This is a genomic window from Pseudomonas sp. FP215 (genome assembly GCF_030687795.1).
GTDB lineage: Bacteria > Pseudomonadota > Gammaproteobacteria > Pseudomonadales > Pseudomonadaceae > Aquipseudomonas > Aquipseudomonas salmasensis.
In genome coordinates this window covers 57,672-173,014 of sequence record NZ_CP117447.1, presented here as the reverse complement: position 1 = coordinate 173,014, position 115,343 = coordinate 57,672, and the positions used below count along the sequence as shown (strand labels likewise).

81 protein-coding genes, 2 tRNA genes, 4 rRNA genes and 2 pseudogenes (2 of these 89 cut by a window edge) are annotated in these 115,343 nt (G+C 59.4%); 42 read left to right on the top strand and 47 right to left on the bottom strand.

What is annotated here, in order from left to right; translation table 11 throughout:
- The 3 genes from PSH76_RS00720 to PSH76_RS00710 form a co-directional block, all read left to right on the top strand.
- Positions 1–382 carry the 3' end of an outer membrane assembly lipoprotein YfiO gene (locus PSH76_RS00720; RefSeq protein WP_305493442.1) on the top strand. It extends 1,781 nt beyond the left edge of the window, so only the last 382 of its 2,163 coding nucleotides appear in the window; its start codon lies beyond the left edge, outside the window; it ends in the stop codon at positions 380–382.
- Entirely contained in the window at positions 379–1,083 is a 705-nt protein-coding gene (locus PSH76_RS00715) for a DUF3142 domain-containing protein (protein WP_305493441.1), read from the top strand. The genes PSH76_RS00720 and PSH76_RS00715 overlap by 4 nt, the downstream gene beginning before the upstream one ends.
- Before the next feature lie 205 nt (positions 1,084–1,288).
- Positions 1,289–1,648, top strand: a complete 360-nt coding sequence (locus tag PSH76_RS00710) for a helix-turn-helix transcriptional regulator (RefSeq protein WP_098949895.1) — start codon at positions 1,289–1,291, stop codon at positions 1,646–1,648.
- A gap of 241 nt (positions 1,649–1,889) precedes the next feature.
- Here PSH76_RS00710 and PSH76_RS00705 read toward each other — a convergent pair whose 3' ends face one another.
- From PSH76_RS00705 to PSH76_RS00655, 11 genes are all read right to left on the bottom strand, one after another.
- Entirely contained in the window at positions 1,890–4,343 is a 2,454-nt protein-coding gene (locus PSH76_RS00705) for a TonB-dependent siderophore receptor (protein WP_305493440.1), read from the bottom strand.
- 92 nt (positions 4,344–4,435) lie between these two features.
- Positions 4,436–5,386: a FecR domain-containing protein gene (locus PSH76_RS00700; protein ID WP_278917961.1), complete on the bottom strand. Its 951-nt coding sequence runs from the start codon at positions 5,384–5,386 to the stop codon at positions 4,436–4,438.
- Positions 5,383–5,892 carry a sigma-70 family RNA polymerase sigma factor gene (locus tag PSH76_RS00695; RefSeq protein ID WP_003187450.1) on the bottom strand — a complete coding sequence of 170 codons (510 nt, stop codon included), beginning with the start codon at positions 5,890–5,892 and terminating at the stop codon, positions 5,383–5,385. The genes PSH76_RS00700 and PSH76_RS00695 overlap by 4 nt, the downstream gene beginning before the upstream one ends.
- Positions 5,893–5,966: 74 nt before the next feature.
- On the bottom strand, positions 5,967–7,412 hold the full coding sequence (locus PSH76_RS00690) for an efflux transporter outer membrane subunit (RefSeq protein WP_305493439.1): 1,446 nt from the start codon (positions 7,410–7,412) through the stop codon (positions 5,967–5,969).
- Positions 7,409–8,467, bottom strand: a complete 1,059-nt coding sequence (locus PSH76_RS00685; RefSeq protein ID WP_305493438.1) for an HlyD family secretion protein — start codon at positions 8,465–8,467, stop codon at positions 7,409–7,411. Before PSH76_RS00685 ends, PSH76_RS00690 begins: the two co-directional genes overlap by 4 nt.
- 15 nt (positions 8,468–8,482) lie before the next feature.
- The gene (locus tag PSH76_RS00680; protein ID WP_305493437.1) at positions 8,483–10,018 is read right to left on the bottom strand and encodes an MFS transporter; all 1,536 of its coding nucleotides are present in this window, start codon (positions 10,016–10,018) and stop codon (positions 8,483–8,485) included.
- A gap of 725 nt (positions 10,019–10,743) precedes the next feature.
- A complete protein-coding gene (locus PSH76_RS00675; protein ID WP_305493436.1) occupies positions 10,744–11,664 on the bottom strand; it encodes a LysR family transcriptional regulator in 921 nt (306 codons plus the stop codon).
- A 60-nt stretch (positions 11,665–11,724) separates the two neighbouring features.
- Positions 11,725–12,597, bottom strand: coding sequence for a TauD/TfdA family dioxygenase (locus tag PSH76_RS00670; RefSeq protein WP_305493435.1), 873 nt, complete (start codon positions 12,595–12,597; stop codon positions 11,725–11,727).
- Between the two features lie 215 nt (positions 12,598–12,812).
- Positions 12,813–14,177 (bottom strand): HlyD family type I secretion periplasmic adaptor subunit, encoded by a 1,365-nt coding sequence (locus PSH76_RS00665; protein WP_032894247.1) that lies wholly within the window; start codon positions 14,175–14,177, stop codon positions 12,813–12,815.
- Positions 14,167–16,323 (bottom strand): type I secretion system permease/ATPase, encoded by a 2,157-nt coding sequence (locus PSH76_RS00660; RefSeq protein ID WP_032897675.1) that lies wholly within the window; start codon positions 16,321–16,323, stop codon positions 14,167–14,169. The genes PSH76_RS00665 and PSH76_RS00660 overlap by 11 nt, the downstream gene beginning before the upstream one ends.
- A gap of 41 nt (positions 16,324–16,364) precedes the next feature.
- Positions 16,365–17,720, bottom strand: a complete 1,356-nt coding sequence (locus PSH76_RS00655; protein WP_032894249.1) for a TolC family outer membrane protein — start codon at positions 17,718–17,720, stop codon at positions 16,365–16,367.
- Between the two features lie 336 nt (positions 17,721–18,056).
- Here PSH76_RS00655 and PSH76_RS00650 point away from each other — a divergent pair, with 336 nt between their 5' ends.
- Positions 18,057–35,747, top strand: a complete 17,691-nt coding sequence (locus tag PSH76_RS00650) for a retention module-containing protein (RefSeq protein WP_305493434.1) — start codon at positions 18,057–18,059, stop codon at positions 35,745–35,747.
- Between the two features lie 150 nt (positions 35,748–35,897).
- Positions 35,898–36,236 (top strand): hypothetical protein, encoded by a 339-nt coding sequence (locus PSH76_RS00645; RefSeq protein ID WP_032894252.1) that lies wholly within the window; start codon positions 35,898–35,900, stop codon positions 36,234–36,236.
- Between the two features lie 124 nt (positions 36,237–36,360).
- On the opposite strand, the gene lapD is transcribed toward PSH76_RS00645, so the two are convergent.
- Together lapD and lapG are read right to left on the bottom strand one after the other, a co-directional pair.
- Positions 36,361–38,307, bottom strand: a complete 1,947-nt coding sequence (lapD, locus tag PSH76_RS00635; protein ID WP_305493433.1) for a cyclic di-GMP receptor LapD — start codon at positions 38,305–38,307, stop codon at positions 36,361–36,363.
- Positions 38,308–38,321: 14 nt separating this feature from the next.
- On the bottom strand, positions 38,322–38,945 hold the full coding sequence (lapG, locus tag PSH76_RS00630) for a cysteine protease LapG (protein WP_019819857.1): 624 nt from the start codon (positions 38,943–38,945) through the stop codon (positions 38,322–38,324).
- A gap of 318 nt (positions 38,946–39,263) precedes the next feature.
- Here lapG and PSH76_RS00625 point away from each other — a divergent pair, with 318 nt between their 5' ends.
- The 4 genes from PSH76_RS00625 to PSH76_RS00610 all read left to right on the top strand — a co-directional run bounded on the left by PSH76_RS00625 (position 39,264) and on the right by PSH76_RS00610 (position 45,429).
- Positions 39,264–39,971, top strand: a complete 708-nt coding sequence (locus tag PSH76_RS00625) for a GntR family transcriptional regulator (RefSeq protein WP_032894258.1) — start codon at positions 39,264–39,266, stop codon at positions 39,969–39,971.
- Positions 39,972–40,352: 381 nt separating this feature from the next.
- Positions 40,353–41,111 (top strand): DUF3050 domain-containing protein, encoded by a 759-nt coding sequence (locus tag PSH76_RS00620; protein WP_305493432.1) that lies wholly within the window; start codon positions 40,353–40,355, stop codon positions 41,109–41,111.
- Positions 41,108–42,055, top strand: coding sequence for a diiron oxygenase (locus PSH76_RS00615; protein ID WP_032894262.1), 948 nt, complete (start codon positions 41,108–41,110; stop codon positions 42,053–42,055). The genes PSH76_RS00620 and PSH76_RS00615 overlap by 4 nt, the downstream gene beginning before the upstream one ends.
- The gene (locus PSH76_RS00610) at positions 42,052–45,429 is read left to right on the top strand and encodes an amino acid adenylation domain-containing protein (RefSeq protein ID WP_305493431.1); all 3,378 of its coding nucleotides are present in this window, start codon (positions 42,052–42,054) and stop codon (positions 45,427–45,429) included. Before PSH76_RS00615 ends, PSH76_RS00610 begins: the two co-directional genes overlap by 4 nt.
- 61 nt (positions 45,430–45,490) lie before the next feature.
- Here the strand turns inward: PSH76_RS00610 and PSH76_RS00605 are convergent, their stop codons facing one another.
- The 9 genes from PSH76_RS00605 to PSH76_RS00565 form a co-directional block, all read right to left on the bottom strand.
- Entirely contained in the window at positions 45,491–47,371 is a 1,881-nt protein-coding gene (locus tag PSH76_RS00605; protein ID WP_044270342.1) for a methyl-accepting chemotaxis protein, read from the bottom strand.
- A 274-nt stretch (positions 47,372–47,645) separates the two neighbouring features.
- Positions 47,646–47,761: ribosomal RNA gene (rrf, locus tag PSH76_RS00600) — 5S ribosomal RNA — on the bottom strand.
- 109 nt (positions 47,762–47,870) lie between these two features.
- Positions 47,871–47,986: ribosomal RNA gene (gene rrf, locus PSH76_RS00595) — 5S ribosomal RNA — on the bottom strand.
- Between the two features lie 158 nt (positions 47,987–48,144).
- Positions 48,145–51,031 (bottom strand): 23S ribosomal RNA (locus tag PSH76_RS00590).
- Positions 51,032–51,278: 247 nt separating this feature from the next.
- Positions 51,279–51,354: transfer RNA gene (locus PSH76_RS00585), tRNA-Ala, on the bottom strand.
- A 30-nt stretch (positions 51,355–51,384) separates the two neighbouring features.
- Positions 51,385–51,461: transfer RNA gene (locus tag PSH76_RS00580), tRNA-Ile, on the bottom strand.
- A gap of 82 nt (positions 51,462–51,543) precedes the next feature.
- A 16S ribosomal RNA gene (locus tag PSH76_RS00575) occupies positions 51,544–53,080 on the bottom strand.
- The 16S, 23S and 5S rRNA genes sit together here with 2 tRNA genes alongside, the layout of an rRNA operon.
- A 565-nt stretch (positions 53,081–53,645) precedes the next feature.
- Positions 53,646–54,866, bottom strand: a complete 1,221-nt coding sequence (locus PSH76_RS00570) for a CaiB/BaiF CoA-transferase family protein (protein WP_305493430.1) — start codon at positions 54,864–54,866, stop codon at positions 53,646–53,648.
- Positions 54,867–54,879: 13 nt separating this feature from the next.
- The gene (locus PSH76_RS00565; protein WP_003187423.1) at positions 54,880–56,061 is read right to left on the bottom strand and encodes an acyl-CoA dehydrogenase; all 1,182 of its coding nucleotides are present in this window, start codon (positions 56,059–56,061) and stop codon (positions 54,880–54,882) included.
- A gap of 157 nt (positions 56,062–56,218) precedes the next feature.
- Between PSH76_RS00565 and PSH76_RS00560 the strand changes: the two genes are divergently transcribed.
- The 19 genes from PSH76_RS00560 (at position 56,219) to lptE (ending at position 76,661) form a co-directional block, all read left to right on the top strand.
- On the top strand, positions 56,219–57,118 hold the full coding sequence (locus PSH76_RS00560; protein ID WP_003187421.1) for a LysR family transcriptional regulator: 900 nt from the start codon (positions 56,219–56,221) through the stop codon (positions 57,116–57,118).
- A 452-nt stretch (positions 57,119–57,570) separates the two neighbouring features.
- Entirely contained in the window at positions 57,571–58,692 is a 1,122-nt protein-coding gene (locus PSH76_RS00555; protein ID WP_003187419.1) for a Re/Si-specific NAD(P)(+) transhydrogenase subunit alpha, read from the top strand.
- Between the two features lie 15 nt (positions 58,693–58,707).
- Positions 58,708–59,028, top strand: a complete 321-nt coding sequence (locus PSH76_RS00550; RefSeq protein WP_003187417.1) for an NAD(P) transhydrogenase subunit alpha — start codon at positions 58,708–58,710, stop codon at positions 59,026–59,028.
- Positions 59,028–60,464 carry an NAD(P)(+) transhydrogenase (Re/Si-specific) subunit beta gene (locus tag PSH76_RS00545; RefSeq protein ID WP_305493429.1) on the top strand — a complete coding sequence of 479 codons (1,437 nt, stop codon included), beginning with the start codon at positions 59,028–59,030 and terminating at the stop codon, positions 60,462–60,464. The genes PSH76_RS00550 and PSH76_RS00545 overlap by 1 nt, the downstream gene beginning before the upstream one ends.
- Positions 60,465–60,700: 236 nt before the next feature.
- Positions 60,701–62,194 carry an acetyl-CoA hydrolase/transferase family protein gene (locus PSH76_RS00540; RefSeq protein ID WP_003187414.1) on the top strand — a complete coding sequence of 498 codons (1,494 nt, stop codon included), beginning with the start codon at positions 60,701–60,703 and terminating at the stop codon, positions 62,192–62,194.
- A 318-nt stretch (positions 62,195–62,512) separates the two neighbouring features.
- Positions 62,513–62,728 (top strand): DUF1127 domain-containing protein, encoded by a 216-nt coding sequence (locus tag PSH76_RS00535; protein WP_003187413.1) that lies wholly within the window; start codon positions 62,513–62,515, stop codon positions 62,726–62,728.
- Between the two features lie 329 nt (positions 62,729–63,057).
- Positions 63,058–63,378, top strand: a complete 321-nt coding sequence (locus PSH76_RS00530) for a DUF2388 domain-containing protein (RefSeq protein WP_056790582.1) — start codon at positions 63,058–63,060, stop codon at positions 63,376–63,378.
- Between the two features lie 106 nt (positions 63,379–63,484).
- A complete protein-coding gene (locus PSH76_RS00525) occupies positions 63,485–63,793 on the top strand; it encodes a DUF2388 domain-containing protein (protein WP_305493428.1) in 309 nt (102 codons plus the stop codon).
- 39 nt (positions 63,794–63,832) lie between these two features.
- A complete protein-coding gene (locus tag PSH76_RS00520) occupies positions 63,833–64,153 on the top strand; it encodes a DUF2388 domain-containing protein (RefSeq protein ID WP_003187408.1) in 321 nt (106 codons plus the stop codon).
- Complete coding sequence (locus PSH76_RS00515; protein WP_305493427.1) at positions 64,150–66,111, top strand: DUF4105 domain-containing protein; 1,962 nt, start codon at positions 64,150–64,152, stop codon at positions 66,109–66,111. Before PSH76_RS00520 ends, PSH76_RS00515 begins: the two co-directional genes overlap by 4 nt.
- 384 nt (positions 66,112–66,495) lie before the next feature.
- Complete coding sequence (locus PSH76_RS00510; protein WP_305493426.1) at positions 66,496–67,803, top strand: CitMHS family transporter; 1,308 nt, start codon at positions 66,496–66,498, stop codon at positions 67,801–67,803.
- 67 nt (positions 67,804–67,870) lie between these two features.
- Positions 67,871–68,638, top strand: a complete 768-nt coding sequence (locus PSH76_RS00505) for a TerC family protein (RefSeq protein WP_003187403.1) — start codon at positions 67,871–67,873, stop codon at positions 68,636–68,638.
- 272 nt (positions 68,639–68,910) lie between these two features.
- Entirely contained in the window at positions 68,911–70,569 is a 1,659-nt protein-coding gene (locus PSH76_RS00500; RefSeq protein ID WP_305493425.1) for a Na/Pi cotransporter family protein, read from the top strand.
- A 58-nt stretch (positions 70,570–70,627) separates the two neighbouring features.
- On the top strand, positions 70,628–72,010 hold the full coding sequence (locus PSH76_RS00495; protein ID WP_305493424.1) for a pitrilysin family protein: 1,383 nt from the start codon (positions 70,628–70,630) through the stop codon (positions 72,008–72,010).
- A gap of 68 nt (positions 72,011–72,078) precedes the next feature.
- Entirely contained in the window at positions 72,079–73,110 is a 1,032-nt protein-coding gene (locus PSH76_RS00490) for a DUF5924 family protein (protein WP_032894283.1), read from the top strand.
- A 54-nt stretch (positions 73,111–73,164) separates the two neighbouring features.
- Positions 73,165–74,313 carry an ABC transporter permease gene (locus tag PSH76_RS00485; RefSeq protein WP_034129245.1) on the top strand — a complete coding sequence of 383 codons (1,149 nt, stop codon included), beginning with the start codon at positions 73,165–73,167 and terminating at the stop codon, positions 74,311–74,313.
- Entirely contained in the window at positions 74,310–75,113 is an 804-nt protein-coding gene (locus PSH76_RS00480; RefSeq protein WP_003187395.1) for an ABC transporter ATP-binding protein, read from the top strand. Before PSH76_RS00485 ends, PSH76_RS00480 begins: the two co-directional genes overlap by 4 nt.
- Position 75,114: 1 nt before the next feature.
- Positions 75,115–76,053 (top strand): MlaD family protein, encoded by a 939-nt coding sequence (locus PSH76_RS00475; protein ID WP_305493423.1) that lies wholly within the window; start codon positions 75,115–75,117, stop codon positions 76,051–76,053.
- Positions 76,050–76,661, top strand: a complete 612-nt coding sequence (gene lptE, locus PSH76_RS00470) for an LPS assembly lipoprotein LptE (RefSeq protein WP_305493422.1) — start codon at positions 76,050–76,052, stop codon at positions 76,659–76,661. Before PSH76_RS00475 ends, lptE begins: the two co-directional genes overlap by 4 nt.
- Positions 76,662–76,672: 11 nt before the next feature.
- Here the strand turns inward: lptE and PSH76_RS00465 are convergent.
- The 6 genes and pseudogenes from PSH76_RS00465 to PSH76_RS00440 all read right to left on the bottom strand — a co-directional run.
- Positions 76,673–76,786, bottom strand: a pseudogene (locus PSH76_RS00465) (outer membrane lipoprotein carrier protein LolA); the annotation flags it as partial.
- A gap of 2 nt (positions 76,787–76,788) precedes the next feature.
- On the bottom strand, positions 76,789–78,018 hold the full coding sequence (locus tag PSH76_RS00460; protein WP_032894295.1) for a nucleoside recognition domain-containing protein: 1,230 nt from the start codon (positions 78,016–78,018) through the stop codon (positions 76,789–76,791).
- 97 nt (positions 78,019–78,115) lie between these two features.
- The gene (gltP, locus tag PSH76_RS00455; RefSeq protein ID WP_003187390.1) at positions 78,116–79,447 is read right to left on the bottom strand and encodes a glutamate/aspartate:proton symporter GltP; all 1,332 of its coding nucleotides are present in this window, start codon (positions 79,445–79,447) and stop codon (positions 78,116–78,118) included.
- 712 nt (positions 79,448–80,159) lie between these two features.
- Positions 80,160–80,627, bottom strand: coding sequence for an inhibitor of vertebrate lysozyme family protein (locus PSH76_RS00450; RefSeq protein ID WP_032894297.1), 468 nt, complete (start codon positions 80,625–80,627; stop codon positions 80,160–80,162).
- A 2-nt stretch (positions 80,628–80,629) separates the two neighbouring features.
- Positions 80,630–80,794 carry a DUF1328 domain-containing protein gene (locus PSH76_RS00445; protein WP_003187386.1) on the bottom strand — a complete coding sequence of 55 codons (165 nt, stop codon included), beginning with the start codon at positions 80,792–80,794 and terminating at the stop codon, positions 80,630–80,632.
- A gap of 77 nt (positions 80,795–80,871) precedes the next feature.
- Positions 80,872–81,156: a hypothetical protein gene (locus tag PSH76_RS00440; RefSeq protein WP_003187385.1), complete on the bottom strand. Its 285-nt coding sequence runs from the start codon at positions 81,154–81,156 to the stop codon at positions 80,872–80,874.
- A gap of 389 nt (positions 81,157–81,545) precedes the next feature.
- Here PSH76_RS00440 and algB point away from each other — a divergent pair, with 389 nt between their 5' ends.
- The gene (algB, locus tag PSH76_RS00435; protein ID WP_003187383.1) at positions 81,546–82,892 is read left to right on the top strand and encodes a sigma-54-dependent response regulator transcription factor AlgB; all 1,347 of its coding nucleotides are present in this window, start codon (positions 81,546–81,548) and stop codon (positions 82,890–82,892) included.
- A 10-nt stretch (positions 82,893–82,902) separates the two neighbouring features.
- Positions 82,903–84,690, top strand: coding sequence for an ATP-binding protein (locus tag PSH76_RS00430; protein WP_032894300.1), 1,788 nt, complete (start codon positions 82,903–82,905; stop codon positions 84,688–84,690).
- Positions 84,691–84,803: 113 nt separating this feature from the next.
- Here PSH76_RS00430 and PSH76_RS00425 read toward each other — a convergent pair whose 3' ends face one another.
- From PSH76_RS00425 to PSH76_RS00400, 6 genes and pseudogenes are all read right to left on the bottom strand, one after another.
- Positions 84,804–85,580, bottom strand: a complete 777-nt coding sequence (locus PSH76_RS00425) for an N-acetylmuramoyl-L-alanine amidase (RefSeq protein ID WP_032894301.1) — start codon at positions 85,578–85,580, stop codon at positions 84,804–84,806.
- Positions 85,581–85,669: 89 nt separating this feature from the next.
- On the bottom strand, positions 85,670–87,715 hold the full coding sequence (locus tag PSH76_RS00420; protein WP_305493421.1) for a GGDEF domain-containing protein: 2,046 nt from the start codon (positions 87,713–87,715) through the stop codon (positions 85,670–85,672).
- Entirely contained in the window at positions 87,712–88,590 is an 879-nt protein-coding gene (locus PSH76_RS00415; RefSeq protein WP_003187377.1) for an endonuclease/exonuclease/phosphatase family protein, read from the bottom strand. The genes PSH76_RS00420 and PSH76_RS00415 overlap by 4 nt, the downstream gene beginning before the upstream one ends.
- A gap of 10 nt (positions 88,591–88,600) precedes the next feature.
- Entirely contained in the window at positions 88,601–89,236 is a 636-nt protein-coding gene (dsbA, locus tag PSH76_RS00410; RefSeq protein WP_003187375.1) for a thiol:disulfide interchange protein DsbA, read from the bottom strand.
- A gap of 167 nt (positions 89,237–89,403) precedes the next feature.
- Positions 89,404–90,030, bottom strand: a complete 627-nt coding sequence (locus tag PSH76_RS00405; RefSeq protein ID WP_098949916.1) for a cytochrome c4 — start codon at positions 90,028–90,030, stop codon at positions 89,404–89,406.
- 33 nt (positions 90,031–90,063) lie between these two features.
- Positions 90,064–90,271, bottom strand: a pseudogene (locus tag PSH76_RS00400) (cytochrome).
- Between the two features lie 192 nt (positions 90,272–90,463).
- Here PSH76_RS00400 and yihA point away from each other — a divergent pair.
- Positions 90,464–91,105, top strand: coding sequence for a ribosome biogenesis GTP-binding protein YihA/YsxC (gene yihA / locus PSH76_RS00395; protein WP_003187369.1), 642 nt, complete (start codon positions 90,464–90,466; stop codon positions 91,103–91,105).
- 271 nt (positions 91,106–91,376) lie between these two features.
- Here yihA and polA read toward each other — a convergent pair whose 3' ends face one another.
- Positions 91,377–94,172, bottom strand: a complete 2,796-nt coding sequence (polA, locus tag PSH76_RS00390; protein ID WP_305493420.1) for a DNA polymerase I — start codon at positions 94,170–94,172, stop codon at positions 91,377–91,379.
- 74 nt (positions 94,173–94,246) lie between these two features.
- Between polA and PSH76_RS00385 the strand changes: the two genes are divergently transcribed.
- Both PSH76_RS00385 and PSH76_RS00380 read left to right on the top strand, forming a co-directional pair.
- Complete coding sequence (locus PSH76_RS00385; protein ID WP_003187366.1) at positions 94,247–94,537, top strand: DUF2782 domain-containing protein; 291 nt, start codon at positions 94,247–94,249, stop codon at positions 94,535–94,537.
- Between the two features lie 56 nt (positions 94,538–94,593).
- Positions 94,594–95,547, top strand: coding sequence for a homoserine kinase (locus tag PSH76_RS00380; RefSeq protein WP_305493419.1), 954 nt, complete (start codon positions 94,594–94,596; stop codon positions 95,545–95,547).
- 130 nt (positions 95,548–95,677) lie between these two features.
- On the opposite strand, the gene PSH76_RS00375 is transcribed toward PSH76_RS00380, so the two are convergent.
- Positions 95,678–96,607 (bottom strand): zinc ABC transporter substrate-binding protein ZnuA, encoded by a 930-nt coding sequence (locus PSH76_RS00375; RefSeq protein ID WP_047712807.1) that lies wholly within the window; start codon positions 96,605–96,607, stop codon positions 95,678–95,680.
- Positions 96,608–96,665: 58 nt separating this feature from the next.
- Between PSH76_RS00375 and zur the strand changes: the two genes are divergently transcribed.
- From zur to PSH76_RS00355, 4 genes are read left to right on the top strand one after another with little or no spacing between them, the layout of a single operon-like run.
- The gene (zur, locus tag PSH76_RS00370; protein ID WP_003187362.1) at positions 96,666–97,148 is read left to right on the top strand and encodes a zinc uptake transcriptional repressor Zur; all 483 of its coding nucleotides are present in this window, start codon (positions 96,666–96,668) and stop codon (positions 97,146–97,148) included.
- The gene (gene znuC, locus PSH76_RS00365; RefSeq protein ID WP_003187361.1) at positions 97,148–97,918 is read left to right on the top strand and encodes a zinc ABC transporter ATP-binding protein ZnuC; all 771 of its coding nucleotides are present in this window, start codon (positions 97,148–97,150) and stop codon (positions 97,916–97,918) included. Before zur ends, znuC begins: the two co-directional genes overlap by 1 nt.
- The gene (gene znuB / locus PSH76_RS00360) at positions 97,911–98,699 is read left to right on the top strand and encodes a zinc ABC transporter permease subunit ZnuB (protein ID WP_003187359.1); all 789 of its coding nucleotides are present in this window, start codon (positions 97,911–97,913) and stop codon (positions 98,697–98,699) included. Before znuC ends, znuB begins: the two co-directional genes overlap by 8 nt.
- A gap of 37 nt (positions 98,700–98,736) precedes the next feature.
- Positions 98,737–99,456 (top strand): PA5502 family lipoprotein, encoded by a 720-nt coding sequence (locus PSH76_RS00355; protein ID WP_014716334.1) that lies wholly within the window; start codon positions 98,737–98,739, stop codon positions 99,454–99,456.
- An 86-nt stretch (positions 99,457–99,542) separates the two neighbouring features.
- Here the strand turns inward: PSH76_RS00355 and katE are convergent, their stop codons facing one another.
- The gene (katE, locus tag PSH76_RS00350) at positions 99,543–101,684 is read right to left on the bottom strand and encodes a catalase HPII (protein ID WP_305493418.1); all 2,142 of its coding nucleotides are present in this window, start codon (positions 101,682–101,684) and stop codon (positions 99,543–99,545) included.
- Positions 101,685–101,949: 265 nt separating this feature from the next.
- Between katE and PSH76_RS00345 the strand changes: the two genes are divergently transcribed.
- From PSH76_RS00345 to PSH76_RS00335, 3 genes are read left to right on the top strand one after another with little or no spacing between them, the layout of a single operon-like run.
- Positions 101,950–102,957 (top strand): methionine ABC transporter ATP-binding protein, encoded by a 1,008-nt coding sequence (locus PSH76_RS00345; protein ID WP_032894317.1) that lies wholly within the window; start codon positions 101,950–101,952, stop codon positions 102,955–102,957.
- Positions 102,957–103,649, top strand: a complete 693-nt coding sequence (locus PSH76_RS00340) for a methionine ABC transporter permease (RefSeq protein ID WP_020301408.1) — start codon at positions 102,957–102,959, stop codon at positions 103,647–103,649. The genes PSH76_RS00345 and PSH76_RS00340 overlap by 1 nt, the downstream gene beginning before the upstream one ends.
- Before the next feature lie 51 nt (positions 103,650–103,700).
- Entirely contained in the window at positions 103,701–104,471 is a 771-nt protein-coding gene (locus PSH76_RS00335) for a MetQ/NlpA family ABC transporter substrate-binding protein (protein ID WP_047712804.1), read from the top strand.
- 131 nt (positions 104,472–104,602) lie between these two features.
- Here the strand turns inward: PSH76_RS00335 and PSH76_RS00330 are convergent, their stop codons facing one another.
- From PSH76_RS00330 to PSH76_RS00310, 5 genes are read right to left on the bottom strand one after another with little or no spacing between them, the layout of a single operon-like run.
- Positions 104,603–105,238, bottom strand: coding sequence for an SCO family protein (locus tag PSH76_RS00330; RefSeq protein ID WP_305493417.1), 636 nt, complete (start codon positions 105,236–105,238; stop codon positions 104,603–104,605).
- Positions 105,235–106,134: a heme o synthase gene (cyoE, locus tag PSH76_RS00325; RefSeq protein WP_044270274.1), complete on the bottom strand. Its 900-nt coding sequence runs from the start codon at positions 106,132–106,134 to the stop codon at positions 105,235–105,237. Before cyoE ends, PSH76_RS00330 begins: the two co-directional genes overlap by 4 nt.
- Complete coding sequence (locus PSH76_RS00320; RefSeq protein WP_032894323.1) at positions 106,122–107,201, bottom strand: heme A synthase; 1,080 nt, start codon at positions 107,199–107,201, stop codon at positions 106,122–106,124. Before PSH76_RS00320 ends, cyoE begins: the two co-directional genes overlap by 13 nt.
- Positions 107,202–107,211: 10 nt before the next feature.
- Positions 107,212–107,796, bottom strand: coding sequence for a hypothetical protein (locus PSH76_RS00315; protein ID WP_044270269.1), 585 nt, complete (start codon positions 107,794–107,796; stop codon positions 107,212–107,214).
- Positions 107,762–108,526 (bottom strand): SURF1 family protein, encoded by a 765-nt coding sequence (locus PSH76_RS00310; RefSeq protein WP_305493416.1) that lies wholly within the window; start codon positions 108,524–108,526, stop codon positions 107,762–107,764. Before PSH76_RS00310 ends, PSH76_RS00315 begins: the two co-directional genes overlap by 35 nt.
- Before the next feature lie 32 nt (positions 108,527–108,558).
- On the opposite strand from PSH76_RS00310, the gene PSH76_RS00305 reads away from it, so the two are divergent.
- Positions 108,559–108,762: a twin transmembrane helix small protein gene (locus tag PSH76_RS00305; RefSeq protein ID WP_003187345.1), complete on the top strand. Its 204-nt coding sequence runs from the start codon at positions 108,559–108,561 to the stop codon at positions 108,760–108,762.
- Between the two features lie 6 nt (positions 108,763–108,768).
- Here the strand turns inward: PSH76_RS00305 and PSH76_RS00300 are convergent, their stop codons facing one another.
- The 4 genes from PSH76_RS00300 to coxB form a co-directional block, all read right to left on the bottom strand.
- Positions 108,769–109,656: a cytochrome c oxidase subunit 3 gene (locus PSH76_RS00300; protein ID WP_003187344.1), complete on the bottom strand. Its 888-nt coding sequence runs from the start codon at positions 109,654–109,656 to the stop codon at positions 108,769–108,771.
- 35 nt (positions 109,657–109,691) lie between these two features.
- Positions 109,692–110,243, bottom strand: a complete 552-nt coding sequence (locus PSH76_RS00295) for a cytochrome c oxidase assembly protein (RefSeq protein WP_044270262.1) — start codon at positions 110,241–110,243, stop codon at positions 109,692–109,694.
- 147 nt (positions 110,244–110,390) lie between these two features.
- Positions 110,391–111,974 carry a cytochrome c oxidase subunit I gene (ctaD, locus tag PSH76_RS00290; RefSeq protein ID WP_003187339.1) on the bottom strand — a complete coding sequence of 528 codons (1,584 nt, stop codon included), beginning with the start codon at positions 111,972–111,974 and terminating at the stop codon, positions 110,391–110,393.
- 58 nt (positions 111,975–112,032) lie between these two features.
- Positions 112,033–113,160, bottom strand: a complete 1,128-nt coding sequence (gene coxB / locus PSH76_RS00285; RefSeq protein WP_032894328.1) for a cytochrome c oxidase subunit II — start codon at positions 113,158–113,160, stop codon at positions 112,033–112,035.
- A 369-nt stretch (positions 113,161–113,529) separates the two neighbouring features.
- Between coxB and PSH76_RS00280 the strand changes: the two genes are divergently transcribed.
- Positions 113,530–114,177, top strand: coding sequence for a hypothetical protein (locus PSH76_RS00280; protein WP_305493415.1), 648 nt, complete (start codon positions 113,530–113,532; stop codon positions 114,175–114,177).
- Between the two features lie 156 nt (positions 114,178–114,333).
- Here the strand turns inward: PSH76_RS00280 and PSH76_RS00275 are convergent, their stop codons facing one another.
- On the bottom strand, positions 114,334–115,343 hold the 3' portion of the coding sequence (locus PSH76_RS00275; protein ID WP_032894330.1) for a SulP family inorganic anion transporter. 532 nt of this gene lie beyond the right edge of the window; 1,010 of the gene's 1,542 nt are visible here — the last part of the coding sequence; the start codon falls outside the window, past its right edge; it ends in the stop codon at positions 114,334–114,336.

The window sequence follows — 115,343 nt, the reverse complement described above, 5'->3', positions numbered from 1 at the left end:
AACCGCCGCGTCCTTGCAGGACGAAGCCAAAAACCCGCACGCCTTGAACTGCTTCGGTGAGTTCATCCTGCGCAACGGCCTGGACGGCATGCCCCTGGAACAACCCCGCGCCGCCGGCAGCCTGGGCAGCACCGCCTCGGACTTCAAAGGTGAAACCTTCTCGCGCCTGGACGGCTACAAACAGGTGATCGCCAACGCCAAGGCGCCGAAAACCGACAAGGCTTATGCGCTGTTCCGCGCCATCAACTGCTACGCGCCGGCCGGCTACAACAGCTGCGGCGGTGAAGACGTGGCGCCGGCGGTGCGCAAAGCCTGGTTCCGCCAACTCAAGAGCGGTTTTGCCGATACCCAGTGGGGCAAATCGCTGCAGTACTACTGGTGAAATCGCTGTGGCTAGGCTTGCTGTTGCTGGCAAGCCCGGCTTTTGGCGCCGTTAACGCGGGCGACTACGACGCCTTCTGGCTGTGGAGCGGGGTCACGCCCCAGCCGGTGATCAAGCAGGCCAAAACCCTGTACATCCTGCAGGGCCAGATCAACGCCACCCGCCGCGCGCCCCAGCGCGGCGTACAACTGATCGCCCAAGGCATGAGCGTGCCGCGCATTACTCAAGGCCATGTCTGGGTGGTGTACCGCGCCCACACCCTGCGCTGGCCGGAACGGGTCTACACCCAGGTGCTGGGCCAGGTGCAACGCTGGCGTGACGCCGGCAACCCGGTGATCGGTATCCAGATCGACTTCGATGCTCGCACCCAATACCTGCATGAATACGCCGACTTCCTGCGCGACCTGCGCCAACGCCTGCCCGCCGACCTGCGCCTGAGCATCACCGGCCTGATGGACTGGAGCAGCAACGCCGACCCGGCCGCCATCGCCCAGCTCAAGGGCGTGGTGGATGAAGTGGTGGTGCAGACCTATCAAGGGCGTCACAGCATCCCGGATTACGCGGCGTATTTGCCGCGGATGAATCGGCTGGGCGTGCCGTTCAAGATTGGCTTGATTCAGGGCGGGGAGTGGAAAGAGCCGGGGTATCTGCGGGGCAATGAGTGCTTTCGGGGGTATGTGGTGTTTTTGCAGAATCTTTGAAGTTTGCTAACACCTGTAGGAGCGAGCTTGCTCGCGAAAAACGTCAACGATAACGCGTGTTTCCTGATTGAACGCGGCGCCTGTAAGTTTTTCGCGAGCAAGCTCGCTCCTACAAAAAGCCTTAGCATCGAGCCGGTTTTTTGCAGGTAGCCTTAGAGTTTTGGATGATATAAGTTACCTTTACCGCTTTAACGAGTGATATATCATGCAAGATACAGCCAAGCCCTACCCGCACAAAGGGTACATCTCAGAGAGAAGCGCTGAGCTGATGAGAGGTATCGGCAACGGTATCGAAATAGCCCGCATTCGTCGCCGATTGAAAATCTCGACCATATGCAGCCGCGCGGGCATTACACGGCAGACGTACCAGCGACTGAGACAGGGCGAGGCCGGCGTCTCCCTCGGCGTGCTGATGAATGTGCTTAGCGCGATGGACCTGGAAGAAGGCATGGCGAGCATCGCGTCACCAGAGCTTGACCAGGTTGGGATTACCATGAGCCTCGCCCGTGAGCCTCAGCGAATTCGCACTGAAGGAGAACCCGATGTCCTGGAAGCCGATTGGTAATGCCTTTGAGTACGCCTGAACGCTTTGGGTTGGGGGCGGATGAAGCAAGGTCCATCGTCACGGATATGTATGCCGTCGTGCGAGAAGCCTCCGGTTTTTTCGAAGCGGCAGGCTGCAGCGGTGCCGAGGTGCGCATGCTTTCCAATGTGTGTACACGATTTGCAGCGGACCTGGTGTAGGGCGACAACAGAGCGCACCCTTGACGGGTGCGCGCCGCAACAGACATCACGTAAACGCTTGATTACCAGTCGTACGTCAGGCTCGACACCACCGTGCGCCCTTCCCCGTAATAGCAATCCAGATCACTGGTGCACTGCGAGACGTAGGTCTTGTTGCTGAGGTTCTGCACGTTCATCGCCAGCTTCACGCCTTTGAGCTTGAGCGGCGAGGCGCCGAGGTCGTAGCTCAGGCTTGCATCGTAGACGCTGTAGGACGGCACGTTAAAAGCGCCTTCGTAGTCGTCGCCCAGGCTTTGACGGGCATAGCGCACGCCCAGGCCCGCACCCAACCCTGCCAAGGGCGTGTCGCCGAGCACGGTGTAGTTGACCCACATCGAGGCGGTGAGGGGGGAGATGCCGGCCGGATGGCGACCTTGGCGGCCATCGTTGTCCTTGGTGTATTTGACGTCATTGCGCGCAGCCGAGGCGACCACTTCCCATGCGTCGCTCAAGACCGCCTTGGCTTCCAGCTCAACACCCCGCGAGCGCAGGGCGCCGCTTTGGGTGCTGAAGGTGGTGTCCACCGGGTTGGTGGTCAGCACGTTTTCCTGGTCCAGTTGGTACACAGAAGCCTGGATGAAGCTCTTCTGGCCCGGTGGCTGGAACTTCACGCCGACTTCGTACTGTTTGCCGGTGGACGGTTCGAAGGGTTTTCGGTTCGCATCGGTGCCGGCCAGCGGCAGGAAGGATTCCGAATAGCTGACGAAGGGCGACACGCCGTTATCGAACAGGTACACCAGGCCCGCACGGCCGGTGAACGCCTGGTCTTTGCTGGCAAAGCGGGTGTCCTGTATCGGCTCCTTGTTCACCACATTCGCCCAGTCGTAGCGGCCACCGAGTACCAGCACCCATTTATCCAGCTTGATCTGGTCCTGCAGGTAAAGGCCGGTCTGGGTGATGGTGCGATCCCAGCGGTACGGCTGGCCGAAGTTCAGGGGCTGGCCGTACACCGGTTTGAACAGGTCGATGATCGGCGGGTTGCGGTCGTACAGGCCATGGAACTGCGAGTTGGAATGGTAGTAGTCCAGGCCAACGATGAAGGTGTGGGACAGTGCGCCCGTGTCGAATTCGGCCTGGGCGATGCTGTCCACGCCGAACACTTTGTTGGTCTGCGACCAGTCCACGCCGAAGCGTTGCAGGTAGCGCTGGTCCTGCACGCCGGTGTTTGGGTTGGCGACGAAACGGTAGCCGTGCAGCGGCGCGGTGTAGCGGTCGTCGACCTCGGCGTAACGGGCGTTTTGCTTGAGGGTCCAGATGTCGTTGAGGCGATGGGAAACTTCGTAGCCCAGCACGTATTGCTCGCGGTTGTACTGGTTGACGCCCGGCTCGCCGATAAATACATCGCGCTTGATCTTGCCGTTGGGGTTGTCCCACAGCGTGCCGGACGCCGGCAGGCCTTGGGCTTCGGGCACGCCTTTATCTTTCTGGTACTGGGCGAACAGGGTCAGGCTGGTGTCTTCGTTAGGGCGCCAGGTGAGGCTGGGGGCGATGAACTGGCGCTTGTTTTCGACGTAGTTGATTTCATCTTGCGCGTCATTTGCCAGGCCGGTCAGGCGGTAGAGAAACTGCCCCTCCTCGTCCAGCGGGCCGCTCAGGTCGATGGCCGCGCTTTTGTGTTCGTAGGTGCCGGCCTCCAGTACCACTTGGTGTATCGGCGTTTCGCTGGGGCGCTTGCTGACCATATTGACGATGCCGCCCGGCTGGTTCTGGCCGTAAAGCACGGACGCCGGGCCTTTGAGCACTTCGATGCGCTCCAGAGAATACGGTTCGATCTGCAACGCGCCGCCTGTGCTGCCGCCGCCATAAGGCAGGTGCAGGCCGTCCAGATACAACGGCGTGGGCGAGAAGCCGCGTGACGTCGGCTCATCGAACAATTTGACCCGGTCGGCAAAACCACCCGCGCTCATGCCGGGCGTGTAGAGCAACGCCTGGGTGACACTCTGGGCGCCACGCGCCTTGATCTCGGCGGCGGTGATCACGTTGATGGTCTGGGGGATTTCCACCAGCGCCGAGTCGGTCTTGCTGCCCGAGGCGCTGCGCTTGGCGACAATGCCGTCCACCGGGCCCCAGGCGCTTTCCTGCTCCTGCCGGCCACTGATCTGGGTCGCGCCCAACTGCAAGGCTGCGTCGCCGGAAAGGGCCTGCAACGACCAACCGCCCTGGGATTGCACCGCCGCCAAACCGCTGCCCGCCAGCAAGCGCTGCAACCCCGAACCTACACCGTAACGCCCTTTCAAGCCGGCGCTGCGCTTGCCGTCGGTGAGCGAAGCGTCAACCGACAGCAAGATGCCCGAGGCACTGGCGAAACGGTTCAACGCCTGGTCGAGGCTGCCCGCGGGAATGTCATAGCTGCGCAGCGCTTCGGTGCTTTCTTCTGCTTGAGCCATGCTCGGCAGTACCGGAGCCGTTGCCAGCAGGCCGGCAAACAGGCCACGACGTAGCGCGCGGGCCAAAGGTTGGATTGGGTGGTGCGACATGGCAGGACTCCCCGTGAGAACGCTTCTTGATTGGCTTTCAAGAGGTATCCCGAACGGGCCGCAGAAACCGACAAGCCCTGTACAAAGTATTTTCAGACCCGCGCCTTGATCGTTACCCAGTAACGGGTCACCGCCTGCACGTGCACGGGCAATGAACGCTCCAAGGCCGCCAGGATCGCGTCGGTGTCGTTCAGCGGGAACACGCCGGTCAACAGCAGGTTCGACACTGCTTGATCACAGCGCAACAGGCCCGGGCGGTAGCGACTCAGTTGCGCCACGAACTCACCCAACGGCTGGCGCTCGGCAACCAGGCGGTGCTCGGTCCAACTGCTGGCATTGGCGCTCACCGCTGGCAACGCGGTGCTTTGGCGTGCGTTGAACCACAGGCTGTCCCCTGCCTGCATATGCACCGGCGTGCCCTGCAACGGCGTGACCCGCAGGCGACCTTCGTACAAATCCACACGGCTGCCGTCGGGCAGTTCACGTACCGCAAAGCGCGTGCCCAACGCCTGCACATCACCGGCTGGCGTTTCGACGATCAGCGGGCGCGAGGCGTCGTGGCCGCTGGTCAGCAAGACCTCGCCACGGATCAGCCGAATACGTCGTTCGGTAGCGCTGAAACGCAGGTCTACGGCGCTGTCACTGTTAAGGTCCAGTTGTGTGCCGTCGCTCAAGGTCATATGGCGAATTTCGCCCGTGGCGGTACGCAGCTCTGCAAAGGCCGCTTGCCAGGGCTCGCTGCGTTGCACCAGGTAACCACTGCCACCGGCCACCAACAACAGGCCGAGCAGTTTGAGCGCGGCACGGCGCTGGGTGTCCGGGGCGTCGCGCAATACCGCGCGAGCGCTGTCGGCGGGTACGCCGCCCAGGGTGTGTTGCAGTTGCTGCAAGCGCTGCCAGGCGCGACGATGCTCCGGGTCAGCAGCCTGCCAGCGGGCAAATGCCTGGCGCTGCTCGCCCTTGAGCTCGCCGCCCCATTGCAGCATCAACCACTCACTGGCTTGCTCGACAATCGCGGGGGCGATGGGCGCGTCGTGCTTCATTCTTCGTACACCACCTGATAGCAGGCGACGATGGCCCGGGTCATGTACTTCTGCACCGAGCTGACGGTGACGCCCAGGCGCTCGGCGATTTGCGCATAGCTCAAGCCTTCGAACTGCGAAAGTAAAAACGCACGGCGTACATTGTCGGGCATACGGTCGAGCATGGCGTCGATCTGCATCAGGGTTTCGAGGATCAACGCGCGGGTTTCCAGGGACGGCGACTCGGGCTCGGGCAAGTGCGCGATGCTTTCCAGGTAAGCACGCTCGATGCGCAGGCGGCGCCATTGGTCGATCACCAGGTTGCGGGCGATCTGCGCCAAATAGCTGCGGCTTTCCTTGTCACCCGGGAAGCGCCCGGCCACCAGCAGGCGCAGGAAGGTGTCCTGCGCCACATCGGCGGCCTGTTCGCGGTCGCCCAGGCGCTTGCGCAACCAGCCTTGCAGCCAGCCATGATGGTCGCGGTACAGGATGTGAAGCTGTTGCTGGCCGTCAGTCGCGCTGCCCATGAAAAGCTCAGAAGTGTTATTGAGAGCAATTATCATTACATCTTATTTGGCGACTGACAAAAACTCTTTGTTGCTCAGCGCCCAGCGGTCTGCAACGGGTACACCGACTCCCACCCTCCTCCCAGCGCTTTGTACAGCCCGACCATGGCCAATGACACGCCGGTGGAGCTCTCCACCCACTGTTCCTGAGTCGCCAACAACGCGCTCTGCACGGTGAGTACGTTGACGAAATCCGCCACGCCTTCGACGTACTGGTGTTGGGCGGTGGTCAGCGCAATTTGGTTCTGGCGCACGGCTTCCGCGAGGCTGTCGCGGCGCAGTTGGCTGGCGTTGTAGCGGGTCAGTTGGTCGTCGATTTCATGCCAGGCACGCAGCACGGTTTGCTGGTAGGCCAGGGCCGCTTCCTGTTGCTGGGCTTCCCGTAAATCCACCATGCCTTGCAGGCGTCCGCCGTTGAACAGCGGCAGGCTCAACTGTGGGCCGAAGGTAAAGGCGCGGGAACCCCAAGAACCGAAATCCGAGAGTTGCATGGCTTGGGAGCCAAGGCTGCCGGACAGGGTGATGCGCGGGTAGAAGTCGCCCTTGGCCACGCCGATGCTGGCCGTGGCGGCGTGCAGGCGGGCTTCGGCTTGGCGGATGTCGGGGCGACGCTCGGCGAGTTCCGATGGCAGGCCGATCGCGACCTGGCGCTGGGTTTGCGGCACAGGGGCGTCTTTGGACAACTGCGCGTGCAAGGCCTGAGGCGGCTCGCCCATCAGCAGGCTCAGGGCGTTGATCAACTGGTCCTGGCGCTGCTGCAGATCCGGCAGGCGCGCTTCGATTGCCGCGACCTGGGCGGCGGCTTCGGCCACATCCAGGTCGGTGGCCACGCCGTCGGCCAACCGCAATTGCGAGAGCTTGAGGCTGTGGCGCGCAACATCAAGGTTTTGCTCGGTGACGGCACGGGTGTTTTGGACGCCGCGCAGTTGGATGTAGTCCTGGGCGGTCTCGGCCAACACCGATAACAACACGGCGCGGCGGTCGTTTTCGGCGACTTCCAGCGTGGCGTCAGCGGCCTCGGTTTCACGCTTGACCCGGCCCCAGAAATCCAGCTCCCAAGAGGCCGAGAAGCCCATGTCCCATTGGTTGAAGGCCGAGCGGCCGTTCTCGCCGGAGGGGTCGTTCAAGCCTTTGCCGCTGTTGCGCTTGCGCTGGTAGGCGCCGCCGGCATCGACGTTGGGGTAGCGCTCGGCCGTGGTCACCTGGCGGATGGCGCGGCTTTGTTGCAGGCGGCTGCTGGCCAGTTTCAGGTCGAGGTTATCGTTGAGGGCGCGGCGCGTAAGGGCCGAGAGCTGCGCGTCCTGGAACACGTCCCACCAGCGTTCCTGCAAGGGATCGCTGACGGCGCGGCTGGCGGCCTGGCGGCCCTGGGGTTCGCTCCACTGATTGATCTGCGGGCTCTCGGGCCGCTGGAAGTCGGGACCTACCGTGCAGGCGCTCAGGCTGATAAGGCTCAGGGTGAGCCAGGCGAGGTGTCTCATTGCTGGGCCACCTCACGCTGCTGCTCGACAGGGCGGGTATCGACGCTGGCTTCTACCGACATGCCGACGCGCAAGCGCTCGGTCAGTGGCTGGTTCGGCTCAAGCACGATCTTCACCGGAATACGCTGCACCACCTTGGTGAAGTTGCCGGTGGCGTTGTCGGGTTTGACCGAGGCGAAGGTCACCCCGGTGGCAGGCGCCAGGCTTTCCAGGTGGCCTTTGAGCAGTTCGCCGTCAAGGCTGTCGACGCTGACTTGCACCGCTTGCCCCGCGTGCATATGCGACAGTTGGGTCTCTTGGAAATTGGCCACCACATAGGCTTCAGAAAGCGGCACCACCGCAAGGATCTTGCTGCCCGGTGTCACGTAAGCGCCGACCCGCACCGCACGCTCACCGACCATGCCATCCACCGGCGCGATAATGCGCGTGTAAGACAGCTGATAACTGGCCATTTCCAGCGCGGCCTGGGCGCGTTTGAGCCCACCTTCGGCGGCGTCACGCTGGGCGGTGAGGATCTCCACCTGCTTGCGTTCGGCGGCCAGCACGGCGGTGGATTTGGCCAGGCGCGCAGTGGCCTGATCGATGCGTGTCTTGGCTTGCTGGGCATTCTGCACGGTGCCCGCACCGACGCCGGCGAGATGGTTGTAGCGGTTCAGTTCATGCTCGGCAAACGCCACTTCGGCGCGATCCGCTGCCACCGTAGCCTGGGCCTGGGCGATCACCGAGCTTTGGCGCTCCAGGGTCGCGCTGGCGTTTTTCAGCTGGGCCTGGGCGACCAGGGTGTCGGCATCGGCGGCCTGGGCGGCGGCGCGAAAATCGCGGTCGTCGATCAACGCCAGCAGTTGCCCGGCTTTGACACGCTGGTTGTCTTCTACCAGCACCTCCTTGATGAAGCCGGCAACGCGGGGAGCGACCAGGGTGAAATCCGCCGCGACGAAGGCGTCGTTGGTGGTCTGGTGCTTGCTGCCCAGTACGCCCGGCGCAACCAGGTAAACCAGCACGCCGACGGCAAATACGGCGATAACGGAGACGGCAATTTTGTCTTTGCGTTTCATGGAAAGTCCTTGTGGTCAGGCCGGAGCGCGAGGCGGATAGATCCGCGTGGGCATCCAGAAAATCAGCAGGATCAACGCCACCGCGACACCGGCCATGACGACGTAAAGATCCGAAGAGGTCAGCACCACGGTCTGCTCGTGCAAGCGGTGGGCGAGGCCCGGCGCGTCAGCGTCGGCAAGGGGCGAATTGCCCAGGCGGTCCACCAACATGGTTGAATGGAAATGCCCGCGCTGGGTGGTCAATGTATCCAGCACCGCAGTGGCGATCACAGCAGCCAGGCCCTTGACGGTGTTGAACCAGGCCGAGGCGAACGGCCCTTCGATGGGTTGAATACTGCCGGTGGACAGCATCAGCAGCGGCAACACGGCCATCGGCTGGCCGAAAATCTGCAGCAGGTACCAGCCATAAAAGTCGTCGCGAATCCACGCCGAGGTCAGGTGTGAACTGCCGAGGCAGCACAGCACCAACATACTCAGGCCAATGCCCAGCACCCAGCGGCAATCGACCCAGCGCAGGTTGCACAGCGCCGCCACCAGCGGCAGCGCGATCAACTGCGGCAACGCCATCAGCAGCATCAGCGGTGCGGTCTGCAGCGGCCGGTAGCCCTGGACCTGGGCGAGGAAACTGGACGGGATGATGATCACCGAGGTCAGCACCATCAGCACGCCGGCCAGCACGATCAGGGCAAACGCCAGGTTGCGCAGGCCGAGCATCTGCAAGTTGAAGAAAGGCAGCGGCTGCGACCATTCGTTGAGCATGAACAGCACCAGCAACACTGTGCCGCCACACAGCAGGAAGGTAATCAGGCCCGACTCGAACCAGTCCAGGCGATTGCCTTGCAACAGGCCGATCACCAGCATGCAGATCGCCGGGAAGCCTAATAGCAAACCACGCCAGTTGAACTGCTTGAAGCGTTCCAGGCGCAGCGGGTCTTGTGGCAAACCGTAGGCCACGGCCGCCATGGCCAGCAGGCACGGCGCGACGATCTGCCAGAACGCCCACTGCCAGCCGACGTATTCGGTCCACAACGCCGCCAGCGGTGTGCCAAGGCTGGGGCCGAAGGTGGCGGTGAGTGCGTAACCGGCCAACCCGTACAACTTGACGTTGGCTGGCAAGAAACGCAGCGCCACGGTCATCAGCATCGGCGGCAGCGCGCCACCGGCCAAGCCTTGCACGGTGCGCAGCAGCAACAGGCTTTCGTAGTTGGGTGCGAACGGACAGAGAATGCCCAGCACGGTGAACAAGCCGATGGCGCACAGGGTGAAGCGACGCAGGGAAAACGTCACCGAGCACCACGGCGCGAAGGCCATGGCCGCGACCGAAGTGGCGGTGTAGGCCGCGACCAGCCAGGTGCCTTCGTCAAAGCCGATGTACAGCGCACCGCGGATATCGGCGAGGGCGACCTTGGTGACCATCTCGTTGAGGCCGGAGACCAGTACCGCCAGCAATACGCCCAGCAGGCCGATGATGATGCGCGGGCCGAACACGGGTGGGCTCAGCGCCGTAGGTTTGGCTGCGGCCTGGACAGCGGGGGCAGCGAGGGACGTCATGAACAGGCAACTCGGAATAAGAAATACCTGAGCAGTTTAATCAGGCACTCCCATGACAAAAAGTTACTTGTTGGCAGGTTATAAGTGCGTCAGACGCAACTTTGAACATCAACACTGAACCCTGTGGGAGCTGGCTTGCCTGCGATAGCCATAAGTATTTACTCAACTTTCTGGGCTGTAGCCGGTAGCAGCAGACGGTAACCACGATGCGAAGCGAGTCGCTCTTGATCTTGCTCTGCTTTTGATCTTAGGCGCCCCGTTAAACCACGCTGGCCGAACGCAGGCTTGAATTCGTGGGTAACCCGGCAGGACGCCGGGTTAGCCGCCCCGCGCCATGGATGGCGCGTGGCGGCGGCCCACGGATTCAAGCCTGTGTTCGGGCACACCGAGCCCAAGCGAGGTGCCGAGTGGTGGGGCAAGAAGCGTTTTGCTTACTTTTGCGCTGTTCAAAAGTGAGCCGCCGTCAGGGCGGAACCCTAAGTGGCCGTTACCTAAATAACGGATATGTACACAATCCAACTGTGTCGCCTGTCAGGCCGCCTTCGCGAGCAAGCCCGCTCCCACAGTTGGATCGTTGGGTGTCAGGTAGATAGGCGTCGGCTGTCAGGGCGTCATCGCAGGCAAGCCAGCTCCCACATTTTGAATCTTGGGGTGTCAGGTAGATAGGTGTCGGCTGGCGGGCCGTCATCGCAGGCAAGCCAGCTCCCACATTGATTGCGTTCGCTTTAAACCGGCTGGGCTTCAAGCCAGGTGGCGTGGCAGCTTTCGCGCATGGTTTCACGCAGCCATTTATGGGCTGGGTCTTTGTCGAAGCGCGGGTGCCAGGATTGCGCCAGGACCAGCGTTGGCAGTGAAATCGGCAAGGCGAACGCGCGCAGTGGCAGGCTCAGACGCTTGGCGCTCAGGAGGGCTTCCTTGGGCACCGGCAGCAGCAGGTCGGAATCGGGCAGCATGAACATCGCACCGTGAAAGCCTGGGGCGATCATGGCCACACGGCGCTCCAGGCCTTGGGCATTCAACGCGGTATCGATGGGCCCACGGGCGATGCCGCGCCGGGAGATGCTGATGTGGGAATAGCTGGCAAAGCGTGCCGCCGTGATTTCTTCGTCGAACAGCGGGTGGTCTTGCCGCGCCAGGCCGACAAAGGTGGTGGAGAACAGGTTCTGCACCTTCACTTCCGGGCTGGCGGGCATGGTGTTGCTCACCCGCAAGTCCAACCGCCCTTCGCGCAGGGCTTCATCGTCGGTATCGCCTTCGGGCACGAAGCGCAGCTCGCACAGCGGCGCCATGCGCTCCATGGTGTCGAACAGCCGCCCGCCATACACGCCGATGAAAAAGTCATTGGCGCGCACGCTGAAGCGGCGGCGCAAGGTGCTCAAATCTACCTGGTCTGCCGAACGGAACAGCAACGCGGCCTGCTCCACCACATTGCGCACCTGGCCTTGCAGCTCAAGCGCCTTGGGCGTCGGCACCAGGCCACGGCCGGCACGCACCAGGATCGGGTCACCGACCGCTTCGCGAATACGCGTAAGGGTGCGGCTCATGGCGGCAGGGCTCAGGTTCATCCGCCGCGCGGCGCCCACCACACTGCCCTCGTCGAGCAACGCGTCGAGGGCGACCAGCAGGTTCATGTCCGGTAGTTGCATGCCAAGCACTCGTGGTCCGTTGGGAGTGAACTGGGTGCAATCCTAGCAGGCTTTATCGGGTTAGAAAGGCGCATCCCCCTGAATGGTGGTACGGAACAATTTGCGCCGCAGGTGGCTTGGGCAACCGGCGGCCAGGTGGATCAGCGAGCGGTTGTCCCAGAACACCAGGTCGTGGGGCTGCCACTGATGACGGTAGATGTTTTCCGGCAGCACGCTGTGGGCATAGAGCTGGGCCAGCAGGTCACGGCTTTCGTCATCGGGCAGGCCGACGATACGGGTGGTGAAACCCTCGCTGACGAACAGCGCCTTGCGGCCGTTTTCCGGGTGGGTGCGCACAACGGGGTGCACCACTTCGGCAACCTGGGCGAGCTGTTCCGGGGTGAGGGTTGGGCGCCAGTTGCCTTCGAATTTGGTTTCGCTATAGCGCGCGGTGTAGGAGTGCGCGGCGCTGCGGCCTTCGACGGCATTGCGCAGGTGGCCGGGCAGTTGCTCCCAGGCTTTGTGCATGTCGGCGAACAGGGTGTCGCCGCCTTCAGAGGGCAGTTCCTGGGCGTGCAGCATCGAGCCCAGGCTGGGCAGTTCTTTGTATGACAGGTCCGAATGCCAGAACTTGCCCGCATCCCCCAGGCCGATGGATTGGCCGTTCTCGATGATGTTGGAGACGATCAGAATTTCGGGGTGATTGGCCAGCAGGAACTGTTTGAGCACATGGATCTGCAACACGCCAAAACGACGGCTGAAGGCGATCTGTTGTTCGGGGGTGATGCGTTGGTTGCGGAACACGATGACGTGGTGGTCCAGGTGCGCGCGGTGGATGCGGGCGAAGTCCTGGTCGTTGACTGGGCGGGATAAGTCCAGGCCGATGATCTGGGCGCCGACACTGCCGGGGAAGGGGCGGATGTCGAAGGTTTGGGGGGCGGTGGTGGCAGACATTGGATTCATTCCCGGCGGACAGGGGAATGAATTTATAGATATAAAGATGGAAGCTTAAATACCGTTAGCGCATATGGATATGGCGTTTGGTTTGAGCTGTAGGGCGATGCTGACGGCCTCATCGGGGGCAAGGCCCCTCCCACATTTTGATTTGTGAACACATTCAAATGTGGGAGCTGGCTTGCCTGCGATGAGGGCGGTACAGGCGCTGAACATTAACGCTCGTGCAACGCCTCTGCCCGCGCCTTGATGATCGGCTTGAGCAGGTAGCTGAGGATGCTTTTCTTGCCGGTGATGATATCCACCGAAGCGACCATGCCGGGGATGATCAACAGCGGCTTCTCGTCCGTGCCCAGATGGCTGCGATCAGTGCGCAGGGTGATCATGTAGTAGGTGGTCTTCTTGTCTTCATCGGTGATGGTGTCGGCACCGATGCGTTCGAGCTTGGCTTTCAGCCCGCCGTAGATGGTGTAGTCATAGGCGGTGAACTTGACCACCGCTTCCTGCCCAGGGTGCAGGAAGGCGATGTCTTGCGGGCGGATCTTGGCTTCTACCAGCAAGGTGTCGTTCAGCGGCACGATTTCGACCATGTCGCTGCCAGGCTGGATCACACCGCCAACGGTGTTGACCAGCAACTGCTTGACGATCCCGCGCACTGGCGAGGTGACCAGGGTGCGGCTGACCCGGTCCTCCAGCGCGCGGCCGGTGGATTCGGCCTTGTTAAGCTCGGTGCGGGCTTCGTTGAGTTGGGTCAGGGCTTCGCTGCGGAATTTGCCGCGGGTTTCATCGATCTTGCGTTGCACTTCCTTGATCGCCGATTCCGCACGCGGGATCGCCAGGGTGGTGGCGTCCAGCTGCCCACGGGTTTCCATTTCGGCGCGCTTGAGGCGCAGCACTTCTACCGGCGACACCGCGCCCTGGGCCACCAGCGGCTCGGACATGTTGATTTCCTGGCGTTGCAGGGACAACTGGCTGCGGTATTGGCCCTGCTTGGAGGTGAATTCGCGCAGTTCCTGTTGGCGCTGGACGAGTTGCTCCTGCAAGCCGCCGACTTCGTCTTTCAACTGCTGGCGGCGGCTTTCATACAAGGAGCGCTCGTTGGCGGCCTGGCTCGGCGCGGCCTTGAGCACGTCGTCGGGGATGTTCAGCGGGCGGTCATCCACCTGCGCGCTCAAACGCTCGACGCGCAGCTGCATGGCCAGGCGCAGGGCTTCGGTTTCGCCGGCGTTGGAGACAAACCGCGTGTCGTCGAGACGAATCAACGGCGCGCCGGCCTCTACGATCTGGCCTTCCTTGACGTACAGCTCGGCGACGATACCGCCTTCCAGGTTCTGGATTTTCTGCAATTTGGACGACGGAATCGCCTTGCCATCGCCACGGGTCACTTCGTCGATCTGGGAGAAACCGGCCCACACCACCAGGAATATAAAGAACGCGATGATCGCCCAGATGGTCAGGCGGATCACCCGCGGCGCATCTTCGATCAGCGCCTTGTTGACCTCGGGCAGCGGCTGGCCCTGCAGCGAATCGGAGCCTTTGAAGTAGCGGCCGACCGCACTCTTGATGGAGTTAAGCAACACTGATCTGCCCCTTCTTCAACGCTTCCATGACCACGGCTTTCGGGCCGTCCGCGAGAATCTGCCCACGGTCGACCACCAGCAGGCGGTCGACCAGGGAGAGCAGTGAGGCTCGGTGCGTGACCAGCACCACGGTCTTGTTTTGCACCACGGCTTGCAGGCGTTGTTTCAAGCGTTCTTCACCGGTGTTGTCCATGGCGCTGGTGGGTTCGTCCAGCAACAGCATGGGCGGGTTGAGCAGCAGCGCACGGGCCAGGGCGACGTTCTGGCGCTGGCCGCCGGACAGGTTCTGCCCACGCTCGCCGACTTGCAGTTCGTAGCCTTGGGGATGTAGGCGGGCAAATTCGTGCACGCCGGCCAGTTCGGCGGCTTGCAGGACCATTTCATCTTCGACGTAGCGCGCACCGCTGACCAGATTGTCGCGCAGGGTGCCGGCCAGCAATTGAATGTCTTGGGCGACATAGCCGATGTTGTGGCGCAGCTCGCTCACGTCGATCTGGCGCACGTCCACGCCATCCACCAGCAAAGAGCCGGAGTCGGGCTGGTAAAGGCCGACGATCAGCTTGGCCAGGGAGCTTTTGCCCGAGCCGCTGCGGCCGATGATGCCGATTTTTTCCCCTGGCTTGATCACCAGGTTGATGTTTTTCAGCGCCGGGTTCTGCTGGTTCGGGTAAGTGAAGTTCAGGCCCCGGCACTCGATGGCGCCTTGCAAGGTGCGACGGCTCATGGGGCGCTCTTCGAAATTGCGCTCCTGGGGCAGCTCCATCATCTGGTCCACCGAGGTCATGGTGACCTTGGCTTGCTGGTAGCGCGTCAGCAGGCCCGACAGCGAGGCCAGCGGGCTCAAGGCACGGCCACTGAGCATGTAGCAGGCAATCAGGCCGCCCATGCTGAGGTTGCCGTCGATGATCTGGTACACGCCGAATACGATCATGATCACGCCGGCCAGTTGCTGGATCAGCAGGGTCATGTTCATCGACAGGCCCGACAGCAACTTCACCCGCAGCTCAAGCCGGCTCAGGGTGCCGATGGTCTGTTCCCAGCCGTACTGACGCTCACTCTCGGCATTGTTGACCTTGACCGCATCGAGCCCGGCAAGGGTTTCGATCAGGCTCGACTGGCGCTCGGCGGCCAACGCCATGGTGCGCTCCATAGTCGCGACCAGGGGCTTCTGCAGGGCATAGCCGATGCCCAGGGCCAGCGGGAACGCCAACACCGGAATCCACACCAGGTGCCCGCCGAGGATGGCGATGACCAAGAAGATCAGCAGCGTAAACGGCAGGTCGATCAGGCTGGTGAGGGTCAAAGACGCGAGGAAGTCGCGCAGGCTTTGAAACTCGTGGATGTTCTGCGCGAAGCTGCCGACCCGCGCCGGCCGGTATTTCATGGACATGCCGACGATGCGCTCGAACAGCGTGGCCGAGATGATCAGGTCGGTTTTTTTACCGGCCAGGTCCAGGCACAGGCTGCGCAGGCTTTTGAGGATCAGGTCGAACAGGTAGGCACCGCAGATGCCCACGGCCAGCACCCACAGGGTGGCGGTGGCCTGGTTCGGCACAACGCGGTCGTACACGTTCATCACGAACAGCGGCGCGGCCATGGCGATGATGTTGATCAGGAAGCTGGCGGCGATGGCGTCGGTGTAGAGCCAGCGCGAACGCATGAGGGTGTCGCGGAACCACGAGCGCGCTCGCGGAATCAGGCTGCCGTGATTGACATCGAATTTGTGTTGCGGCTGTGCAAAGAAGACTTTGCCGATGTAGTCGTCGGCCAATGCTTCGCGCTTGATCAGCACTTCACCGCCGTCGCTTTCACTGAGCAGGATCCGCGCTTCATCTTCGCCCTGCCAGCCGACCAGTACGGTACTGCGACCGCCCTTGAGCAACAGCAGCGCCGGCAATGCAATGGTCGGGATCTGATCCAGCTTGCGTTGCAGCAGCCGGCCTTGCAGCCCGGCCCGCGCAGCGGCACGCGATAGCAACTCGGCACTCAACCGTTGCGAAGGCAGCGGCAGGCCGGTGGTGAGCATGGCCGCGCTGGCCGGTTTCTGATGCAGGGCGCAGAGCGCCAACAACCCGTCGAGTAACGGGTCATCGTGTAGTGCGCGTGGATCATGACTGAGATGAACTCGACTGACTTCAGGTTCCACGCGGCGCACTCTCGACTAACAGATGGGGCTATTGGGGTGGCTCAATTCATCCCAGGCAGTTGGACTTTAGGTTTCACGTCGTTCTGCACGACGGAGGCCATTGGTGCAACCACTCCCTGGCTCTTGAGCAATTCGCCCATGGTCGCCTTGATTCGGTACTGAGTAAATAACTGAATGTTCTTGATTTCTTCCAGGCGGCGGGAAGCAGTGAACAATTCATTCTCGCTGTCGAGCAAATCCAACAGAGTACGTTGACCAAGGCTGAACTGTTGCTGGTAGGACGTGCGTACGCGGGTGCTGTGATCCACGTACTGCTGGGCGACCGGCAATTGCGCGTTGGCGTTGTTCAGGGCGTTCCAAGCCAAGCCTAGCTCTTCATTGAGTTGGCGCAAGGCGTTGTTGCGGATGTCGAGCGCCTGGTTGGCCTGGTAGGACTTCGATTGCAGGTCGGCCTTGTTGCTGCCACCGGCGAACAGGTTGAAGCGCATGCGCACCATGGCTTCCCAGCCATTGCTGTGGTTGGGGTCACCGGAGACGTTGTTGTCGGCGTTGGTGCCCAGTTCAGCGTCAAAGCGTGGGTAGAACGTGGATTTGGCGGCATCGTACTGCTTCTCGGCGGCAGAGATATCCGACTCGGCTGAACGCAGCACCGGGCTGTTGTCGAGCATCTGGCGGCGCGCTTCGTTCAGGTCGGCTGGCAGCATGGCCATGAACGGGGCCGGACGCTCGAGTTCGTCGGGCATCTGGCCGACGGCGCTGAGGTAGTTGACCTGCGCGTCGGCCAGGTTGGTCTGCTCAGTGATCAAGTTGTTGCGGGCCTGGGCCAGGCGCGCTTCGGCCTGGTCCTGGTCGGCACCGTTGCCAACGCCACGCTGGGTGCGCAATTTGATCTGATCGTAGATGCGCTCGTGGTTGCGCAGGTTGTCTTCGGCCAGGCGCACGAACTCACGGCGGGTCAATACTTCCAGGTAAACCTGGGCAACGGTCAGCGCAGTGCGCTCGGAAGTCCCCAGCAAGGAGTAAGCGCGGGAATTAACGTTGGCTTGTTGACGCCCGACTTCGCTGGAGGTAGCAAAACCGTCAAAAATCATTTGCTGCAGGCGCAGGCTGGATTCGCCGCGGTTAAGCGTGTCCCAGTGATTGCCGCCAGGGTTGTTGGCGCGGGTGGTGGCGTTGTCGGTTCCTTGGCGGCCGTAACCGGCGTTCAAGTCGACACGCGGCAGGTAGCCACCTTGTGCGGCGCGCAATTGGTAATCGGCGGCGATGCGGCTGTTAACACCCGCCTGAATTTCCGGGTGTACGTCCAATGCCTGTTGCATGGCTTGGGGCAGTGTCTGGGCTTGTACGAAACTGGCGGCGAGAGCGAACGGTATTGCCTTGAACAGGTGCAGACGCATTTAAAATTTCCCCAAGACTTCTTGTCTTAAATCACAGCGATTGGCACCGCTGCGTCGGATAATGGCTACCGTAATGACCGTACGTCGGAAAGTTCAAAAAGCGGAACTGCTTCACACATGTAGGACGGTTCGCCGCATAAATATCAATGTGACATTACTAGGGCGATTGTTTAGGATGGCGACCATAAGGTCAATAGTTTGGCACAAACTAGATAGCTAAAAAATCCAGCCAAATATTTGACGTCAATGCATTTATAGACTACGCCCCCAGATTGGCAGCGCTAATAGCGCGCTGCGAAATGGATTTGTCGAAACGGATCGCCGGAGAAAATTTTAATGAGCAGTGTTGTTGCCACCGTCAAAAGCATTGTTGGTCAAGTTTTCGTAATTTCTCCGGAAGGTGCTCGCCGCGTCCTCATTGAAGGTGATCGCTTGTTCGCGGGCGACCAGATCGACACCGGTATGTCGGGCGCCGTGAGCCTGGAGCTGGCCGACGGTCGCATCCTGGACCTGGGCCGTGACACCCAGTGGAGCGCCGATATGCCGGACTCCACCGCCGACCTGGCGGCGGCCAGCGAGCAAGCCGCGCCATCGGTGGCCGAGTTGCAACAAGCCATCGCCGCCGGCGCCGACCCGACCACCGAGCTGGAAGCCACCGCGGCTGGCGCAAACGCTGCCGGTAACGGTGCCGCCGGGGGTGGCCATAGCTTCGTGGTGCTGGATGCGACCGCCGGCCGCGTCGATCCCACCATCGGCTTCCCCACCGGCACACTTGGCCAGGGCACTTCGGCTCTCAACGCGCTGACCGGCGCCCCAGGCTCCGCTGACGCGGGCAACCTGGTGCTGCAGCCGTCGACCCTGTCCGTGAGCGCAACGCCCACCATCACCGAAGCCGGTGGTGTGCTGACCTACACCGCCACCGTGACCAGGCCCTCCACCAGCGACCTGACCGTCACCTTGTCCAATGGCGCGGTGATTACCATCCCGTCCGGCCAACTGACCGGTACGGTCAACGTTCCCCTGGCCCCTAACGACACCCCCTACAACGACCCGAGCCAGATCAGCGTGGGCGTTACCGGCACCAGCGGCGGCGGCAACCTGGTGTTGACCATCGACCCTAACCCGGCCGTGACGCAGATCACCGACACCATTGACACCACCACGGTCACCCTGACCGCTGGCTCGTCCGTGACCGAAGGCGGCCAGATCACCTACACCGCCACCTTGACCAACCCGGCGCAGACCCCGGTGAACGTCACCTTGAGCAATGGCTCGGTGATCACCATCAAGGCCGGTGAGTCGACGGGGACCGTGGTCGTTGATACGCCAGCTAACGACGTCTACAACAACGGTTCGACGATCAGCACCACCATCACGGGCGCAACGGGCGGCAACTTCGAGAACCTGGTACCGAATACCACGCCTGCGGTCACCACCATTACCGATTCGATCGACACCACCACGGTTACTCTGACCGCTGGTTCGACCGTGACCGAAGGCGGCCAGATCACCTACACCGCCACCTTGACCAACCCGGCGCAGACCCCGGTGAACGTCACCTTGAGCAATGGCTCGGTGATCACCATCAAGGCCGGTGAGTCGACGGGTAGCGTTGTCTTTGATACGCCAGCCAACGACGTCTACAACAATGGTTCGACAGTCAGCACCACGATCACGGGCGCAACGGGTGGCAACTTCGAGAACCTGGTACCGAATACCACGCCTGCGGTCACTACCATTACCGATTCGATCGACACCACCACGGTCACCCTGACCGCGGGTTCGACCGTGACCGAAGGTGGCCAGATCACCTACACCGCCACCCTGACCAACCCGGCGCAGACCCCGGTGAACGTCACCTTGAGCAATGGCTCGGTGATCACCATCAAGGCCGGTGAGTCGACGGGCAGCGTTGTGGTTGATACGCCGGCTAATGACGTCTACAACAATGGCTCGACCGTCAGCACCACCATCACCGGCGCAACGGGCGGCAACTTCGAGAATCTGGTACCGAATACCACGCCTGCGGTCACCACCATTACCGATTCGATCGATACCACCACGGTCACTCTGACCGCAGGTTCGACCGTGACTGAAGGCGGCCAGATCACCTACACCGCCACCCTGACCAACCCGGCGCAGACGCCGGTGAACGTCACCTTGAGCAATGGCTCGGTGATCACCATCAAGGCCGGTGAGTCGACAGGCAGCGTTGTCGTTGATACGCCGGCTAATGACGTCTACGTCAACGGCAGCACCGTCAGTACGACGATCACCAGCGCGACTGGCGGCAATTTCGAGAGCCTGGTGCCGAGCACCACGCCAGCGATTACCACCATTACCGATTCGATCGACACCACCACTGTGACGCTGACAGCGCCAACCGAGGCGAACGAAGGTGGTCAGGTTACGTATACCGCCACGCTTTCCAATAAAGCGGGCACTGATGTCACGCTGAAGTTGGATAACGGCTCCTCGATCACGATCAAGGCTGGCGAAACTGTTGGCACCGTGACTGTGCCTGCGCCTACCGATGACGTGTTCATCGACAAGAGTACGCAGACCGTTCAGATCACTGAGACCTCTGGCGGCAACTTCGAGAAATTGGAAGTTGCAGGTAATGGCGCAACCACCACGATCAACGACACCCTCGACAAAGTCGATGTGGTTCTGACGGCCACCACCACCGTTGGTGAAGGCGGCAATATCGTTTACACCGCCAGCCTTGTGGATAAAAACGGTGCGCCGGTGACTAACATCACCAACCCGTTGACCGTGACTTTGGATAACGGCCAGACCATCACTATTGGCGTAAACCAATCGAGCGGTAGCGTTTCGGTTCTAGCTCCTGATGATGTGTACAAGGGCGACCAAACCGTCACCACCGCCATCAAAAGTGTCACTGGTGGCGAGCACTTCGAAAATCTGGTTCCAGGTACTACCCCGGTTAACACCACCGTTACTGATACCCCGGGCACCGATAACACCACTACCGTAACGCTGACGGCTCCGACCGAAGCGAATGAGGGTGGCCAGATCACCTATACCGCGACCTTGAGCAATAAGGCCGGTACCGACGTCACGTTGAAGTTGGATAACGGCTCTTCGATCACCATCAAGGCTGGAGAAACGGTTGGCACTCTGACCGTGCCCGCCCCTACCGATGACGTGTTCATCGATAAGAGCACCCAGACAGTCAAGATTACTGAGACTTCTGGCGGCAACTTCGAAAAACTCGAAGTGGCAGGCTCCGGCGCAACGACCACGATCAACGACACCATCGACAAGGTCGATGTAGTCCTGACCGCGACCACCACCGTTGGCGAAGGCGGCAACATCGTCTACACCGCCAGCCTTGTGGATAAGAACGGCGCACCGGTGACCAACATCACCAACCCGTTGACCGTGACTTTAGATAACGGCCAGACCATCACTATTGGCGTAAACCAGTCGAGCGGTTCTATCACCACCATCGCGCCAGACGATGTCTACAAAGGCGACCAGACCGTCACTACCGCCATCAAAGGCGTGACCGGCGGCGAGCACTTTGAAAATCTGGCTCCAGGTACTACCCCGGTTAATACCACCGTTACGGATACACCAGGCACTGACAACACCACTACGGTGACGCTGACCGCTCCGGCCGAGGCAAACGAAGGTGGCCAGATCACCTATACCGCGACCTTGAGCAATAAGGCCGGTACCGACGTCACGTTGAAGTTGGATAACGGCTCTTCGATCACCATCAAGGCCGGCGACACGGTTGGCACTGTGACCGTGCCTGCGCCTACCGATGACGTGTTCATCGATAAGAGCACGCAGACCGTCAAGATCACCGACGCTTCGGGCGGCAACTTCGAAAAACTGGAAGTTGCAGGCAACGGCGCAACGACCACGATCAACGACACCATCGACAAGGTGGATGTAGTTCTAACTGCTACCACCACCGTTGGTGAAGGCGGCAACATCGTCTACACCGCCAGCCTTGTGGATAAGAACGGCGCACCGGTGACCAACATCACCAATCCGCTGACCGTGACTTTGGATAACGGCCAGACCATTACCATTGGCGTAAACCAGACTAGCGGTAGCGTTTCGGTTCTTGCTCCTGATGATGTTTACAAGGGCGACCAGACCGTCACCACCGCCATCAAAGGTGTCACTGGTGGCGAGCACTTCGAAAATCTGGTCCCTGGCACTACAGCGGTGAACACCACCGTTACCGATACACCGAGCACCGATAACACCACCACCGTTACACTGACAGCGCCGACCGAGGCGAACGAAGGTGGGCAGATTACGTACACCGCCACGCTTTCCAACAAAGCGGGCACTGACGTAACACTGAAACTCGACAACGGTTCAAGCATCACCATCAAGGCCGGCGACACTGTTGGCACTGTGACCGTGCCCGCCCCTACCGATGACGTGTTCATCGATAAGAGCACCCAGACCGTCAAGATTACTGACGCTTCCGGCGGCAACTTCGAAAAACTCGAAGTGGCAGGCTCCGGCGCAACGACCACAATCAACGACACCATCGACAAGGTCGATGTAGTCCTGACCGCGACCACCACCGTTGGCGAAGGCGGCAACATCGTCTACACCGCCAGCCTTGTGGATAAGAACGGCGCACCGGTGACCAACATCACCAACCCGTTGACCGTGACTTTAGATAACGGCCAGACCATCACTATTGGCGTAAACCAGTCGAGCGGCTCTATCACCACCATCGCGCCGGATGATGTGTACAAGGGCGATCAAACTGTCACTACCGCCATCAAAGGCGTGACCGGCGGCGAGCACTTCGAAAACCTGGTCCCTGGTACGACGGCAGTGAACACTACTGTCACCGATAACCCTGGCACCGATAACACCACTACCGTAACGCTGACGGCTCCGGCCCAGGCAAACGAAGGTGGGCAGATTACGTACACCGCCACGCTCTCCAACAAAGCTGGCACTGATGTAACGCTGAAGTTGGATAACGGTTCGTCGATCACGATCAAGGCTGGCGAAACTGTTGGCACCGTGACTGTGCCTGCGCCTACCGATGATGTGTTTATCGATAAGAGCACCCAGACCGTCAAAATCACTGACGCTTCCGGCGGCAACTTCGAAAAACTGGAAGTTGCAGGCAATGGCGCAACGACCACGATCAACGACACCATCGACAAAGTCGATGTCGTCCTGACCGCCACCACCACCGTTGGCGAAGGCGGCAACATCGTTTACACCGCCAGCCTTGTGGATAAAAACGGCGCACCGGTGACCAACATCACCAATCCGTTGACCGTGACTTTGGATAACGGCCAGACCATTACCATTGGCGTAAACCAGACTAGCGGTAGCGTTTCGGTTCTTGCTCCTGATGATGTTTACAAGGGCGACCAGACCGTCACCACCGCCATCAAAGGTGTCACTGGTGGCGAGCACTTCGAAAATCTGGTCCCTGGCACTACAGCGGTGAACACCACCGTTACCGATACACCGAGCACCGATAACACCACCACCGTTACACTGACAGCGCCGACCGAGGCGAACGAAGGTGGGCAGATTACGTACACCGCCACGCTTTCCAACAAAGCGGGCACTGACGTAACACTGAAACTCGACAACGGTTCAAGCATCACCATCAAGGCCGGCGACACTGTTGGCACTGTGAGCGTGCCTGCGCCTACCGATGACGTGTTCATCGATAAGAGCACGCAGACCGTCAAGATCACCGACGCTTCGGGCGGCAACTTCGAAAAACTGGAAGTTGCAGGCAACGGCGCAACGACCACGATCAACGACACCATCGACAAGGTCGATGTAGTCCTGACCGCGACCACCACCGTTGGCGAAGGCGGCAACATCGTCTACACCGCCAGCCTTGTGGATAAGAACGGCGCACCGGTGACCAACATCACCAATCCGCTGACCGTGACTTTGGATAACGGCCAGACCATTACCATTGGCGTAAACCAGACTAGCGGTAGCGTTTCGGTTCTTGCTCCTGATGATGTTTACAAGGGCGACCAGACCGTCACCACCGCCATCAAAGGTGTCACTGGTGGCGAGCACTTCGAAAATCTGGTCCCTGGCACTACCGCGGTGAACACCACCGTTACCGATACACCGAGCACCGATAACACCACCACCGTTACACTGACAGCGCCGACCGAGGCGAACGAAGGTGGGCAGATTACGTACACCGCCACGCTTTCCAACAAAGCGGGCACTGACGTAACACTGAAACTCGACAACGGTTCAAGCATCACCATCAAGGCCGGCGACACTGTTGGCACTGTGACCGTGCCCGCCCCTACCGATGACGTGTTCATCGATAAGAGCACCCAGACCGTCAAGATTACTGACGCTTCCGGCGGCAACTTCGAAAAACTCGAAGTGGCAGGCTCCGGCGCAACGACCACGATCAACGACACCATCGACAAGGTGGATGTAGTTCTAACTGCTACCACCACCGTTGGTGAAGGCGGCAACATCGTCTACACCGCCAGCCTTGTGGATAAGAACGGCGCACCGGTGACCAACATCACCAACCCGTTGACCGTGACTTTGGATAACGGCCAGACCATCACTATTGGCGTAAACCAGTCGAGCGGCTCTATCACCACCATCGCGCCGGATGATGTGTACAAGGGCGATCAAACTGTCACTACCGCCATCAAAGGCGTGACCGGCGGCGAGCACTTCGAAAACCTGGTCCCTGGTACGACGGCAGTGAACACTACTGTCACCGATAACCCTGGCACCGATAACACCACTACCGTAACGCTGACGGCTCCGGCCCAGGCAAACGAAGGTGGGCAGATTACGTACACCGCCACGCTCTCCAACAAAGCTGGCACTGATGTAACGCTGAAGTTGGATAACGGTTCGTCGATCACGATCAAGGCTGGCGAAACTGTTGGCACCGTGACTGTGCCTGCGCCTACCGATGATGTGTTTATCGATAAGAGCACCCAGACCGTCAAAATCACTGACGCTTCCGGCGGCAACTTCGAAAAACTGGAAGTTGCAGGCAATGGCGCAACGACCACGATCAACGACACCATCGACAAAGTCGATGTCGTCCTGACCGCCACCACCACCGTTGGCGAAGGCGGCAACATCGTTTACACCGCCAGCCTTGTGGATAAAAACGGCGCACCGGTGACCAACATCACCAATCCGTTGAACGTGACTTTGGATAACGGCAAGACCATCACCATCGGTGTGAATCAGTCGAGCGGCTCCATCACCACCATCGCGCCAGACGATGTGTACAAAGGCGATCAAACCGTCACCACCGCCATCAAAGGCGTGACCGGCGGCGAACACTTTGAAAATCTGGTCCCAGGTACCGATAACGTCACCACAACTGTGACTGATACACCGGGTACCGATAACACCACTACCGTGACGCTGACGGCTCCAACCGAGGCGAGCGAAGGTGGTCAGATTACGTACACCGCGACCTTGAGCAACAAGGCCGGTACTGACGTCACCTTGAAGCTGGATAACGGCTCTTCGATCACGATCAAGGCTGGCGACACCGTCGGTACTGTGACCGTGCCCGCCCCTACTGATGACGTGTTTATCGATAAGAGCACTCAGACCGTTCAGATCACCGAAACCACCGGCGGCAACTTCGAAAAACTAGAAGTGGCAGGCAGCGGCGCGACCACCACCATCAACGACACCATCGATAAGGTTGATGTAGTTCTGACCGCCACTAACACCGTTGGTGAAGGCGGCAACATCGTCTACACCGCCAGCCTTGTGGATAAAAACGGTGCCCCGGTGACTAACATCACCAACCCGTTGACCGTGACTTTGGATAACGGCCAGACCATCACCATTGGCGTAAACCAATCGAGCGGTAGTGTTTCGGTTCTTGCTCCTGATGATGTTTACAAAGGCGACCAGACCGTCACTACTGCTATCAAAGGCGTAACCGGCGGCGAGCACTTTGAAAATCTGGTGCCGGGTACTACGGCGGTGAACACCACCGTTACGGATACCCCAGGCACCGATAACACCACCACGGTTACGCTGACTGCGCCAAGTGCCGTTAACGAAGGCGGCCAGATCACCTACACCGCGACCTTGAACAACAAGGCCGGTACTGACGTCACCTTGAAGCTGGATAACGGCTCTTCGATCACCATCAAAGCTGGCGAGACCGTCGGTACTGTGACCGTGCCCGCCCCTACCGATGACGTGTTCATCGACAAGAGCAGCCAGACCGTCCAGATCACCGAAACCACTGGCGGCAACTTCGAAAAACTGGAAGTCGCAGGTAATGGCGCAACCACCACGATCAACGACACCATCGACAAGGTCGATGTAGTCCTGACCGCGACCACCACCGTTGGCGAAGGCGGCAATATCGTTTACACCGCCAGCCTTGTGGATAAGAACGGCGCACCGGTGACTAACATCACCAATCCGTTGACCGTCACCTTGGATAATGGCCAGACCATCACCATCGGCGTAAACCAGACTAGCGGTAGCGTTTCGATTCTTGCTCCTGATGATGTCTATAAAGGCGATCAAACCGTCACCACCGCTATCAAGGGTGTGACCGGCGGCGAGCACTTCGAAAATCTGGTTCCAGGTACTACACCGGTTAACACCACCGTTACTGATACACCGGGCACCGATAACACCACTACCGTAACGCTGACAGCTCCGACCGAAGCGAATGAGGGTGGCCAGATCACCTATACCGCAACCTTGAGCAACAAGGCCGGTACTGACGTCACCTTAAAGCTGGATAACGGCTCGTCGATCACTATCAAAGCTGGCGAGACCGTCGGTACTGTGACCGTGCCCGCCCCTACTGATGACGTGTTTATCGATAAGAGCACCCAGACCGTCAAGATTACTGATGCTTCCGGCGGCAACTTCGAAAAACTGGAAGTTGCAGGCAGTGGCGCAACCACCACCATCAACGACACGATCGACAAAGTTGATGTGGTCCTGACCGCCACTACCACCGTTGGTGAAGGCGGCAACATCGTTTACACCGCCAGCCTTGTGGATAAAAACGGCGCACCGGTGACTAACATCACCAATCCGCTGACCGTCACCCTCGATAACGGCAAGACCATCACCATTGGTGTGAATCAGTCGAGCGGCTCCATCACCACCATCGCGCCAGACGATGTGTACAAAGGCGATCAAACCGTCACCACCGCCATCAAAGGCGTGACCGGCGGCGAACACTTTGAAAATCTGGTCCCAGGTACCGATAAAGTCACCACAACTGTGACTGATACACCGGGTACCGATAACATCACTACCGTGACGCTGACGGCTCCGGCCGAGGCAAACGAAGGTGGGCAGATTACGTACACCGCCACGCTGTCCAACAAAGCGGGCACTGACGTAACGCTGAAACTCGACAACGGTTCAAGCATCACCATCAAGGCTGGCGAAACGGTTGGCACCGTAACCGTGCCCGCCCCTACCGATGACGTGTTCATCGATAAGAGCACTCAGACCGTCAAGATTACTGACGCTTCCGGCGGCAACTTCGAAAAACTCGAAGTCGCAGGTAACGGCGCAACGACCACGATCAACGACACCATCGACAAGGTGGATGTAGTTCTAACTGCTACCACTACCGTTGGCGAAGGCGGCAACATCGTTTACACCGCCAGCCTTGTGGATAAAAACGGCGCACCGGTGACCAACATCACCAATCCGCTGACCGTCACCTTGGATAACGGCAAAACCATCACCATCGGTGTAAATCAATCGAGCGGTAGCGTTTCGGTTCTTGCTCCAGATGACGTGTACAAGGGCGACCAAACTGTCACCACCGCTATCAAAGGCGTAACCGGTGGCGAGCACTTTGAAAATCTAGTGCCGGGTACTACGGCGGTGAATACCACCGTCACGGACACACCAGGTACCGACAACACCACTACTGTGACGCTGACAGCGCCTAACGCTGTTAACGAAGGTGGCCAGATCACGTACACCGCAACGCTCTCCAACAAAGCTGGCACTGATGTAACGCTGAAGTTGGATAACGGCTCGTCGATCACTATCAAAGCTGGCGAAACCGTTGCCACCGTGACTGTGCCTGCGCCTACCGATGATGTGTTTATCGATAAGAGCACCCAGACCGTCAAGATCACCGACGCTTCCGGCGGCAACTTCGAAAAACTGGAAGTTGCAGGCAACGGTGCAACCACCACCATCAACGACACCATCGACAAAGTTGATGTGGTCCTGAACGCCACTACCACCGTCGGCGAAGGCGGCAACATCGTCTACACCGCCAGCCTTGTGGATAAAAACGGCGCACCGGTGACTAACATCACCAATCCGTTGACCGTCACCTTGGATAACGGCCAGACCATCACCATCGGCGTAAACCAGACTAGCGGTAGCGTTTCGGTTCTTGCTCCTGACGATGTGTACAAGGGCGACCAAACTGTCACCACCGCTATCAAGGGTGTGACCGGCGGCGAGCATTTCGAGAATCTGGTCCCTGGCACTACCGCGGTGAACACCACCGTTACGGACACTCCGGGTACCGACAACACCACTACTGTGACGCTGACAGCGCCAAGTGTCGTTAACGAAGGCGGCCAGATCACGTACACCGCGACCTTGAGCAACAAAGCCGGTACTGATGTAACGCTGAAGTTGGATAACGGCTCTTCGATCACTATCAAAGCTGGCGAAACCGTTGGCACCGTGACTGTGCCTGCGCCTACCGATGATGTGTTTATCGATAAGAGCACGCAGACCGTTCAGATCACCGAAACCACTGGCGGCAACTTCGAAAAACTCGAAGTGGCAGGCAATGGCGCAACGACCACGATCAACGACACCATCGATAAAGTCGATGTTGTCCTGACGGCCACCACCACCGTTGGCGAAGGCGGCAACATCGTCTACACCGCCAGCCTCGTGGATAAAAACGGCGCGCCAGTGACTAACATCACCAACCCGCTGACCGTCACCCTCGATAACGGCAAGACCATCACTATCGGCGTAAACCAGACTAGCGGTAGCGTTTCGGTTCTTGCTCCTGATGATGTGTACAAGGGCGACCAAACTGTCACTACCGCCATCAAAGGCGTGACCGGCGGCGAGCATTTCGAAAACCTGGTCCCTGGTACGACGGCAGTGAACACTACTGTCACCGATAACCCGGGCACCGATAACACCACCACCGTGACGCTGACCGCTCCAACCGAGGCGAGCGAAGGTGGTCAGATCACCTACACCGCTACCTTGAGCAACACGGCCGGTACCGACGTCACCTTGAAGTTGGATAACGGCTCTTCGATCACCATCAAAGCTGGCGAGACCGTCGGTACTGTGACCGTGCCTGCGCCTACCGATGATGTGTTTATCGATAAGAGCACCCAGACCGTCAAGATCACCGACGCTTCCGGCGGCAACTTCGAAAAACTCGAAGTTGCAGGCAATGGCGCAACGACCACGATCAATGACACGATCGACAAAGTCGATGTCGTCCTGACCGCCACTACCACCGTTGGCGAAGGCGGCAACATCGTCTACACCGCTAGCCTTGTGGATAAAAACGGCGCACCGGTGACTAACATCACCAATCCGTTGACCGTCACCTTGGATAATGGCCAGACCATCACCATCGGCGTAAACCAGACTAGCGGTAGCGTTTCGGTTCTTGCTCCTGATGATGTGTACAAGGGCGACCAAACTGTCACCACCGCTATCAAGGGTGTGACCGGCGGCGAGCATTTCGAGAATCTGGTCCCTGGCACTACCGCGGTGAACACCACCGTTACGGACACTCCGGGCACCGATAACACCACCACGGTTACGCTAACTGCGCCAAGTGCCGTTAACGAAGGTGGTCAGATCACCTACACCGCGACCTTGAGCAACAAGGCCGGTACCGACGTCACGCTGAAACTCGACAACGGCTCAAGCATCACCATCAAGGCTGGCGAAACTGTTGGCACCGTAACCGTGCCCGCCCCTACCGATGATGTGTTTATCGATAAGAGCACCCAGACAGTCAAGATCACCGACGCTTCCGGCGGCAACTTCGAAAAACTGGAAGTTGCAGGCAGCGGCGCGACCACTACGATCAACGACACCATCGACAAAGTTGATGTTGTCCTGACCGCCACCACCACCGTCGGCGAAGGCGGCAACATCGTCTACACCGCCAGCCTTGTGGATAAAAACGGCGCACCGGTGACCAACATCACCAATCCGCTGACCGTCACCTTGGACAACGGCAAGACCATCACCATCGGTGTGAATCAGTCGAGTGGCTCCATCACTACCATTGCGCCGGATGATGTCTATAAGGGCGATCAAACCGTTACCACCGCCATCAAAGGCGTGACTGGCGGCGAGCATTTCGAGAACCTGGTGCCTGGCACTACGGCAGTGAACACCACTGTCACCGATACCCCCGGTACCGACAACACCACCACCGTGACGCTGACGGCTCCGGCCCAGGCAAATGAGGGTGGGCAGATTACATACACCGCAACGCTCTCCAACAAAGCTGGCACTGATGTAACGCTGAAGTTGGATAACGGTTCGTCGATCACCATCAAGGCCGGCGAGACCGTCGGTACTGTGACCGTGCCCGCCCCTACTGATGACGTGTTCATCGACAAGAGCACCCAGACCGTCAAGATCACCGACGCTTCCGGCGGCAACTTCGAAAAACTGGAAGTTGCAGGCAATGGCGCAACGACCACGATCAACGACACCATCGACAAGGTCGATGTAGTCCTAACGGCCACCACCACCGTGGGCGAAGGCGGCAATATCGTCTACACCGCCAGCCTTGTGGATAAAAACGGCGCACCGGTGACCAACATCACCAATCCGCTGACCGTGACTTTGGACAACGGCAAGACCATCACTATCGGTGTGAATCAGTCGAGCGGTAGCGTGTCGGTTCTGGCTCCTGATGATGTGTACAAGGGCGACCAGACCGTCACCACAGCTATCAAAGGCGTGACCGGCGGTGAGCACTTCGAGAACTTGGTCCCTGGCACTGCAGCGGTGAACACCACCGTTACGGACACACCAGGTACCGATAACACCACCACCGTGACGCTGACAGCGCCAAGTGTCGTTAACGAAGGCGGCCAGATCACGTACACCGCGACCTTGAGCAACAAGGCCGGTACCGACGTAACGCTGAAACTCGACAACGGCTCAAGCATCACCATCAAAGCTGGCGAAACCGTAGGCACCGTAACCGTGCCTGCACCTACCGATGACGTGTTTATCGACAAGAGCACGCAGACGGTCAAGATCACCGAAACCACTGGCGGCAACTTCGAAAAACTCGAAGTCGCAGGCAACGGCGCAACTACCACGATCAACGACACTATCGACAAGGTGGATGTGGTTCTGACCGCCACCACCACCGTCGGCGAAGGCGGCAACATCGTCTACACCGCCAGCCTTGTGGATAAAAACGGCGCAGCGGTGACCAACATCACCAATCCGCTGACCGTCACCTTGGACAATGGCAAGACCATCACCATCGGCGTGAATCAGTCGAGCGGCTCCATCACCACCCTTGCGCCAAACGACGTCTACAAAGGCGACCAAACCGTCACCACCGCCATCAAAGGCGTGACCGGTGGCGAGCATTTCGAGAACCTGGTGCCGGGCACGACGGCGGTGAACACCACTGTCACCGACACGCCGGGCACCACCGACTTGACCACCGTCACCTTGACCGCCCCGACTGCGGTCAACGAAGGCGGCCAGATCACCTACACCGCCACCTTGAGCAACAAGGCCGGCAGCGACATGCTGGTCCAGCTCGACAACGGTTCGAGCATCACCATCAAGCAAGGTGAGACCGTGGGCACGGTGACCGTCCCGGCGCCGACCGATGACGTGTTCATCGACAAGAGCACCCAGACCGTCAAGATCACCGGCACCACCGGCGGCAATTTCGAGGGTGTGACCATCACTCCTGCGGGCGCCACAACCACCGTCAACGACACCATCGACGACGTGACCGTGGTGCTCAAGGCCACCGGTTCGGTCAGCGAAGGCGGGCAGATCGTCTACACCGCGTCCCTGGTCGACAAAAACGGCGCAGCCGTGAACAACGTGGGCTCCGACCTGGTGGTAAGGCTGGATAACGGCTCGACCATCACCATCGGCAGTGGCAAGTCCACCAGCTTCACGACGGCTACCGCACCGAACGATGCCTATGTCGGGGCCAATGATGTCAGCGCCAAGATCACCAGCGTGGTCAGCGGTGGCGACAAGTACGAGCATCTGATTGTTGACGGCAACCCCGCGGTCACCAAGGTCACGGATGTAGTGACTGATACCAAAATCAGCATTACGGGCGACGGTTCGGTCACTGAAGGTGGCACCGCCCACTACACCCTGACCTTGACCAACCCGCCGCAAACCGACGTGACCGTGACGCTCAAATACAGCGGCACCGCCACTGACGGTTCGGACTTCACTGGCGTGTACACCGTGAAGATCCCGGCAGGCTCCAGCAGTGTGCCGTTTGATATCCGCACGCTCGACGACAAGATCACCGAACCTACGGAACAGATCGTTATCACCATCGACAAGGTCACCGGGGGCAACTTCGAGAACCTGGTGATCGACAAAGGCACTGTCTCCACTGACATCATCGACAACGATGCGCCACCGGTCATTGATCTGGATGCCAACAACTCCAGCGGCGCCATCGGTGCCGACTTCAAGACCACCTTCACCGAAGGCGGCACCGGTGTGTCAATCGCTGACACTGACATCAAGATCACCGACCCGGACAGCACCCAACTGACCGGCGCCACCGTGGTATTGACCAACAACCAGCCGGGCGACTCGCTGAACTTCAGCGGCGTGAATGGCATCACCGTGACCCCGACTACCGACCCTGTCACCGGCAAAATCACCTTGACCTTGACCGGCACCGCGTCGCTGGCCGACTACATGCAGCAAATCAAGAACATCACGTTCACCAACAACAGCCACGACCCGAGCACCACGCCGCGCACCATCACCGTGACGGTGACCGACGGCGGCAACTACTCCAACGTGGCCACCACCACCGTCAACGTGGTGGCGGTCAACGATGCGCCAGTGGCCACTGGCGGTGCCGTGACCGGTACGGAAGACACCGCGCTGGTCCTGACCTGGACCAACTTCGGCGTGAGCGATGTGGACTCGCCACAAGCCAGCCTCGGGGTGAAAATCACCGAGCTGCCGGTGGCTGGCAAGCTGCAATACCTGGCGGCGGACGGCAGCACCTGGACCAACGTGACCAGCGGCCAGACCTTTACCAAGGCTCAGATCGATGGCGGCCAACTGCGCTTTACGCCGAACGCCAACGAGTCCGGCGCCGACGGTTATGGCGGCACCGGTGTGGGTAACAAGCAGGCGGATTACGCGCAGTTCAAGTTCCAGCCAACCGATGGCAAGGACCTGGGTACCAGCGCCACGGTGAAAGTCGATATCACCCCAGTGGCCGACGCACCGACCCTCAGCGTGGCCGACAACAGCGTCAACTCGACCGGCCTGGTCAAGCAAAGCTGGAGCAGCATTTCGGGGCTGGGCAACAACGGTAACGGCGCGGCACCGGCCGACCTGAAAAAAGCCATTGATAACGCCGGCACTCCAAATAGCACCGCGGTCATCAGCAACGTCGAGTCCACCGAAAACGTCAACCCCGGCTCAGGTTCGAAGATCTCTGGCCTGATGTACATGGAAGCCGGCAAGAGCTACACCTTCAGCGGCGTGGCCGATGACAGCTTGGTGGTCAATGTTGGCGGTAAAGACGTTGCCAGCGGTTTGTGGGGCACCAACAGCGGCAAGTTCAGCGGCTCGTTCACGCCAACCACCACCGGTTACTACAGCCTTGAGATCTACCAGGCCAACCAGGCGGGGCCTGGCAGCTTTGACGTCAACCTGTCGGTCAACGGCGGGGCGGTGCAGAACCTGAGCACCAGCACCGTGCCGCTGTACACCGGCCTCACCGACCTGACCAACGCCGGCGTAACCCTGTCCGACCTGCATGGCAGCAACGGCGACGGTTACTACGTGGGCTACAAGCTCAACGAAGGCCAGGAAAACGGCACGGTCAAATTGTCCAAGGTCACCACCGCGCTGACCGACACCGACGGTTCGGAAACCCTGAGCGTGAAGATCAGCGGCATTCCGGCAGGCTCGGTGCTTACCGACGCATCGGGGCACACCTTTACCGCGGGTAAAACCGTGGGCGAAGTGAATGTCACCGGCTGGGACCTGAACACCCTGACCATCAAGCCGCCGACCTACTACAGCGGCCAGTTCAACCTGACGGTCACCTCGACTTCCACCGAGAGCATCGGCGGTTCAGCGACCACCACCGCGCAATTGCCCGTCACGGTGCACCCAGCGACCTACAACTCGGTCACCGGCACCTCGGGCAGCGACACTATCAATGGCAGCGATGGCAACGACATCGTCGTGGCCGACATCGCCGGCCTGAACGTGGTGCAGGGCAAGAACTACAACATCGCGTTCATGGTGGACAGCTCCGGTAGTATGAGCGTCGCCTCGCTCGACGCCGCGAAGGCCTCGTTGACTTCGGTGTTCAACTCCCTCAAGGACAGCCTGGGCGCCAACACATCGGGTACCGTAAATATCTTCCTGGCGGACTTCGATAGCCAGGTGAAAAAGTCGGTGGCTATCAACCTCAACGATCCTAGTGCACTGACTCAGCTCAAAGCGGTGCTGAACTCGATGGCATCGGAAGGCGGTACCAACTACGAAGACGTGTTCAAGGCCACGGCCAACTTCTTCCAGAGCGACCTGGCGACCAAAAACACCGGCGCAACCAACTTGACGTACTTCATCACCGACGGCCAGCCGACCTACCACCAGAGCGGCGAGCAGACCAACCCGGTAGTGACTGACTTCTACGACTTCCGCACCACCGATGGGCGCCTGGACGACTACATCAGTGCGAACAACTATGTGCTGGGTAACACGTTCAGCATTAACGTCAATGGCGCTAACCTGCAGTTGATCGACGGCCAGGGCCAACTGCACCAATGGAAGCAGACGTTCCTGGGTGGTTGGTACGACAACGGCGTCATAGGTACCGTGCACGCCCAGGGTGACGGGACTTTTGAAGTCTCCTACCTCGACGGCTACGGTAACGGCACCAGCACCGCAACCATCAACAACGCCAACAGCGGTTTTGCATTGCTCAAAGGGTTGTCGGCGGTGGAAGCAATCGGGATCAACGGCGCCGTCAGTCTCGACGATCTCAAGCCGTACGATACCGATAACAAGCCGCAAACCAACATCGATCCGAAGGACCTCGCCAACGCTATCCTCGGCCACACCGAGGCGACGTTGCCGGGCGCGGACACCGTCAGCGGTGGCGACGGCAATGACATCCTGTTCGGCGACCTGGTGAGCTTCAGCGGGATCAATGGCGAGGGTTACAACGCGCTGCAGGCCTTTGTCGCACAGAAGACCGGCGTGGCTGTCTCGGCAGTGACTGCCTCTAACGTTCACCAGTACGTCACCGAGCACTATGTGGACTTCGGCGCCTCCGGCGCCAAAGATGCCGGCGACACACTGCTGGGCGGTGCTGGCGATGACATCCTGTTCGGCCAGGGCGGCAACGACACGCTCGATGGCGGCAAAGGCAATGACATCCTGCTGGGTGGCACCGGCAACGACATCCTGATCGGTGGCTCGGGTGCCGACACCTTTGTGTGGAAGTCTGGCGACATCGGCAACGATGTGATCAAGGACTTCAAGGCCTCGGAAGGCGACCGCATTGATCTGCGTGATTTGTTGAAAGGTGAAACCGACAGCACCATCGACAACTACCTCAAGATCACCACGGTAGACGGCGTGTCGACCCTGCAAGTGAGCAGTGAAGGCAAGCTCAACGCCGCCGGTGGCCTGGCCAATGCCGATGTGACGATCAAGCTGGAAGGCAACGATTGGTCCCACACCAGCATCAACTCGCTGATCAGTGGTGCCGACCCGACCATCAAGATCGACCACACTTAAGACACGATTAATCGGCCGCCCTTCCAGGCGGCCGATTTTTTGGCCTGCGGGCCGCTGGCTCTGGCGGACGGTGCATCGCATACTCACGCCCATACACGCAGCGTTGACCTATGCTGTTGAACGCCTGTGGCGCATTTTCGAGGGGTTGTTATGTTTTACGTGCAACGTGATGCACAGGGCGCGCTGGTTCGCGTAGAGGCTATCGCCTTTGCCGACTCCACTGAAACCCTGCCGGCCGATCACCATGAGATCCAGGCCTGGTACGCCAACGAAGTAGTGGAAACCAGCCTGGCCCAGCTCAAGCAAAGCGACTTGGAGATGATCCGGGTGCTGGACGACTTGATCCAGGTGCTGACCCGCAAAGGGGTGATCAGCGTGACCGACCTGCCCCCGGCAGCCCAGGCCAAGTTGATGGACCGTAACCAGGCGCGGGAAGCGTTGGGTGGGTTGAGCCAGTTGATCGATGATGACGAGAAAGGATTGATTTGATCCAACCGCTCCCACCCCAGTAGGAGCGAGCTTGCTCGCGAAAAAACTGAAATCGCCACGGGGTGTCAGGCTTTGCGCGTTATCGTTGGCGATCTTCGCGAGCAAGCTCGCTCCTACAGGTAAATTATTTCCAGGGTGCGGGTTCGCCAAACAGTTGGCCCTGCACACCGAAAATTCCCATCTCACGAATCACCTTCAGTTCGCCCTCGGTCTCTACACGCTCGGCAATCAGCGGCAGGTCAATGCTATGGGCCGCTCGCTGGATGGCCTCGATAAACAGGCGCTTGTCACTTTCCTGGTCGATGGCGCGAATGTAGCTGCCGTCGATCTTCAGGTACGCCAGGCCCAGGCGCGCCAGGTTGCCGATCATGCTGAACCGCCCACCGAAACGTTGCAGGCTGAGGGAGAAGCCCAGCTCGCGCAGGCGCTGGGTCATCTGTTCCAGCACGTGCTGCTCAGGCAGTTGCTCTTCACCGATCTCCAGGGTGAGGCGCGGGCCCAGGTTGCTGTGCTGGCGTAGCAGGTCATAAATGCGGTTCAGAGCCTGGGTGTCCTGCAGGGTCGCGGCCGAGAGGTTCAGCGCCAGGTTCTCGGTGTGGCTGCTCATCTGCTTGAGCACCTGCTCCAGCATCAGGCGGTCCAGGCGGGCCGACCAACCGAAGCGCTCCAGCCACGGCAGGAAGCGCCCGGCCGGTATGGTGCGGCCGTCCTCGTCTTGCAAGCGCGACAGCACTTTGTAGTGCAAGACCAACTGTGGGTCCTGGCTGGCCACCACTGGCTGGAAGTACAGCTGGAAGCGCTGCTGGGTCAGGGCCTGGTCCAGCAAGGTGTGCCAGGCATGGTGATCGTCTCCCACGCTGGCGGCGGCGCTGCGGTCCAGGCACACCCAACTGGTGTCGCCCTGCGCTTGGGCCTGGGCCAGGGCCTGGTCGGCCAGGGTCAACAAGGCTTGGGGCGCATCGCCATGGCTGAACGGCGCCAGGCCGATATAGGCGACCGGCGTAACGTCGCTGGCACCGGTCGCTTGCAGGCTGAGCAAAGTGCTTTCCAGGTTCTGCGCCAGTTGCACCGCTTCTTCACGCATCAACCCTGGCGCCAGCACGGCGAACTCACCACCACGAATACGGGTGACGAGGTTATGGGTTTCCGGGTACGGCGCGCACTGGCGCAGCAGTTGTTCGCCAACCGCTTGCAGCAACTGGTCGGTGCGCTGGCCGCCCAGGCGCTGGTTGAGGCCGGCCAGGTCTTTGACCCGCAGCAACAGCAGGTAGCCGGAGTTGGTCTCTTCCGGGTTACTGACGCGGGCGTTGAGCTGCATCTCGAAATAACGGCGGTTGGCGAGGCCGGTGAGGTTGTCCTGATAGGATTCGGTGCGCAGTTTTTCGCTACGCTCGGCCTGCTCCTGGAACAGCGCCTTGAGCTTTTCCACCATCTGGTTCATGGCCTGTACCACGCGACGCAGTTCTGGCGTGCGGGGCAAGTCAGGCAGGCTGAGGAACTCGCGGCGGGCAATGGCGTGGGATTGCTTGACCATATAGTCCAACGGCTTCAATTGCCGGCGCAGCAGCAGCCCACCGAGCACCACGCTGACCGCGCCGCACAGCAGTAACCAGCCCAGGCTACCCAGGGCGCTTTGCCAGAGCTTGGCCAGGGCGAACATCGGATGGCTGACCACTTCTACCCGTGCGGCCTGTTCCCAGCCACGGCTGACCAACGCATCACCGCCGGCCGGCTCCAGGCCGATCAACTTGACGAACCAGTTGGGCACGCCGTTGTTGTCCGGGATACCGCTGCGCTCGACGATGGTTTTGTCGGTGGCCAGGTCCACGACGCGGATGCTGGCGTAGTAACCGCTGTCGAAGATCGAGCTGACCAGCAGCTCCACCATGGCCGGGTCGTCGATATTCGGGGTCAGCGACAGCGCCAACGCCGTCGCGGCGTCCTGGGCGTGGGAACGCAGTTGGTTGACGTACTGGGTGCGCGAGCTTTCCAGGCTGACCATGAAGCTGCCGCTGAAGGCGACCACCAGGAACAGACAGATTGCGATCAATAGCTGTTTGAACAGAGACATCCGATCAGTTACTCCTAGTTGGCAGGCTCGGCTGGAAAGCCTTCCGCACGCATTTTTCTCAACACATCCTGCCAGCGCGACAGGCGTTTGGTATCACCGACTTTCTTGTTGCCCTTGGCACCGGGCAAGTACAGCCCCTCGGCGTTGAATGAGTACACCGGGACCAGATCGGTGCGACGGGTGGCCGGCAGGATCTCATCCATCAGGCTGTCGAGCACCAGTGGTACGGCGTCGGGGGTCGAGTAATAGGTCAGGACCATGTGCGCTCGATTCTGCCGCAGGGCCTTGACGTACGTAATGCGCAGTTTGTCGCTGGACACCCCCAGATGACGCAAACTGAAATACTTTGCGATGGCGTAGTCTTCGCAGTCACCGGCGCCTTTCCAGAGTGCTTCGACGGGTGTCTCCCAATAATCGACAACGTGCCAGAGATCGATGTCTTCCACGTAGGTCATTTGCTTGTTGAAGAACAAATTGACGACCTTGAGCTGGTCCTGCTCGCTGACCTGTTTTTCGCTCGCCAATAGCCGCTGCCAGGCGTCGATACGCTGCTGGCCTTGGCCCAACGGCCCGTAGACGGCGGTGGCCTTGCGGCTGATCTGCGAGAAATCCCAATCGGCACGCAGCCCGCCAAGCATCAGGCCAGCCAGTAAAATTGCTGATAAAAGCCAGCAAAGCAGTCGATAGGGAATAAAACTTACCGCCAAAGTGTTCAGTCCATGAAAGAGACGGAATTTCAAGGAATGGTGAAGCCTGGCCCTACAAAAAACAATGGCACAGTGCAATCATTCGCGGGAGCCGCGTTTTATAACCGCCCCTTGTGAGAGACACAAAGTATGCTGTGTAAGCCCTTACAAACGGAAACTTTGGCTGTTTGACAAGCGCTTGGCCCATCTTTAGTGTTCTTTGGATCCAATTAGCCAATCTATTATTCAAAAAGGGAGGATAGCGCAACCGTGACGCAGAAGCCGAACCCATTAAGCAGCATCAAAATCAGCGGGCCTATTCCCGCCCATCTTGCGCGCTCGGTTATTGAAGAAACCTTGCGTAATGCCATCCTCGATGGGCGACTGCCCTGTGGCACCGCCATGCGCCAGCAAGAACTGGCCAGCCTGTTCGGCGTCAGCCGCATGCCCGTGCGCGAAGCCTTGCGCCAGCTGGAGGCGCAATCCTTGCTGCATGTGGTGACTCACAAGGGCGCCGTCGTTGCCCCCTTGATCGAGGACAATTCGGCTGAGACCTATGCCTTGCGCATGCTGCTGGAGTCCGAAGCCCTGCGCCTGTCGATTCCGTTGCTCACCGACGCGGACCTTGCTCAAGCCGAGGCCTGTATCAATGCACTGGAAAGCGAAAAAGACTACACCGAAATTGGTCGGCTCAATCGCCTGTTCCACATGGTGTTGTATGGCAAGGCGCCCAACCAGCGGCTACTCACTCTGGTCGAGCACGGGTTGAACGAGGAGGAGCGCTTCCTGCGCTTCAACCTTGAAGCGATGGGGCTGGGCGAGACTTCCCAGGAGGATCACCGCGAACTGCTGAGCCTGGTGGCACAGAAGAGGGTCGAGGAGAGCATCCTGACGCTGCGTAATCACTTGATGCGTGGCATGGAGGTAATCGCGACCTACCTCAGGGGCCTTGAGAGCGCCGACAAAAAAGCCGTGTAGTCGGTTTTTTCGCCTGAGCCCTTAATACTTATGTGACGGAGCAACTTCCCTATCAGGATTGTTGCTCCGTCAGAAATATTAAAAAAATCAACTAAAGGATAATTAACGCTGACTTAGTGCACGGAAAAATCCCACCTATATCCGGGCAACTTACCGCACATATAAATACCCGCAAAGTCCTTTAATACATTTGTATACCGGTTCAAACATTCAATCAGCTTACTATCTTCGCCTAGCAAGCTCCGCTTTCCCAAACCGCTGCGACCGCCTACTTAAAAGGCAGCGTCGTGCACGTGATCGTGGCCAAGTTACTCTTACATCCACAACTATAATATTCCAACACTGCTTTTACAGCACTCGCAACAACTATAGGCGTCAACCATGCATCAATATTTACTTGAGCAAAAAAAACAAAAACTTTTCGGCCACCCGTTATTTATAGAAATAACCACCCTTGGCAAGTTACAACACTTTATGCAATACCATGTATTTGCCGTGTGGGACTTCATGAGCCTGACCAAACGCCTGCAACAGGACCTGACCTGCACGCAACTGCCCTGGCTCCCCTGCGCTGACCCGCACGCTGCCCGCCTGATCAATGAAATCGTATTGGCGGAAGAGTCGGACGAGCACCCGACACGGGGCTATTGCAGCCACTTCGAGCTGTACCTGGACGCCATGACGGAAGTGGGCGCCAGCACTGTCGCAATCACCCGCTTTATCGAGTTGCAAAGCCAGGGAGTGGAGGTAAGCGCAGCGTTGCAAATGATCGGTGCGCCCCAGGGCGTGGCCCGCTTCGTCGACAGCACCTTGCAAATCGCATTGAGCGCCCCGACCCACTGTGTGGCAGCGGCGTTCCTGCATGGCCGCGAGAGTGTGATTCCGTCGATGTTCGAGAGGCTTTTGCATAGCCATGTTTTCATAGGTCGGCAGGCCCCTACGTTATGTCACTACCTCAGCCGCCATATCGATATGGACAGCGATGATCACGGGCCTGCGGCGCATCAGTTGCTACAGCGCCTGATCGAAGCAGACCCCAGCCGTCAGCGAGAGGCCGATAACACCGCCCTGGGCGCCGTGGAGAGTCGTATTACCCTCTGGGACGACGTACTGGCCTCGATGCAAGAGGTACGCCCGTGAACGCCGCCCACTACCAATCCTTTGCCGATGACTGGGAGCGTCGCGCAACCATCCGCACACGCCCCCGGCGGATGTTGGAAGACGACGACAAACTCATCTTCCCCCTGTGCCGCCAGCCTCTGGTGCTGAGTGCAACCTTTCTCAAGCACTGCCCACAATGGCGCGACTTCGTGCTGGTGCAAAGCTTTTATAAATTCATCAATGACGTGGTGATTTTCGAAACCGAGATCGTCGACAAAACCGCGCGCAGCATCGCTAAAAATCGCTTCTCCCTGCCCTTCCCCCTCGCCTGCCGCTACGACGCGATGACGGTCGTTGTCGACGAGGATTACCACGCGCTGGTCGCGCTGGATTTCCTGCAGCAAGCCGTGGAGATGACCGGAATCCAACCACTTGATCTACCCGGGCAAATTGAATTGGGCCGCGCGCTGCCGGCAGCCCAGGCGCAGGTACCGGTATATTTGCACGATGCCGTTGAGTTGATCGGCGTCGCCATCGCCGAGAACACCGTCACCCATGACGTCGCAGCATTTTCCAAAGACGGCAGCGTCAAATCCTCTGTCCGCGGCCTGATGGCCGATCATCTGTTTGATGAAGGGCGGCATGCGCGGTTCTGGACACAGTTGGTGCGTCTCTACTGGCAATCGGCAAGCTCGCAAGCTCGCGACCACATTGCTCAAGCCCTGCCCGTGTTCCTGACGCACTACCTGACCAACGACCTACAGAAAGACTTCGATCTGCAACTGATCGAACACTTGGTTATCAGTGCCGACGCTCGCCTGGCACTGCGCGATGAAATCCAGGCGCTGGACTTTCCCATCACCCATCAACATCCGCTGGTGGCCAATATCATGGGCTTTCTGCACCACAGCGGTGTCCTGCAAACCCCTAGCGTGGCACGAGCCCTGAGCGACTACCTGCCCGTATCGAGGAGGTTGGCATGAGGCGCTTGCAGATCGAGTGGCGGGGCACCAGTAAAGCTCTGGAGGCGCTCAAGCAGGAGCTGGAGCAATATGGGCATGTGGCAGGAACGGGGTCTGTCGACCTGGTGATTGACGACGGGAGTCAGCCGCTGCCGCCCTCGCCCACCAGTGCGCCTTGGTTAAGCTTGCGCGTGGGTGTCGGCCCGCTCCGCGAACACGGGCTGCCCTTACTGCAGTTACGCTGCTATGACCGCGAGCGGCGCCTGCTAGCTGTGCAAGACGTTGCCGAGGAGCCCAGCGGCAATGGGCAGCGGTTGCGCCAGCAGGCAACGGATGGATTGGTGGAGTGCACTGCTTTGTTGGTCTGCGGTTTCTCAAGAGACCCCGCTTATTTCTCGGCAACGGCCACTGCTAACGCCTGGCCTGAACAGAGTCTGCAAGAGCTGGATGCCTTGGCTTTCATGCACCGGTTCAACCACACGGCAGACCCTGCCTTACTGCACGCGGCCCGGACGCCCATGATCGAACGGCTGCAGGCCAGCCTTCATACCTTCGCGCATCGAACCGCGCTGAACATCGCCGGTCACGTGCTGACTTATCGGCAGCTCGAGCAAAAAGCCATGGCAATCCAACAACGCCTGCTTCCCCTGCTGGAGAGTGCCGAGTCACCCCGAGTAGTCGGCGTATGCTTGGAGAAATCCGCCGAGCTGTACGCCAGCATTCTTGCGGTGCTTGGCTGTGGCGCCGTGTATTTGCCGTTGGTGCCGGACCACCCGCAGCAACGCCAGCACTGCATGCTGACCAGCCTCAAGGCTTGTGTGCTGCTGGAGAATGGCCAGCACCCGCTGCGAGAGCGTTTCGTTTCACTGGATGTGAGCCAGATCGCCGCGCATAGCGCCGACATGACGCAACCGCTGATGCGCCATCGTCCCGGTGCCGACGAGCCCTGCGTGGCACTGTTCACCTCGGGTACGACGGGCCAGCCTAAGGGGGTACTGCTTAGCCAATACAACCTGGCGCATTTCACGGCCTGGCTCGTCAGGCGCGTGGCGTTGGATCAACACAGCCGCGTCCTGCAGTTTTCGTCGCTGGGCTTTGATTCGTCACTGATCGATATTTTCCCGGCCTTGATCGCCGGCGCCGAGTTGATTGTCCCCAGTGCAGACCAACGTCACGACCCTCAGCAACTGGTAGAGCTGATTCGCCAGCAACGCGTCACGCATGGGTTCGTGCCACCGGCGCTGCTCAGTATCCTGCCGCTGGATCAGCCGTTAGGAATGTCTCATCTGCTGACCGGAGGTGATTTCTGCGAGCCCTGCGTGATCGAACAACTGGCCGGTCAATGCCAACTACATAACCTCTATGGGCCGACCGAGGCCACTGTGTTGGTGACCCATCGGGTATTCCAGCGAGGTGACAGCCATCGCAATATTGGACTTCCCATCGCCAACAGCCAGGTGCTGATCCTCGATGGGAACCTGCAGCCCGTAGATGAACAGGTAATGGGCGACTTGTACATTGTCGGCCCGGGCGTAAGCCTGGGTTATTCGAATACACCGGCGCTGGCCGACAATCCGTTCGTGGCACTGACACTGCCCAATGGGCAAGTGCTGCAGGCTTATCGCAGCGGCGACTTGGCGAAATGGACGCAAGAAGGCATCGAACTGGGTGGCCGCCGAGATGAACAAGTCAAGATTCGCGGTTTTCGAGTTCAGCCCCAGGATATTGAGCAGTGCTTGCGCGACAGTCGCTTGTTTCGCCAAGTGGCAGTGGTGATCGATGCGGCACACAGAGTCATCGGGTTTGCCGCCCGGCCAGAACCTGGCGCTACGCTGGCAAGCCTGAAGGAACACGCTCGGCAATGGTTGCCCGTGCACATGCAGCCAAGCGCCTGGAGCGAGCTGGCAGGCATGCCCCGTTCTGATAACGGCAAGATCGATCGCAAAGCCTTACTGGCCATGCCAATACCCACACCCGTCGAGGTGAGCCGCTGCCGCGTACGAGACCCTTTGCAGGCACAACTGGCTGACCTGTGGGGTGAACTGTTGGGATTACCCGCTGGCGACCTCTCGATCGATGAAAGTTTTTTCAACCTGGGTGGCCACTCCATCCTGCTGTCGACGCTGTTGCTACGCCTGCGCGAGCAGTTTGGCCGTAGCTTCTGCCTGAGCCCCTTTTTTGAAACGCCGACCATCCGCACATTGGCCGCACTCATGGATGGCAGCGCGCTGCCGGATACCCAGTCCAACCAGATGGAGCAAGACGCGACGCAAGCACTGGCGGTCGAAGTGCTGCCCGAGGCCCTTGCGGGAGATTCGCGCAAAGCCATCGTCACTGGCGCGAACAGCTTTGTCGGGGTGCATATCGTCCAGGCACTGCTGGCTGGCGGAGCGCAGGACGTGGCGTGCCTGGTGCGTGAGTTGCCCGGCCATTCGGCGGCGGCAAGGTTCGCCCAGGCATTGCGTGAATACCGCTTGGAACATCTGGACCTGAGCCGAGTGCAGGTATACGCCGCTGATATTCGTAAACCCCGCCTGAGCTTGGCGGACGATGTGTACGAGCACCTCGCCCGTCATTACGGCGTGGTGGTGCATAACGCCGCGCAGGTCAATCATGTGATGGATTACGCCTCACTCGCCAAGGACAACGTCGAACCTCTGCTGGAGTGCCTGCGTCTTTGCGAGACCCACTGCAAGAAGGTCCTCAATTTCATCTCGACGCTGTCAGCCTGCAGCAGCGTGGACGTCGATGGCTACGTACTTGAAGCGCCTGCCCAGCGCACACTGCCGCTCTACGTGAAAAACGGCTACAACCTCTCCAAGTGGGTCGCCGAGCGGCTATTAGGACGAGCAGTCGAGCAAGGGGCCTGGGTTAATATTCATCGGCCGGGGAATATCAGCTTCAACAGCCAGAACGGTGTCTGCCAACCACAGAAAAACCGCTTGCTGTTGATGCTCAAGGGGTCTCTGCAATTGGGGTTGGTGCCGCGACTGGAGGCCAATTTCGATCTGATGCCGGTGGACTTCCTGGCGCGTTTCATCGCCTTCCACAGCGCTCATTTTGACCCTGGGCGAAACGTGTTCAACTTGCACAATCCGCAGCCCCTGAATTGGGATCAGTACCTTGATGCCTTCAGCGAGGCTGGGCACGTTTTTGACCGAGTCAGCGTTGAAGAGTGGCAACGAGCGTTGCGCAAAGTGAGCCGCGATAACGCCCTGTTCGGGGTGCTGGGCTTTTATCTGGACGGGCTGGGCGAAGACATCGGTGACACGTCGATGATCCGTTACGACAATGCCAGGTGGGGCTTGGAAAAAATGGGGATGTGCTATCCACCCAAGAGCCAGGCGCTGTTACGCAAAGGCTGCGACTACCTGAGCGCTATCAGCTTCCTCTGAATAGCACCGTGGACAGGGCCAAGCAGTCGGAGCGAGAGGCCTCGCTCCGATGCAGTCAGAATCAAATCTTGAAGCTATCGACCAATTGCTTCAATCGGCTGGCCTGCTGGGACAGCGCATCGCAGTCCTTGAGCGTCTCGTTGAGGTTGGCCACACCTTGCTGGTTCAAGAGGTTGATTTGGTTGATATCGACGTTGAGGGTTTCGACCACTGCGGTCTGCTCTTCAGTCGCGGCCGCGACGGATTGGTTCATGCCATCAATCTCAACGATACGTTGCGTCACGCTGACCAAGCGCTCACCTGCCTGGTTGGCGACTTCAACACTTTCTTCGCTGGAAGCCTGGCTGGCGTTCATGGTGGTCACAGCTTCACGCGAGCCCACTTGCAGCGAAGTGATCATCTTGTGGATTTCCTCTGCCGACTCCTGGGTACGGTGCGCCAAATTACGCACTTCATCCGCCACCACGGCAAAACCACGCCCGGCTTCACCAGCACGGGCCGCTTCGATCGCCGCGTTGAGGGCGAGCAAGTTGGTTTGCTGGGAAATGCCTTTGATCACATCCAGGATGTGCCCGATGTTGTCGGTACTGGCATTAAGGGTTTCGATCTGGGTGCAGGACAGGCTGATCTTCTGCGACAACTCGGACATCGCCTGGATAGTTTGCTCCACCACTTTACGACCATCGTCAGCTTGTTCGCTGGCACCACTGGCGTGCTGGGACGCGTCAGCGGCGTTACGCGCGATTTCCTGAGTGGCAGCGCCCAGTTCGTTGATGGCTGCGGCCACGCTGTTGGTACGCGCGCTCTGTTCGTCAGAACCGATGATCGACGCATTCGATGAAGCCATCACACGCTGGGACAAATCGTGCACCTGGCGCGTTGCCGAAGACACTTCGGAAATCGACGCGTGGATTCGCTCGACGAACTGGTTGAATGCACTGCCGACCTCGCCGAACTCATCCTTGCTGGTCACGTCGAGGCGTCGGGTCAAATCACCTTCGCCTTGGGCAATGTCCTGCATGGCCACGCCCATGGTGGTCAGCGGGCGCAACAGTACTTGAATCAACAGGCTCAGGAGCACCGCAATGGCCACAACGGCGATCAACATCGCAATCAAGGCCGAAGTACGGAATTTGCCCAGCGGGGCATAGGCTTTTTCTTTGTCGATCGACAGGCCTATGTACCAGTCAGCGCCTGGCAAGCCGCTGATAGGCGTGAAAGAGAGGATGCGATCCTGTCCTTTGAGTACGACGTCCTGATTGAGCTTCTCAATGCGCACGTTGGTGCCAGGGTAGATGTCCTTGAGGTTCTTCATCACCTGGTCCTGGTCTGGACTGACGATGACCTGGCCATCGCCGCTGACCAGAAACGCATGGCCAATGCCACCGAAGTCTACCGAGTTGATGATCTTCACCAGTGTCTGCAGGCTCAGGTCACCACCAACAACACCCAACAACTCGCCGTTCTTTTTCACCGGCATGGCAATTGTCACGATCTGACCGCCCACAGCCGCCATATAAGGCGGAGTAAGCATGGTTTTGTCCGCCACTACTGCTTGCTTGTACCAAGGGCGCTGACGAGGGTCGTAGTCGTCAGGCATCTTCGCGTCAGGGCGCTGGGTGAATACCCCGTTGGCTTGTCCCACATAGGTGAACTGGAAGTTGCTGGTGAACGCTGGTTGATCGACCAAACCAGGAAGATCGGCGGCGCTGCCCTGGTGGGCAACGTTCTGCGCCAGATTCTCGAGAACCAAGATGCGACCACTGAGCCAGTTCTGCACACTGCTGGCAGTGAGCTCGCCGGATTGCTGGATGGACGAAGTGAGGTTTTGCCTGATGGTGCTGCGCTGCAGGTAGTCGTTGTAGAGCGTGAATAACGCGAAGGCTAAAACCACGACGCCTGACGCGGCCAACAGAATTTTATGACTGAACTTGAGATTCATTTCATCGACTTCTTTTGCCAAAGGGGGGTGAGCGTGCCGAGTGGAACATTCCATGTAACGGGATAGGCGGACTCTGCGGTCGCTCTATTTCGGTGCACGCATGGCTCGTCAGGCTTTCGGCCAAACTTCGACAAATCTTAGGAGTTTGTGAGAAGCATCTTCTTTTAGCGTAGGAAACCGACAGGCGGTAGGGGTAAGGCAGATTGGCTGTGATGGGCTGCCCTAAACGACAAAACCCCTGTCTGCGTTAGCAGACAGGGGTTTCGGAATTCAATCTTGACGATGACCTACTCTCACATGGGGAAACCCCACACTACCATCGGCGATGCATCGTTTCACTGCTGAGTTCGGGATGGGATCAGGTGGTTCCAATGCTCTATGGTCGTCAAGAAATTCTGTGTACCAGACCGTTGCGTTGGCAACGTGCCGGTGAAATTCATGAGCTTCTACATAAACAAAACCCCTGTCTGCGTTAGCAGACAGGGGTTTTGGAATTTAATCTTGACGATGACCTACTCTCACATGGGGAAACCCCACACTACCATCGGCGATGCATCGTTTCACTGCTGAGTTCGGGATGGGATCAGGTGGTTCCAATGCTCTATGGTCGTCAAGAAATTCGGGTACTGAGTCGCTGCCAGTTGGCCTCGCTTCAGCAAATTGGGTACGTGATAGATCTCGGTGTTTTGTGAGCGTCGAACTTTCGGTTCATTTTCGTCTTCACACACCGCAATCTGATGCTCGTTAGAGTAGTCAAATTGCTTGGGTGTTATATGGTCAAGCCTCACGGGCAATTATAGGTTAGCTCAACGCCTCACAGCGCTTACACACCCAACCTATCAACGTCGTAGTCTTCGACGGCCCTTCAGGGAACTCAAGGTTCCAGTGAGATCTCATCTTGAGGCTAGTTTCCCGCTTAGATGCTTTCAGCGGTTATCTATTCCGAACATAGCTACCCGGCAATGCCACTGGCGTGACAACCGGAACACCAGAGGTTCGTCCACTCCGGTCCTCTCGTACTAGGAGCAGCCCCTCTCAAATCTCAAACGTCCACGGCAGATAGGGACCGAACTGTCTCACGACGTTCTAAACCCAGCTCGCGTACCACTTTAAATGGCGAACAGCCATACCCTTGGGACCGGCTTCAGCCCCAGGATGTGATGAGCCGACATCGAGGTGCCAAACACCGCCGTCGATATGAACTCTTGGGCGGTATCAGCCTGTTATCCCCGGAGTACCTTTTATCCGTTGAGCGATGGCCCTTCCATACAGAACCACCGGATCACTAAGACCTACTTTCGTACCTGCTCGACGTGTCTGTCTCGCAGTCAAGCGCGCTTTTGCCTTTATACTCTACGACCGATTTCCGACCGGTCTGAGCGCACCTTCGTACTCCTCCGTTACTCTTTAGGAGGAGACCGCCCCAGTCAAACTACCCACCATACACTGTCCTCGATCCGGATAACGGACCTGAGTTAGAACCTCAAAGTTGCCAGGGTGGTATTTCAAGGATGGCTCCACGCAGACTGGCGTCCACGCTTCAAAGCCTCCCACCTATCCTACACAAGCAAATTCAAAGTCCAGTGCAAAGCTATAGTAAAGGTTCACGGGGTCTTTCCGTCTAGCCGCGGATACACTGCATCTTCACAGCGATTTCAATTTCACTGAGTCTCGGGTGGAGACAGCGCCGCCATCGTTACGCCATTCGTGCAGGTCGGAACTTACCCGACAAGGAATTTCGCTACCTTAGGACCGTTATAGTTACGGCCGCCGTTTACCGGGGCTTCGATCAAGAGCTTCGCGTTAGCTAACCCCATCAATTAACCTTCCGGCACCGGGCAGGCGTCACACCCTATACGTCCACTTTCGTGTTTGCAGAGTGCTGTGTTTTTAATAAACAGTCGCAGCGGCCTGGTATCTTCGACCGGCATGAGCTTACGGAGCAAGTCCTTCACCCTCACCGGCGCACCTTCTCCCGAAGTTACGGTGCCATTTTGCCTAGTTCCTTCACCCGAGTTCTCTCAAGCGCCTTGGTATTCTCTACCCAACCACCTGTGTCGGTTTGGGGTACGGTTCCTGGTTACCTGAAGCTTAGAAGCTTTTCTTGGAAGCATGGCATCAACCACTTCGTTACTAAAAGTAACTCGTCATCAGCTCTCGGCCTTAGAATCCCGGATTTACCTAAGATTCCAGCCTACCACCTTAAACTTGGACAACCAACGCCAAGCTGGCCTAGCCTTCTCCGTCCCTCCATCGCAATAACCAGAAGTACAGGAATATTAACCTGTTTTCCATCGACTACGCTTTTCAGCCTCGCCTTAGGGACCGACTAACCCTGCGTCGATTAACGTTGCGCAGGAAACCTTGGTCTTTCGGCGTGGGTGTTTTTCACACCCATTATCGTTACTCATGTCAGCATTCGCACTTCTGATACCTCCAGCAAGCTTCTCAACTCACCTTCACAGGCTTACAGAACGCTCCTCTACCGCATCACTTACGTGATACCCGTAGCTTCGGTGTATGGTTTGAGCCCCGTTACATCTTCCGCGCAGGCCGACTCGACTAGTGAGCTATTACGCTTTCTTTAAAGGGTGGCTGCTTCTAAGCCAACCTCCTAGCTGTCTAAGCCTTCCCACATCGTTTCCCACTTAACCATAACTTTGGGACCTTAGCTGACGGTCTGGGTTGTTTCCCTTTTCACGACGGACGTTAGCACCCGCCGTGTGTCTCCCATGCTCGGCACTTGTAGGTATTCGGAGTTTGCATCGGTTTGGTAAGTCGGGATGACCCCCTAGCCGAAACAGTGCTCTACCCCCTACAGTGATACATGAGGCGCTACCTAAATAGCTTTCGAGGAGAACCAGCTATCTCCGAGCTTGATTAGCCTTTCACTCCGATCCACAGGTCATCCGCTAACTTTTCAACGGTAGTCGGTTCGGTCCTCCAGTTAGTGTTACCCAACCTTCAACCTGCCCATGGATAGATCGCCCGGTTTCGGGTCTATTCCCAGCGACTAGACGCCCTATTAAGACTCGCTTTCGCTACGCCTCCCCTATTCGGTTAAGCTCGCCACTGAAAATAAGTCGCTGACCCATTATACAAAAGGTACGCAGTCACCCAACAAAGTGGGCTCCCACTGCTTGTACGCATACGGTTTCAGGATCTATTTCACTCCCCTCTCCGGGGTTCTTTTCGCCTTTCCCTCACGGTACTAGTTCACTATCGGTCAGTCAGTAGTATTTAGCCTTGGAGGATGGTCCCCCCATATTCAGACAAAGTTTCTCGTGCTCCGTCCTACTCGATTTCATGACTAAGAGATTTTCGCGTACAGGGCTATCACCCACTATGGCCGCACTTTCCAGAGCGTTCCGCTAATCTCAAAGCCACTTAAGGGCTAGTCCCCGTTCGCTCGCCACTACTAAGGGAATCTCGGTTGATTTCTTTTCCTCAGGGTACTTAGATGTTTCAGTTCCCCTGGTTCGCTTCTTGCACCTATGTATTCAGTACAAGATAACCATCTTATGATGGCTGGGTTCCCCCATTCAGACATCTCCGGATCAAAGTCTGTTTGCCGACTCCCCGAAGCTTTTCGCAGGCTACCACGTCTTTCATCGCCTCTGACTGCCAAGGCATCCACCGTATGCGCTTCTTCACTTGACCATATAACCCCAAGCAATCTGGTTATACTGTGAAGACGACATTCGCCGAAAATTCGAATTTCTCAATTAAGAGAACTCACAAATTTTACCTTAGCCTGATCCGTTACCAGTGAAAGTAACGTTCAGTCTATCTTTCTATCACATACCCAAATTTTTAAAGAACGAACTAGTCAAAGACTAGAAATCAACATTCACCATCACAACGATGGAATGCTCATTTCTAAGCTTTATACAAACAGAAGCAGTAGTGGTGGAGCCAAACGGGATCGAACCGTTGACCTCCTGCGTGCAAGGCAGGCGCTCTCCCAGCTGAGCTATGGCCCCGTATTTCTACAGGCGTTTCCCACACAAAATTGGTGGGTCTGGGCAGATTCGAACTGCCGACCTCACCCTTATCAGGGGTGCGCTCTAACCAACTGAGCTACAGACCCAATTTCGGGCTGCTTCTTTTCGTCTTCTTCAATGAATCAAGCAATTCGTGTGGGAACTTATGGAGCAGCTGATGTCGTCGATTAAGGAGGTGATCCAGCCGCAGGTTCCCCTACGGCTACCTTGTTACGACTTCACCCCAGTCATGAATCACACCGTGGTAACCGTCCTCCCGAAGGTTAGACTAGCTACTTCTGGTGCAACCCACTCCCATGGTGTGACGGGCGGTGTGTACAAGGCCCGGGAACGTATTCACCGCGACATTCTGATTCGCGATTACTAGCGATTCCGACTTCACGCAGTCGAGTTGCAGACTGCGATCCGGACTACGATCGGTTTTATGGGATTAGCTCCACCTCGCGGCTTGGCAACCCTCTGTACCGACCATTGTAGCACGTGTGTAGCCCAGGCCGTAAGGGCCATGATGACTTGACGTCATCCCCACCTTCCTCCGGTTTGTCACCGGCAGTCTCCTTAGAGTGCCCACCATTACGTGCTGGTAACTAAGGACAAGGGTTGCGCTCGTTACGGGACTTAACCCAACATCTCACGACACGAGCTGACGACAGCCATGCAGCACCTGTCTCAATGTTCCCGAAGGCACCAATCTATCTCTAGAAAGTTCATTGGATGTCAAGGCCTGGTAAGGTTCTTCGCGTTGCTTCGAATTAAACCACATGCTCCACCGCTTGTGCGGGCCCCCGTCAATTCATTTGAGTTTTAACCTTGCGGCCGTACTCCCCAGGCGGTCAACTTAATGCGTTAGCTGCGCCACTAAAAGCTCAAGGCTTCCAACGGCTAGTTGACATCGTTTACGGCGTGGACTACCAGGGTATCTAATCCTGTTTGCTCCCCACGCTTTCGCACCTCAGTGTCAGTATTAGTCCAGGTGGTCGCCTTCGCCACTGGTGTTCCTTCCTATATCTACGCATTTCACCGCTACACAGGAAATTCCACCACCCTCTACCATACTCTAGTCAGTCAGTTTTGAATGCAGTTCCCAGGTTGAGCCCGGGGATTTCACATCCAACTTAACAAACCACCTACGCGCGCTTTACGCCCAGTAATTCCGATTAACGCTTGCACCCTCTGTATTACCGCGGCTGCTGGCACAGAGTTAGCCGGTGCTTATTCTGTCGGTAACGTCAAAATTGCAGAGTATTAATCTACAACCCTTCCTCCCAACTTAAAGTGCTTTACAATCCGAAGACCTTCTTCACACACGCGGCATGGCTGGATCAGGCTTTCGCCCATTGTCCAATATTCCCCACTGCTGCCTCCCGTAGGAGTCTGGACCGTGTCTCAGTTCCAGTGTGACTGATCATCCTCTCAGACCAGTTACGGATCGTCGCCTTGGTGAGCCATTACCTCACCAACTAGCTAATCCGACCTAGGCTCATCTGATAGCGCAAGGCCCGAAGGTCCCCTGCTTTCTCCCGTAGGACGTATGCGGTATTAGCGTCCGTTTCCGAACGTTATCCCCCACTACCAGGCAGATTCCTAGGCATTACTCACCCGTCCGCCGCTCTCAAGAGAAGCAAGCTTCTCTCTACCGCTCGACTTGCATGTGTTAGGCCTGCCGCCAGCGTTCAATCTGAGCCATGATCAAACTCTTCAGTTCAAACATCTTTGGGTTTTTAAGAAACCCTAAACTTGGCTCAGCAATCGTTGGTTACATCTTTGATTTCTCGCGGAGTAACTTGTGATGCTGATAATCTTGTTGACTATCAGTCTGACCCCACAAGCACCCACACGAATTGCTTGATTCAGTTGTTAAAGAGCGGTTGGTTAAGATCTTTCGTCTCAACCGAGGCGCGCATTCTACAGCAGCCTCATTTGCTGTCAAGTGGTTATTTTCAGAAGTTTTCGAAGATTTATTCAATAACTTCAACCACTTGCGCTTGCGATCTCTCGTAAGCGGGAGGCGAATTCTACAGCGTTACACGCTGCTGTCAACACCTCTTTTTCAACTTCCTTTTGGCTTCGATGAACTGAAGCAACTTGCTGTCGAGAACTACGTAACTCATTGTTTACCAAGGAGTTTTCCGTTTCGACTGCGCCGGAAGTGGGGCGAATTATAGACAGTTATAATTCGCCGTCAACTCTTAATTTTGCTTTTCTATCAATAAGTTAGCTTCGGTTAAAAAGCAGCCAGCACCCACTGCGCGCCTATATAGAAGGGAAGTTCAAATAACGCCCGCCTCCTTCAATGCGGCCACATGAGCAGCTCCCAGCCCCAGAACCCCCTGCAGCACCTCAAGCGTATGCTCCCCTAATAGAGGAGGCGCACTCCGGTACTCCACAGGCGTCTTGGATAAGCGTATCGGGCTCGCAACCTGGGGCACCGTCCCCGCCAATGCGTGAGGCAGCTCAATCGCCAAACCACGCGCCTGGACCTGAGGATCGGAAAACACCTGCGCCAGATCATTGATCGGCCCACACGGCACGCCCACTTGCTCCAGCTGCGACACCCACTCAGCGGTCGTCTTGAAGACCGTCGCCTGGCGAATCAAGGGGATCAGCTCCGCGCGATTAGCCACACGCGCGCGATTGGTGGCGAAACGCACGTCATCCACCCATTGTGGTTGTCCAGCGACTTCAGCGAATTTACGGAACTGCCCGTCGTTGCCTACGGTGAGAATGAAATCTCCATCGGCAGTGGGGAAATCCTGATAGGGCACAATATTAGGGTGAGCATTCCCCAGGCGCTTGGGCGGCGCCCCGGTTGTCAGGTAATTCATCGCCTGATTCGCCAGGCAAGCCACCTGCACATCCAGCAACGCCATATCGATGTGTTGCCCACCGCCATCGTGATCGCGATGAGCTAGCGCAGCCAGGATCGCCACAGTCGAATAAAGCCCGGTCAGGATATCGGTCAAGGCAACGCCAACCTTTACCGGCCCGGCCCCTTCATCCCCTTCAGGCCGCCCGGTCAGACTCATGAGCCCTCCCAAGCCCTGGATCATGAAATCGTAGCCAGCACGCATCGCATAGGGGCCCGTCTGACCAAACCCGGTGATGGAGCAGTAAATCAGCTCCGGGTTAACCTCTTTGAGGGATTCATAGTCCAGCCCATACGCAGCAAGGCCGCCCACCTTGAAGTTTTCGATCAGGATGTCCGACTTGGCAGCCAGGTCGCGCACCAGTTTCTGGCCTTCCGGCCGCGTAAAGTCGATGGTCACCGACTCTTTATTACGGTTGGCCGACAGGTAATACGCCGCCTCACTGGTATTCTCGCCATCCGCATCCTTAAGGAAGGGCGGCCCCCAAGCGCGCGTGTCATCGCCGCTGCCCGGCCTTTCGACCTTGATCACCTCGGCCCCAAGGTCTGCAAGAATCTGCCCGGACCAAGGGCCCGCGAGTACTCGCGACAAGTCCAGCACTCGCAGATGCGAAAGCGCGCCCATGACCATGCTCCTATTAATAGAACGCTTGAAGACCGGTTTGTGCGCGCCCCAGGATCAAGGCATGCACGTCATGGGTCCCTTCATAAGTGTTGACCACCTCCAGGTTGACCAAGTGGCGCGCTACCCCGAATTCGTCGGAGATGCCATTACCGCCCAGCATGTCCCGAGCCATACGCGCGATGTCCAATGACTTGCCACACGAGTTACGCTTCATGATCGATGTGATCTCAACCGCCGCCGTCCCCTCATCTTTCATCCGACCCAGGCGCAGGCAACCTTGCAGGGCCAAGGTAATCTCGGTCTGCATGTCGGCCAGCTTCTTCTGGATCAACTGAGTGGCGGCCAATGGGCGACCAAACTGCTGGCGATCAAGTGTGTACTGGCGCGCGGTATGCCAGCAGAACTCAGCAGCCCCCAGCGCGCCCCAGGAAATCCCGTACCGCGCCGAGTTAAGACAGGTAAAAGGGCCTTTCAAGCCACGGACATCCGGGAAGATATTTTCTTCCGGCACAAATACGTTATCCATGACGATTTCACCGGTAATCGAGGCCCGCAGACCCACCTTGCCGTGGATAGCCGGAGCGCTCAGGCCTTTCCAGCCTTTTTCCAGGACGAAGCCACGGATATCACCTGCATCATCTTTGCCCCACACCACAAACACATCCGCAATCGGACTGTTGGTGATCCACATCTTCGCGCCGGTCAGGCTGTAGCCGCCATCCACTTTGCGTGCACGAGTAATCATCGCACCCGGGTCGGAACCATGGTTGGGCTCGGTCAGCCCGAAGCAACCGATCCATTCGCCAGAGGCCAGTTTGGGCAGGTACTTCTGTTTTTGCGCCTCGGTACCGAACTCATTGATCGGCACCATGACCAGGGAAGACTGCACACTCATCATCGAGCGATAGCCGGAGTCGACACGCTCGACCTCACGCGCAATCAAACCATAGCTGACGTAGTTCAAACCACTGCCACCGTACTGCTCAGGGATCATCGCCCCCAGCAAACCGGTCTCGCCCATCTCACGAAAAATAGCGGGGTCTGTCTTTTCATGACGGAAGGCTTCGAGCACGCGAGGAGCCAGCTTGTCCTGAGCAAATTGCTCGGCGCTGTCACGCACCATGCGCTCTTCTTCGGTGAGCTGTTGATCCAGCAGCAGTGGATCGATCCAGTTGAAGCTTGCCTTGCCAGCCATGAATAAGTCCTCGCGGAAAAAATCAGAAGTCGTGGAACCAGACTAGGCGCGGTCAGCGCAGAGGGCAAACGAGGTTTTTGCATAGGCTTGTGCTAATTTCTCACTTCGTAACACTAAAAAAGCCCAGAAATGCGCTTTATCTGTGAGGGCAACGTACATGCGCAGAAAAATCCCCAGTACCACCGCACTCATCAGCTTTGAGGCAGCAGCCCGGCACGAGAGCTTCACCAAGGCAGCATTGGAGCTTTCCATCACCCAAGGCGCGATTTGCCGACAGATCGCCAGCCTGGAGGAGTTTTTGAGTGTCGAGCTGTTTCGCCGCTCACGCCGTGGAGTGAAGCTGACGGAGGCGGGGCTGTCTTATAGCCGCAGGGTTGCAACGCAACTGGACGCCGTAGAGCGCGACACCTTGTCGGTGATGGGCCAGCAGGGCGCCAATGTGATCGAACTGGCGGTGGTACCTACCTTCGGCACGCAGTGGCTGATCCCACGCCTGAAGGATTTCCAACATCAGCACCCGGAAGTCACGGTAAACCTGACAAACCGTACGCGCCCCTTCCTGTTCGCCGACACCGAGTTCGATGCCGCCATCTACTTCGGGGACGCCGACTGGTCGGGTACGCAATCCCACAGGTTAATGGGCGAGAACCCGGTACCGGTGTGCAGCCCACGCTTACTCGGCGACCGCACGCACTTCACCCCTCAACAGATCGCCGAGCTGCCCCTGCTGCAGCAGACCACACGCCCCTATGCCTGGCGCCAATGGTTCAACGCCCAACAACTGAACATCCCTCGCGACATGACAGGCCCTCGATACGAGCTATTCTCGATGCTGTCTCAAGCGGCCATGCATGACATGGGCATCGCACTGATTCCTCCCTTCCTCATACAGCGGGAGCTGAAGGAGCAACAACTGGTCATCGCCAGCACCGAAGCACTGACCAGCGAAAAGGCTTATTACCTGATGATTCCTGACAAAAAGGTCGAATCAGCCTCTCTGCATGCATTCAGGGACTGGTTGCTCGACCAGTCAAGACGCTACAACCCATGTAAATGAAGGACACAATGCAATTGTTGACTTTGTAGTCAGATAAATTCAGAGCCTACAGATGTACGTATATGTCGCATTTAAACAGACTGTACTTGTCAGCCAAAAATAAGGCTAAAAGCCATGTATCTCATGGCTCGTAGCGACTCTTACCGGCCAATGCACGACTATTCACACTCGCAATGGAAAAACGGACCGAAAACGCCTGAACGCCTTTAAAGACCTGTATTTAAAGAGGTTATTTCAGCTTGTTGCGACAATCAGTCACAGGGTGACTTGTAGTTAATTTTTCGTCACCCGTCATAATCCCTTGATGGCCGTAAAGTTCGCCTGCAAAATGCCGCGCCCCGCTGTCATTTCAGCGGGATCGTGCTGATCGGCCGCCCCAGCTGCGCCACTCGCGGTGCACTGGCCTTTTTACAAAAAGATCAAAAGCAAAAAGATCATGCAGGAGATTTGACGTGCACATTGGTGTTCCTCTCGAAACCCAGACCGGTGAAACGCGGGTGGCTGCCACCCCGGAAACCATCAAGAAGCTGATCGGCCAGGGCCATAAGGTCACTGTACAAAGCGGCGCAGGCATCAATGCCAGCATCGTCGACAGTGCCTATGAAACGGCAGGCGCCACCATTGGCAGTGCCAACGACGCGTTTGGTGCCGAGCTGATCCTTAAAGTGGTTGCCCCCAGCGACAGCGAACTGGCGCTGATCAAAAGTGGCACCGTGTTGGTGGGCATGCTCAACCCGTTCAGCAACGAAACCATCGCCAAGCTCGCCGAGCGCGGCATCACCGCTTTCGCCCTGGAAGCCGCGCCGCGTACTTCACGGGCCCAAAGCCTTGATGTGCTGTCTTCGCAAGCCAACATCGCCGGTTACAAGGCCGTGTTACTGGCCGCCCATCACTACCCGCGCTTCATGCCGATGCTGATGACGGCTGCCGGGACTGTAAAAGCCGCACGCGTACTGATCCTCGGCGCCGGTGTGGCGGGCCTGCAAGCCATCGCCACGGCGAAACGCCTGGGTGCAGTGATCGAAGCGTCCGACGTACGCCCGGCGGTAAAGGAGCAGATCGAGTCCCTGGGCGCCAAGTTTGTCGACGTACCGTACGAAACCGATGAAGAGCGTGAATGCGCCGTCGGTGTCGGTGGCTACGCGCGCCCGATGCCCAGCAGTTGGATGCAGCGCCAGGCCCTGGCCGTGCACGAACGCGCCAAACAGGCCGACATCGTCATCACCACCGCCCTGATCCCGGGCCGCAAGGCTCCGACCCTGCTCAGCGCCGATACCGTGGCGCAGATGAAACCCGGCTCGGTGGTCATCGACCTCGCCGCTGCCCAGGGTGGCAACTGCCCGCTGACCGTGGCCGATCAGGTAGTGGTGGAAAACGGCGTGATCATCTGCGGCCCGACCAACCTGGCGGGCGCGGTCGCCGCCGACGCCTCGGCCTTGTATGCGCGCAACCTGCTGGACTTCCTGAAGCTGGTCTTCACCAAGGAAGGGCAGTTTGAAATCAACCTCGAAGACGACATCGTCGCCGCGTGCCTGATGTGCCGCGACGGCCAAGTCATCCGCAAAAACGCCTAAGCAGGGATTCAGACGATGGAAGAGCTTATCTCCCCCGGTATCTACAACCTGATCATCTTTGTGCTGGCGATTTATGTCGGTTATCACGTGGTCTGGAACGTAACACCCGCGCTGCACACGCCTCTGATGGCCGTGACCAATGCCATTTCCGCGATTGTCATCGTCGGCGCCATGCTGGCTGCCGCGCTGACCGTCACCCCGTTGGGCAAGACTATGGGCACACTGGCCGTGGCCTTGGCAGCGGTGAATGTCTTCGGCGGCTTCCTGGTCACCCGCAGGATGCTTGAGATGTTCAAGAAGAAAGCCCCGAAAGTAAAAGAAGAGGCGCCCAAGTAATGAGCATGAATCTCGTGACGACGCTCTACCTGATCGCGTCGATCTGTTTCATCCAGGCCCTCAAAGGCCTCTCGCACCCGACCACTTCGCGGCGCGGCAACCTGTTCGGCATGCTCGGCATGGCGCTGGCGGTACTCACCACCGTCGGCCTCATCTATAAGCTGGGGGCTGAACTGGCGACTGCCGGTATTGGCTACGTCATCGTTGGCCTACTGGTCGGCGGCACCGCCGGCTCGATCATGGCCAAGCGCGTCGAAATGACCAAGATGCCTGAGCTGGTCGCCTTCATGCACAGCATGATTGGCCTGGCAGCGGTGTTCATCGCCATTGCCGCCGTGGTCGAACCGCAGTCCCTGGGCATCGTCAAGCACTTGGGCGATTCGATCCCGGCCGGTAACCGCCTGGAACTGTTCCTCGGTGCCGCCATCGGTGCAATCACCTTCTCCGGCTCGGTGATCGCATTCGGCAAGCTGTCGGGCAAGTACAAGTTCCGCCTGTTCCAAGGCGCACCGGTACAGTTCGGCGGCCAACACAAACTGAACCTGATACTTGGCCTGGCAACCCTGGGCCTGGGCCTGGCGTTCATGTTGACCGGCAATCTCACTGCGTTCGCACTGATGCTGGCCTTGGCCTTTGTGCTGGGTGTGCTGATCATCATCCCGATTGGCGGCGCCGACATGCCCGTGGTGGTGTCGATGCTCAACAGCTATTCCGGCTGGGCAGCGGCGGGCATTGGCTTCTCGCTGAACAACTCGATGCTGATCATCGCCGGCTCCCTGGTGGGCTCCAGCGGCGCGATCCTGTCGTACATCATGTGCAAGGCCATGAACCGCTCCTTCTTTAATGTGCTGTTGGGCGGTTTCGGCAATGCGCCGGATGCGGGTGCTGCGGCGGGCTCTAAAGAAGCACGCCCGGTGAAGTCCGGCTCCGCTGATGACGCCACCTTCCTGCTGACCAACGCCGACACCGTGATTATCGTCCCAGGCTACGGCCTTGCAGTGGCGCGGGCACAACACGCGCTCAAGGAACTGACCGAGAAGCTGACCCACCACGGCGTCACCGTGAAGTACGCGATCCACCCGGTGGCGGGCCGTATGCCGGGGCACATGAACGTATTGCTGGCCGAGGCCGAAGTGCCTTACGACCAAGTGTTCGAGATGGAGGACATCAACTCCGAGTTCGGCCAGGCCGACGTGGTGCTGGTATTGGGCGCCAACGACGTGGTCAACCCGGCCGCCAAGAACGACCCGAACTCACCCATCGCCGGCATGCCGATCCTCGAGGCGTTCAAGGCCAAGACCATCATCGTCAACAAGCGCTCGATGGCCAGCGGCTATGCGGGCCTGGACAACGAGTTGTTCTACCTGGACAAGACCATGATGGTCTTCGGTGATGCCAAAAAGGTCATCGAAGACATGGTCAAGGCCGTCGAATAACACTGCGCCAGCGCAATACCTGAAACCCTGGCCTCACGTAGGCTGGGGTTTTTTTATGGTTCCCACGCTCTGCGTGGGAACGCATCCAGGGATGCTCTACGTCCCGCTTTGCACACACATGAAACCCGACCAAAGGCTCTAAATCGCGACCTGGCATTCGACCATGGTAGCGGGCCGAAACTTTTTGAAATCACTACACTGCCCACCTTGCTTTCCGTAGCCAGAGATAACAATTCATGTACCGTGATCGTATCCGCTTGCCTTCGTTGTTGAACAAGGTCATGAGCGCGGCAGACGCCGCTGCACTGATCGAGGACGGCATGACCGTCGGCATGAGCGGCTTCACCCGTGCCGGTGAAGCCAAGGCCGTCCCCCACGCCCTGGCCGAGCGCGCCAAGACGTCGCCCCTCAAGATCACGCTGATGACCGGCGCCAGTCTGGGCAATGACCTGGACAAACAATTGACCGAAGCCGGCGTACTGTCACGACGCATGCCCTTTCAAGTCGACAGCACCCTGCGCAAGGCGATCAATGCCGGCGAGGTAATGTTTATCGACCAGCACCTGTCGGAAACCGTCGAGCAACTGCGCAATAACCAGCTCAAATTGCCAGACATTGCCGTGATCGAAGCCGTCGCGATCACTGAGCAAGGGCATATCGTGCCCACTACCTCCGTAGGCAACTCGGCCAGCTTCGCGATTTTTGCCAAACAGGTGATCGTCGAGATCAACCTGGCGCACAACCCGAACCTGGAAGGGCTGCACGACATCTACATCCCGACCTACCGGCCGACGCGCACGCCGATTCCGCTGGTGAAAGTCGACGACCGCATTGGCAGCACCGCGATTCCGATCCCGCCCGAGAAAATCGTCGCCATCGTCATCACCAACCAGGCGGACTCCGCCTCCACGGTGACACCGCCTGATAGCGATACCCAAGGCATCGCCAACCACCTGATCAACTTCCTCAAGCAAGAAGTCGATGCGGGGCGCATGACCAACAAGCTCGGGCCGCTGCAAGCCGGCATCGGCAATATTGCCAACGCGGTGATGTGCGGGTTGATCGAGTCACCGTTCGAAGACCTGACCATGTACTCGGAAGTGTTGCAGGATTCGACATTCGACCTGATCGACGCGGGCAAGCTGAGCTTCGCCTCCGGCAGTTCGATTACCTTGTCGGAGCGGCGTAATGCCGATGTGTTCGGCAACCTGGAACACTACAAGGACAAATTGGTGCTGCGCCCGCAGGAAATCTCCAACCACCCTGAAGTGGTACGCCGCCTGGGCATCATCGGTATCAATACCGCGCTGGAATTCGATATCTACGGCAACGTCAACTCCACCCACGTCTGCGGCACGCGGATGATGAACGGCATCGGCGGCTCCGGGGATTTCGCCCGCAATGCGCACCTGGCGATCTTCGTCACCAAGTCGATTGCCAAGGGTGGCGCGATTTCCAGCGTGGTACCGATGGTCAGCCATGTGGACCACACCGAACATGACGTGGACATTCTCGTCACCGAAGTAGGCCTTGCCGACCTGCGGGGCCTGGCGCCACGGGAGCGCGCTCGGGTCATCATCGATAACTGCGTGCACCCAGCGTATCGTGATGCGCTCAACACTTACTTCGATGCCGCCTGCGCCATCGGCGGGCATACCCCGCACATCCTGCGCGAAGCACTGAGTTGGCACATTAACCTGGAAGAAACCGGGCACATGCTCAAGGCTTGATGAATACAGATCCGGGCTGATGCAAATACAGTTTCATCAGCTCGGTGAACCCTCACGCATTAATGGAAAAAACTGTACTGCTGTACTGGTCATTTCCTACCGAAATATCCCACATCCCAACTCAAAAACGCCGGTTTCGCACCTTTTAAGTGCGCATAGGTACAGTTGCCCCAATTTCGTACCGTACAGCCTCGTTAAACAGTTAACTGGCCTCTCACAATACAGGTGAACTGTATCTAGAGAGTCTTGCCTTGGAAGAGGATCATTGGCATCAGTTAAACCACTACCTAATCCCGCCACAAGCGGAAGGATGTCATCATGGAACGTACACTCAGTTCCGAACTGTTCTTCGAAGAAAAAGCTGTAAACACCCAGGCTTCCCTGCCTCTGCGCGTTCTCGCCAACCTGATGTTGTGGCAGCGCCGCATCTCCAGCCGCCACCAGTTGGCTCGCCTGGATTCGCGTCTGCTGGCTGACGCCGGTATCAGCGAAGCTCAACGCTACGAAGAGCTGAGCAAGCCGTTCTGGCGCTAAGTAGCGCCCGCTGGCCCTGACCTGACGGGTCCACTGCCAGCACCCTGATTTGTCAAAACAAAGCCCGCCCCGGGTAACCGGAGGCGGGCTTTGTTGTATGTGCGATAGCGCATTGGATTGGCTCGACTCAAGCACACAGATACAGTTCTAAATTAATAAAATATGACAGGTACAGTTAATTACAGGCTTCCGAATAGCCGGGCACACGCCTAATATCGGTTCACCACGTGGCGAACCCTGTAGAGCGTGCGTCTGATGCTCGACAGTCCCAGTCCGTTTCATTGTGGCCGTTTCGCGCCACCTTATTATTCGTCTACAGGAGTTACCCCATGTCCCGTCTTCGCCTGCTGTGCACTGCCGCTGTGCTGACCCTGGCTGCCAATGCCAACGCGAGCAGCCTGATCATGACGACCGACTCGATCGTCGGCGCTCTGAAGGCAACCTCCGATGCCACGTCTGATGCCACCTCATCCCTGCGCGACAACAAGGTTGTACAAGCGGCCCGTGACGACGCCGCCAGCTTTGTCGCCAGCCAAGGCGCCATCCGTGGCGTGAAGCTGGAAAGCGCCCTGGCCCAGATCCGCCAACAAGCGCCGCAATTGAATACCGCTACCGATGCGCAGCTGGCACAGGCCATCCTGGCTATCTGACCCACGGCAACCAGACGGGAGCGCCCGCCGCTCCCGCATGGCTCGACGCTGGCTCTCGCCCGGCGGTTGCGCTAGCCTTGGCGCTCGCTTTCAGTTGTCGAGTCCCATGGCTTTTTCATACCGTTTATTGAGTGTTCCTGTTCTGTTTTGCGCCTGCTGGTCACCCATGGCTTCAGCGTTGGATGTGTCCACCCAAAGCACGGTTGTCAGCGTGTATGCCACCAGCAAAGTGACCTCTGCGCCGTTCGACAATAAGTTGGTCCTGGCCGCTCGGGATGATGCTGCCGCTTTCATTGCCACTGGCGGCCAATGGCGGGGCGCACGCCTGGAGTCCGCGCTGGACTATCTGCGCCGCACCCAGCCAAAACTTCATGCAAGCGACCTTGAACTGGCGCAAGCAATTCTCGTCCAATAATCATCGTTGTAATTCTATCTTTGTCATTGGAGTCACCCCATGCGTAGCCCGCTGATCGTCGCCGCCCTCGGCCTGCTGTTTTTGGCTGATGTCGCCCAGGCGCAAACCTTGAAGGCCACCAGCAACATCGTCGTGCGGGCTTCGGCACGCACCATTGATTTCACCTCGGACACCACCACCTCCATCCGCGACTCCAAGATCGTGCGCGAAGCCCACGATGACGCCGCCAGTTTCGTCGCCACCAATGGCGAGATCCGTGGCGCCCAGCTGGAAGCCGCGTTCGATACCCTTCGCACCCGCGTGCCAGAAGCCCGTGATGCCAGCGACCAGACCCTCGCAGAAGCTATCCTCGCTCTGTGAGGCGCCTCAAAACCTGGCTCCTGGCCGGGGCCGTGCTGCTGTGCGCAAGTACAGCCCAGGCCGGCCTGCAACTGCGGCTCAAGACCGAAGGCTTGAGCCCGGCGGAACAGCAGGCCAGCCAGGCATTGCTCGATGAAGCGCTACGTTCATTGCCGCCGCGCTTTGTCGAGCAGCTGGATCGACGTATCGATGTCGGCTGGACCGACAAGATGCCTGAAAACGCTTACGGCCAGGCGTCCCTGGTGTCCGAGTTGGACCTCAACCAGAACCTGCTCGCCAGCCTGACTGACGGCAGCGCCGCCACCCAGAAAACCAATCGCCCCCACGGCACTGTGCGCCGGGAAATGCTCGCCACCGTGCTGCATGAACTGACCCACATCTACGACCGTGCGCGCCTGTGGTCCAAGGACGAGCGCACGCTGATCCAGCGCTGCAGCCGTCAGAACAACATCACCGGCTTGATCGGTTTGCCCGACCAGTGCCGTGGCCAGAACGACCGCCGCTTTACCCTCAGTGACGACCCGCGCCTGCTGGACCTTGCCGGCTGGCCACAATATGTGGGTCGGCGCGGCGAGCGTGAGCAGCACAACCATCAGGTGGTGCGCAGCCCGGACATCTACGAAACCACCAGCCCGCTGGAATTCGTCGCGGTCAACATGGAGTACTTCCTCCTGGACCCCAGCTACGCCTGTCGCCGCCCCGCGCTGTTCCGTTATTACAAGGACCACTTCGGCTGGGCCCCGCCCGAACAGGACACCTGCGCCAGCACCTATGCCTTCCTGAACGCAGGCAACGATTTCGCCAAGACGCCCCTGGGCCAGATCGATCCGGAACGCGTGTATGAAATCGACTACCTGCTGGCCGAAGCCAACCAGAACCTGGTGAGCCGTTGGGGCCATAGCATGTTGCGCCTGGTGATTTGCGCCCCGGGCCGCCCACGTGGCCCGGATTGTCGGCTGGATCTGGACCGGCACCTGGTCTTGTCTTACCGCGCCTTCGTCGGTGACGTTCAGCTGTCGAGCTGGGATGGCCTGGTGGGCAAATACCCGTCGCGGCTGTTCGTCCTGCCGTTGGCCCAGGTCATTGATGAGTACACCAAGACCGAACTGCGTGGCCTGGCATCGGTGCCGCTGAAGCTCAGCCGCCAGGAAATCAACGACACCGTCGAACATGCGGCTGAGATGCACTGGAGCTATGACGGCAACTACTTTTTTATCTCCAACAACTGTGCGGTCGAAAGCCTGAAACTGTTGCGCAGTGGCAGCGCCAACCCGCAATTGACCGGCCTGGACAACATCACCCCCAACGGCTTGCTGGAAGTGCTCAGCGCCCGCGGCCTGGCCGACACCAGCGTATTGAACGACAAGCGCGAAGCCTTGCGCCTGGGGTATCACTTCGACTCGTTCCGCGAGCGCTACCAGGCCATGTTCGATGTGTTGCGCAAGCAACTGCCGATCAAGCAGACCCAGGTCGAAGACTGGTTGTCCCTGGATGCGCAAGCGCGTCGCCAATGGTTCAGCCAGGCCGACCTGCGTACCAGCGCCGCGCTGTTGCTGCTGGAGCAGGCCAGCTATCGCAAACAGCTGATGCTCGCTCAGGACGAGGTCAAACAACGCTATCTCAATGCCCGCGAACTGAAAAACGGCGGCATGGAGAAAGCCAACAACACGCTGCAGCAAATTCTCGCCAACAGCGGCTTCCTCAGCCGCCCAGCCGAGTTACTGGACAGTGGGGGTTATGGCCTGCCGCAACCTTCGGAAGCCAAGCGCCTGGAATCAGAAAGCGCCGAACGCCAGAAACAGTTGCAGTCGTTGACCGGCGAGCTGGATAAAGAGGTGAGGGCGCTGCTCGATCCGTCTCGCGCCGCCGAGATTGCCGCCTGTGAGGCCAACCTCAAACAGGTGGGTGAGCATTTGCGAGCCTTGCACAAAGCCGCCGGCGGCCTGGAACTACCCTGAACACCACTGTGTAAGCTGGCTTGCCCTTGTAGGAGCGAGCTTGCTCGCGAAAAACTCACAGGCGCCGCGTTTATTCAGAAAGCGCGCGTTATCGTTGACGTTTTTCGCGAGCAAGCTCGCTCCTACAAGAACAAGAACCTGAAGACTGGCACCTGCCCTTCATCAGCTGTTTTCTCAGCGAAAGCTGGCTGAAAGCTTCCCCGTCTAGGATCGCCCCCACTGCCGGCAACAGACCGGCTGTTAACAACAACAATGGTGATTCCCGATGTCCGCTCGTACCCGCCTGTTCGCTCCAACTCCACCCGTACGCCTCGTGCCTTTCGTTCTGCGCTGACCGCCACTCGGTCCGCCATTCCCTAGCCGCGCTACGCCTGGAGTATTCCTATGCTGACTTTCCTTGGCTTTGCCATGGTCATCACGTTCATGTTCCTGATCATGACCAAGCGCCTGTCCGCGCTGATCGCCTTGATCATCGTGCCGATCCTGTTCGCGCTGTTCGGCGGTTTCGCACCGAAGATCGGCCCGATGATGCTCGAAGGCATCACCAAGCTTGCGCCGACCGGCGTGATGCTGATGTTCGCCATCCTCTATTTTGCCTTGATGATCGACTCCGGCCTGTTCGACCCGGCAGTGCGCCAGATCCTCAAGATGGTCAAGGGCGACCCGCTCAAGGTGTCAGTCGGCACCGCCGTGCTGGCCCTGGTGGTATCTCTGGACGGTGACGGCGCCACCACCTACATGATCTGCGTCGCGGCCATGCTGCCGCTGTACCAGCGCATCGGCATGAGCCCACGGATCATGGCCGGCCTGATCATTCTCGCCGGTGGCGTGATGAACATGACCCCCTGGGGCGGCCCGACCGCGCGCGCCGCCAGTGCGCTGCATGTAGACCCGTCGGACATCTTCGTACCGATGATCCCGGCCATGGCCGCCGGTGTGGTGGCGATCCTGGTGATTGCCTACATGTACGGCAAGCGCGAGCGTGCACGCCTGGGTGAATTGCACCTGCAGGGCGACGAGATCGACCACAGCGAAATCAGCGTGTCGCAATTCCCCGACGCCCGCCGTCCAAAACTGATCTGGTTCAACGGCGCCCTGACCCTGGCGTTGATGTGCACCTTGATTGCCGGCCTGTTGCCGCTGCCGGTGCTGTTCATGGTGGCGTTCAGTATCGCCATGATCGTCAACTACCCGTGCCTGCAGCAGCAGAAGGACCGCGTCGCGGCCCACGCCGGCAGCGTATTGGCGGTGGTGGGCTTGATCTTCGCCGCCGGTATCTTCACGGGCATCCTGTCGGGCACCGGCATGGTCGACGCCATGTCCAAGAGCCTGCTGGCAGTCATCCCCGAAGCCATGGGCCCTTACCTGGCGGTGATCACCGCGCTGGTGAGCATGCCGTTCACCTTCTTCATGTCCAACGATGCGTTCTACTACGGCGTACTGCCGGTACTGGCCGAAGCCGCCAGCCATTACGGCATCACCGCGGTGGAAATGGCGCGGGCGTCGATCGTCGGGCAACCCGTGCATTTGCTGAGCCCACTGGTACCCTCGACGTACTTGCTGGTTGCCCTGGCGGGTATCGAATTCGGCGATCACCAGCGCTTCACGCTCAAGTGGGCAGTGCTGGTGTGCCTGTGCATAATGTTCGCCGCATTGCTGATGGGGATTTTTCCGCTGTTCAGCACTCTATAATCGTACCGACTCACTCACCGCGCGGCGCTACAGCTTGCGCGGTTAACACTTGCTCAAAGGAATACACATGGAATGGCTGACCAATCCGGAAATCTGGATTGCCTTCTTCACCCTGACGGCCCTTGAGATCGTCCTGGGCATCGATAACATCATCATGATTTCGATCCTGGTCAGCCGCATGCCCAAGCATATGCAGGCACGCACTCGGATCTTCGGCCTGGCGTTGGCCATGGTCACGCGCATCCTGTTGCTGCTGTCGATCACCTGGGTCATGCAACTGACCGCCGACCTGTTCGTGGTGTTTGGCCAGGGCATCTCCGGTCGCGACCTGATCCTGTTCTTCGGTGGTCTGTTCCTGCTGTGGAAAAGCTCCCAGGAGATGTACCACGCCCTGGAAGGTGAAGATGAAACCCAGGACGAGCCCAAAGGCGCCGGTGGCAAATTCATCTACACCATTATCCAGATCGCCATCATCGACATCGTGTTCTCTCTGGACTCGGTGATTACCGCTGTTGGCATGGTTTCCCACGTGCCGGTGATGGTTGCCGCCATCGTCGTTGCGGTATTGGTGATGATGCTGGCTGCCGGCACGATCAGCGAGTTCATCGACAAGCACCCGTCGCTGAAAATGCTGGCGCTGTCGTTCCTGCTGGTAGTGGGTACCGTGCTGATCGCTGAATCTTTCGACGTACACGTGCCAAAAGGCTACGTCTACTTCGCCATGGCGTTCTCGCTGGCGGTGGAAGCGGTGAACATCAAGATGCGTACCGCCATCGCGAAAAAGAAGAAACAGCAGGACCCAGTGAAACTGCGCAAGGACATTCCGGGTCAGTAAATTTGACCCGCGAGTGATCGTTCCCACGCTCCGCGTGGGAATGCCCTCTCGGACGCTCCGCGTCCGCAAAGTGACGCAGAGCGTCACAGGATGCGTTCCCACGCCGAGCGTGGGGAACGATCTTCATGACAGTTTTGTTTCAATCCCAAGTTTAGCTATGCGATGCTGGCGCAGAGCCCATTCGCCAACTACAGCTTAGGTACAAGACGTAGAGCGGCACGCGGTAACTTTCCTTCGCTCCTTTTGGAGCGCACCCACACGGGGGGCCGAGCATGCTGACCTTGCTCAATCTGCTTTCCGCCGTGACCCTGCTTATCTGGGGCACGCATATCGTCCGAACCGGCATCCTGCGGGTCTACGGTTCTAATTTGCGCCAAGTCATCGGGCAGAACATGTCCAAGCGCTGGCTGGCATTTGTCGCCGGTATCCTGGTGACGGCCATGGTGCAAAGCAGTAACGCCACCGCGATGCTGGTGACTTCGTTTGTCGGCCAAGGGCTGATGAGCCTCACGCCGGCCTTGGCCACCATGCTAGGCGCCGACGTCGGTACGGCCTTGATGGCGCGGGTGCTGACGTTCGATTTGTCCTGGCTGTCGCCGCTGCTGATCTTCCTCGGGGTGATTTTCTTCCTGTCGCGCAAGCAGACGCGGGCAGGGCAGTTGGGCCGGGTCGGAATCGGCCTGGGCCTGATCATCCTCGCCCTGCAATTGATCGTCGAAGCGGCCGGGCCCATTACCCATGCCCAGGGCGTGAAAGTCATCTTCGCTTCGCTGACCGGCGATATCTTGCTGGACGCCCTGGTCGGCGCGCTGTTCGCCATGATTTCCTACTCCAGCCTCGCTGCGGTATTGCTCACTTCCACCCTGGCCGGTGCCGGCGTGATCGGCTTGCACGTGGCCATCGGCCTGGTGATCGGCGCCAACATCGGCAGCGGGGTGCTGGCCTTTCTCAGTACCAGCATGCAAAACACTGCCGGTCGCCAAGTGGCCCTGGGCAGCCTGTTGTACAAATTGATCGGTCTGTTGCTGATCATTCCAGTGCTTGACCCACTCGTGGGCTGGATGGACGGCCTGGACTACAGCGTTCAGGGCATGGTCATCACCTTCCACCTGCTCTACAACGTCAGCCGCTGCCTGATCCTGTTACCCACCATCGGGCCCATGGCACGCCTGTGCGAATGGCTGCTGCCGGAACGCCCCGAAACCAATGGCAAGGCCAAGCCACGCCATCTGGACCTGGCCTCATTGAATACCCCAAGCCTGGCCCTGGCGAACGCCGCCCGCGAAACCCTGCGCCTGGGTGACTTGATCGACAATATGCTCACTTCGATGCAGGAAGTGCTGCGCGGCAACCAAACCGCCGTTACCCAAGCAATGCGCAGCCTGAGCGATGACGTCGAAGCGCTCTACAGCGCGATCAAACTCTACCTGGCGCAAATGCCTCGGGAAGACCTGAGTGAACAAGACAACCGCCGCTGGGCCGAGATCATCGAGCTGTCGATCAACTTGAAATTGGCGGGTGACCTGATCGAACGCATGCTGCGCAAGGTCCAGCAACAGAAGACCTCGCAGCGCCGGCAATTTTCCGAAGTGGGCCTGGAAGAACTCAGCGGCCTGCACAGCCAGTTGATCGCCAACCTGCGCCTGGGCCTGTCGGTGTTTCTCAGCGGCGACCCGGAAAGCGCCCGCCAATTACTGCGAGAAAAGCGCCGCTTCCGCGCCCAGGAACGCCGTCTGGCCCACGCCCATGTCAGCCGCCTGCAGCGCAAGATCGTGCAGAGCCTGGAAACCAGTTCCCTGCACTTGGAGCTGATTGCCGACATGAAACGCTTGAACTCGTTGTTTTGCAGCAGTGCTTATGTAGTGTTGGAAACGTCCGACACCGGCGCGCTCTCCGCCGAAAGTATTGCCGACATCACCCATTCGCCCTGAACGTACGCCCGCGAGCGAAGTCAGTTAACAATGGACCTCATTCGCCAGGAAGCTTGTTATGCGTCGCCTGTTACTCGCCTGCCTGCTCTTGGGCTCGGCCCACACCTTTGCCTTTGACCGCCTGCAAGTCGAGGGCTACACCTTGCCCAACGGTCTGCAACTGTTGCTCAAACCGGGCACCGAGCGTGGGCACGTGGCTATTCGCCTGGTGGTTGGGGTGGGCCTGGACGACTTCGGTTGCGAAGAAAAAGAACTGCCGCACTTGTTCGAGCACTTGCTGTTCAGCGGTATCGACGGCGGCGGCGAAGGCGACCTCGAAGACCGCATGCAAGCCCTGGGCGGCGAGTGGAACGCCTACACCAGCAACGCCGACACCACCTTCGTGATCGAGGCGCCCGCGCAGAACCAACGCAAGGTGCTGGACCTGCTGCTGGCAATCCTCACGCGCACGCAACTGACCGACGCCCATATCAATGCCGCCAAGCAAGTGGTGGAGCGCGAAGACGGCGGCCATTATTCACACTTGCAACGCCTGCTGGATCGCCAAGACCTCGGTCACAGCGCCAGCAACCAATTGGCCGTGGAATTGGGCCTCAAGTGCGCCGAACGCGCCGAGGTCAGCCACCTGACCCGCGACCAGTTGGAGAAGCTGCGCAAAGCATGGTACGCGCCGAACAACATGACCCTGATCGTCGTCGGCGATCTCGACAAACTGCTGCCCGCCTACCTGGAACGCACCTATGGGCAACTCGACCCCGTGGAGCCGAGCGAGCATCGCCCCCTACCCGAAATCCAGCATACCGCCGCCAGCCATCGCGACCTGATCCGCGGCTGGGTGGGTGATGGCGCCAAGCTGCACTGGTTGTTCCCCGAGCCTGTGCTGGACGACCAGCATGATGAAACCTACAACCTGCTCAAGGACTACCTCGACTGGGCGCTGTACCGGCAGCTGCGCCTCAAGCACGGTTTGTCCTACGGCCCATGGGTAGAACGCGAAGTGCTCGGCGGCGTTGGATTCCTCAGCCTGAATGCCGACCTTGAGCGCGAAAACCTCCCTGAAGCCGAGCAAGTTTTGCAAGACCTCAAGGCCCAACTGCTCAAGGACGGCCTCGACCCAGCAGTATTTACGCGCCTGCAACAGGCCGCTATTGCCCGCCAGGCTTGGGCGGTGCAGGGCAACAGTGCGCTGGCCGACTATTACTGGAGTGCTGCCGGTGACTACAGCAACGGGCGTTTCAGCGACCCGGTCAAACGCATCAAGGCCGTGAGCCTGGCGCAAACCAACCAGGCCATGCGCGAAGCGTTCCAGCAGCCGGGCTACTGGCGCATCGAAAAACCGCTGCTGAGTTATGACGCCTTGACCTGGATCGGCGCGGGCGTGCTGGGCCTGATCATCATCGGTTTGATCGGCCTGAGGCTTTATCGCAAACCTGTTGAGTAATGACGCACAGAATATCGGGCTAAGGCGTTATTCTGTCTGAGATTTTTCCCACAACCAGTGAACCGCCCATGCCGAACTTGCCGCCCCTTATCCAGCGCGTTATAGAACTGATCAAGCGCTACCCAGGGGTGATTGCACTCGGCGGTTTCATCTCGGGGGTGGGCAGCTTCATTCTGGTAGACCGCCAGCAGGGCATGGCCAGTTGGATCGCGGTGATCATGCTGGTGAGCTGGTTGTGGCTGATGCTGGAGAACAGCTTTACGCAACTGTTCACCAAGGTTTTCAATCGCGAGATCCCTGAACCGCTGCTGCGCTACGCCACCCAGATGATCCACCAGGAAAGTCTGTTTTTCGTCCTGCCTTTCTTTTTTGTCACCACCGCCTGGAACAGCGGCCAATCGCTGTTTACCGGCCTGCTCGGCGCGGCGGCGCTGGTGTCGATCATCGACCCGCTGTACTACAAGTGGCTGGCGCCCAAACGCTCGCTGTTCCTGGCCCTGCACACCCTGACCCTGTTCGCCGCGCTGCTCACCGCACTGCCGATCATCATGCACCTGACCACCGCCCAGAGTTACAAACTGGCGTTGGGCGTGGCGATGGCCCTGTCGATTCCAAGCCTGGCCGTCAGCCTGCCGCTGCGCAGCCTCAAGGGCTGGGCGATGCTGCTGGGGGTAACGGCCGCCATCGGCTGCGCCGGCTGGTTCCTGCGCAGTTGGGTACCGCCCGCCACCCTGTGGATGACCGAAGTCGCCATCAGCACCCAACTGCAAGACCGCACGCCGGGCGACGACCTCAAGCAAGTCACCGCCGCCCAACTGCGCAGCGGTGGGCTGTATGCGTACACCGCGATCAATGCGCCACGCGGGCTGGATGAGCGGATCTACCATGTGTGGAAATTCAACGGCCAGGAAGTCGACCGCATTGCCCTGGACATCCACGGTGGGCGCAAGGAAGGCTATCGCGCCTGGACCCACAAGCAGAACTTTCCGGGTGACGCCGTAGGGCGCTGGCAGGTGCAGGTGCTCACCGAAGACGGGCAAGTCATCGGCGTTCTGCGCTTCAAGGTGATAGACACAGCACAAGCGGACAACCCAAAGTAAGCCGGATCGTGCTATTACGTAGCAATTGTGGATAGCCAAACAAGCTCGGAGCTTATGACCACTCGCACGACGGCCGGCGCGGCCCATCTTGATACGTCCAGCACCCCGCCTTCGCTACGGATTACCGGCGACTGGACGCTGGCCCACTACGCCCACCTGAAGAAGCTGTCGGCCACGCTCGACGGCCAATACGACGCCGGCGCCCGCATTGACCTCAACGGCCTCGGTGCGCTGGATACCGCCGGCGCCTCGTTGCTGGTGGAATTGCTGGGCCCTGCGCGCATCGAACACTCTGCCGAACAGACCGATTGCACCCTGGCAGCCGCCGACCGGGCACTGCTCAAGACCGTCTACCGCTCCCTGAATGACTTTTGCGTACCGATCAAAGAGCCGGAAGAGGCCGCCGGCATTCAAGTCTTGGCCCGCATCGGCCGCGCAGTAGACACGGTCTGGCAAGACGCAATGAAGCTGCTGGGCTTTATCGGCCTGATCCTCGAAACCTTCGCCCGCGGCATTTGGCGGCCCAAGCGCTGGCGCCTGACGCCCATGGTCGCCCACATCGAACAGACGGGCCTGGATGCGGCGCCTATTGTCGCGCTGCTGACCTTTCTGGTGGGCGCCGTCGTGGCCTTCCTCGGCGCCACCGTGCTCAAGAGCTTCGGCGCGACGATCTTTACCGTGGACCTGGTGGCGTTCTCCTTCCTGCGCGAATTCGGCGTGTTGCTTACCGCAATCCTCATCGCCGGGCGTACAGCCAGTGCGTTCACCGCGCAAATCGGCTCCATGAAGGCCAACGAAGAAATCGATGCCATCCGCACCCTGGGCCTGGACCCCATGGAGCTGTTGGTATTGCCCCGCGTGCTGGCGCTGCTGGTGGCGTTGCCGATGCTGACGTTCCTGGCGATGCTCTCGGGGATCGTCGGCGGTGGCGTGGTGTGTGCGGTGGCCCTGGATATTTCACCGGCGATGTTTCTTTCGCTGCTGCAATCGGACATTGGCGTCCAACACTTTCTGGTGGGCATGGTGAAGGCGCCGATTTTTGCCTTTTTGATCGCGGCCATCGGCTGCCTGGAAGGTTTTAAAGTCAGCGGCAGTGCCGAATCAGTCGGTGCGCATACCACGTCGAGCGTGGTGCAATCGATCTTTGTGGTGATCGTGCTGGATGCGGTCGCGGCGATGTTTTTCATGGAGATGGGCTGGTGAGTCGTCTACACCGCGCGCCCACTGAGGCGGTGATTGAAGTGCGTGGCCTGTGCAATCGCTTTGGCAGCCAAAGCGTGCACGAGAACCTCGACCTGGATTTGTACAAGGGCGAGATCCTGGCGGTGGTGGGTGGCTCTGGCAGCGGTAAATCCGTGTTGTTGCGCAGCATCGTTGGCCTGCGTCGCCCCAGTGAAGGCGAAGTACGGGTGTTCGGCAAAAACCTGCCGAGCCTGCCTGAACATGAACGCTCACTGGTAGAGCGCCGCTTTGGCGTACTGTTCCAGAAGGGCGCGCTGTTTTCCTCGCTGACGGTGACCGAAAACGTGGCCCTGCCCTTGATCGAGCACGCCGGCCTCAGCCGCGCCGATGCCGAGCACTTGGCGGCGGTGAAGCTGGCCCTGGCGGGGTTGCCGCTGTCGGCGGCCGACAAATACCCGGCCTCGTTATCCGGCGGCATGATCAAGCGTGCAGCCCTGGCCCGCGCACTGGCCTTGGACCCGGACATCCTGTTCCTGGACGAACCTACCGCCGGTCTCGACCCGATTGGCGCGGCGCAATTCGACCAACTGATCCTCACCCTGCGCGATGCGCTGGGCTTGAGTGTGTTCCTGGTCACCCACGACCTCGACACGCTGTACACCATCACCGACCGTGTGGCGGTGCTGGCGCAGAAGAAAGTGCTGGTGGCCGACGCCATCGATGTCGTTTCGGAAACGAACGACGCCTGGATTCACGAATATTTCCACGGCCCCCGGGGCCGCGCGGCATTGGATGCCGCTCAATCGCTCAACGAGGTATGACATGGAAACCCGAGCCCATCATGTGATGATCGGACTGTTCAGCGTAATTGTGGTGGTCGGCGCGATGCTGTTCGGCCTGTGGCTGGCCAAGTCCAGCGTCGATACCGCCTTCCAGGATTACGAAGTGATCTTCAACGAGGCGGTCAGCGGCCTGTCCCAGGGCAGTGCGGTGCAGTACAGCGGCATCAAGGTGGGCGACGTGATCAGCCTGCGCCTGGACCCCAAGGACCCGCGCCGCGTCCTGGCTCGCATCCGCCTGGCCGGGCAAACGCCGATCAAGGAAGACACCCAAGCCAAACTGGCCCTGACCGGTATCACCGGTACCTCGATCATCCAGCTCAGTGGCGGCACCCCGCAGAGCCCGGAGCTCAAGGGCAAGGACGGCAACCTGCCGGAAATCATCGCATCGCCATCGCCTATCGCGCGCCTGCTCAATAACAGCAACGACCTGATGACCAGCGTCAACCTTCTGCTGCACAACGCCAACCACCTGTTCTCGCGGGAAAACGTCGAACGCCTGAGCAACACCCTGGACAACCTGCAACAAACCACCGGCGCCATTGCCGAGCAACGCGGCGACATCAAGGTGGTGATGCAGCAATTGATGCAAGTGAGCAAACAGGCCGGCGCGGCGCTCGAGCAAACCACCGTACTGATGCGCAGCGCCAATGGTTTGCTGACCGAACAAGGCAAGCAAGCCTTCGGCAGCGCCGAGCAGGCGATGAAATCCCTGGAGCAAAGCACCGCCACCATCAATACCTTGCTGACCAATAACCAGGACTCGGTAAACAGTGGCATGCAGGGCCTCAACGAACTGGCACCAGCCGTGCGCGAGCTGCGTGAAACCCTCGGCTCGCTGCGCGCCATCTCTCGCCGCCTGGAAGCCAACCCCAGTGGTTACCTGCTGGGCAGCGATAAGAACAAGGAGTTCACGCCATGAAGCGTGCTTACCACATGATCGTCCCTATGGCCCTGGCACTGGTCAGCGCCTGCTCGATCCTACCCAAGCCGGACCCTTCGGACGTGTACCGCCTGGCTTCCGCCCAACCGGCCAGCCGAGGCACGCCGGTGAGTTGGTCGCTGCGCGTGACCAAGCCACAGACCAGCGAGTTTCTCGACAGCCCGCGCATCGCCGTGGTGCCAGATGGCAACTTGATCAGCAACTATGCGAACTCACGCTGGAGCGACCCGGCGCCGGTGCTGCTGCGTAATCGCCTGCTGGATGGCTTCCAGCGCGACGGGCGCGTGACATTGTTGAGCACTGACGAGACCAACCTGCAAGCCGACTATGAACTGGGCGGGCAGTTGCAGGCGTTTCAGAGCGAGTATCGGGGCAAGGCGGTGGAGGTGGTGATTCGTCTCGACGCGCGATTGGTGCGTGGACGTGATCAACGGATTATCGCCAGCCGTCGTTTCGAAGTGAGGCAGCCGGTGGGTGACGCCAAGGTGCCTGCGGTGGTGGCTGCTTTTGGCCAGGCCGGGGATCAGTTGAATAAGCAGGTGGTGGATTGGGTAGTACAACAGGGTAATGCTGCGCCGAAAAAATGATTCCACCGCCCTGTAGGAGCGAGCTTGCTCGCGAAAAACCTGAGACCGCCTCGGGGAGCCTGATGCCCCGCGTCATCGTTAACGTTTTTCGCGAGCAAGCTCGCTCCTACAGGGGTGCGGCTCATGCTTAACCGAAGAACCAGTAGCACACCGAAATAGCCGCCACTACACCAGCAAACTCCGCGAACAACGCACACCCCACCGCGTGCCGCGCCCGCTGGATGCCTACCGAGCCGAAGTACACCGCCAGCACATAAAACGTGGTTTCCGTACTGCCCTGAATCGTCGCCGCCACCAACGCTGGGAAGCTATCCACACCCTGGGTCTGCATGGTCTCGATCAGCATCGCCCGCGCTGCACTGCCAGAGAACGGCTTGACCATCGCGGTCGGCAGCGCGTCGACAAAGCGCGTATCCAGGCCCGTCCAGGCCACCACATGGCGAATCCCTTCAAGGCCGAACTCCAAGGCCCCCGAGGCACGCAACACGCCAACCGCGCAGAGCATCGCCACCAGATAGGGCAACAGGTTCTTGGCCACGTCGAAGCCTTCCTTGGCGCCTTCGACAAAGGCCTCGTACACCTTGACCTTGCGCAAGGCGCCAATCACCAGGAATAGCATGATCAGGCCAAACAGCGTGAGGTTGCCCAGGATCGACGACAAACCGGCCAGCGCCGTGGCGGACAGGGTCGCCAGCAGCGCCATAAAGCCGCCCAGCAGCAACGCGCCGGGGATCAGATAGGCCAGCACCACCGGGTCCCACAGCCGCAGGCGCTGCATGACTGCCACCGACAGCAGGCCCACCAGGGTCGACGCGCTGGTGGCCAGCAGGATCGGCAGGAACACCAGCGTCGGGTCCGCAGCGCCTTGCTGGGCGCGGTACATGAAGATAGTCACCGGCAACAGCGTCAGCGAGGACGCGTTGAGCACCAGAAACAGGATCTGAGCGTTGGTTGCCGTATTGGGGATGGGGTTGAGCTCTTGCAGCGCCTTCATGGCTTTCAGGCCGATGGGCGTTGCGGCGTTATCCAGGCCCAGGCCGTTGGCGGCAAAGTTGAGGGTGATCAAACCGATCGCGGGGTGCCCGGCCGGCACTTCCGGCATCAGGCGGCGAAACAGCGGGCCGAGGGCCTTGGCCAGCCAATCGACGATCCCGGCTTTTTCGGCAATCCGCAGAAAGCCCAGCCATAACGTCAGGGTACCGAACAGCAGCACCATGACTTCCACCGACAATTTGGCCATGGCGAAAATGCTTTCGACCATCGCCGCGAAGATCCCTGCATTACCGCCCACCAGCCATTGCGCCAGTGCTGACACCATTGCCACGACAAAGAAGCCAAGCCACAGGCCATTGAGCATCAGATAAGTCCCCCGAAAGATGGGGCGAATGATAACGGGGCTGGCAGAAACGACAAACCCCGGAATTCTCCGGGGTTTGTTTTCGATCAATCTGTAATCAGCTACGGGTGGCTTGTGCCGTAGGCAGAGCTTCCTTGCTGCGCCAGTGCGGCAAGGAATTCCAGTAGCGCTCGCCCTTGGCATCGTCGTACATGCCTTCCCAACGGGAGATAACCAGTACAGCCAAGGCGTTACCGATCACGTTCAGGGCGGTACGCGCCATGTCCATCACACGGTCGACACCGGCGATAAACGCCAAGCCTTCCAGCGGGATGCCCACGCTGCCCAGCGTCGCCAGCAATACCACGAAGGACACGCCCGGCACGCCAGCGATACCTTTGGAGGTCACCATCAGGGTCAGTACCAGCATCAGTTGCTGGCCGATCGACAGGTCGATGCCATACAGCTGGGCAATGAAGATTGCCGCAATGCTCTGGTACAGGGTCGAACCGTCGAGGTTGAACGAATAACCGGTCGGCACCACGAAGCTGCAGATCGCTTTCGGCGCGCCGTAGGCTTCCATCTTTTCGATCACACGCGGCAGCACAGTTTCGGAGCTGGCGGTGGAGTAAGCCAATACCAACTCATCCTTGAAGATGCGGATCAGCTTGAGGATCGAGAAGCCGAACAGGCGGGCGATCAAACCCAGGACCGCGAAGGCGAAGAACAGGATCGCGACGTAAACCAGGATCACCAGCTTGGCCAGCGGCAGCAGCGAGGCGAAGCCGAAGTTGGCGACCGTCACCGCGATCAGCGCGAATACACCGATAGGCGCGTACTTCATGATCATGTGGGTGACTTTGAACATGCTCTCGGACACGCCCTGGAACATGGTCACCAGCGGCTCGCGCAGCTCAGGCTTGAGGCTCGACAGGCCCAGGCCGAACAACACCGAGAAGAAGATGATCGGCAGCATCTCGCCACGGGCAACAGCGGCGAAGATGTTCGAAGGGATCAGGTTAAGGATGGTCTCGATGAACGCATGTTCATGCTGCACTTCGGCAGCAGTCGCCTGGTACTTGGAGATATCGACGGTACCCAGGGTACTCATGTCGATGCCAGCGCCTGGGTGGAACAGGTTGGCGAGCAACAGGCCCACCACGATGGCGATGGTGGTGACGATTTCGAAGTAAAGAATGGTTTTGACGCCGATACGACCGAGCTTTTTCGCGTCGCCTACACCGGCAATACCGACGATCAGCGAAGAAATCACAATCGGGATCACGATCATCTTGATCAGGCGGATAAAGATATCGCCCGCCGGCTGCAACACATTGCTGATCCACCAGGCCTTTTCAGCACTGAAATGGTTAAGCACTGCACCGATTGCAATGCCCAGTACCAAACCGATGAGGATCTGCCAGGCGAGGCTTAGCTTTGCCTTCTTCATGTCATTACCCTTGCTTCAAGTGGACTTACGGCAAATGCGCCAGCTGCAACGCTCGAAAGCGAAAAAGTGTGTGCATCTGCCTCCATGGAAGGTCACCGCAGCGTGGCCGAAATGGCTTACTGGCAGGCGAAAAAAGGCGCAACTATTCCCATGCAAGGGAGCGACGTCTAATGCCGTAAACGCCTACCCTATGCCGAATCGGCATGGCTTTTTTTGAAAATATTTGTCCAAACGGTCAGTTCGTATCCGCCATTCAGGCGGGTGAATATGCCGTCAAGCAGCCAAATCAGGCTCGCGCAGAGATACTGGACGACTTGAATTGATTGGCAGAAATGTCTGAGAAATCCACCACCTAGCGCCAGAAAGATCCTATAGCGCGGATGAAAAATTCTCGATAGATGGTCGCGCCGACATACCCGGTAATGGTTAGCCAGCGGCAAAAAGCAAAACTGCGGCTATGGGCGGCATGAAGTGCGGGAATGAGAGTCATAAGCCCGCCGCAAGTTCAGCAAGCTTGAGGTCTTGTGAACTTGCGTCGCAGCTTTTCGCCTGACCCGGCCCTTGCGCAGGTACTCCCTGTACCCGTAGGTCACGCCGATCCTGATCGATCAGAGCAACCCGGCCCCCTGGTCATGCATCGCTCAAGGAGCGATGCAAACAGAAAGAAGCACAAGGGCTTCTTTCTATGGACGCCGGCTCCGTCAGACGGAACCTAGTACCAATTCGGATCTTTCTTGAGCTGCTCCATCAGCAGCTTTTGCATACCCTCGTCCGGCTTACCGATAAAACGGTAATCGGCGTGCCGCGTCGGGGACTTGTCCGCCGGCAAACCGGCCGGTACTTCCACCAACATGGCGTAGGCATCTTCCTTGTCGAGGCTGAAGGCAACGATCAGGCGCTTGTTCAGGCAGGTGTCTGCAGTTTCGCAGAGCGGCCCGACCAAGTACTTGTCGCCATCTTCCTCAACGGCATTCATTTGCTCGGCCGTGCCCGACAGGTTCATCACCCACTCGGGCAGGCGCTCTTCTTTCTTCACCACGTCTTGCCAGGTTTCACGGTACTGCGGATCCGCGCTGAGCAATTCGTTAGCCCGGGATTGGCCGTCATTGGCGGCCAAAGCCAAGCCGCTACCGCCCAACAGGAGGGCGGCAGCAAGGGCTTTAAAAGGCAGGTTGGCCATATTCAACCTCGGCCTTTGCGACCAAAGAAGAACGAAGCGATGAACATCACCAGGAAGACCACAAACAGGATCTTGGCGATGCCGGTAGCGGTGCCAGCGATACCACCGAAGCCCAGGACTGCAGCCACAATGGCGATGATCAGAAATGTGATTGCCCAACTCAACATGGTGATTCTCCTTATGCTTCTATAGGGGTAACAGCGGTGATGCCGTGCAGCCGCTCAACACAAGCGACGTTTTTTGCCTAGAACACCCAACGGTCATGGGCCGGCAGTTCGTCCAGGGTGGAACCCTGATCTACCAGGCTCAGTTGCGGGGCAGTCACATCGGCGCTGGCGCTGCCAATGGAACGGAAATGGGTCTGGGTCATGGCAGGACGTTCAAATTGCGGGGCTGGCTGCGCACGCTCTTGCCAATGCTGCAACTGCTGGCCGGCAATCAACGTGACCATCAAGGCCAGGCTGGCAAACAGGCCCTGCTGCAAGCGCAGCGGCGATACACGCAATTGGCTGAGGCTTTGGCGAGTCATACTGCATTGCTCCCGCATTCTGATTATTCGTTCATGACGCTCTTGGGGGAGATATTGCAGAGTGCATGCCAGCTTTATTTCAAAATAAAACTCAATAAAATCAAAGAGTTATACTTGCCCGATAGAATCATCGCCTAGCATCCTGCACGATGCCTGCGTGCAGGCCGTGCGAAATGCACGACGGCAAGTGGTCGGAACCAGACACCCAGCGCACACATCGAAGGATCGAAGGGCGAACGGAAGGGAAAATGCGCTCAGACGACGTCTGTAGGAAGGCGCGCAGATAGCTGCGCGAAGAAGCCTTTTATGAATCAGAATAAACCATGCAACTTGCCCGATTATTCCGGGACTAAACACCATCACATTTATAGTTAAGGAGTGCGGGACAGATGGAATCAGCCAAGGAACTTCAAGGCCGCATTCTTTTAGTGGATGACGAATCTGCGATCCTGCGCACCTTCCGCTATTGCCTGGAAGATGAAGGCTATACCGTCGCCACCGCGAACAGTGCCGCCCAGGCCGATGCCCTGATGCAGCGTCAGGTGTTCGACCTGTGCTTCCTCGACCTGCGCCTGGGCGAGGACAATGGCCTGGACGTGCTGGCCCAGATGCGTGTGCAGGCACCGTGGATGCGCGTGGTGATTGTGACCGCCCATTCGGCCGTGGATACCGCCGTGGACGCCATCCAGGCTGGCGCCGCCGACTACCTGGTCAAACCTTGCAGCCCAGACCAGCTGCGCCTGGCCACCGCCAAGCAACTGGAGGTGCGTCAGCTCTCGGCGCGGCTGGAAGCGCTGGAAGGCGAAGTGCGCCAGCCTAAAGACGGCCTGGACTCCCATAGCCCGGCAATGATGGTGGTGTTGGAAACCGCGCGGCAGGTGGCCGGGACAGACGCCAACATCTTGATTCTCGGCGAATCCGGTACCGGTAAAGGTGAGTTGGCCCGGGCGATACACGGCTGGAGCAAACGCTCGAAGAAGTCCTGCGTGACCATCAACTGCCCGTCTTTGACTGCCGAACTGATGGAAAGCGAACTGTTCGGCCACAGCCGCGGCGCATTCACCGGCGCCAGCGAAAGCACCTTGGGCCGAGTGAACCAAGCGGACGGCGGTACGCTGTTTCTCGACGAGATCGGCGATTTCCCCCTCACGTTGCAACCCAAGTTGCTGCGGTTTATCCAAGACAAAGAGTATGAGCGGGTGGGCGACCCGGTCACCCGCCGCGCCGATGTGCGCATCCTCGCAGCCACCAACCTGAACCTGGAAGACATGGTGCGCGATGGCCGCTTCCGTGAAGACTTGCTCTACCGCCTGAATGTCATCACCTTGCACTTGCCGCCGCTGCGCGAACGCAGTGAAGACATCCTGACCCTGGCCGACCGCTTCCTTGCCCGCTTCGTCAAGGAATACGCACGCCCGGCGCGCGGCTTCAGTGATAATGCCCGCGAAGCGCTACTCAACTATCGCTGGCCCGGCAATATCCGCGAACTGCGTAACGTGGTGGAACGCGCCAGCATCATCTGCCCTCAGGAGAAGGTGGAGATCAGCCACCTGGGGATGGCCGAGCAACCGGCCAACAATGCACCGCGTATCGGCGCGGCTTTGAGCCTGGATGAGCTGGAGAAAGCCCATATCGGCGCCGTACTTGCGACCAGCGACACACTGGACCAAGCGGCCCGCACACTCGGCATCGATGCGTCGACGCTGTACCGCAAACGCAAGCAGTACAACCTTTGAACAGGACCTTATGAAGCTCGCGATGAAACTGCGCACCCGGTTATTCCTGAGCATCTCAGCGCTGATCACCGTGGCTTTGCTGGGGTTGATCCTGGGCTTGGTCAGCGTCATGCAAATGGCCAAAACCCAGGAATCGCTGATCCGCAGTAACTTCATCACCCTGGACCTGGGGCTCAAGTTGCGTCAGAGCCTGGGCGACCAGTTGATCATGATGCTGGAGAAGCGCCCCGACCCGGACGCCCTGCAAGCCTCCAAGCAGCATTATTTCGACCTGTTGGACCAAGGCATCGCCCATGAGCAGATAGACGGCAAAAACCATGGCTTCAGCCAGGCACGCTCCGATTACCAGAAGCTGCTGGAAGCGTTTGACCAATCCCAACAGGCATCACCGCCCGCAGGCAGCAAAGAAAAGCTGACTGAAACCTTCAACATATTGCGTAATGGCCTGATCGCCGATCACAAGCGGGCGCTGGAAAATATCAGTACCAGCGAGCATAAATCCCGCGAACGAGCGCTGTTGATTGCCGGCCTGCTCGGGCTGGTAGGGCTCGCGGTGCTGATCATCGGTTTCGTCACGGCCCATGGCATCGCCCGGCGTTTCGGCGGCCCCATCGAGGCGCTGGCCAAGGCCGCCGACAAGATCGGGCAGGGCGATTTTGAAGTCACCCTGCCGATCTCCTCCGCAGCGGAAATGAACCTGCTGACCCGCCGTTTCGGCATCATGGCCGAAGCGTTGCGCCAACATCAGGCCACTAACATCGATGAGCTGCTGGCCGGCCAACAGCGCCTGCAAGCGGTGCTCGACAGTATCGACGACGGCCTGTTGATGATTGATCGCCAAGGCTGCCTGGAGCACCTCAACCCTGTGGCGCAGCGCCAATTGGGCTGGGATGAGGAGCGGCTCGGCCAAGGCCTTGGCGAAGCCATGGGTCGCGCAGAAATGGATGAACAGCTGCAACTGGTGCTGCGCGGCGGCAACCTGGAGCGGGCCCCGGATGATCTGGAGGTGGAAGTCGAGGGTGAATTGCGCCTGCTGACCTACAGCCTGACCCCGGTCAGCCATACCCAGGGGCATATTCTCGGGGCCGTGATGGTGCTGCATGACGTGACTGAACAGCGCGCTTTCGAGCGGGTGCGCAGCGAGTTCGTGTTGCGCGCCTCCCATGAGCTGCGCACGCCGGTTACCGGCATGCACATGGCCTTCGGCTTGTTCCGTGAGCGAGCCAAGTTCCCACCGGACTCCCGCGAGGCGGACCTGCTGGATACGGTCAATGAAGAGATGCAGCGCCTGATGCAGTTGATCAACGACCTGCTCAACTTCTCGCGCTACCAGAACGGCCTGCAAAAACTCACCCTGGGTACGTGCGATGTCACCGACTTGCTGGAGCACGCACGGGCTCGATTTGCTGAGCCTGCGAACGCCCAGCACATTGAGTTGCTGGTGGAAGCCCAACCTGAGTTGCCACGGCTATATGCCGACCAGGTGCAACTGGAGCGGGTGCTCGACAACCTGCTGGGCAATGCCCTGCGCCACACCGCCGAAGGCGGGCAGATCCGCCTGCAGGCACGACGCCATGGCGAGCGGGTGATTATCAGCGTCGAGGATAACGGCGAAGGTATCGCCTACGGCCAGCAGGGGCGGATCTTCGAACCCTTTGTGCAGGTGGGCCGCAAGAAAGGTGGGGCGGGCCTGGGCTTGGCACTGTGCAAGGAGATCGTGCAATTGCACGGCGGCCGCATGGGCGTGTACTCACGGCCGGGGCAGGGTACGCAGTTCTATATGGCATTACCCCTTTAGGAGCGAGCTTGCTCGCGAAAAACGTCAACGATAACGCTGTGCTGTCAGGCAGCCCGCGTCGTCTATGCGTTCTTCGCGAGCAAGCTCGCTCCTACATTATTATTTTTACACCATCAGCGGTGATTCAAGGCGCGCAGGATTGCGGCGCTTTCAGCATCCGGGGTGCCGTCAAACAATGACGGGCGGAAACGCATCTGGAATGCGGCGATGACGTGCCGCGTGGCCACATCCAGTTCGCCGGTCTGCGGCGTCTGGTAGCCCAGGCGCGCCAGCTCTTCTTGGAACCAGGTAATGCTCGGCAACTGCGCGGCGTACTGCACCTGAAACCGGGCCACTGCCTGGGCATCCGGCCACACGGCCAGACCTTCTGCCGCTAAGCGCTTCCAAGGGAACAACGGGCCTGGGTCCAGCTTGCGCAGTGGGGCGATGTCGCTGTGCCCGATGATGTTCTTGGGGTCGATGCCGTTGCGCTTGCTGATGTCCTTGAGCAGCACGATCAGCGACTGCACCTGCGCTTCGGAATACGGGTACCACACACGCCCCGTCGGCGTATCGGTGAACCCTGGGTTGACGATCTCGATGCCGATGGAGCTGGAGTTGAGCCATGTGCGCCCCATCCACTCGCTTTCCCCCGCGTGCCAGGCGCGCTGGCTTTCATCCACCAGCTTGTAGATGGTGCCGGAGGCGTCGTCGCCGATCAGGTAATGGCTGCTGACCTGGCCATGGGTCAACAGCGCCAGGGAACGTTCGAGGTTGGTCGAGGTGTAATGCACCACAACGAACTGCACGCGGTTGTCGTGGTTGACCGAGGGATGGCTGGTGTTCAGGCGCGGACCACTGGTGCAGCCGGCGAGCAGAAGAAACGCTAAAGCGATATACAAGGATTTCATGGCGAGAGGCAGTACACTGAAAGACGATAATGCAACAGTGTAACGTACGACTCACGGCCAGGCGGTCAAATTACAAAATGGAACATCTTTTATGCCGCCTGCACCTGATTACGCCCCGCGGCCTTTGCCCTGTAGAGCGCTTCATCGGCACGCTTGAGCGCCAGGTCACTGCGCTCGCCGGGTTGAAACTGCGCCACGCCCATGGACACCGTGATCGTCACCGGCTCACCCTTGAAGTGGAACGGGCACGCGGCAATGGCCTCACGCAATACTTCACCTACGGCCAACGCATCCGCCAAGGTCGAGTCGGGCATGAGCAGCACAAACTCTTCACCCCCAAAACGTGCGATGAAGTCAGTCGGCCGCAGGCGCTTGCTCAGCACATTGGCGATGATCTTCAAGACTTTGTCCCCTGCCAGGTGACCGTAACCGTCGTTGATGCGCTTGAAGTGGTCCAGGTCGAGCATGGCCAGCGACAGGCTGTTACCGCGCTGATGCCAGGCGTTGACTTCGTAATCGAGGCGTTCGCTCCACGCCGCACGGTTGGGCAAGCCGGTGAGCGGATCGATCAAGGCCTTCTGGCGCTGCACCTCCAGGTGCTCGCGGTAGCCCTGGGCCTCCTGCTCCATATGGGCCACGCGTTCAGCCAGGCCTTTTAAACGTGCGGCCACTTCCTGTTCGCGCAGGTCACGCTGCTGCTGGTGTTCGTCCATGGTGCCGAGCAAGCCTTCAAGGTGGCTTTCGAGCACCTGCTTGAGGCTGTCCAGGTCGGCGGCGTCCTGCACGCTGCTTTGCAGGCCATCGACCTGCTCACGAATCTGCGTGTCCAACTCCCGCGCAGCCAGGCTGCTATCGGCGTGGCCCTCGCTGGCGACCTGCAGATGGCCCTGGAATGCCTCGAGACGCTCGTTGAGCTGCTTGAGGTAAGCCTCAAACTCATGCTGGCCACTGTCGGTGATCGCCAGCATCAGCACCGCCAGGTCATCGAGGATCGGCAGCAGTTCGTACCAGTTCAAGCCATGGGCGAGACGCTCACGCATCGCCTCAGCCTGGGGTTGATGGCGTTCGGGCAGGGAAAGATCTTCCAGCAGGCCGAGCAAAGTGCCTTCAATGTGCTTGGCCACCGAGCTGTAGGACGGTTCAGGTGAATCGGGCAGGGCGTAGGTGCCGTCTGGTTGCAGTTCGTCGGGCTCGGGACCTTCCAGCACGGGGGGCAATGAAAGGCTGCCGATGGTGGTCTCATTCGGCGTTTCAACTGGAACCGGCGGCGGCTCGATAAAGGCGGCGAGTGCGCTTTCGTGAGCAGGCTCCGCAACTGGCGGCACCTGCACGTCGGGCTCAGGTAATTGCGCAGACGCAATCGACGGCAGCTCTGGAGCGTCGAATACCGGCGTTTCGCTGGCGACCTCTTGCTCTTCGGCCGCTGCAACAGGCGCAGGCTTCAAGGGTGGCAACGGTGCAAAGGCACGCAAAGCTTGGGTCAATTCTTCTGATTGCGCAGGTTCTTCCGGTTCGGGCACGGGTTTGGGCGCTGCGGGTTTTGACGCTGCCGATTGCGCTGCCGGCAGTGGCTCGGCATCAACCGCAAGCGCTTCGCTGGCGGCTTCTTTACTGCCGAACAGGCGCTGCAACAGGCCTGGGCCTGGGCGTGCAGTTTCGCCATCCGGCTCCAGATTATTCAACGCCTGCCCCTGCAGGCTGCTCAGCTCACTGAGTAGCAGCGGTATCTCCCGCGCTTGCGCCACGCGACCATCGAGTTGCTTGGCGAAGGTTTTCAGCGGGCGAGCCACTTCGCGGGGCAGCGGCAGCTTTTGCAACTGGGTGACCAAGGCGGTGAGCGCGGTGCTGATCTGGTCGACGCGGGTTTCGCGGCGCTGCTCCGAATCCAGCACGGCCTTTTCCAGACGCGGCAGTAAAGCGGCGAGGGCAGCATCCATGTCGTCCGTGCGCACGACATCGCGCATTTCCTTCATGCATTGATCGACGGCGCGGTCGGTGCCTTCAGCGGCCAGCGTGCTGCGCACCAGCCCGCGGCGCAGCAAATCGAGGCGGGCGGCCCAGCGGCGTTCGAGTTTGTCTTGTTGCTCGATGCTCTGAAGGTACTTCTCTTTCCAGCGCTGGGCGTCGTCGCTCATGCAAGGGGTCCGCGAGGGCCTGGGCTCAACGCGGGTAATGCATCAGCCGTGAGCGAACCCGGCAGACGAATCTCTACCGCGACCGGCAGGTGATCGGAAATGGGCTGCGCCAGCACCTGCACACTTTCCAGTGTGAGGCTTGGGCTGAGCAGGATATGGTCAAGACAGCGCTGCGGGCGCCAGCTGGGAAACGTGGCTTCGACTTGCGGGGCCAGTAACCCCAGGTCGCGCAGCGGAGAATTTTGCAGCAGGTCGTTGGCATGGGTGTTCATGTCACCCATGAGCACCTGGTGCTTGTAGTTGCCAATCAATTCACGCACGTAGGCCAACTGCAGGTTGCGCGTACGCCCCCCGAGGGCCAGGTGCATCATCACCACCACCAAGGCTTCCGGGCCTTCGCCAAAACGCACAAGGATCGCCCCGCGGCCTTTGGGGCCTGGCAAGGGGTGATCTTCAATGGCAGTGGGTTTGAGACGGCTGAGCACGCCGTTGCTGTGCTGTGCCAGGCGCCCTAGATTACGGTTGAGTTGCTGATACCAGTACGGAAAAGCCCCCAACTGAGCCAGGTGTTCCACCTGGTTGATATAGCCGGAGCGCAGGCTGCCGCCGTCGGCTTCCTGCAGGGCGACCAAGTCGAAGTCGCTGAGCAGGTCGCCGATTTTCTGCAAGTTACCGGTACGCCCCTTGTGGGGCAGCAGGTGCTGCCAGCCACGCGTGAGGTAGTGCCGATACTTCTCGGTACTGTTGCCCACCTGGATATTGAAGCTGAGCAGGCGCAAGCGGCTATCTGCCGGCAGGCCCGTGGACTCCAGGTGATGCTCGTTGACCTGCGGTTCATGCAGGCCAACGACACGCTCGGTACCCCAGCGGCGCATGGCGAGCCCCTTACTTGGCAGCGCGTTCTTTGGCAATCAGTTGGTCAGCAACGTTCAGGGTCGCTTCAGGACCACCGGTGCTGCCCAGGTCGAAACGGTATTTGCCGTTGACGATCAGGGTTGGAACGCCTTGCACGCCGTACTTCTGCGCGAGTTCCTTGGCCTGTTTGATCTGGCCCTGGATAGCGAAGGAGTTGAAGGTCGCCAGGAACTTGTCCTTGTCGACACCCTGAGTGGCAACGAAGTCAGCCATTTCGTCCGGCTTGGTCAGGCGCTTGCCTTGTTTCTGGATCGCTTCGAAGACGGCGTTGTGGACCTTGTGCTCAACACCCATGGCTTCCAGGGTCAGGAACAGTTGGCCGTGGGCGTCCCATGGGCCACCGAACATGGCAGGAATGCGACGGAAGTTAACGTCCTTGGGCAGCTTTTCAGCCCATGGGTTGATAGTCGGCTCGAAGGCGTAGCAATGCGGGCAGCCGTACCAGAACAGCTCCACCACTTCGATCTTGCCCGGTACTGCAACGGGAACCGGGTTAGCCAGCTCAACATAGGTTTTACCGGCTTCAAGCGGCACATCGGCAGCTTGTGCGGTCATGCCGAAGAGGCTGGCAGTGACGAGAGCGGCGCTGAGGATCAGATTACGCATGCTTTACTCCTGGACAAATAAAGTCGCCTCACGCGACCTTTGTTGTGACAGGTCTACGCGGACATGAGTTCGTTAGTGTAACGGCAGCGGCCACAAAAAAGGGCGGCCTGAGCCACCCTTTTTATGCTTGCATCGCGGGATTAATCGAGCGTTAACGCCCGGCCCGGTCAGTGCAGGCCCTGGATATAACTGGAGAGGGCTGCGATGTCTTCGTCGCTCAGCTTGCGAGCGATGGTGCGCATGGTCATCGCGTCGCCATCGTTGGCCCGGCCGGCTTCTTCTTTGCGAAAGTCGGTCAACTGCTTCGCGATGTAGGTGGCGTGCTGGCCGCTCAGGTGCGGGAAGCCTGCGGCAGCGTTGCCTGCGCCATTGGGCGAGTGGCAACCGGTGCAGGCAGGCAAGCCTTTTTCCAGGTTACCGCCACGGAACAACTGCTCTCCACGGGCGACCAATTTAGGATCGGCAGCTCCCACGCTACCCTTCTGGCTGGCAAAATACGCCGCGAGGTCCGCCAGGTCCTGATCGTTGAGATTGGTCAGCAGGCCGGTCATTTCCAGCACCGTGCGCTTGCCGCTCTTGATGTCGTGCATCTGCTTGCTCAGGTAACGTTCACCCTGGCCGGCCAGTTTGGGGAAGTTCGGCGCCGGGCTGTTACCATCCGGCCCGTGGCAGGCACCACACACGGCGGCCTTCGCTTGACCGGCAGTGGCATCACCTTTGACGGGGCCCTCTGCAGCGACGGCAGCGCCTGTGATGCCCAAGGTCAACAGCAGACTCACGATCAGTTTGTTCATCAGCTAATCCAACTACGGCTAAGGGTTTAAGAGTTATCTACCGGGTTTACTCACCATCACATCAGTGACGGCCTGGTAATCCTCAGTACTGCAGTCCATGCACAAACCACGCGGCGGCATTGCCTTGAAACCCTGGGTCACGTGCTGCGTCAGCCTGACCATGCAAACTCGGTTGATCCTGTGTAGCCTGAGCGCCGTAAAGCGGAATCAGGGCAGCAGAAGCGAGCAACCGTCGGTCCATACATCGACCTTTTCAGGGTTTGAGAGCGTTTTGCGTTCTAATGCGCAATAAAGGTCTTTCGCTCCCGTGAACTTCATCCTTCGCTGGGACAAAGCACACACAAAATCTGCGGCATTATATACTGGCGCTACTGAAACGGAAACGACACCGCTTGCCGCACCCTTTCTCGGCACCGCCCACATCGGAAATCTCATGCAACTCAAGAACCCCATCCTCGGCCTGTGCCAACAGTCCACCTTCATGCTCAGCGCCGCCAAAGTGGACCAATGCCCCGATGACGAGGGCTTTGAAGTCGCCTTTGCCGGCCGTTCCAACGCCGGTAAATCCAGCGCACTGAACACCTTGACCCACGCCAGCCTGGCGCGCACCTCGAAAACCCCGGGCCGCACGCAACTACTCAATTTCTTCAAGCTAGACGATGATCGGCGTCTGGTCGACCTGCCAGGCTACGGTTATGCAAAAGTACCTATCCCGCTGAAGCTGCACTGGCAGCGTCACCTCGAGGCTTACCTGGGTGGTCGCGAGAGTTTGAAGGGTTTGATTCTGATGATGGATATCCGTCATCCAATGACCGACTTCGACTTGCTGATGCTCGATTGGGCGGTCGCCAGCGGCATGCCGATGCACATTTTGCTGACCAAGGCCGACAAGCTCACCTACGGTGCAGCCAAGAACACCCTGCTCAAAGTGCAGTCCGAAATCCGTAAGGGCTGGGGCGACACCATCACCATTCAGCTGTTCTCCGCCCCCAAGCGCATGGGCCTGGAAGAAGCCTACACCGTACTGGCCGGCTGGATGGAATTGGCGGACAAGGGCGCAGAAATCGCCGAATAACTTTTCTGCGGGCAAAAAAAACCCCGGACTTCTTTTGGGGAGGGGAAGTTCGGGGTTCAAGTTCCGGACCGCTAGGGCGGGGTCCAGAATTATCTGCCAACACTTAACACAACATAGGAGCATTGAAGGGCTTCACCACCCATTCAGTAACTCTGAGTGGCAGTTCACAGGTTAAGTTCCGACAGGCTCAAAAAACTATTGGAAATAACTGACCGCGGTTTGCGCTCTAAACCGCCTCGCCACCGCGCAATGTGATGGCGAAGCCGCAGAATCAGTGCGCCTCGTCCCAGTTATCGCCTACGCCTACGTCCACCACCAAAGGCACGTCCAACTGCGCCGCCGCGCTCATATGCTCGCGAATCTTCTCGCTGACCTGCGCGACCAAGTCTTCACGCACCTCCAGCACCAATTCGTCGTGCACCTGAAGGATAACCTTGGCATCCAGGCCCGACTCGGTCAGCCAGTTATCCACCTGCACCATGGCTTTCTTGATGATGTCCGCCGCCGTGCCCTGCATCGGCGCGTTGATCGCCGTGCGCTCGGCCGCCGCGCGCTCCTGGGGTTTGTTGGAGTTGATATCCGGCAAGTACAGGCGTCGCCCGAAGAAGGTTTCGACATAACCCTGATCCGCCGCCTGGGCGCGGGTGCGCTCCATGTATTCGCGAACCCCTGGGTAGCGGGCGAAGTACACATCGATATAGGCCTTGGCGGTCTTGGTGTCGACGCCGATGTCCTTGCCCAGCTTCTGGGCACCCATGCCGTAAATCAGGCCGAAGTTGATTGCCTTGGCGCTGCGGCGCTGGTTGGACGTAACCTCGTTCAACTCAACCTTGAACACTTCGGCCGCCGTGGCGGTGTGCACGTCCAGGTCATTGCGGAAGGCGTTCATCAAGCCTTCGTCCTTGGACAAATGCGCCATGATCCGCAGCTCGATCTGCGAATAGTCCGCCGCCAGCAGCTTGTAGCCCTTGGGCGCGACAAACGCCTGGCGAATGCGCCGTCCCTCGGCGGTGCGCACCGGGATGTTCTGCAGGTTCGGGTCGCTGGAGGACAAGCGCCCGGTCGCCGCGACGGCCTGATGGTAAGACGTATGAATACGCCCGGTACGCGGGTTGATCTGTTCCGGCAGGCGGTCGGTATAGGTACTTTTGAGCTTGCTCATGCTGCGGTACTGCATGAGTACCTTGGGCAGCGGGAAATCATCCTCGGCCAGTTTGGCCAGCACTTCCTCAGCCGTGGAGGCCTGGCCCTTGCCGGTTTTTTTCAGCACCGGCATGCCAAGCTTCTCGTACAGGATCGCCCCGAGCTGCTTGGGCGAACCCAGGTTGAATTCCTCACCGGCGATCTCGTACGCCTGGCGCTCCAGTTCAACCATCTTGTTACCCAGTTCGATGCTCTGGATGCCGAGGAGGTCCTTGTCCACCAGTGCGCCCTGGCGCTCGATGCGGGCCAGCACCGGCACCAGCGGGATCTCGATGTCCGTCAGCACACTGGCCAGGCTCGGGATCGCTGCCAGTTGCGCGTACAAGTGCTGATGCAGGCGCAAGGTCACATCGGCATCTTCGGCCGCGTAAGGGCCGGCTTGCTCAAGCGCGATCTGGTCGAACGTAAGTTGCTTGGCGCCTTTGCCGGCGATGTCCTGGAAGCTGACCGTGTCGTGGTCCAGGTATTTCTTCGCCAGGCTGTCCATATCGTGCCGCGTCGCGGTGGAGTTGAGCACGTAGGATTCGAGCATGGTGTCGAAGGCGATGCCGCGCACGGTAATGCCCTGGGCAGGGTCGCCACCAATGGCGCAGTTGGCCAGGATGTTCATGTCGAACTTGGCGTGCTGGCCCACCTTGAGTTTGGTCGGGTCTTCCAACAATGGCTTCAGGGCCAGCAGCACGGTGTCGCGGTCCAGTTGTTCCGGTGCACCGATGTAGGCGTGCGTCAGCGGAATATACGCCGCCTCATGGGGCTGCACCGCGAACGAAACCCCAACCAATTGCGCCTGCTGGGCGTCGATCCCGGTGGTTTCGGTATCGAAGGCAAACAGCTTGGCGTCGTTGAGCTTCTGCAGCCACAGATCGAACGTGGCCTGGTCAAGAATGGTGGTGTAAACCGTCTCTACGGGCACCGATACCACCGCCTCCACGGGTACCTGCGCGACAGGCGCGACTTCATTGGCCGCCTTCAGCTCGACGCGCTTGGTGTCGCGTTGGATCTCGTCGTACCAGCTCTTGAACTCCAGCAGCGTGTACAGCTCCAGCAGCTTTTCGCGATCCGGCTCGATCAGGTGCAAATCGTCCAGCCCGATATCCAGCGGCACATCGATCTTGATCGTCGCCAACTGATAGGACAGGAATGCCATCTCTTTATGCTCTTCCAGCTTGGCTGGCAGGGTCTTGGCCCCCCGGATAGGCAGGGTCGGCACAATATCCAACTGCTCATAAAGCTCTTTGAGGCCACCATTGACCCCCACCAGCAAGCCGGAGGCGGTCTTGGGGCCAATACCCGGAACGCCGGGAATGTTGTCGGATGAGTCCCCCATCAACGCCAGATAGTCGATGATCTGTTCCGGAGCGACGCCGAATTTCTCCTTAACGCCCTCGATGTCCATGGAGCTACCGGTCATGGTATTGACCAAGGTAATGTGGCCGTCCACCAGCTGCGCCATGTCTTTGTCACCGGTCGAGATCACCACCGGGCGGCTGGCGGCCGCGCTGCTGCGGGCCAGGGTGCCGATCACGTCATCGGCCTCTACGCCCTCGACGCACAGCAACGGGAAGCCAAGAGCGATCACGCTTTGATGCAGCGGCTCGATCTGCAGGCGCATGTCATCGGGCATGCTCGGGCGGTTGGCTTTGTATTCGGCGTACATTTCATCGCGAAACGTCCCACCCTTGGCGTCGAAGACCACCGCGAATGGGCTGTCCGGGTACTGCTTGCGCAGGCTTTTGAGCATGTTCAACACGCCCTTGACCGCACCGGTGGGCAGGCCTTTGGAGGTGGTCAGCGGTGGCAGCGCGTGGAAGGCGCGGTACAGATAAGAAGAACCGTCCACCAGGACGAGGGGCGCTTGGCTCATGAGCAGGATCAACCTTTTCGGCGGGTCAGGCGCTAGAATAGCCGGACCAATGAAAACAAAGGGACAAGGTTATCATGCGTACATTCAATCGCCTGCTGTTGACCGGTTTGATTGCACTCGCTCCGATGGCTGCCATGGCGGCAGACGATGCCCCTTCGGCAGACCCGGAAGTTACCATTCGCACGGAAGGCGACAAAACCATCCAGGAATACCGCCAAAACGGCTTCCTGTACGCAATCAAGGTCACCCCGAAGGGCGCACCACCGTACTTTCTGGTACGTGCGGACGGCACCGACGCGAACTTCATCCGCTCTGACCAGCCGGATATGCTGATCCCGTCATGGAAGATCTTCGAATGGAAATGATTTCTTAATTTTAACCGGCGCTGCCCACCGCAGCGCCCGTAACGGCAGTTTTAACCATGTCTGTGTTCACCCCCCTGGCTCGGCCCGAGCTGGAAACCTTTCTCGCCCCTTACGGGCTCGGCCGCCTGCTTGATTTCCAGGGGATTGCCGCCGGCAGCGAAAACACCAATTTCTTTATCAGCCTGGAACAGGGCGAGTTCGTCCTGACCCTGGTTGAGCGTGGCCCGGTGGCAGAAATGCCGTTCTTCATCGAACTGCTCGACGTGCTCCACGACGCCGACCTGCCGGTGCCGTACGCCCTGCGTACCACCGACGGCATCGCTTTGCGCGAACTCAAGGGCAAACCGGCCTTGCTGCAACCGCGCCTGGCGGGCAAGCACATCAAGGAGGCCAATGCGCAGCATTGTGCCCAGGTTGGCGAACTGCTCGGCCACCTGCACCTGGCCACCCAAGGCGAAAAGGTACTTGAGCGCAAGACCGACCGTGGCCTGGAGTGGATGCTCAGTGAGGGCGCGCAGCTTATTTCGCACCTCAACGAGGCCCAGCAACGCCTGTTGCGCGATGCGCTGGCCGAGATCGACACCCACAAGGCCGACATTCTCGGCCTGCCACGGGCGAATGTGCACGCCGATCTGTTTCGCGATAACGCGATGTTTGAAGGCACGCACCTGACGGGCCTGATCGACTTCTACAATGCCTGTTCAGGGCCGATGCTCTACGACGTGGCCATCGCCTTGAATGACTGGTGCTCGGATGCCGAGGGCGTGATTGACGGTCACCGTGCCCGGGCACTGCTGGGCGCTTACGCGGGGCTACGGGGGTTTACCGCAAAGGAAGCCGAGCTATGGCCGACCATGCTGCGGGTGGCGTGCGTACGGTTCTGGCTGTCCCGGCTGATCGCGGCCGAGTCATTTGCCGGGCAGGATGTGTTGATTCATGACCCGGCTGAGTTCGAGCACCGCTTGGCGCAGCGTCAGCAGGTCACGGTCCACCTGCCGTTCGCACTCTAAAAAGCCCCACTCGATCAAAAAAATGTGGGAGCGGGCTTGCTCGCGAATGGGGTCTGTCAGTTAGTACATCATTGACTGATCCAACGCATTCGCGAGCAAGCCCGCTCCCACAAGGGTTTTGTGTTGCCTGTTAGAGCGACTCCAGGCAACCGGCGAGGTCATTGCCGAGTTTTTCCAGCACCTGCTCATAACCCTGGGCCGTCGCCGGGGTATAGCCACCCAACGCATCCAATTCCGCCAACTTCACCGGCAACCCGGCAACCAGGGTTTCGGCCAAGCGAGGTCGCAACGGCGGCTCGCTGAACACGCACGTCTTGCCCACTTCCTGCAAACGCGCGCGCATCGCCGCGACGTGCTGAGCGCCCGGCTGTACTTCGGCGGCCACGCTGAACACGCCCGCATGCTTCAAGCCGTACGCCTCTTCGAAGTAATCAAAGGCTTCGTGAAACACGAAGTAGGGCTTGCCATCAACCCCCGCCAAACGCTGCTTCAGGCGCGCATCCAGCGCGTTCAGGCGTTCTTCGAAGGCTTTGGCATTGCTCTGATAACGCTCGGCATTGGCCGGGTCGGCGGCGCTGAGGTCGGCCGCCATCCGTGCGGCGATCACGCGCGCATTGACGGTCGACAGCCACAGGTGCGCATCGACACTGCCTGGGCGGTGGTCGTGATCATGCTCGTCGGCTTCATCGGCATGGGAATGGCTATCTTCGCCGAAAATGCGCAGTTTCATGCCCGGCAGGTCCTGCACGGCCACCGTTGCCGCTGTACGGCCTTTAAGCACACGCGGCAAAAACGTTTCCATGTCCGGCCCAATCCAGTACAGCAGGTCGACCGACTGCACGCGCCGTACGTCGGATGGGCGCAAAGCAAAGTTATGCGGCGACGCCCCCGGCGGCAGCAATACCTCTGGAACAGCCACCCCGTCCTGCACGGCAGCGGCAATCAGTTGCAACGGCTTGATGCTCGTCAGCACCTTGACCTCGGCCTGAGCGGCACCCGCAACGAACAAACTGGTGACAAATACGACAAAAACGGGAAAAAGTCGGGACACGATGACCACTCGATGGCTTAGGAACGGGTAACATAATAACGTCTCTATCAAATATCTGTCGCCGCTCATGCCTAAAACACCGCTTGCCAGCCGTCCCCACGACCACTCTCACTGCGTGCACACCGCATTGTCAGAGGCCGACACCCTGTGCGCGAAGAAAGGCTTGCGCCTCACCGCCTTGCGTCGCCGGGTGCTGGAGCTGGTGTGGCAGAGCCATAAGCCTTTGGGCGCTTACGACATTCTTGGCGTCCTCAGCGAGCAGGACGGCCGCCGCGCCGCGCCGCCTACCGTTTACCGTGCGCTGGATTTCCTGCTGGAAAACGGTCTGGTGCACCGTATTGCCTCGCTCAACGCCTTTGTCGGTTGCAACCACCCGGAGCACGCGCATCAGGGCCAGTTCCTGATCTGCCGCGAGTGCCACGCCGCCATCGAGCTTGAACAAAAAAGCATCAGCGACGCCATTGTCAAAAGCGCTGCCGACGTCGGCTTCAAGGTCGAGGGGCAAACGGTCGAAGTGGTCGGCCTGTGCGCAGGCTGCCAGGGGGTTTGATGAGCAATGCGTTAATCCGCCTGGAACAGGTCGGGGTCACGTTCGCCGGGCAAAACGTGCTGGAAAACATCGCACTGAGCGTGGAACCGGGGCAAATCGTCACCCTGATAGGCCCCAACGGCGCTGGCAAGACCACCCTGGTGCGCGCCGTACTAGGGCTGCTCAAGCCACACAGCGGCACGGTTTGGCGCAAGCCCAAGCTGCGCGTGGGTTATATGCCGCAAAAGCTGCATGTGGACCCGACGTTGCCGCTCTCCGTATTGCGCTTCCTGCGCCTGGTGCCCGGCGTAGACCGCGCCCGCGCCCAGGCTGCGCTTAAGGAAGTGGGCGCCGAACACGTCATCGACAACCCCGTGCAAAGCATCTCCGGCGGCGAAATGCAGCGCGTGCTGCTGGCCCGCGCCTTGCTGCGCGAGCCCGAATTGCTGGTACTCGATGAGCCGGTGCAAGGTGTCGATGTCGCCGGCCAGGCCGAGCTGTACAGCCTGATCACCCGCCTGCGCGACCGCCATGGTTGCGGCGTGCTGATGGTCTCCCACGATTTGCACCTGGTGATGAGCACCACCGACCAAGTGGTCTGCCTCAACCGCCACGTGTGCTGCTCCGGCCACCCGGAACAGGTCAGTGGCGACCCGGCGTTCGTGGAGCTGTTCGGCAAGAACGCCCAGAGCCTGGCGATCTATCATCACCACCACGACCACGCCCATGACCTGCATGGCGCCGTCGTCGATACCCCCCACGTTCATGGAGATAGCTGCAAGCATGGCTGATTTTCTGCTCTACGCCCTGCTGGCAGGCTTGGCTTTGGCTTTGGTGGCGGGCCCACTGGGCTCGTTTGTGGTCTGGCGGCGCATGGCCTATTTCGGCGACACCTTGTCCCATGCCGCCTTGCTGGGCGTGGCCATGGGTTTTCTGCTGGATGTAAGCCCGGCCATCGCGGTGACCGTCGGTTGCCTGCTGCTGGCGGTGCTGCTGGTGACCCTGCAGCAACGCCAGCCACTGGCTTCCGACACACTGCTGGGCATCCTTGCGCCCAGTACCTTGTCCCTGGGCCTGGTGGTGCTGAGCTTCATGCATGAAGTGCGCATCGACCTGATGGCCTACCTGTTCGGCGACCTGCTGGCTATCAGCCCCACTGACTTGGCCTGGATCCTCGGCGGCAGCGCTGCCGTGCTGGTGTTGCTGGTGACCCTGTGGCGCCCGTTGCTGGCGATCACCGTGCATGAAGAACTTGCCAAGGTAGAGGGCTTGCCCGTCGCAGGCCTGCGTATGGCGCTGATGTTGCTCATCGCCGTGGTGATTGCTGTCGCGATGAAGATTGTCGGCGTATTGTTGATCACGTCGCTGCTGATCATTCCAGCCGCCGCCGCCCAGCGCCACGCTCGCTCTCCGGAGCAGATGGCGATTGGCGCCAGCCTCCTGGGGATGCTTGCAGTGTGTGGTGGCCTGGCGCTGTCCTGGTTCAAGGACACACCGGCCGGGCCGTCGATTGTGGTTACGGCGGCCGCCCTGTTTCTGCTGAGTTTTGTCCTGCCCCGTCGAGGGGTGTAGACTTGCTCGCTTTTTGCGCAAATAGAGAGTCGCAGGAATGAAGCCGTTCACCTCCCGTTATCTGCTCCTTGCCGCATTTTCACTGCTGCTGGGCGCCTGCCAAAGTACGCCGCCCGCCGCCCCCCAGGCTCCGGATCCGCGCGCTGCGGCCATCGCGCAGCTGGAACAAAACCTGGCCAGCAGCGAATTGGCCACCGCCGAAGACCAGTTGGCCGCACTGCAGGCCCAATCGCCCAACGACCCGGCACTTGAGGCCTACCAGCGTCAATTGGCCGAAGCCTACCTGCAGCGCAGCCAGATCGTGCTGCAAAAGGGCGATGTCAACGCTGCCGCCACGGCCCTGAGCCGTGCCCGCGCCTTGATGCCCAAGGCCCCTGCGCTGACGGGTGGCGTCAACAGCGCCATCAGCCATGCGCGCAAAGCCGAATTGGACCAGGCAGAAGCCGCGTTGAAAGCCGCTGAAGCCAAGCCCGCCGCCAAGGTAATCGACCCGGCAGCGCCCAGCACCACCGTGGCGCTGAACCTGGCGGATGTCGAAGATATGCGCCATCAGCTGGATGCAATCGCCACCGATGTGGTGAATTACCAGTGCGACGTCAGCATCCAGGTGCCACGCACCCAGGATTACCCGTGGCTGGCCACGTTACTGACCAAGCGGGTCAAGCGGATTGATTCGGGGTATGACCTGAAGATTCACCGGCAAATCCTGAAACATATTCCGGCGCAGGTTGTGCTGATTCCGCGCAAGGCGGACTAAAAGCATCGCAGGCAAGCCAGTGCCCACCTTTGAACGGTGTGGGAGCTGGCTTGCCTGCGATGACGACCTAACAAACAACCGTTAATTTAAGCCGGAATCGCCTTGGATTTCGGCTCACGCTCCCACACTCGATGCTGGGCAATCGCCGCAAAGAAGGCCTTGAACGCCTTGGCATCCGCGCCCACGATCAACCCTGCATCCGCCTCCAGTTTCAGCAGATCCAGCAAGGGTTTCACATCACTGGCTACCGCAATCGCCTTCAGGTGTTTGTAGGCTTCCAGTACGTAATGCAACGCCACACCATCACCGCTCAGCGCTTTCACCGACTCCTTGCCGCCTGGGATAAACACTGCGTCGAAGGCAATGGACGGCATGCCTTCCATCGAGGCGTCGACCGGCAGCGTCTTGCCCTGCGCGGTGGTCACAGGCGCCGAAGTAGGCCCCAACAACTTTGCATGAGCGCCTTCTGCTTCCAGCGCGGCTTTTAGCGCGTCAATGGCCGCACCATCAACGCCGTTGGCTGCCAGAATCGCCACTTTGCGCGTTTTAATATCGCCCGATAGCAAGTTCACCTGGCTCAAGGCTGGCGACTCTTTCAACGACGTTTCACGGGCAGGCACCGTGCCCTTGGTTGGCGCTGGCAAGCCCAGGTTCTGCGCAACGCGCTTGGCCAGCTCCAGATCGATATTGGCCAGGATCTCGTTGACCTGGCGCGCACGAATGAACTCGCGCTCCACCTTACCCAGCTCAAAGCTGTAGGCCGCGATAATGTGCTCTTTCTCGTGGTGGCTCATGCTGTTGTAGAACAGCGTGGCCTGGCAGAAATGGTCACCGAAGGATTCGCTGCGCTCACGCACTTTGTTGGCATCGACGCGCTCGTAGTAGGACTCAAAGCCACCATCGGTAGGACCGGCAGGGGTTTCCTTCGGCCAGCCACCATCAATGGAGTTTGGTTCGTAGGACGCACGGCCCTTATCAATCACAGTGCGATGCTGAGCGTCGCGCTGGCCGTTATGGAAAGGCACGACAGGCCGGTTGATTGGAATCTCATGAAAGTTCGGCCCGCCCAGTCGGCTGATCTGGGTATCGGTGTAGGAAAACAGACGCCCTTGCAGCAACGGGTCGTTGGTGAAGTCGATGCCCGGCACGATGTGACCCGGGCAGAACGCAACCTGCTCGACTTCAGCGAAGAAGTTGTCCGGGTTACGGTTGAGCACCATTTTGCCCAGCGGTGTGATCGGTACCAGCTCTTCGGGAATGATCTTGGTCGGGTCGAGCAAGTCGAAATCGAACTTATGCTCGTCTTCTTCGGCCACGATCTGCACGCCCAACTCCCACTCGGGGTAATCGCCGCTTTCAATCGCTTCCCACAGGTCACGACGGTGGTAGTCAGTATCTTTACCGGCCAGCTTTTGCGCCTCATCCCATACCAGGGAGCAGGTGCCGACTTTCGGACGCCAGTGGAATTTCACGAAGCTGGACTTACCTTCGGTATTGATCAACCGGAAGGTGTGCACCCCAAAGCCCTGCATGGCGCGCAGGCTTTTTGGAATGGCGCGGTCGGACATGGCCCAGATGACCATGTGCGCGGATTCCGGTTGCAGCGAGACAAAGTCCCAGAAGGTATCGTGGGCCGAACCGCCGGTAGGAATCTCGTTATGAGGCTCGGGTTTCACCGCGTGGACGAAGTCTGGAAATTTGATCGCATCCTGGATGAAAAACACCGGCATGTTGTTGCCCACCAGGTCGAAGTTGCCTTCGTCGGTGAAGAACTTCACGGCAAACCCGCGAACGTCGCGCACGGTATCACCGGAACCGCGCGGGCCCTGCACCGTGGAAAAACGCGCGAACACTGGGGTTTTATGCTCAGCCGTGCGCAGGAAACCTGCCTTGGTCAGCGCCGAATGGTCGCCGTAACTCTGGAAATAGCCATGGGCGCCCGTACCACGGGCATGCACGATGCGCTCCGGGATGCGCTCATGGTCGAAGTGCGTGATCTTTTCACGCATGATGAAGTCTTCGAGCAGCGACGGGCCACGAGCGCCGACTTTCAGGCTGTTCTGGTTATCGGAAATCTTCACGCCCTGATTAGTGCGCAGGGCCTGGCCGGTCGCATCGGAACGGAATTCTTCCAACGCCTGCAGTTTGGCGTTGGTGTTGCCACGGTCCAGGGTATCGGTACCCGCAAGTTCACTCTTGGGCGGGGTGGCTGGCTTCTTGGTACTCATCAGTCAAAACTCCTTATTCAAAGTGGCCAGAGCGGTCCCCGGCTCGTTTGAGCAAAACCCCAGGCACGGCACCTGGGAAATCGAGTTGCTTAAGTAGTGACTGACGCTGTTTTGCACCGTTCCTTTTTTATGACCTTTGATCGCGTTATTGCCAAATGACTGGATGAATACGAAATAAATGCTAAGAAACGCTATACGGACAGGCTAAAATGCGCGCCCGGCTAACCGCTGATCCCTTTTCAATGCGCCCCACAAGGTTCGCTACGTGATCGAGTTTCAAAACGTTCATAAAACCTACCGCGTCGCCGGTAAGGATATTCCCGCCCTGCACCCCACCAGCCTGCGCGTCGAGAACGGCCAGGTGTTTGGCCTGATTGGCCACTCGGGTGCCGGTAAAAGCACCCTGCTGCGCCTGATCAACCGCCTGGAAGAGCCCAGTGGCGGCCAGATCAAGGTGGACGGCGAAGAAGTCACCGCCCTGGACGCCAACGGCCTGCGGCGCTTTCGCCAGCAGGTCGGCATGATCTTCCAGCATTTCAACCTGCTGGCGTCCAAGACCGTCGCCGACAACGTCGCGCTGCCGCTGACCCTGGCCGGCGAACTGTCGCGCAAGGAAATCGACCAGCGTGTGGCTGAACTGCTCGCCCGCGTCGGCCTGTCGGACCACGCCAAGAAGTACCCGGCGCAGTTGTCCGGCGGCCAGAAACAGCGCGTCGGCATTGCCCGCGCCCTGGCGACCAAGCCAAAAATCCTGCTGTGCGACGAAGCCACCAGCGCCCTCGACCCGCAAACCACGGCGTCGGTCCTGCAATTGCTGGCCGAGATCAACCGCGAGCTGAACCTGACCATCGTGTTGATCACCCATGAAATGGACGTGATCCGCCGCGTATGCGACCAGGTCGCGGTGATGGACGCCGGGGTGATCGTCGAGCAAGGCTCGGTGGCCGACGTGTTCCTGCATCCCAAACACCCGACCACCAAACGCTTCGTACAAGAAGATGAACAAGTGGACGAAGGCGAGCAGCGCGACGACTTTGCCCATGTGCCAGGCCGTATCGTGCGCCTGACGTTCCAAGGGGACGCGACCTACGCGCCATTGCTGGGTACCGTCGCCAGGGAAACCGGGGTGGACTACAGCATCCTTGCCGGTCGTATCGACCGCATCAAAGACATCCCTTACGGGCAACTGACCCTCGCCGTCACCGGCGGTGACATGGAAGCCGCGTTTGCACGCTTCACCGCCGCCGACGTTCACATGGAGGTGCTGCGCTGATGGACCTGCTCCTGAATTTCTTCGCTGACATCGACTGGTCTGAAATCTGGTTCGCCACCGGCGATACCATGACCATGCTGTTCGGCTCGCTGTTCTTCACGGTAGTGCTGGGACTACCCATGGGTGTGCTGCTGTTTTTGACCAGTCCACGTCAGCTGTTCGAGCAGAAAGGCTTGTACGCCTTTCTGTCGCTGATCGTAAACATCCTGCGTTCGCTGCCGTTCATCATCCTGCTGATCGTGATGATTCCACTAACCAAACTGATCACTGGCATATACATGGACGAGCCCACCTCGCTGGGCGTTGCGGGCGCGATTCCGCCGCTGGTTATCGGCGCCACACCGTTCTTTGCGCGCCTGGTGGAAACCGCCCTGCGTGAAGTGGACCGCGGCATCATCGAGGCCACGCAGTCGATGGGCGCTAGCACGCGCCAGATCATCACCAGCGCCTTGCTGCCCGAAGCACGCCCCGGCATTTTTGCTGCAATTACCGTAACGGCGATTACACTGGTTTCCTACACGGCGATGGCAGGCGTGGTCGGTGCCGGTGGCCTGGGCGACCTGGCGATCCGTTTCGGTTACCAGCGTTTCCAAGACAATGTAATGGTGGTCACCGTGGTGATGTTGGTGATCCTGGTGCAAATTCTGCAAACCGTCGGCGACCGGCTGGTGGTGCACTTTTCTCGTAAATAACGGCCATTGCCGGCACACAGCCGGCAGATGCCCGAACAAGGAGCTTGCTGGATGAAAAAACTACTGGTTGCTTTCGCCGCCGTGGCTGCGTTTTCCGCCCACGCCGAGACCATTACGGTCGCTGCTTCGCCGGTGCCTCACGCCGAAATCCTCGAATTCGTGAAGCCTGCCCTGGCCAAAGAAGGCGTGGACCTGAAGGTCAAAGTCTTCACCGACTATGTGCAGCCGAACGTACAGGTGGCTGAAAAGCGCCTGGATGCCAACTTCTTCCAGCACCAGCCGTACCTGGATGAATTCAACAAGGCCAAAGGCACTCACCTGGTGAGCGTCGGCGCCGTGCACCTGGAACCGCTGGGCGCTTACTCCAGCAAGTACAAAAAACTGGCCGACCTGCCTGACGGCGCCAATGTGGTGATCCCGAACGACGCCACCAACGGCGGCCGTGCCTTGCTGCTGCTGGCCAAGAACGGCCTGATCACCCTGAAGGACCCGACCAACATCCTGTCGACCATCAAGGACATCACCGGCAACGATAAAAAACTCAAGTTCCGCGAACTGGAAGCCGCCACCCTGCCGCGCGTGCTGACCCAGGTCGACCTGGCGCTGATCAACACCAACTACGCCCTGGAAGCCAAGCTGGACCCGTCCAAGGATGCTCTGGTGATCGAAGGCAGCGATTCGCCTTACGTGAACATCCTGGTAACCCGCGAAGACAACAAGGATGCGGACGCGGTGAAGAAGCTGGTTGCAGCCCTGCACACGCCTGAAGTGAAGAAATTCATCGAAGAGAAGTACAAAGGCGCGATCAAGCCGGCGTTTTGACCCAACCCGATCTGTAGGAGCGAGCTTGCTCGCGAAAACGTCAACGATAACGCGCGCTGCTTGAATAAACGCGGCGCCTGTGAGCTCTTCGCGAGCAAGCTCGCTCCTACAAAATCGGCTTTATGTGGCTGCTATTTGCGCTGCAGCAGCCCCGGCAACTGCGCCACCAGCTTCTGGTTGTTCAACGGCGCACGAATAAACCCACGCTGGGTACCATCCGGGCCGATCAGTGCCAGGTTGCCGCTGTGGTCGACGGTGTAGTTCGGCTTAGTGGTATCCGCCGGAATGAAGGGAATGCTCACCGCATTCGAAACCTTCTGCACATCCTCTACGTTCGCGCCCGTCAGGCCTTGGAACTGTGGGTCGAAGTAACCCAGGTACTGCTTTAGCTGCACCGGGGTATCGCGGTGCGGATCGACGCTGACCAGGATCACCTGCAACTTATCCACAGCCTCTTTAGGCAGTTCGCTCTTGATCTGGCGAAGCTGGGCGAGGGTGGTCGGGCAGATATCCGGGCAGAAGGTGTAGCCAAAAAACAGCAGGCTCCATTTGCCCTTCAACTCATTGACCAGCACCGGCTGGCCTTCCTGGTCGGTCATCGTCACCGCCGGCAACTGACGGCTTTGTGGCAGCAGAATGATGCCCGCGTCGATCAGCGCGGTGGGATCGCCCTGGCCTTTGCCCGAGAGCACTTTGTTGACGGTCAGGCCCATGATCAACGCCACCAGGGCCACGAGGATGAAGACGGTTTTTTGAGTTCGAGTCATAGGTTCAACAATAAGTAGTGGTCTACGAGCAGGGCGATAAAGAGCAACAGCAAGTACCAGATAGAGTACTTGAACGTGTTGATCGCCGCGTGCGGCTGGCTGCCACGGTACAACACCCAGGCCCATTGCAGAAAGCGCGCACCCAATACCAGCGCACAGCCCAGATAGAGCAGCCCGCTCATGTGGATAACGTAGGGCATCAGGCTCACCGCCAGCAGGGCGAAGGTGTACAGCAGGATATGCACCTTGGTGTAGTGCTCGCCATGGGTGACCGGCAGCATCGGGATGTCGGCCTTGGCGTATTCCTCTTTGCGGTGAATGGCCAGGGCCCAGAAATGTGGCGGGGTCCAGGCGAAGATGATCAGCACCAGCAGCAAGGGTTCGGCACTCACATGCCCGGTGACAGCCACCCAGCCCAGCAGCGGCGGCGCCGCACCGGCCAGACCGCCGATGACGATATTCTGCGGCGTCGCTCGCTTGAGAAAGCCGGTGTAGATCACCGCATAACCCAGCAGCGAAGCCAAGGTCAGCCAGGCCGCCAGCGGGTTGGTGAACGCCAGCAGCAGGGCCAACCCTGCAATCGCCAGGAACAACGCAAACGCTAACGCGGCCATCGGCGAGACACGCCCCTCAGCCATCGGTCGTTTGTGAGTGCGCGCCATCACGGCATCAATCCGTCGATCGACCACATGGTTCACCGCCGCCGCGCCGCCGGCACACAGGGCAATGCCAAGGTTGCCGAACACCAGCACGGTCCAGGGCACCCCGGCGCGGGTGGCGAGGAACATGCCCACCAGCGAGGTGATCAGCATCAGCACCACCACTTTGGGCTTGGTCAGCTCCAGATAGTCACGCCAGATCGCCCGGTCGCGACGTGCGCCGATCACGGTCGCCATGGCAGTTCTCCTTTAAGAGTCATCAGGCCCGCCCCCTGTTTGCGCAGGATAAAACGCCAGCCGAACAGACGCGGGTGACGCACCCGAACCAGGCTGGTGCGCGCGTGGTAATTGATCAGCACCAGCGTCATCAACAACGCTGCCCCGCCGGCGTTATGCGCGACTGCCACCGGCAACGGCAGGCCGAACGCCACATTGCTCAGCCCCAGGCAGATTTGCGCGGCCAGGGCGATCAACAGCAGGCCGGCCAGGCGCGTCATCCCCACTGCCCGCAGTTGCCAGGCCAAGCCGAGCAACACCAGCGTGACCAGTACGGCGCCGATGCGATGCGTCAGGTGGATAGCAGTGCGCGCCTCGCTGTCGAGCTGCCCGCCCAGGTAATTGGGGCCGATGTGCTGGGTCAGGTGAAAGCCATTGGCAAAGTCCGCCGTCGGCCACCACTGACCATGGCAGGTAGGCAAATCGACACAGGCCACCGCTGCGTAGTTGGAACTGACCCAGCCGCCCAGGGCGATCTGCCCGATCACCAGCACCAGGCCCGCCGTTGCCCAATATTGCAGGCGCTTGGGCACAACCAACGCCGGCAGTACACCAGACAGCCGCAGCGTCAGCAGAAACAGCAGGCTCAAGGTCGCAAAGCCGCCCAAAAGATGCCCCGTGACCACTTGCGGCCAGAGCTTCAAGGTCACGGTCCACATGCCAAACGCCGCCTGGGCGAATACCACCGCCAGCAGGAACAGCGGCAGCTTCACTGGCTGGCCCGGATCACGCCGATGACGCCACGAACGCGCCGCCAGCAGCGCGATCATCAGGCCCAGGCTGCCCGCGAAGTAGCGATGGGTCATCTCGGCCCAGCCTTTGTCGGCCTCCACCGGCGTATCAGGAAAGTGCAACTCGGCATGGGCCAGTTGGGCTTCGCTTTGCGGCACGCTGATAAAGCCATAGCAACCCGGCCAGTCCGGGCAGCCGAGGCCGGCGTGGGTCAGGCGGGTATAGGCGCCGAGCAGTACGACAAACAACGCCAGCAAGGTGGCAAACAGCGCGAGGCGAAATCCAGGCTTGGCCATGACGGTGCCCTTATCCGATGTTCGACAGTTTCAGCAGCAGGCGCAGGTCGTTGAGCAAGTCCTTGCCCTTGACCTTGGCGTCATAGCGCAGCACCAGATTGCCGTGAGGGTCGACGATCCACAGTTGCGCATCGCCGGGTGCGGCAGCGTTCCTGGCAAAGGTCGACACATCCAGCGGGTAGCGTTGCAGTTGTGGATATTCGGCTTTGAGCTTGGCCTCGTATTCGCGGCTCAAAGGTTGCGCGCCGGCCAGGGCATGGCTGGCACGGGACGCATCACGGCCAAGGCTGATCTGCAGCTGACGCGCCAGGTACACCAGTTGCTGGCAATCGGCAGCGCAGGCGGTGGGGGCGGTGACCAGCAGTTGCCAGCGCTGTTCATCGGCCTGCACACCGATGTCGGCGCGGGTCTGGCCGTTGCCGATCAGTTCGCCGTGGTAGCTGCGGCTGTCCGGCACCCAGAACTGCAATTTGTACATGAAGGTGGCTAGCGCCATCGGGCCGATCACCATCATCAGGATCAAAATCAGCTGCCAGCGACCCTTGCGCCGATCAGGCGTGTCAGATGTGCTGGGTGGATTCATGGCCGCTCCCATGGGGCTTCTCCTTTTTGTTATGCCATCCGAGGTAGAGGTAAAGCGCCAGCAACGCCACGGCCATGGCGAACCATTGCACGGCGTAGGCCAGGTGTTTTTCCGGGCCCATGGCGACGATGGGCCAGTGGGTTTCGTAGGTACCGGGGCCCGCTTCGGCACGCAGCTCATAAGTAAAACCACTGCGCCCCAGTTCGTCCCACAGCGCGGCGGGGTGCAGCGCGGTCAGCAGGCGCGGCCACTGCGTGCTGGCGGGGTCGGCATGCAATTGGAAGGTCTGGCCAGGGGCCACGTACACCCAGGCGTCGAGGTTCAGCGTCTGTTCAGGGGTAGTAAAGGCGGGCGCGATACGCCGGTCCGGCCAGGGCAGCCAGCCGCGATTGAGCAACAGCCACTGGCCGCTGGCCTGGTCATGGAAGGGTTGCAGCAACTCGACGCCGGCTTTGCCGTCACGCATGCGGTTATCCAGCAATACGCTGTGTTCGCCATCCAGTTGCCCGCGAAGATGAACGCGGCGGAAGGCCGGATCAGCCATGTCATTGAGTTGCGCACTGCTGACCGGCTCAGCCGCGCGGCGCTCGGCATAACGGTCTACCAGCAGTTGCTTTTCGTGCCCACGGGACAGTTGCCAGAACCCCAGGCCCACCATCAATGGCAGCAACACCAGCACCACCAGCGTCGGCGCGATGCCCGGACGAAAGCGTTGCAGGGCACTGGCTATACTCGATCTCATCGCCCCTCCTTCAATAAGCCCGGAGCCAGACCATGCTCAAAGCCGCCATTGCCCTGATGCTGATCGCGACCGTCGTGAGCCTGTTCAGTGGCTTGTTCTTCCTGGTCAAGGACGAGGGCAACTCCAACCGCCTCGTCACTGCCTTGACCGTGCGCGTCACGCTGGCCGTGATCACCGTGGGCTTGATCGCCTGGGGCTTTTTCAGCGGCCAACTGGTCTCTCATGCGCCGTGGTAAGCGGCGTCACAGCACATACACGAAGAAAAACAGCCCGATCCATACCACGTCCACAAAGTGCCAATACCAACTGGCCGCCTCAAAACCGAACTGGTGCTCGGCATTGAAATGCCCACGCAGGATGCGCATCAGCATCACAAACAAAATAATGGTGCCGATGGTCACGTGGGCGCCGTGAAAGCCGGTGAGCATGAAGAACGTGGCGCCGTACACGCCTGAGCCCAGGGTGAGGCCCAACTCTTTGTAGGCGTGGATGTATTCCTCAGCTTGGAACCCAAGAAACGCCAGGCCCAGCAGCACGGTGATCGCCAGCCAGAGTTTCAGTGCACCACGATGGCCTTTGCGCAGGGCATGGTGGGCAATGGTGATGGTCACGCTGGAACTCACCAGCAGGATGGTGTTCACCAAGGGCAGGCCCCAGGGGCTGATGGTGCCTTTGGGCGCTGGGTAGAGCTTGGGGTCGGGGTTGTTCAGCAGGGGCCAGGCAAACTCAAAGTTCGGCCACAGCATATGGGCAATGCCCTTGGGCCCTTCGCCCGCCAACCAAGGCCCAGCCCAGACGCGCACGTAGAACAGCGCACCAAAAAAGGCGATGAAGAACATCACCTCCGAAAAGATGAACCAGGTCATGCCCCAGCGGAACGAGCGGTCCATCTGCGCACTGTACAGCCCGGCGCGACTCTCCTTGATCACCGCGCCAAACCAGCCAAACAGCATGTAGGCCAGCAGCAAACCGCCCACGAAAAAGATCCACGGCCCGTGGGATTCGGGGCGCGCGGCCTTCAAGTCGTTGAACCACACGGCCAGGCCATACACGGTGACCAGCAGGCCAATCGTGGCAATTATTGGCCATTTGCTTTGCGCTGGTACGTAGTACGTATCATGAGTCGACATGTATTCGCTCTCCTGATTGAGGGGGCAAACAGTAGCTAGCCCCCGGTCCTGACGGCCACGGGCGGCTGGCGCGCAGTGATATCGAACAGCGTGTACGCCAGGGTCAAATGCTTCACATCCTTGGGCATCGCGCGGTCGACAATGAAACGTACGGGCATCTCAATGCGCTCACCGGGCTGCAACACTTGCTGGGTGAAGCAAAAGCATTCGGTCTTGTGGAAGTACATCGCGGCTTCGGCCGGGGAAATACTGGGTATCGCCTGGGCGGTCATCGGCTTATCGGTGGGGTTGTAGGCCACGAACAGCATCTCGTTGACTGCACCGGGGTTGACCACAATCTCATCGGCCTTGGAATGAAATTCCCAGACCATGTCGATGGCGTTGGTGGACAGGAACTGCACTCGCACCTGGCGCGAGGGGTCGACCCTTTGCTCACCTTCGTACTGCCCGGCGGTCTTGCCGTTGATGCCGAATGCCTTGCACATCACGTCATAGATCGGCACCAGGGCGAAGCCGAAGGCGAACATCGCCAGCACCAGGATCAGCAGGCGGGTGACCAGGCGCTTGAGCGGCACGGAGTCAGCCATGGCGCCCACCCAAGCCGAACTCGGTCAATGTGGGAGCGGGCTTGCTCGCGAAAGCGGTTTCATAGCCAACGAAAACGTTGACTGACACACCGTTTTCGCGAGCAAGCCCGCTCCCACACTGACCCGGTTCGCAACGCAACAGTCTGTTCATTTGACCTCCGGCGGCGTTGTAAACGTGTGATACGGCGCCGGCGAGGGCACGCTCCATTCCAGGCCCTCGGCGCCATCCCACGGCTTGGCCGGCGCAGGCGGGCCGCCACGGATGCACTTGATGACAATGAACAGGAAGAAGATCTGCGTGGCGCCGAACATGAAGGCCCCGATGGACGAGACCATGTTGAAGTCAGCGAACTGCAGGTTGTAGTCCGGCACCCGCCGCGGCATACCGGCCAGCCCTACGAAGTGCATGGGGAAGAACGCCATGTTCATGCCCACGAAAGACAACCAGAAGTGCAGCTTGCCCAAGGTTTCGTCGTACATGTGGCCGGTCCATTTCGGCAGCCAGTAGTAGGCCGAGGCGAAGATCCCGAAGATCGCGCCGGGCACCAGTACGTAATGGAAATGCGCCACCACGAAGTAGGTGTCGTGGTACTGGAAGTCCGCCGGGGCAATCGCCAGCATCAGCCCGGAAAAACCGCCGATGGTGAACAGGATCACAAAGGCCACCGCAAACAACATCGGCGTCTCGAACGTCAGCGAGCCTTGCCACATGGTGCTGACCCAATTGAACACCTTCACCCCGGTGGGCACGGCGATCAGCAGGGTGGCGTACATGAAGAACAGCTCACCCACCAGCGGAATACCCACCACGAACATGTGGTGCGCCCACACGATGAACGACAGGAACGCGATGCTCGCAGTGGCGTAGACCATCGAGGTGTAACCGAACAGCGGCTTGCGCGAGAAGGTCGGGATGATCGAGCTGACGGCGCCAAAGGCCGGCAGGATCATGATGTACACCTCGGGATGCCCGAAGAACCAGAACACATGCTGGAACAGCACCGGATCACCACCACCGGCCGCACTGAAGAAGCTGGTGCCAAAGTGGATGTCCATCAACATCATGGTCACGCAACCCGCCAGCACCGGCATCACCGCGATCAGCAGGAACGCGGTGATCAGCCAGGTCCACACGAACAGCGGCATCTTCATCAGGGTCATGCCCGGCGCGCGCAGGTTGAGGATGGTGGCGACCACGTTGATCGCACCCATGATCGAACTGATGCCCATCAGGTGAATGGCAAAGATAAAGAACGTCACGCTTTCCGGCGCATAGGTGGTGGAGAGCGGGGCATAGAAGGTCCAACCGAAATTCGGCCCACCGCCGGGTGTGAACAAGGTAGACACCAGCAGCAGAAACGCGGCCGGCAGCAGCCAGAAACTGAAGTTGTTCATGCGCGGCAGGGCCATGTCCGGCGCGCCGATCATCAGTGGGATCATCCAGTTGGCCAGGCCGACAAACGCCGGCATCACCGCGCCGAACACCATGATCAGGCCGTGCATGGTGGTCATCTGGTTGAAGAACGCCGGTTGCACGATCTGCAGGCCTGGCTGAAACAGCTCGGCGCGGATCACCATGGCAAACGAGCCACCGAGCAGGAACATGGTGAAGGCAAACCACAGGTACATGGTGCCGATGTCTTTGTGGTTGGTGGTCAGCACCCAGCGCATCAAGCCTTTGGCGGGCCCATGGGCGTGGTCGGCATGACCATGGTCGATCACAGTGCTCATGGCCGTTCTCCTGCAAGCGAGTGAGCGGGGCGATTCAGGGCATTGGCAATGAAAGTCGTCATTTGCTTTCCGCCTGTTTCAAAGCCAGCACGTCTTTGGGCGTGACCATGTCGCCTTTGTTATTGCCCCAGGCGTTACGCTCATAGGTCACCACCGCGGCGATATCCACTTCAGAGAGCTGCTTGCCGAAGGCTGCCATCGCGGTGCCGGGCTTGCCGTGATACACGATGCTCAGATGGTCTTTGGCCGGCCCGGTGGCGATTTTCGAGCCCTTGAGCGCTGGGAACATCGGTGGCAGGCCTTGGCCCTCAGCCTGGTGACAGGCCACGCAGGTGGTGTGGTAGACCTTGTCGCCACGGGCCACCAGCTCGTCCAGCGTCCACTCCTTGGAGGTCAGTTCCTTGAGCTTGGCCGCCTCCTCCTTGCGCTCGCCCAGCCAGGTGTCGTAGTCAGCCTTGGACTTGACCTCAACCACGATGGGCATGAAGCCATGGTCCTTGCCACACAGTTCGGCGCACTGGCCACGGTAGATGCCGGGCTTCTCGACGCGGGTCCAGGCCTCGTTGACGAAGCCGGGGATGGCGTCGCGCTTGACCGCAAAGGCCGGCACCCACCAGGAGTGGATCACATCGGCGGCGGTCACCAGAAAGCGCACCTTGGCGCCCACCGGCAATACCAGCGGCTGGTCGACTTCCAACAGGTAGTGTTCACCCTTGGTGGCCTGGTTATGGATCTGCTCGGCGGGCGTGGCCAGGTTGCTGAAGAACTCCACATCCTGACCCAGGTATTTGTAGTGCCACTTCCACTGATAGCCGGTGACCTGGATATCGATATCCGATTCACTGCTGTCGTAGATGTTGATCAGGGTCTTGGTGGCCGGAATGGCCATGGCCACCAGAATCAGCAAGGGCACCACCGTCCAGAGGATTTCCACGGTGGTGCTTTCGTGGAACTTGGCCGCTACCTGGCCCGTGGATCGGCGGTGCAGGATCATCGACCAGAACATCGCGCCAAACACGACGATGCCGATCACCACACAGATCCAGAAAATGGTCATGTGCAGGTCAAACACAGCGTGGCTGACTTCAGTAGCCCCTGGCGCCATATTCGTAGTCCAGGCGGCGTGCGCCTGGCCGAATACCGACCACAACAGGAGGCCCATCCAAACGTGTGGATGTCGCGTCATTGCGGGTTCCCCTTTATGTTTCTTGTTATCCCGCCGGTTTGCACCTGCGGCGAAGGGAGCGGCTTCCATACTGCTTACAACCGCCAAGCCTTGCCTGCGTCATGCAGTTGGGCGTCATCAGCTAATTGCGTACAAAATCGAGTATAGACAGCCGTAGCAACCCCGCAATGTGTGGGGGCAAATGAATAGAAACAGACAGACGGAGCCCGTAAAATGGGCGGCGGAATCGTTTATCCGACGAACGATGGCATTTCGATATAACCCCTCCCTATAACCATGAAATAATTATGACAAATGCGTCTTAGGCGCTCGTATAAACGAACTACCTTGTCTTTTCCCTTTTCCTACGCCTGCTTCACTGGAGCCCTCATGAACACCGCCGCATTGCGCGAGCAGATTTCCCGTGCCCATCAACACGAAGCCACCACCGGCCAGCTTGCCATTCAGCTGGAACAACAATTGCCGCACCTGCACTCGGCCATTTCTCTGGCTGAGGGCGATCGCAACATCGTCATGACGCGTTTTGTGACCGCTTACATCGACCTGGTTCCTGATTTGCTCGACGCCGCCAATGACGTGGCCCGTGAGGCCGGGATTGAAAGCCAGATCAAGCCGGTACTGAAAATCGCTGAACATTTCTTCCTGCAGCCGCCCGCGATCCTGGCCGGCCACGACGGCCTTGATGGCCTGCTGGATGAGGCCTACCTGGCGCATCGCCTGGTCGAAGAAGTGAACGATCTGTACATCAAGCATTTCGGCAAGCCGCTGATTCCAGCGGATACCACCGTGGCCAACGTGATCGCCCATCGACTGATCGGTGAAGACTTCGCCAACCAATTGGATGAAGCCGTGCACCTGGCGGTGGATGAGATGCTTAACGAGGAAAGCTTTGCGCTGGAGTCGGTCGAGGCCTATCGCGAACAGCTCAAGAGCCCGCTGACCGAAGCGTCCTGGAAGCGCTGGCCGTGCCTGTCGCGCCAGCTCGGGGTTGAGCTGACACTGGATCAGCCAGCATAAATCACAGCTCCAACAGGGGAGCTGGACACGCTTTTTGTAGGAGCGAGCTTGCTCGCGAAAAACTCACAGACGCCGCGTTTATTCAGCAAGCACGCGTTATCGTTAGGGTTTTTCGCGAGCAAGCTCGCTCCTACAAAGAACCGGGTGTTGTGCTGTTCAGGCAGGCGCTGAGCCGATCCCCACTGTCGTTCTCACCCGACCTTCCAACCGACGCTTCAACCCACGCGCCTCGATCACCAACGTCGAACCCTTGGCCGCATTGGCTCGGCCCCATTCTTCCAGCAACTCCAGGCAAGAGTGGTCGATGTAACTCAAGTTACTCAGCGGCACATGCAAGGTGGTCCCCGCAGGCACAGCCGACAGCACCTGAGTCAACGCCGGCACCTTCAGAAAGGTCGCCGCCCCCGTCAAACGCAGCTCCATCTCACCTTCCTGGGGCAGGTCGATCAGGCTGACTTTCAGGCGCGAAGCCTTGAAGGCCAACTTGAGCAATGTGAGCCCGAAGCCCACCAGCACGCCGGTCAGCAAGTCGGTAAAAATGATTGCCAGCGCCGTGGCCGCGTAGGTGAACATCGGCATCCGCCCATAACGCCCGAGCGCCTTGAACGCCTTGACGTCTACCAGTTTGATGCCGGTGTACACCAGCACACCCGCCAGGCTCGCGACCGGAATGCTTTGCAGCACGCTCGACAGCAACAGTACGAAGCCCAGCAGCCACAGGCCATGGAACATCGCCGACAGACGCGTGGTAGCACCGGCCTGGACGTTAGCCGAGCTGCGTACGATCACACCGGTCATTGGCAATGCACCCACCAGGCCGCAAAGCATGTTGCCCACCCCTTGGGCCGACAATTCCTTGTCGAAATCGGAACGTTGACCACTGTGCATGCGGTCTACCGCTGCGGCAGACAGCAGGGTTTCGGCACTGGCAATAAACGCCACGGCGAACGCCGCGATCAGCAGCTGTGGATCCGCCAGGTTCAGCAGGTCGCTGGGGCGCAGCCAGTCGATAGCGTCCGCCAGGTTTTCCGGGACTTCCACGCGCTTGACCTGCAGCGCCAGCACCAGGCTGGCGACGGTCGCCAGGCCCACGCCAAGCAGCGCACCGGGCACAAACCGTAGTGGTTGCGGGCGGAATTTGTCCCACAGGTACATCACCAACATCG

What these genes read in the sequence shown, in the direction of transcription:
- PSH76_RS00420 (WP_305493421.1), bottom strand. Translation starts at nt 87,715, where the DNA reads ATGAGCGACGACGCCCAGCGCTGGAAAGAGAAGTACCTTCAGAGCATC.
- PSH76_RS00450 (WP_032894297.1), bottom strand. Translation starts at nt 80,627, where the DNA reads ATGGCCAACCTGCCTTTTAAAGCCCTTGCTGCCGCCCTCCTGTTGGGC.
- PSH76_RS00385 (WP_003187366.1), top strand. Translation starts at nt 94,247, where the DNA reads ATGCGTACATTCAATCGCCTGCTGTTGACCGGTTTGATTGCACTCGCT.
- PSH76_RS00460 (WP_032894295.1), bottom strand. Translation starts at nt 78,018, where the DNA reads ATGCTCAATGGCCTGTGGCTTGGCTTCTTTGTCGTGGCAATGGTGTCA.
- lptE (WP_305493422.1), top strand. Translation starts at nt 76,050, where the DNA reads ATGAAGCGTGCTTACCACATGATCGTCCCTATGGCCCTGGCACTGGTC.
- PSH76_RS00530 (WP_056790582.1), top strand. Translation starts at nt 63,058, where the DNA reads ATGTCCCGTCTTCGCCTGCTGTGCACTGCCGCTGTGCTGACCCTGGCT.
- coxB (WP_032894328.1), bottom strand. Translation starts at nt 113,160, where the DNA reads ATGACGCGACATCCACACGTTTGGATGGGCCTCCTGTTGTGGTCGGTA.
- PSH76_RS00560 (WP_003187421.1), top strand. Translation starts at nt 56,219, where the DNA reads ATGCGCAGAAAAATCCCCAGTACCACCGCACTCATCAGCTTTGAGGCA.
- PSH76_RS00405 (WP_098949916.1), bottom strand. Translation starts at nt 90,030, where the DNA reads ATGAACAAACTGATCGTGAGTCTGCTGTTGACCTTGGGCATCACAGGC.
- znuC (WP_003187361.1), top strand. Translation starts at nt 97,148, where the DNA reads ATGAGCAATGCGTTAATCCGCCTGGAACAGGTCGGGGTCACGTTCGCC.
- PSH76_RS00550 (WP_003187417.1), top strand. Translation starts at nt 58,708, where the DNA reads ATGGAAGAGCTTATCTCCCCCGGTATCTACAACCTGATCATCTTTGTG.
- PSH76_RS00305 (WP_003187345.1), top strand. Translation starts at nt 108,559, where the DNA reads ATGCTCAAAGCCGCCATTGCCCTGATGCTGATCGCGACCGTCGTGAGC.
- PSH76_RS00645 (WP_032894252.1), top strand. Translation starts at nt 35,898, where the DNA reads ATGTTTTACGTGCAACGTGATGCACAGGGCGCGCTGGTTCGCGTAGAG.
- algB (WP_003187383.1), top strand. Translation starts at nt 81,546, where the DNA reads ATGGAATCAGCCAAGGAACTTCAAGGCCGCATTCTTTTAGTGGATGAC.
- PSH76_RS00280 (WP_305493415.1), top strand. Translation starts at nt 113,530, where the DNA reads ATGAACACCGCCGCATTGCGCGAGCAGATTTCCCGTGCCCATCAACAC.
- PSH76_RS00425 (WP_032894301.1), bottom strand. Translation starts at nt 85,580, where the DNA reads ATGAAATCCTTGTATATCGCTTTAGCGTTTCTTCTGCTCGCCGGCTGC.
- PSH76_RS00320 (WP_032894323.1), bottom strand. Translation starts at nt 107,201, where the DNA reads ATGGCCAAGCCTGGATTTCGCCTCGCGCTGTTTGCCACCTTGCTGGCG.
- PSH76_RS00605 (WP_044270342.1), bottom strand. Translation starts at nt 47,371, where the DNA reads ATGAATCTCAAGTTCAGTCATAAAATTCTGTTGGCCGCGTCAGGCGTC.
- PSH76_RS00510 (WP_305493426.1), top strand. Translation starts at nt 66,496, where the DNA reads ATGCTGACTTTCCTTGGCTTTGCCATGGTCATCACGTTCATGTTCCTG.
- PSH76_RS00610 (WP_305493431.1), top strand. Translation starts at nt 42,052, where the DNA reads ATGAGGCGCTTGCAGATCGAGTGGCGGGGCACCAGTAAAGCTCTGGAG.
- PSH76_RS00355 (WP_014716334.1), top strand. Translation starts at nt 98,737, where the DNA reads ATGAAGCCGTTCACCTCCCGTTATCTGCTCCTTGCCGCATTTTCACTG.
- PSH76_RS00540 (WP_003187414.1), top strand. Translation starts at nt 60,701, where the DNA reads ATGTACCGTGATCGTATCCGCTTGCCTTCGTTGTTGAACAAGGTCATG.
- PSH76_RS00655 (WP_032894249.1), bottom strand. Translation starts at nt 17,720, where the DNA reads ATGCGTCTGCACCTGTTCAAGGCAATACCGTTCGCTCTCGCCGCCAGT.
- PSH76_RS00700 (WP_278917961.1), bottom strand. Translation starts at nt 5,386, where the DNA reads ATGAAGCACGACGCGCCCATCGCCCCCGCGATTGTCGAGCAAGCCAGT.
- PSH76_RS00310 (WP_305493416.1), bottom strand. Translation starts at nt 108,526, where the DNA reads ATGAGATCGAGTATAGCCAGTGCCCTGCAACGCTTTCGTCCGGGCATC.
- PSH76_RS00705 (WP_305493440.1), bottom strand. Translation starts at nt 4,343, where the DNA reads ATGTCGCACCACCCAATCCAACCTTTGGCCCGCGCGCTACGTCGTGGC.
- PSH76_RS00710 (WP_098949895.1), top strand. Translation starts at nt 1,289, where the DNA reads ATGCAAGATACAGCCAAGCCCTACCCGCACAAAGGGTACATCTCAGAG.
- polA (WP_305493420.1), bottom strand. Translation starts at nt 94,172, where the DNA reads ATGAGCCAAGCGCCCCTCGTCCTGGTGGACGGTTCTTCTTATCTGTAC.
- znuB (WP_003187359.1), top strand. Translation starts at nt 97,911, where the DNA reads ATGGCTGATTTTCTGCTCTACGCCCTGCTGGCAGGCTTGGCTTTGGCT.
- PSH76_RS00525 (WP_305493428.1), top strand. Translation starts at nt 63,485, where the DNA reads ATGGCTTTTTCATACCGTTTATTGAGTGTTCCTGTTCTGTTTTGCGCC.
- PSH76_RS00505 (WP_003187403.1), top strand. Translation starts at nt 67,871, where the DNA reads ATGGAATGGCTGACCAATCCGGAAATCTGGATTGCCTTCTTCACCCTG.
- PSH76_RS00445 (WP_003187386.1), bottom strand. Translation starts at nt 80,794, where the DNA reads ATGTTGAGTTGGGCAATCACATTTCTGATCATCGCCATTGTGGCTGCA.
- PSH76_RS00440 (WP_003187385.1), bottom strand. Translation starts at nt 81,156, where the DNA reads ATGACTCGCCAAAGCCTCAGCCAATTGCGTGTATCGCCGCTGCGCTTG.
- PSH76_RS00380 (WP_305493419.1), top strand. Translation starts at nt 94,594, where the DNA reads ATGTCTGTGTTCACCCCCCTGGCTCGGCCCGAGCTGGAAACCTTTCTC.
- PSH76_RS00490 (WP_032894283.1), top strand. Translation starts at nt 72,079, where the DNA reads ATGCCGAACTTGCCGCCCCTTATCCAGCGCGTTATAGAACTGATCAAG.
- PSH76_RS00430 (WP_032894300.1), top strand. Translation starts at nt 82,903, where the DNA reads ATGAAGCTCGCGATGAAACTGCGCACCCGGTTATTCCTGAGCATCTCA.
- PSH76_RS00335 (WP_047712804.1), top strand. Translation starts at nt 103,701, where the DNA reads ATGAAAAAACTACTGGTTGCTTTCGCCGCCGTGGCTGCGTTTTCCGCC.
- PSH76_RS00300 (WP_003187344.1), bottom strand. Translation starts at nt 109,656, where the DNA reads ATGTCGACTCATGATACGTACTACGTACCAGCGCAAAGCAAATGGCCA.
- PSH76_RS00570 (WP_305493430.1), bottom strand. Translation starts at nt 54,866, where the DNA reads ATGGGCGCGCTTTCGCATCTGCGAGTGCTGGACTTGTCGCGAGTACTC.
- ctaD (WP_003187339.1), bottom strand. Translation starts at nt 111,974, where the DNA reads ATGAGCACTGTGATCGACCATGGTCATGCCGACCACGCCCATGGGCCC.
- PSH76_RS00475 (WP_305493423.1), top strand. Translation starts at nt 75,115, where the DNA reads ATGGAAACCCGAGCCCATCATGTGATGATCGGACTGTTCAGCGTAATT.
- PSH76_RS00315 (WP_044270269.1), bottom strand. Translation starts at nt 107,796, where the DNA reads ATGGGAGCGGCCATGAATCCACCCAGCACATCTGACACGCCTGATCGG.
- PSH76_RS00485 (WP_034129245.1), top strand. Translation starts at nt 73,165, where the DNA reads ATGACCACTCGCACGACGGCCGGCGCGGCCCATCTTGATACGTCCAGC.
- PSH76_RS00690 (WP_305493439.1), bottom strand. Translation starts at nt 7,412, where the DNA reads ATGAGACACCTCGCCTGGCTCACCCTGAGCCTTATCAGCCTGAGCGCC.
- PSH76_RS00415 (WP_003187377.1), bottom strand. Translation starts at nt 88,590, where the DNA reads ATGCGCCGCTGGGGTACCGAGCGTGTCGTTGGCCTGCATGAACCGCAG.
- PSH76_RS00695 (WP_003187450.1), bottom strand. Translation starts at nt 5,892, where the DNA reads ATGGGCAGCGCGACTGACGGCCAGCAACAGCTTCACATCCTGTACCGC.
- PSH76_RS00535 (WP_003187413.1), top strand. Translation starts at nt 62,513, where the DNA reads ATGGAACGTACACTCAGTTCCGAACTGTTCTTCGAAGAAAAAGCTGTA.
- PSH76_RS00680 (WP_305493437.1), bottom strand. Translation starts at nt 10,018, where the DNA reads ATGACGTCCCTCGCTGCCCCCGCTGTCCAGGCCGCAGCCAAACCTACG.
- PSH76_RS00500 (WP_305493425.1), top strand. Translation starts at nt 68,911, where the DNA reads ATGCTGACCTTGCTCAATCTGCTTTCCGCCGTGACCCTGCTTATCTGG.
- PSH76_RS00670 (WP_305493435.1), bottom strand. Translation starts at nt 12,597, where the DNA reads ATGTCTGCCACCACCGCCCCCCAAACCTTCGACATCCGCCCCTTCCCC.
- PSH76_RS00545 (WP_305493429.1), top strand. Translation starts at nt 59,028, where the DNA reads ATGAGCATGAATCTCGTGACGACGCTCTACCTGATCGCGTCGATCTGT.
- PSH76_RS00295 (WP_044270262.1), bottom strand. Translation starts at nt 110,243, where the DNA reads ATGGCTGACTCCGTGCCGCTCAAGCGCCTGGTCACCCGCCTGCTGATC.
- zur (WP_003187362.1), top strand. Translation starts at nt 96,666, where the DNA reads ATGCCTAAAACACCGCTTGCCAGCCGTCCCCACGACCACTCTCACTGC.
- PSH76_RS00685 (WP_305493438.1), bottom strand. Translation starts at nt 8,467, where the DNA reads ATGAAACGCAAAGACAAAATTGCCGTCTCCGTTATCGCCGTATTTGCC.
- lapG (WP_019819857.1), bottom strand. Translation starts at nt 38,945, where the DNA reads ATGCTTGGCGGGCTGCGTGCCGATTGGGATTTCTCGCAGATCAGCCGC.
- PSH76_RS00650 (WP_305493434.1), top strand. Translation starts at nt 18,057, where the DNA reads ATGAGCAGTGTTGTTGCCACCGTCAAAAGCATTGTTGGTCAAGTTTTC.
- PSH76_RS00495 (WP_305493424.1), top strand. Translation starts at nt 70,628, where the DNA reads ATGCGTCGCCTGTTACTCGCCTGCCTGCTCTTGGGCTCGGCCCACACC.
- dsbA (WP_003187375.1), bottom strand. Translation starts at nt 89,236, where the DNA reads ATGCGTAATCTGATCCTCAGCGCCGCTCTCGTCACTGCCAGCCTCTTC.
- PSH76_RS00675 (WP_305493436.1), bottom strand. Translation starts at nt 11,664, where the DNA reads ATGCAACTACCGGACATGAACCTGCTGGTCGCCCTCGACGCGTTGCTC.
- PSH76_RS00330 (WP_305493417.1), bottom strand. Translation starts at nt 105,238, where the DNA reads ATGACTCGAACTCAAAAAACCGTCTTCATCCTCGTGGCCCTGGTGGCG.
- PSH76_RS00520 (WP_003187408.1), top strand. Translation starts at nt 63,833, where the DNA reads ATGCGTAGCCCGCTGATCGTCGCCGCCCTCGGCCTGCTGTTTTTGGCT.
- PSH76_RS00565 (WP_003187423.1), bottom strand. Translation starts at nt 56,061, where the DNA reads ATGGCTGGCAAGGCAAGCTTCAACTGGATCGATCCACTGCTGCTGGAT.
- gltP (WP_003187390.1), bottom strand. Translation starts at nt 79,447, where the DNA reads ATGAAGAAGGCAAAGCTAAGCCTCGCCTGGCAGATCCTCATCGGTTTG.
- PSH76_RS00340 (WP_020301408.1), top strand. Translation starts at nt 102,957, where the DNA reads ATGGACCTGCTCCTGAATTTCTTCGCTGACATCGACTGGTCTGAAATC.
- yihA (WP_003187369.1), top strand. Translation starts at nt 90,464, where the DNA reads ATGCAACTCAAGAACCCCATCCTCGGCCTGTGCCAACAGTCCACCTTC.
- PSH76_RS00620 (WP_305493432.1), top strand. Translation starts at nt 40,353, where the DNA reads ATGCATCAATATTTACTTGAGCAAAAAAAACAAAAACTTTTCGGCCAC.
- cyoE (WP_044270274.1), bottom strand. Translation starts at nt 106,134, where the DNA reads ATGGCGACCGTGATCGGCGCACGTCGCGACCGGGCGATCTGGCGTGAC.
- lapD (WP_305493433.1), bottom strand. Translation starts at nt 38,307, where the DNA reads ATGTCTCTGTTCAAACAGCTATTGATCGCAATCTGTCTGTTCCTGGTG.
- katE (WP_305493418.1), bottom strand. Translation starts at nt 101,684, where the DNA reads ATGAGTACCAAGAAGCCAGCCACCCCGCCCAAGAGTGAACTTGCGGGT.